This window comes from Streptococcus thoraltensis DSM 12221 (assembly GCF_000380145.1).
Taxonomy (GTDB): Bacteria; Bacillota; Bacilli; order Lactobacillales; family Streptococcaceae; genus Streptococcus; species Streptococcus thoraltensis.
This window is the reverse complement of record NZ_KB904587.1, coordinates 173,015-265,760: the sequence shown is the minus strand read 5'-3', so window position 1 is coordinate 265,760 and position 92,746 is coordinate 173,015. Positions and strand designations below refer to the sequence as shown.

At 38.9% G+C, this 92,746-nt stretch carries 79 protein-coding genes and 5 pseudogenes; 64 read left to right on the top strand and 20 right to left on the bottom strand.

The genetic code is table 11. From position 1 onward, the window contains the following. The coding region (locus A3IA_RS12460) for an IS3 family transposase (RefSeq protein ID WP_018379827.1) at positions 1 to 131 on the top strand (131 nt) is incomplete at its 5' end. A 188-nt stretch (positions 132 to 319) separates the two neighbouring features. On the opposite strand, the gene A3IA_RS0102805 is transcribed toward A3IA_RS12460, so the two are convergent. Then, positions 320 to 769, bottom strand: coding sequence for a DUF6556 family protein (locus A3IA_RS0102805; RefSeq protein ID WP_018379826.1), 450 nt, complete (start codon positions 767 to 769; stop codon positions 320 to 322). Positions 770 to 931: 162 nt separating this feature from the next. Here A3IA_RS0102805 and A3IA_RS13375 point away from each other — a divergent pair. From A3IA_RS13375 to A3IA_RS0102750, 13 genes and pseudogenes are all read left to right on the top strand, one after another. Beyond that, positions 932 to 1,401 (top strand): annotated as a pseudogene (locus tag A3IA_RS13375) (ISAs1 family transposase); the annotation flags it as partial. A gap of 97 nt (positions 1,402 to 1,498) precedes the next feature. Then, positions 1,499 to 1,657, top strand: a pseudogene (locus tag A3IA_RS13645) (NCS2 family permease); the annotation flags it as partial. A gap of 123 nt (positions 1,658 to 1,780) precedes the next feature. Then, positions 1,781 to 2,043, top strand: a pseudogene (locus A3IA_RS13640) (NCS2 family permease); the annotation flags it as partial. Positions 2,044 to 2,697: 654 nt separating this feature from the next. Beyond that, positions 2,698 to 2,979, top strand: a complete 282-nt coding sequence (locus tag A3IA_RS0102795; protein WP_018379825.1) for a hypothetical protein — start codon at positions 2,698 to 2,700, stop codon at positions 2,977 to 2,979. A gap of 31 nt (positions 2,980 to 3,010) precedes the next feature. Further along, positions 3,011 to 3,292, top strand: a complete 282-nt coding sequence (locus A3IA_RS0102790; protein ID WP_018379824.1) for a hypothetical protein — start codon at positions 3,011 to 3,013, stop codon at positions 3,290 to 3,292. 948 nt (positions 3,293 to 4,240) lie between these two features. Continuing rightward, complete coding sequence (locus tag A3IA_RS12910) at positions 4,241 to 4,393, top strand: hypothetical protein (RefSeq protein WP_018379823.1); 153 nt, start codon at positions 4,241 to 4,243, stop codon at positions 4,391 to 4,393. A gap of 723 nt (positions 4,394 to 5,116) precedes the next feature. Beyond that, on the top strand, positions 5,117 to 6,259 hold the full coding sequence (locus A3IA_RS0102780) for a cysteine desulfurase family protein (protein ID WP_018379822.1): 1,143 nt from the start codon (positions 5,117 to 5,119) through the stop codon (positions 6,257 to 6,259). Between the two features lie 17 nt (positions 6,260 to 6,276). Continuing rightward, the gene (gene thiI, locus A3IA_RS0102775) at positions 6,277 to 7,497 is read left to right on the top strand and encodes a tRNA uracil 4-sulfurtransferase ThiI (RefSeq protein ID WP_018379821.1); all 1,221 of its coding nucleotides are present in this window, start codon (positions 6,277 to 6,279) and stop codon (positions 7,495 to 7,497) included. A 108-nt stretch (positions 7,498 to 7,605) separates the two neighbouring features. Further along, positions 7,606 to 8,757 carry a radical SAM family heme chaperone HemW gene (hemW, locus tag A3IA_RS0102770; protein ID WP_018379820.1) on the top strand — a complete coding sequence of 384 codons (1,152 nt, stop codon included), beginning with the start codon at positions 7,606 to 7,608 and terminating at the stop codon, positions 8,755 to 8,757. A gap of 30 nt (positions 8,758 to 8,787) precedes the next feature. After that, on the top strand, positions 8,788 to 9,528 hold the full coding sequence (locus tag A3IA_RS0102765) for an acyl-ACP thioesterase domain-containing protein (protein ID WP_018379819.1): 741 nt from the start codon (positions 8,788 to 8,790) through the stop codon (positions 9,526 to 9,528). A gap of 1 nt (position 9,529) precedes the next feature. Continuing rightward, positions 9,530 to 10,147 (top strand): NUDIX hydrolase, encoded by a 618-nt coding sequence (locus tag A3IA_RS0102760; RefSeq protein ID WP_018379818.1) that lies wholly within the window; start codon positions 9,530 to 9,532, stop codon positions 10,145 to 10,147. A 19-nt stretch (positions 10,148 to 10,166) separates the two neighbouring features. Continuing rightward, complete coding sequence (locus tag A3IA_RS0102755) at positions 10,167 to 10,940, top strand: TIGR01457 family HAD-type hydrolase (protein WP_018379817.1); 774 nt, start codon at positions 10,167 to 10,169, stop codon at positions 10,938 to 10,940. Positions 10,941 to 11,034: 94 nt separating this feature from the next. Then, positions 11,035 to 11,685 carry a TIGR01906 family membrane protein gene (locus A3IA_RS0102750; protein WP_018379816.1) on the top strand — a complete coding sequence of 217 codons (651 nt, stop codon included), beginning with the start codon at positions 11,035 to 11,037 and terminating at the stop codon, positions 11,683 to 11,685. Positions 11,686 to 12,588: 903 nt separating this feature from the next. Here the strand turns inward: A3IA_RS0102750 and A3IA_RS0102745 are convergent. After that, positions 12,589 to 12,894 (bottom strand): hypothetical protein, encoded by a 306-nt coding sequence (locus A3IA_RS0102745; RefSeq protein ID WP_018379815.1) that lies wholly within the window; start codon positions 12,892 to 12,894, stop codon positions 12,589 to 12,591. Between the two features lie 150 nt (positions 12,895 to 13,044). On the opposite strand from A3IA_RS0102745, the gene trhO reads away from it, so the two are divergent. Next, a complete protein-coding gene (trhO, locus tag A3IA_RS0102740) occupies positions 13,045 to 14,031 on the top strand; it encodes an oxygen-dependent tRNA uridine(34) hydroxylase TrhO (RefSeq protein ID WP_018379814.1) in 987 nt (328 codons plus the stop codon). 565 nt (positions 14,032 to 14,596) lie between these two features. Here the strand turns inward: trhO and A3IA_RS12445 are convergent. Beyond that, positions 14,597 to 14,773 carry a DUF3042 family protein gene (locus tag A3IA_RS12445; RefSeq protein ID WP_018379813.1) on the bottom strand — a complete coding sequence of 59 codons (177 nt, stop codon included), beginning with the start codon at positions 14,771 to 14,773 and terminating at the stop codon, positions 14,597 to 14,599. A gap of 110 nt (positions 14,774 to 14,883) precedes the next feature. Between A3IA_RS12445 and miaA the strand changes: the two genes are divergently transcribed. The 19 genes from miaA to rfbB all read left to right on the top strand — a co-directional run bounded on the left by miaA (position 14,884) and on the right by rfbB (position 32,912). Beyond that, positions 14,884 to 15,771, top strand: a complete 888-nt coding sequence (gene miaA, locus A3IA_RS0102730; protein ID WP_018379812.1) for a tRNA (adenosine(37)-N6)-dimethylallyltransferase MiaA — start codon at positions 14,884 to 14,886, stop codon at positions 15,769 to 15,771. Positions 15,772 to 16,087: 316 nt separating this feature from the next. After that, positions 16,088 to 17,326 (top strand): GTPase HflX, encoded by a 1,239-nt coding sequence (gene hflX, locus A3IA_RS0102725; protein WP_018379811.1) that lies wholly within the window; start codon positions 16,088 to 16,090, stop codon positions 17,324 to 17,326. Then, on the top strand, positions 17,319 to 17,957 hold the full coding sequence (locus tag A3IA_RS0102720; protein ID WP_018379810.1) for a hypothetical protein: 639 nt from the start codon (positions 17,319 to 17,321) through the stop codon (positions 17,955 to 17,957). The genes hflX and A3IA_RS0102720 overlap by 8 nt, the downstream gene beginning before the upstream one ends. 10 nt (positions 17,958 to 17,967) lie before the next feature. Continuing rightward, positions 17,968 to 18,900, top strand: coding sequence for a ribonuclease Z (rnz, locus tag A3IA_RS0102715; RefSeq protein ID WP_018379809.1), 933 nt, complete (start codon positions 17,968 to 17,970; stop codon positions 18,898 to 18,900). Next, positions 18,897 to 19,661: an SDR family NAD(P)-dependent oxidoreductase gene (locus A3IA_RS0102710; protein ID WP_018379808.1), complete on the top strand. Its 765-nt coding sequence runs from the start codon at positions 18,897 to 18,899 to the stop codon at positions 19,659 to 19,661. Before rnz ends, A3IA_RS0102710 begins: the two co-directional genes overlap by 4 nt. A gap of 104 nt (positions 19,662 to 19,765) precedes the next feature. Beyond that, positions 19,766 to 20,749, top strand: a complete 984-nt coding sequence (locus A3IA_RS0102705; protein WP_018379807.1) for an aldo/keto reductase — start codon at positions 19,766 to 19,768, stop codon at positions 20,747 to 20,749. 110 nt (positions 20,750 to 20,859) lie between these two features. Further along, entirely contained in the window at positions 20,860 to 23,061 is a 2,202-nt protein-coding gene (gene recJ / locus A3IA_RS0102700) for a single-stranded-DNA-specific exonuclease RecJ (RefSeq protein WP_018379806.1), read from the top strand. Positions 23,062 to 23,064: 3 nt separating this feature from the next. Beyond that, the gene (locus tag A3IA_RS0102695; protein WP_018379805.1) at positions 23,065 to 23,451 is read left to right on the top strand and encodes a hypothetical protein; all 387 of its coding nucleotides are present in this window, start codon (positions 23,065 to 23,067) and stop codon (positions 23,449 to 23,451) included. Between the two features lie 580 nt (positions 23,452 to 24,031). Further along, positions 24,032 to 24,550 (top strand): adenine phosphoribosyltransferase, encoded by a 519-nt coding sequence (locus A3IA_RS0102685; protein WP_026217526.1) that lies wholly within the window; start codon positions 24,032 to 24,034, stop codon positions 24,548 to 24,550. Positions 24,551 to 24,655: 105 nt separating this feature from the next. After that, a complete protein-coding gene (locus tag A3IA_RS0102680) occupies positions 24,656 to 25,582 on the top strand; it encodes a homoserine O-succinyltransferase (protein WP_018379803.1) in 927 nt (308 codons plus the stop codon). 9 nt (positions 25,583 to 25,591) lie between these two features. Beyond that, the gene (locus A3IA_RS0102675) at positions 25,592 to 26,269 is read left to right on the top strand and encodes a DnaD domain-containing protein (RefSeq protein ID WP_018379802.1); all 678 of its coding nucleotides are present in this window, start codon (positions 25,592 to 25,594) and stop codon (positions 26,267 to 26,269) included. Positions 26,270 to 26,367: 98 nt separating this feature from the next. Next, positions 26,368 to 27,054 (top strand): tRNA (adenine(22)-N(1))-methyltransferase, encoded by a 687-nt coding sequence (locus A3IA_RS0102670; RefSeq protein ID WP_018379801.1) that lies wholly within the window; start codon positions 26,368 to 26,370, stop codon positions 27,052 to 27,054. Then, positions 27,044 to 27,832: a Nif3-like dinuclear metal center hexameric protein gene (locus A3IA_RS0102665; RefSeq protein ID WP_018379800.1), complete on the top strand. Its 789-nt coding sequence runs from the start codon at positions 27,044 to 27,046 to the stop codon at positions 27,830 to 27,832. Before A3IA_RS0102670 ends, A3IA_RS0102665 begins: the two co-directional genes overlap by 11 nt. Positions 27,833 to 27,841: 9 nt before the next feature. Then, complete coding sequence (locus A3IA_RS0102660) at positions 27,842 to 28,666, top strand: ZIP family metal transporter (RefSeq protein WP_018379799.1); 825 nt, start codon at positions 27,842 to 27,844, stop codon at positions 28,664 to 28,666. A gap of 20 nt (positions 28,667 to 28,686) precedes the next feature. Further along, entirely contained in the window at positions 28,687 to 29,817 is a 1,131-nt protein-coding gene (locus A3IA_RS0102655) for an NAD(P)/FAD-dependent oxidoreductase (RefSeq protein WP_018379798.1), read from the top strand. Positions 29,818 to 29,870: 53 nt separating this feature from the next. Further along, positions 29,871 to 30,740 (top strand): glucose-1-phosphate thymidylyltransferase RfbA, encoded by an 870-nt coding sequence (gene rfbA / locus A3IA_RS0102650; protein WP_018379797.1) that lies wholly within the window; start codon positions 29,871 to 29,873, stop codon positions 30,738 to 30,740. Further along, positions 30,740 to 31,333, top strand: a complete 594-nt coding sequence (locus A3IA_RS0102645) for a dTDP-4-dehydrorhamnose 3,5-epimerase family protein (RefSeq protein WP_018379796.1) — start codon at positions 30,740 to 30,742, stop codon at positions 31,331 to 31,333. Before rfbA ends, A3IA_RS0102645 begins: the two co-directional genes overlap by 1 nt. Position 31,334: 1 nt before the next feature. Beyond that, a complete protein-coding gene (locus tag A3IA_RS0102640) occupies positions 31,335 to 31,823 on the top strand; it encodes a hypothetical protein (RefSeq protein ID WP_018379795.1) in 489 nt (162 codons plus the stop codon). A gap of 42 nt (positions 31,824 to 31,865) precedes the next feature. Beyond that, positions 31,866 to 32,912, top strand: coding sequence for a dTDP-glucose 4,6-dehydratase (rfbB, locus tag A3IA_RS0102635; protein ID WP_018379794.1), 1,047 nt, complete (start codon positions 31,866 to 31,868; stop codon positions 32,910 to 32,912). A gap of 563 nt (positions 32,913 to 33,475) precedes the next feature. On the opposite strand, the pseudogene A3IA_RS11710 reads toward rfbB, so the two are convergent. From A3IA_RS11710 to A3IA_RS0102615, 3 genes and pseudogenes are all read right to left on the bottom strand, one after another. Further along, positions 33,476 to 33,780 (bottom strand): annotated as a pseudogene (locus A3IA_RS11710) (IS4 family transposase); the annotation flags it as partial. A gap of 99 nt (positions 33,781 to 33,879) precedes the next feature. Next, a complete protein-coding gene (locus tag A3IA_RS0102620; RefSeq protein ID WP_018379793.1) occupies positions 33,880 to 34,071 on the bottom strand; it encodes a hypothetical protein in 192 nt (63 codons plus the stop codon). Positions 34,072 to 34,125: 54 nt separating this feature from the next. Next, positions 34,126 to 35,136 carry a lactonase family protein gene (locus A3IA_RS0102615; protein ID WP_018379792.1) on the bottom strand — a complete coding sequence of 337 codons (1,011 nt, stop codon included), beginning with the start codon at positions 35,134 to 35,136 and terminating at the stop codon, positions 34,126 to 34,128. Positions 35,137 to 35,236: 100 nt separating this feature from the next. On the opposite strand from A3IA_RS0102615, the gene A3IA_RS0102610 reads away from it, so the two are divergent. From A3IA_RS0102610 to budA, 5 genes are all read left to right on the top strand, one after another. Beyond that, complete coding sequence (locus A3IA_RS0102610; RefSeq protein ID WP_018379791.1) at positions 35,237 to 35,722, top strand: NUDIX hydrolase; 486 nt, start codon at positions 35,237 to 35,239, stop codon at positions 35,720 to 35,722. A 10-nt stretch (positions 35,723 to 35,732) separates the two neighbouring features. Continuing rightward, positions 35,733 to 36,911: an AI-2E family transporter gene (locus tag A3IA_RS0102605; RefSeq protein ID WP_018379790.1), complete on the top strand. Its 1,179-nt coding sequence runs from the start codon at positions 35,733 to 35,735 to the stop codon at positions 36,909 to 36,911. Continuing rightward, positions 36,901 to 38,136: a tetratricopeptide repeat protein gene (locus A3IA_RS0102600; RefSeq protein WP_018379789.1), complete on the top strand. Its 1,236-nt coding sequence runs from the start codon at positions 36,901 to 36,903 to the stop codon at positions 38,134 to 38,136. Before A3IA_RS0102605 ends, A3IA_RS0102600 begins: the two co-directional genes overlap by 11 nt. A gap of 133 nt (positions 38,137 to 38,269) precedes the next feature. Next, complete coding sequence (gene alsS, locus A3IA_RS0102595) at positions 38,270 to 39,949, top strand: acetolactate synthase AlsS (protein ID WP_018379788.1); 1,680 nt, start codon at positions 38,270 to 38,272, stop codon at positions 39,947 to 39,949. Between the two features lie 10 nt (positions 39,950 to 39,959). Continuing rightward, positions 39,960 to 40,679 carry an acetolactate decarboxylase gene (budA, locus tag A3IA_RS0102590; RefSeq protein ID WP_018379787.1) on the top strand — a complete coding sequence of 240 codons (720 nt, stop codon included), beginning with the start codon at positions 39,960 to 39,962 and terminating at the stop codon, positions 40,677 to 40,679. A gap of 899 nt (positions 40,680 to 41,578) precedes the next feature. Here the strand turns inward: budA and A3IA_RS0102580 are convergent. Next, positions 41,579 to 43,243: an Rqc2 family fibronectin-binding protein gene (locus tag A3IA_RS0102580; protein ID WP_018379785.1), complete on the bottom strand. Its 1,665-nt coding sequence runs from the start codon at positions 43,241 to 43,243 to the stop codon at positions 41,579 to 41,581. Positions 43,244 to 43,643: 400 nt separating this feature from the next. Here A3IA_RS0102580 and trpX point away from each other — a divergent pair, with 400 nt between their 5' ends. The 7 genes from trpX (at position 43,644) to A3IA_RS0102545 (ending at position 52,516) form a co-directional block, all read left to right on the top strand. Next, positions 43,644 to 44,654 (top strand): tryptophan ABC transporter substrate-binding protein, encoded by a 1,011-nt coding sequence (gene trpX, locus A3IA_RS0102575; RefSeq protein ID WP_018379784.1) that lies wholly within the window; start codon positions 43,644 to 43,646, stop codon positions 44,652 to 44,654. Between the two features lie 34 nt (positions 44,655 to 44,688). Further along, complete coding sequence (locus tag A3IA_RS0102570) at positions 44,689 to 45,558, top strand: ABC transporter permease (protein WP_018379783.1); 870 nt, start codon at positions 44,689 to 44,691, stop codon at positions 45,556 to 45,558. Continuing rightward, the gene (locus tag A3IA_RS0102565; protein WP_018379782.1) at positions 45,555 to 46,313 is read left to right on the top strand and encodes an ABC transporter ATP-binding protein; all 759 of its coding nucleotides are present in this window, start codon (positions 45,555 to 45,557) and stop codon (positions 46,311 to 46,313) included. The genes A3IA_RS0102570 and A3IA_RS0102565 overlap by 4 nt, the downstream gene beginning before the upstream one ends. Positions 46,314 to 47,107: 794 nt before the next feature. Then, on the top strand, positions 47,108 to 48,769 hold the full coding sequence (locus tag A3IA_RS0102560) for a ribonuclease J (RefSeq protein ID WP_018379781.1): 1,662 nt from the start codon (positions 47,108 to 47,110) through the stop codon (positions 48,767 to 48,769). 66 nt (positions 48,770 to 48,835) lie between these two features. Then, positions 48,836 to 49,618: an alpha/beta hydrolase gene (locus A3IA_RS0102555; RefSeq protein WP_018379780.1), complete on the top strand. Its 783-nt coding sequence runs from the start codon at positions 48,836 to 48,838 to the stop codon at positions 49,616 to 49,618. 124 nt (positions 49,619 to 49,742) lie between these two features. Continuing rightward, the gene (locus A3IA_RS0102550; protein WP_018379779.1) at positions 49,743 to 50,483 is read left to right on the top strand and encodes a matrixin family metalloprotease; all 741 of its coding nucleotides are present in this window, start codon (positions 49,743 to 49,745) and stop codon (positions 50,481 to 50,483) included. Positions 50,484 to 50,596: 113 nt separating this feature from the next. Beyond that, on the top strand, positions 50,597 to 52,516 hold the full coding sequence (locus tag A3IA_RS0102545; RefSeq protein ID WP_018379778.1) for an ABC-F family ATP-binding cassette domain-containing protein: 1,920 nt from the start codon (positions 50,597 to 50,599) through the stop codon (positions 52,514 to 52,516). A gap of 254 nt (positions 52,517 to 52,770) precedes the next feature. On the opposite strand, the gene gatD is transcribed toward A3IA_RS0102545, so the two are convergent. After that, on the bottom strand, positions 52,771 to 53,559 hold the full coding sequence (gatD, locus tag A3IA_RS0102540; RefSeq protein WP_018379777.1) for a lipid II isoglutaminyl synthase subunit GatD: 789 nt from the start codon (positions 53,557 to 53,559) through the stop codon (positions 52,771 to 52,773). Then, positions 53,559 to 54,902 (bottom strand): lipid II isoglutaminyl synthase subunit MurT, encoded by a 1,344-nt coding sequence (murT, locus tag A3IA_RS0102535; protein WP_026217523.1) that lies wholly within the window; start codon positions 54,900 to 54,902, stop codon positions 53,559 to 53,561. Before murT ends, gatD begins: the two co-directional genes overlap by 1 nt. Before the next feature lie 99 nt (positions 54,903 to 55,001). Between murT and cdaA the strand changes: the two genes are divergently transcribed. The 5 genes from cdaA (at position 55,002) to A3IA_RS0102510 (ending at position 59,375) form a co-directional block, all read left to right on the top strand. Further along, a complete protein-coding gene (gene cdaA, locus A3IA_RS0102530; protein WP_018379775.1) occupies positions 55,002 to 55,856 on the top strand; it encodes a diadenylate cyclase CdaA in 855 nt (284 codons plus the stop codon). After that, positions 55,856 to 56,812 carry a CdaR family protein gene (locus tag A3IA_RS0102525; protein WP_026217522.1) on the top strand — a complete coding sequence of 319 codons (957 nt, stop codon included), beginning with the start codon at positions 55,856 to 55,858 and terminating at the stop codon, positions 56,810 to 56,812. Before cdaA ends, A3IA_RS0102525 begins: the two co-directional genes overlap by 1 nt. Positions 56,813 to 56,862: 50 nt before the next feature. Further along, positions 56,863 to 58,215, top strand: a complete 1,353-nt coding sequence (gene glmM / locus A3IA_RS0102520; protein ID WP_018379773.1) for a phosphoglucosamine mutase — start codon at positions 56,863 to 56,865, stop codon at positions 58,213 to 58,215. A gap of 73 nt (positions 58,216 to 58,288) precedes the next feature. Then, a complete protein-coding gene (locus A3IA_RS0102515) occupies positions 58,289 to 58,657 on the top strand; it encodes an iron chaperone (RefSeq protein ID WP_018379772.1) in 369 nt (122 codons plus the stop codon). Continuing rightward, positions 58,647 to 59,375 (top strand): pseudouridine synthase, encoded by a 729-nt coding sequence (locus A3IA_RS0102510; protein WP_018379771.1) that lies wholly within the window; start codon positions 58,647 to 58,649, stop codon positions 59,373 to 59,375. Before A3IA_RS0102515 ends, A3IA_RS0102510 begins: the two co-directional genes overlap by 11 nt. A gap of 456 nt (positions 59,376 to 59,831) precedes the next feature. On the opposite strand, the gene A3IA_RS0102500 is transcribed toward A3IA_RS0102510, so the two are convergent. After that, complete coding sequence (locus A3IA_RS0102500; RefSeq protein WP_018379769.1) at positions 59,832 to 61,073, bottom strand: aminopeptidase; 1,242 nt, start codon at positions 61,071 to 61,073, stop codon at positions 59,832 to 59,834. A 348-nt stretch (positions 61,074 to 61,421) separates the two neighbouring features. On the opposite strand from A3IA_RS0102500, the gene A3IA_RS12440 reads away from it, so the two are divergent. From A3IA_RS12440 to A3IA_RS12900, 3 genes are all read left to right on the top strand, one after another. Next, positions 61,422 to 61,553 (top strand): DUF4044 domain-containing protein, encoded by a 132-nt coding sequence (locus A3IA_RS12440; RefSeq protein ID WP_018379768.1) that lies wholly within the window; start codon positions 61,422 to 61,424, stop codon positions 61,551 to 61,553. Positions 61,554 to 61,599: 46 nt separating this feature from the next. Then, complete coding sequence (obgE, locus tag A3IA_RS0102490; RefSeq protein ID WP_018379767.1) at positions 61,600 to 62,913, top strand: GTPase ObgE; 1,314 nt, start codon at positions 61,600 to 61,602, stop codon at positions 62,911 to 62,913. A gap of 302 nt (positions 62,914 to 63,215) precedes the next feature. Beyond that, complete coding sequence (locus tag A3IA_RS12900; protein ID WP_018379766.1) at positions 63,216 to 63,380, top strand: hypothetical protein; 165 nt, start codon at positions 63,216 to 63,218, stop codon at positions 63,378 to 63,380. Between the two features lie 258 nt (positions 63,381 to 63,638). Here A3IA_RS12900 and A3IA_RS0102480 read toward each other — a convergent pair whose 3' ends face one another. Both A3IA_RS0102480 and A3IA_RS0102475 read right to left on the bottom strand, forming a co-directional pair. Continuing rightward, complete coding sequence (locus tag A3IA_RS0102480; RefSeq protein WP_018379765.1) at positions 63,639 to 65,396, bottom strand: glycerophosphodiester phosphodiesterase; 1,758 nt, start codon at positions 65,394 to 65,396, stop codon at positions 63,639 to 63,641. Positions 65,397 to 65,459: 63 nt separating this feature from the next. Beyond that, complete coding sequence (locus tag A3IA_RS0102475; RefSeq protein ID WP_018379764.1) at positions 65,460 to 66,965, bottom strand: ATP-binding cassette domain-containing protein; 1,506 nt, start codon at positions 66,963 to 66,965, stop codon at positions 65,460 to 65,462. 347 nt (positions 66,966 to 67,312) lie between these two features. Here A3IA_RS0102475 and A3IA_RS0102470 point away from each other — a divergent pair, with 347 nt between their 5' ends. Then, a complete protein-coding gene (locus A3IA_RS0102470; RefSeq protein WP_018379763.1) occupies positions 67,313 to 67,816 on the top strand; it encodes a P-loop NTPase family protein in 504 nt (167 codons plus the stop codon). 20 nt (positions 67,817 to 67,836) lie between these two features. Here A3IA_RS0102470 and A3IA_RS0102465 read toward each other — a convergent pair whose 3' ends face one another. Together A3IA_RS0102465 and A3IA_RS0102460 are read right to left on the bottom strand one after the other, a co-directional pair. Further along, the gene (locus A3IA_RS0102465) at positions 67,837 to 68,577 is read right to left on the bottom strand and encodes an amino acid ABC transporter ATP-binding protein (protein ID WP_018379762.1); all 741 of its coding nucleotides are present in this window, start codon (positions 68,575 to 68,577) and stop codon (positions 67,837 to 67,839) included. After that, positions 68,577 to 70,757, bottom strand: a complete 2,181-nt coding sequence (locus A3IA_RS0102460) for an ABC transporter substrate-binding protein/permease (RefSeq protein ID WP_018379761.1) — start codon at positions 70,755 to 70,757, stop codon at positions 68,577 to 68,579. The genes A3IA_RS0102465 and A3IA_RS0102460 overlap by 1 nt, the downstream gene beginning before the upstream one ends. 217 nt (positions 70,758 to 70,974) lie before the next feature. On the opposite strand from A3IA_RS0102460, the gene A3IA_RS0102455 reads away from it, so the two are divergent. Next, entirely contained in the window at positions 70,975 to 71,907 is a 933-nt protein-coding gene (locus tag A3IA_RS0102455) for a CPBP family intramembrane glutamic endopeptidase (protein WP_018379760.1), read from the top strand. Between the two features lie 189 nt (positions 71,908 to 72,096). Beyond that, positions 72,097 to 74,088, top strand: a complete 1,992-nt coding sequence (gene uvrB, locus A3IA_RS0102450; RefSeq protein WP_018379759.1) for an excinuclease ABC subunit UvrB — start codon at positions 72,097 to 72,099, stop codon at positions 74,086 to 74,088. 365 nt (positions 74,089 to 74,453) lie between these two features. Here uvrB and A3IA_RS0102445 read toward each other — a convergent pair whose 3' ends face one another. From A3IA_RS0102445 to A3IA_RS0102435, 3 genes are all read right to left on the bottom strand, one after another. Then, on the bottom strand, positions 74,454 to 75,290 hold the full coding sequence (locus A3IA_RS0102445) for a sugar ABC transporter permease (RefSeq protein ID WP_018379758.1): 837 nt from the start codon (positions 75,288 to 75,290) through the stop codon (positions 74,454 to 74,456). After that, the gene (locus A3IA_RS0102440; RefSeq protein ID WP_018379757.1) at positions 75,290 to 76,651 is read right to left on the bottom strand and encodes a carbohydrate ABC transporter permease; all 1,362 of its coding nucleotides are present in this window, start codon (positions 76,649 to 76,651) and stop codon (positions 75,290 to 75,292) included. Before A3IA_RS0102440 ends, A3IA_RS0102445 begins: the two co-directional genes overlap by 1 nt. 178 nt (positions 76,652 to 76,829) lie before the next feature. Next, complete coding sequence (locus A3IA_RS0102435; RefSeq protein ID WP_018379756.1) at positions 76,830 to 78,062, bottom strand: extracellular solute-binding protein; 1,233 nt, start codon at positions 78,060 to 78,062, stop codon at positions 76,830 to 76,832. A 1,489-nt stretch (positions 78,063 to 79,551) separates the two neighbouring features. Between A3IA_RS0102435 and A3IA_RS0102430 the strand changes: the two genes are divergently transcribed. The 3 genes from A3IA_RS0102430 to glgP all read left to right on the top strand — a co-directional run bounded on the left by A3IA_RS0102430 (position 79,552) and on the right by glgP (position 84,645). After that, positions 79,552 to 80,577: a LacI family DNA-binding transcriptional regulator gene (locus A3IA_RS0102430; protein WP_018379755.1), complete on the top strand. Its 1,026-nt coding sequence runs from the start codon at positions 79,552 to 79,554 to the stop codon at positions 80,575 to 80,577. Between the two features lie 216 nt (positions 80,578 to 80,793). After that, the gene (gene malQ, locus A3IA_RS0102425) at positions 80,794 to 82,371 is read left to right on the top strand and encodes a 4-alpha-glucanotransferase (protein WP_018379754.1); all 1,578 of its coding nucleotides are present in this window, start codon (positions 80,794 to 80,796) and stop codon (positions 82,369 to 82,371) included. A gap of 12 nt (positions 82,372 to 82,383) precedes the next feature. Next, positions 82,384 to 84,645 carry a glycogen/starch/alpha-glucan family phosphorylase gene (gene glgP / locus A3IA_RS0102420; RefSeq protein ID WP_018379753.1) on the top strand — a complete coding sequence of 754 codons (2,262 nt, stop codon included), beginning with the start codon at positions 82,384 to 82,386 and terminating at the stop codon, positions 84,643 to 84,645. A gap of 423 nt (positions 84,646 to 85,068) precedes the next feature. On the opposite strand, the pseudogene A3IA_RS13365 reads toward glgP, so the two are convergent. Next, positions 85,069 to 85,316 (bottom strand): annotated as a pseudogene (locus A3IA_RS13365) (hypothetical protein); the annotation flags it as partial. A 302-nt stretch (positions 85,317 to 85,618) separates the two neighbouring features. Between A3IA_RS13365 and A3IA_RS0102415 the strand changes: the two are divergent. The 3 genes from A3IA_RS0102415 (at position 85,619) to A3IA_RS0102405 (ending at position 88,518) form a co-directional block, all read left to right on the top strand. Continuing rightward, positions 85,619 to 86,419, top strand: a complete 801-nt coding sequence (locus A3IA_RS0102415; RefSeq protein WP_018379752.1) for a transporter substrate-binding domain-containing protein — start codon at positions 85,619 to 85,621, stop codon at positions 86,417 to 86,419. Between the two features lie 576 nt (positions 86,420 to 86,995). Further along, on the top strand, positions 86,996 to 87,271 hold the full coding sequence (locus A3IA_RS12225) for a PLP-dependent aminotransferase family protein (RefSeq protein ID WP_018379751.1): 276 nt from the start codon (positions 86,996 to 86,998) through the stop codon (positions 87,269 to 87,271). A 428-nt stretch (positions 87,272 to 87,699) separates the two neighbouring features. Next, positions 87,700 to 88,518: a transporter substrate-binding domain-containing protein gene (locus tag A3IA_RS0102405; protein ID WP_018379749.1), complete on the top strand. Its 819-nt coding sequence runs from the start codon at positions 87,700 to 87,702 to the stop codon at positions 88,516 to 88,518. A 937-nt stretch (positions 88,519 to 89,455) separates the two neighbouring features. Here A3IA_RS0102405 and mnmE read toward each other — a convergent pair. Together mnmE and A3IA_RS0102395 are read right to left on the bottom strand one after the other, a co-directional pair. Next, positions 89,456 to 90,823, bottom strand: coding sequence for a tRNA uridine-5-carboxymethylaminomethyl(34) synthesis GTPase MnmE (gene mnmE, locus A3IA_RS0102400; protein WP_018379748.1), 1,368 nt, complete (start codon positions 90,821 to 90,823; stop codon positions 89,456 to 89,458). Between the two features lie 15 nt (positions 90,824 to 90,838). Continuing rightward, complete coding sequence (locus tag A3IA_RS0102395) at positions 90,839 to 91,555, bottom strand: XRE family transcriptional regulator (RefSeq protein WP_018379747.1); 717 nt, start codon at positions 91,553 to 91,555, stop codon at positions 90,839 to 90,841. Between the two features lie 440 nt (positions 91,556 to 91,995). Between A3IA_RS0102395 and rpiA the strand changes: the two genes are divergently transcribed. Continuing rightward, positions 91,996 to 92,667 (top strand): ribose-5-phosphate isomerase RpiA, encoded by a 672-nt coding sequence (gene rpiA, locus A3IA_RS0102390; RefSeq protein WP_018379746.1) that lies wholly within the window; start codon positions 91,996 to 91,998, stop codon positions 92,665 to 92,667. The last annotated feature ends 79 nt before the right edge of the window (positions 92,668 to 92,746 follow it).

Here is a 92,746-nt window from a genome sequence, read left to right as displayed (position 1 = left end):
TCAAGAAATACAAAACGTATGAAGAGCTAGTCGCAGATGTGGAATGCTACATTGAGTTTTACAATACGCAACGTTATCAAACAAAATTAAACAACCTGACTCCTGGGGAATTCAGAAATCAGGTTGCTTAACATCTTTTATTAGTTGACTGTCTACTTGACAGGGAGCCGTTCAACATTTTTGAGAGTTTTTGTTTTTGGTTACTAAGAAAAAAGATTGGAGAAAAATATCCAATCTTTTTTATATTATGTGACTTCAAATCCGTTTCACTCCGAAGGTGTGAAACAATAAACCGCTTGCTATACGGCTGCGCATTGATTTATGGTGTTGCGGTAGGTTGATCAACCGTCTCATCAGCTGGTGAAGCCGAAGGAGTGGTTGTATCAGCGGCAGGTGTTGATGCAGCAGGTGCGTCATTGCCATCAGTATTTGAAGAGCTGTCCGGATTAATGACATCGCTTTGGTAATCTGATGAATTACTTGATGAGGTTTCAGTATCAGTAGTTGCACCGGAATTAGTATTTGAAGCTCCCTGACCACCGTTATTCTCAATGATAACTGTGGAAGAGGGTGATTTATCATTATTGGTTGAATCCTTACTATGAATAAAATTAGTAATAGTAATAGAAGCGACAATGATAGATAAGATCGAACCGATTAGGGCTAAGGTTTTTTGAAAGGCTGTTAAGCCAGATTTGATGTGTTCAGTAGGACGACGTTTTTCTTTTTGTCCTGTTTGTTTTGATTTTCGAGAATACTGTTGTGACATGATGTCCTCCTTTAGACTATATTATATGATTTAATTCGAAAAAAATCATGTGAAAATGGAAAATAAATGCATTCTTTTTACAATAAAGTTTGAGCCTCCTTTACTAATGCAGGCTAAACATATAGTTTAGCGTTGCTAATTTACTGGAAAGGTTGGCTAAGACAATATTATCAAGCTGTGGATAAATCTCGCAGTCAAATCAAGCAACGTGACTACGGGAGTTCTTATGATGCTAAGTGTCTACCAGAGCGTCATCCTAAGTGGCAGAAATTGCGAGGCATTGGCATGACGAAAAACACTATAGATAAAATGGCGTAATAAGTGAAGAAATTTGCTATGTTATCCTAAGTTTCAAGAAGGACATTACAACCTTTACCAAATGTATTCGAGGGCATTGGTTGTTAGAGGTGGTTTACCGTAAAAACCACAATCAGACTTTGAAAAAGCAGACAGCCTTGAACCTCAATGCCATATGGAAGCTATACCTTTATTTCTTGAAAATCATTCCATTTTCAAAGAAAAACTTGAGTTATCACTGTAACCAAGGCTATATTTATGATTATTTAGCGCAGTTATTTGGAAATAGACCTTGGAGAAGCCTAAACTTTATGAAGCATTCTATGAAAAGTTGACTTGATTTGACGATTCAGAGTAAAAATATATTGAAATACGAATATTTTTGATATATAATATCATTATCGTTCTATTAAAATAGATTTTTTTAAAAAAATGAAAAAGTTTTTTAACTTAAAAGAAAATTATACGAACATTTGTGCTAAAATGATGGCAGGGTTAATGACCTTCTTTGTTAGGAGTCACATTCTCTTTGTCAATCTAAGTCTTTTGGGTGTTGCTGGAATACCAAGACAAGCTGCTTTCTTAGCTACTATAGTCAAATGAATTAATTTCCAGACAAGGAACAGAAAAGATGCGGACAGTACTTGATTTTCATTGAGTATGAGTAGGGCAAGTCGAAAGTGACGATGCCTCAAAGTCAATTCAAAAGACTATATTATTGCAGCTGTTATTTCAACCTTGATCATGGGACTTTTCGCCAATGTTCCTTAGGCACTTGCCCTTGAATGGGATAAAATACCTTTTCACCTACACAGTTGTTTTTGGCTTAGGGGGAACTTGGCAAGCAGCTTTAGCGATGGTTTTCATCTGTAGCTTGTTTAACAACTAACTTTATTACTGTAACAAAAGTTCGTAAAAGCATTATTAAGGTTATCTCTGTAGGGCATCAACGTGCGATTGGTGGTATCGGCGTTTTTGAATGTTAGGCTGACGCAGATAGTGAACAATTAGTTATCAATGAAAATAGCGTATTTTACATCGCTTAATCAAAAACTACGACAATATATCAACCGACAAAGATAGTGATTTTAGAATTATCGGTGAAGCCGTTGGAAACTACTTAGAAGAATAAGCACCATCGCTGATGAGACGATGGTAAAGGAAGGGTTTTACAGGTTATTGGATTAGAATTATTAAAGTGACTCTTTGAAGTTGACGGGAAACGATGATTTCTTATGATGGAATCATAAATTAAGTAAACGCAATTTCTGAGAGTATTCACCCCACCATAAGGGAATAAAATCAGGAGTTTTTTGTATTATAAAGGATAAATTATGAAAAACGCAATCTTAGTAGACGGTAGTTGTTATCGCAAACGCTTATCTAGTGTTTTAGGGTATAAATCAGCTGAAATAAAAGAGAAGCTATTGGTTTTTCTTAGATGCACTAGGTGGACAAATCAGAAATAGTTTGTCCCTGCATATTGACGGGCGAGGAAGCTGCGACAACACCTATTTTCCAACTTCAGACAGAAACATAAAAATCCCACACTCTCACCAAACAAAGCTGAATGTAGATATAGTTAATCTAATCGTATTACAAAAGCCGTTATATTTTAGAAGGAGAAGGTCATGGAAGATTACTCTAAAGAAATAATCGACATGAAATTTGATAAACTCAAACAAGAATCTGTCAATCATTATCAACTATTAGATCAACGTTTCAATACCTTAGATAAAAAACTTGACGAGACTGTAGATTATGCCTTAGCTAAGACACAGGCTATGCTATTTGAAGAGCGTATCAAAGAAAAACAGGAGAGGGAATTAGAACAACGTATTACAACGCGCTGGCTTATTGGTATCAGCGTCACCGTAGGAATGTTTATTTTTAAAGAGCTGATACTGAAATAATTACTACTGACAATAAATGGAAGGATAGCTTATGGAAAAGTATAGCAAAGACATCATTGACATGAAATTTGATAACGTCGAACAAGGTTCAATCAATCATTACAAATTATTGCAACAACGTTTTGATTTATTGGATAAAAAGATTGATAACCTAGTAAATTATGACCTTGCTCAAACACATGCTATGCTCCTCGAACAACGTATCAAAGAAAAGCAAGAGCGAGAAGCTGAGTGGCGTATTACTAAACGGTGGCTTATCGGTATTAGTGTCATCATAGCAATAGTCTTCTTGGAGAAACTATTACTGAAATAACCTCCCATTATCTGAAATATTTATTTCGATTATCATCGCTTTTCAAAAAAATAAAAAATCCCGTACTCTCCGCCTACAAGTTTGAGTGTAGGAACTAATCGTATATAACAAACAAGCCTTAAATGGCTCGTTTTCTTGTGCTCATTTTAGCAAGAAATGGGTTGAAAATTAATATGGTTGAAGACTCACCACGCTATAGACATGAAGAGTTTCTCTAACCCTCTTTGTGCCTTAGACCATTTTTTAACCGGTAAAAAGTGAGCTTTTTAAGGGTCTCTTTCTCAAATAACTGTGGTAAATAATCATCCAGAGGATGGTGGCTAAAGCATAGCGGATTTTCCATGGTTGACGACCATCTCATTCATCACTGTGGTTATCTATAGAAACAATAAAGTCAATCATCACAGTTACCTCTATTTTTAAGTTTCCTACTTTGGTTGATATTGTCATGATGATTGCCGTTTTCTAAAAACAAAACTTTCTTCATGCGTTTGGTGTGAGATAAACTCAAATAATGATATGGCAGTCGTATAGCTATTTTTGTACTCTTAGCCACTTGGTAAGAGGTGACTAAGCATAAAAGATTTGTCGTCGGTTCGAATCCCATCGACTTGTCAAAGATAGTTAGCAGATAGATTTTATCGTCTTTTGAATTCACTTTGACACATGGTCATTGTTGACTTGCTCTACTCATAGTCAATGAAAATCAAGTACTGTCTACGTCTTTTCTGTTCCTTGTTCTGAAAGTTAATTCATTTGACTATACATTCACGTTCTGATAGACATTTTGCTGTTCAAGATATACAATGTATTATAAGGATTGTGTCCATATTGAGTTAGCAATTATCGTATTATTTGTGACATCATTGATGATGAACTCCTTATATTGGCTTTTGAAGTGGGTTACAGAAAAAAACATTTAGAAAGGATAAGGTGTGAGGTAGTAATATGAGTGATGCGCTTTTTTCAATTTTATTTTTCTTGCCAATTGCTATTTTAGCAATTGTTTTGACACCGTTCAGTAGAGGTAGTATAGAAGCTAAAAGAGCTCATTTAATTCATAAAGTATACAAAAAGTCGTTAGAAGAAGACGATGAGTAATTGAATTATTAGTCATTAAGTGAAGCGGATAAACCCAATTTGTAACATTAAACTAGACCGAAAAAAAGTTTGGAGAAAATGTTCAAAATAAACTTTCTTAGGTGCAAAGGGATGTTTGGATAAGTATAGTCTTTTGAATTAACTTTGATACATCGTCACTTTCGACTTGCCGTACGCGAGTACTGTCTGCGTCTCAGTTCCTTGTCTGAAAGCTAATTCATTTGACTATACCTTTAGCCTTCTTGTTGCAAGACCTGAGCAATTGTCTGAGCTAACTGGGTATCGCCTCAGCAACCGTAACGAAATCGCTCGATTATCTTGTCGAAAGTGGGCTATTGGATAGAGATAATACCGTTAAAAGAACATAACCTACTATCATTATGATTTACCAAGAGTTATTTCTCGTTCTTAGTAATTCTGTATCCTTTAGCCAAGGCTAGGGGATGTTTTTGTTTCAGTCAGAATGGTCTTTTTGTGAGAAGTCTAGTTCAATGAATTTGGAATGACTTACCGTTTGTTTCGTTGTCATATAGATTTGTTTTATGCTATAATTAATTCGCTCAAAAACCTTTGAACACTTCAAGGTTTTTTCCATTTCAGGGGGCAAAAAAGAACAAAAATCTTCGAAAATTGCCGAAAATGCCCAAATAGTGAATTCGCCGAACGCTCTAAAACCTTATAAATCAAGGATTTTTGAGAAACATAGAAAGAACTTAAAAACCAATGATATACTTTGATAACGCAGCCACTACACAAACCTATCCTGAAGCCCTTAGAACCTACCAAGAGGTGACAACTAAGATTTGGGGGAATCCATCAAGTTTGCATCGCTTGGGAAGCCAGTCAACTCGCATTTTAGAAGCCTCTCGCAAACAAATTGCGGAGCTATTGGGAAAAGAAGCAGATGAAATCTTTTTCACCTCAGGTGGAACTGAAAGCGACAACTGGGCTATTAAGGGGATAGCATTTGAAAAACAGGCTTTTGGTAAGCATATCATCGTTTCAGCTATTGAGCATCCTGCGGTAAAAGAATCCGCCAAGTGGTTGGGTCAGCAGGGGTTTGAGGTTTCTTATGCTCCAGTTGATAGCCGTGGTTTTGTGGATGTAGAGGCTCTGAAAGGCTTACTGCGTCCGGATACTATTTTAGTATCAATTATGGCAGTTAATAACGAGATTGGCTCCATACAGCCCATTCAAGCAATTTCAGAACTATTGGTTGACCGTCCTAACCTTACCTTTCATGTAGATGCGGTGCAAGCTATCGGAAAAATTCCAACAGCATTTTATTTAACAGACCGAGTTGATCTGGCGTCTTTTTCTGGTCATAAGTTTCACGCTGTTCGTGGCGTAGGATTTCTTTATAAAAAATCTGGGAAGAAGATAAGCCCCCTTTTAACAGGTGGTGGTCAGGAGAAGGATTTGCGCTCGACAACTGAGAACGTGGCTGGTATTGCTTCGATGGCAAAGGCTCTACGCCTAGTCAAGGATAAGGAAGAAGTGGCTCTGCCTAAAATTGCCAAGATGAAGGAAATTATCTTGAGCGAATTAGCTAAACATGAGGATATTCTTGTGTTTTCTGGTCAGCATAACTTTGCCCCCAATATCATTACTTTTGGTATCAAGGGAGTGCGAGGCGAAGTGATTGTCCATGCTTTTGAAGAGCATGATATTTTCATCTCGACCACATCAGCTTGCTCCTCAAAAGCCGGAAAACCTGCTGGAACCCTAATTTCTATGAACGTTCCAACCAAGGACGCTCAAACAGCCGTTCGTATTAGTCTTGACGATGACAATGATATGGGGCAAGTCGAGCAATTTTTAACCATTTTTAACCAAGTTTATGCGAAAACGCAAAAAGTGAGATAACTATAGAAAGTATCAAAATGAACCTACAATATTCAGAAATCATGGTTCGCTACGGTGAACTGTCAACTAAAGGGAAGAACCGCATGCGCTTCATCAATAAGCTACGCCGAAACATTCAGGACGTTTTGTCAATCTATCCTGAAGTAAAGGTGACAGCAGACCGTGATCGTTGCCATGTTTTCTTAAACGGTGCAGATTACGCTCCTGTAGCTGAGTCTCTTAAGCAAATCTTTGGGATTCAGGCTTTTAATCCTGTTTACCGTGTTGAAAAAGATGTGGCTGTGTTAACTGAAGCAGTTCAAGCGATTATGACAGACTTGTATCAAGAAGGCTTGACCTTTAAGGTATCAAGCAAACGTAGTGATCATCAGTTTGAGTTGGATTCGACACAATTGAATCACACCCTTGGAGGAGCTGTTTTTGAGGTCCTTCCAAATATCAAGGCTCAAATGAAAAAGCCAGATGTTAACCTCAAAGTTGAAATCCGTGAAGAAGCAGCTTATATTTCACACGAAGAAATTAGAGGTGCTGGTGGGCTTCCAGTTGGTACCGCTGGGAAAGGAATGCTCATGTTATCTGGTGGGATTGATTCGCCAGTTGCGGGGTACTTGTCTCTTAAACGTGGCGTTGATATTGAGGCAGTTCACTTTGCTAGTCCCCCTTATACTAGTCCGGGTGCTCTAAAAAAAGCCCATGATTTAACACGTAAGCTGACAAAATTTGGTGGAAACATTCAATTTATAGAAGTGCCTTTCACTGAAATTCAAGAAGAAATCAAGGAAAAAGCACCCGAAGCCTACTTAATGACCTTGACGCGTCGATTTATGATGCGTATTACGGATCGCATTCGAGCAAAGCGTGATGGGCGTGTGATTATCAATGGCGAAAGTCTTGGACAGGTTGCCAGTCAGACTTTGGAGTCAATGCAGGCGATCAATGCGGTAACTAGCACACCAGTCATCCGTCCAGTGGTAACTATGGACAAATTGGAAATCATTGATTTAGCAGAAAAAATTGATACTTTTAGCATTTCCATTCAGCCATTTGAAGATTGCTGTACGATTTTTGCACCAGATCGTCCGAAGACAAATCCAAAGATAAAAAATGTTGAGCAATACGAAGCTCGGCTTGATGTCGAAGGGCTTGTTGAGCGTGCGGTAGCAGGCATTATGGTTACTGAAATCACACCGAATGAAGAAGCAGATGTGGTTGACGAACTCATTGATGACCTTTTATAAGATAAGCTGAGAAATACTAGCTTATGACGTTCAGAAAAACAGGATTTTCTCTAGCTTTTTCTATTTTCAATTCGTGCCAAGCCATCATAAAAGTGCTAAAATATTAATATGTCTAATAAACCAACTTCAGCTTATGTGCATATTCCATTTTGCACTCAAATTTGCTATTACTGTGACTTTTCAAAAGTCTTTATTAAAAATCAGCCTGTTGATGACTATCTTCAGGCTCTTATTCGTGAATTCGAGTTTTATGATATTCATGACTTAACAACCCTTTACATTGGTGGTGGAACCCCAACAGCTATCACTGCTGAACAGTTGGATTATTTGCTAACTCATTTAGAGAAAAATATTAATCTAGAGATGCTGGAAGAATTCACCATTGAAGCTAATCCAGGAGATTTGACGCCTGAGAAGATTGACGTTTTAAAAAAATCGGCTGTCAATCGTGTTTCTCTAGGGGTTCAGACCTTTTTTGACAAGCAGCTCAAGCAGATTGGTCGTAGTCACAACGAAGCTCAGATTTATGAGAGTATTGATGCGCTGAAGGCTGCTGGCTTGACCAATATTTCTATCGACTTGATTTACGCCCTGCCAAATCAGACTATGGAGCAAGTAGAAGAAAATGTTCGTAAAGCCCTAGCTTTGGATATTCCTCACCTCAGTCTTTACAGTTTGATTTTGGAGAATCACACGGTCTTTATGAACAAACAGAGGCGAGGACGTCTGCATTTGCCAAATGAGGATATTGAGGCAGACATGTTTACCTATATTATCAATGAGTTGGAAAAAAATGGTTTCGAGCATTATGAGATTTCCAACTTTACAAAGCCAGGTTTTGAAAGTCGTCACAATCTTATGTATTGGGAGAATGTGGAGTATTACGGTGTCGGAGCAGGGGCGTCTGGTTACCTGGATGGCGTTCGTTACCGCAACCGTGGTCCGATTCAACATTACCTTAAAGCTATCAAAGAGCATGGGCATTCTCGCCTAGGTGAGGACATTCTCAGCAAAGAAGAAATGATGGAAGAGGAATTTTTCCTTGGGCTTCGAAAAAAATCCGGTGTCTCTATTAGTCATTTTGAAGAGAAATTCGGTGTCGGATTTGAAGAGCGCTATGGTCAAATCGTAGCTGACCTAATCAAGGATGGGCTTTTGATTCATGAAGACGACACCATCCGCATGACTAAAAAGGGGCTATTTCTAGGAGACACAGTCGCGGAGAAATTCATCATTGATGTCTCTGATGCCAACGATTAGTTCCTATTACTTATAGAAAGAAGGACGAGCATGGGAAAACGATACCGTACCAGCTATGAGATTCCATTTTACGAAACAGATGTCAATCACTGTGCCAAGTTACCACATTTGTTAGCAGTAGCTTTGCAGGTTTCTGGTATGCAGTCAGCAGAGCTAGGCATGTCTGACCAGTATGTTCTAGATACTTACGGTTTAGTCTGGGTTATCACGGATTACGATATTAGCATTGAAAGATTACCTAAGTTTGCGGAAAAAATCACCATTGAAACCGAAGCAAAATCCTACAATAAACTTTTTTGTTACCGTGATTTTGCCATCTTGGGACAAGATGGTCAGAAAATCATGACGATTGCTACAACCTTTGTCTTGATTGATTTTAAGACGCGCAAAGTAGCACCAGTTCCAGCGGATCTCATCGACGTCTATGATTCTGAATTTATCAAAAAAATCAAACGTGGTCCTAAATACCCGCTCTTAGAAAATGCTGATAAAAAAGACTATCACGTTCGCTATTTTGACTTAGACATGAATGGGCATGTCAATAATAGTAAGTATTTTGACTGGATTTATGACGTTATGCCCATTGATTTTCTAAAGGGGCATTATCCTAAACACATTGCCCTCAAGTATGTCAAAGAAATTCATTATGGACATGATATTGTCTCAGAAGTGCTTCTAGAAGATAAAACAAGTCGTCATCAAATTACAACGGACGGACAAGTCAATGCTCAAGCTATCCTCGAGTGGGGAGCTGTCTTGGAGGAGGTTTAGTATGCAAGAAGAAGCTTGGTTAGAGTGGGCAGTGCGTTTGCAAGCACTGGCTCAAAATGGTTTAGCCTATAATCCTCAGGTCTTTGACCGTGAGCGTTATGAGGAAATTCGGGACATCGCCAGTCAAATGTTGAGTGCAGCTTCAGGTATTCCCCAGTCGAAGGTGACAGAACTCTTTGCCAGTGAGGATGGCTATCAAACCCCTAAAATTGATACTAGAGCGGCTATTTTTGAAGAAGACAAGATTCTTCTAGTCCAAGAAGCTAATGGTTTATGGGCGCTTCCTGGTGGTTGGTGCGATGTGCAAGAGTCTATCTTGTCAAACACCATCAAGGAAGTCAAGGAAGAAACAGGTTTTGAAGTAGCTGCCAAGCGTTTGGTTGCGGTGTTAGACAAGCGTAAAAATAATCAAGCTAATACCGCGGTCAGGGTCATCAAGCATTTTGTGCTCTGCCACTATATTAGTGGGGCTTTTCAGGCTAACTCTGAAACACTCGACGCCAAATACTTTGACTTAGATCAACTGCCCGAATTGTCACAAAATAAGACAACTGCTAAACAAATCCGTCTTTGCTATGAAGCCTATCGTGCTGAGCATTGGGAGACGGTTTTTGACTGATACAATATGAGAGGAAGATATGGCTTACAAAGGCTATTTAATTGATTTAGACGGTACTATTTATAAAGGAAATGAGCGTATTCCTGCAGGTGAGCAGTTTATCGCCGACTTGCAAGAGCGCCAGATTCCATACATGTTGGTGACCAATAACACGACTAGAACACCTGAGATGGTTCAGGAAATGCTTTTTAGCAAGTTCAATGTTAAGACACCACTTGAGACTATTTACACAGCGACATTAGCAACTGTGGATTACATGGATGATATGAGACGTGGTAAAACAGCTTACGTCATTGGTGAGAAGGGCTTAAAAACGGCTATTGAGGCTGCTGGTTACGTCCATGATGAGAAAAATCCAGCCTACGTTGTGGTCGGTTTGGATACTCAAGTGACCTATGAACAGTTAGCAGTAGCAACACTAGCGATTCAAAAGGGTGCTTTTTTCATCGGAACCAATCCTGACCTAAATATTCCGACAGAACGTGGTCTTATGCCGGGTGCCGGGTCACTTTTAGCGCTCTTAGAAGCTGCGACGCGTGTTTCTCCAGTTATTATTGGAAAACCTGAAGCTGTCATCATGAATAAGGCTTTGGAACGTCTTGGTGTCAAACGCGAAGAAGCGATTATGGTAGGCGACAATTACTTGACTGATATTACAGCAGGTATAAAAAATGATATTGATACCCTTTTGGTTCTGACAGGTTTCACCAAAAAAGAAGAAGTGCCTTCCTTACCTATCCAACCGACACACGTTTTGGATTCTTTGGCTGACTGGTGCTTTGAAGATAAATAAGTTTTCCTTAAGAATGTCGTGGTAAGCTATAGAATGGTAAAAAGAGAAGTGGACTCTTATTACATTTTAACAATAGACTTTAATTGAGGTACACATGAAATCTATTCTTGGTCAGCGGTTTTTAGCGTTGCTTAGTATTATTTGGCTTCTTGCCTTAGCCATTCTTTTGACGATTTATCTAGCTTGGCTGGCTTATCCTTTAGAGATTGACTGGCTTAATCTCTTAGATGTGGTTAAGCTTTCCAAAAGCGCCTTACTAAGAAATTATCATCATCTCTTAAATTATTTAACAAATCCTTTTCATCAAGTGCTGGCTATGCCTGATTTTCCTTCTTCAAAGGATGGGCTTAAGCATTTTTCAGATGTCAAAGGCTTGTTTCATCTCGCTCAATTGGTTTTCTTAATAACCAGCTTGCCGACAATTTATTTCTTGATAAAATCCTGGCGAAATAAATCCCTATTTATCTTTCAGAATCTCTATTTAACAGCGGCTATTTTCCCAATTTTTGTTGGCTTATTGGGAGTAGCAATCGGTTTTAATGAGTTTTTTACGCTTTTTCATCAAATACTTTTCCCCGGTGATAGCAGCTGGTTATTTAATCCCTACACGGATCCCATTATCAATGTCTTGCCAGAGCCTTTCTTTATGCACTGTTTTATAACCTTTTTTGTCTTGTATGAGCTGCTTATGTCGCTGTTTTTTGTCATTAGTCGAAAAACACTGAAGTTAAGGGTCTCATCATAACAAATCTATTTTTAAGAGTGGAGCAAGGGTTGGTAACTTGGCGAGAGCGACTTTTGCTCCCTCTTTTGATGTTTAGGTTTTCACCCTAAAATGGTCTATCCCAGCTTATCTTGTAAGCAGTTAGCGCTCTTCTTCCTTTTCACATCTAACCGCCTTCAGACCTTTTTGGGTTTTCAGTACGACATCTTGCAAGTTATAGTCTTTTGAATTACCTTTGATACATGGTCATTTTCGACTTGCCGTACCTATGCTCTTCGGAAATCAAAAGCAGACCTTGCTGACTTGATGTGATGACCTCCAGTTCTATCTGCTATCTGTGTCGCCTAGTCTGCTTTTGATTTTCATTGAGTATCAAGTACTGTCTGCGTCTCAAGTCCTTGTTTTGAACCTTAATTCATTTGACTATAAATGCTTAAAAAGAAGTAGAACGTCTCGGCACGCCCCCCACCTAATGAGATAAAAGAAAAGACTCTGATGCAGCCAGCTTTCTGTATTGAACAGGAGAATGGGCGTGTCAGAGTCTTTTTCTGTACAAAATGGATAAAGGGGAGTTGATTAGGCGGTGATTCTTAGAGCTAAAGGTGTTTGGTAATTGAGGTTATCAGATATACAGTAGTCATTTCACTCGTAGCTATAAGCTCAAGGCTTTATGATTAATACTTCCAAAGAATGACAGCTTTCTTAGGTGACAAATCCCATTTTGAAGGCATGTTAAGTGCTTTCAGCAACGACCTTATCTATTGGTGTTTCCTTATGGAATATGGAGTGGATTATGTTTTTTTCATTAGTAAGCCTTATAGGTATGAACAGATATTTGGTCGCTATAAAAGGGTGTTCCTTGAGGTCAAACTAACCGTTTTAGTGTGTCTGAAACAAAATCAGCTCTTGTCAATTAAAAATCAATCACTCCCAATAGCATTTCTCGATTCTAATATCTTCATCAGGATAGTCTTTAGTTAAGATAGTGATAATTTGAGCGTGTTCCTTTTTGACCAAGTCCAAGATGTCTGGTTTGTCGTGTCCGACAAAGAAAAATTGGGATTCAATAACGAGAAATAGTTGGTGGAAGTGGTCATTGAGACGCTCTATTTTCTCCACTAGGTCTTGATTATCCTTGATAAAATCAGGTGCCTCATTTTCCTCATCAAGGTCAGCACGGCTATCTTTTAAAGGGTAGGTTCCGTATTCTAAGCAAAATTCGTATGTCATCATCTTTCTCCTTTTTATCAGTTTAACAAAAGCAGATTGTTCTTGTCAGTTTCGGCGTTTTTGAAAGTCATATCTTTTGAAAATCCTTAAAAAGAGCGCTAGAATAGTAGGTAATAACGCCTATTGCAAAGGTGATTAAAGGAGACTATTATGTCAGAAAAAATCAGAGTTTTATTGTACTACAAATACGTTCCAATCGAAAATGCACAAGAATACGCTAAAAAACACTTGGAGTTTTGTAAATCAATCGGTCTTAAAGGACGTATCTTGATTGCCGATGAGGGGATCAACGGCACTGTTTCTGGTGACTACGAAACAACTCAAAAATACATGGACTGGGTACACAGCGACGAACGTTTTGCTGACCTATGGTTCAAGATTGACGAAGAAGAACAGCAAGCATTCCGCAAAATGTTCGTTCGTTATAAAAAAGAAATCGTTCACCTTGGTCTTGAAACAGACTACTCAGATGAAGATGTCAACCCGCTTGAGTTGACAGGTGAATATCTCAATCCAAAACAATTTAAAGAAGCCCTCCTTGACGAAGATACTATCGTTTTGGACACGCGTAACGATTATGAGTACGACCTCGGTCATTTCAAAGGTGCCGTTCGTCCAGACATTCGTAACTTTCGTGAATTGCCACAGTGGGTGCGCGACAACAAAGAGAAATTCATGGAAAAACGTGTCGTTGTCTACTGTACTGGTGGGGTTCGTTGTGAGAAATTCTCTGGTTGGATGGTCCGTGAAGGTTTCAAGGACGTAGGTCAACTTCATGGCGGAATTGCTACCTATGGTAAAGATCCAGAAGTGCAAGGAGACCTCTGGGAAGGTTCAATGTACGTCTTTGATGATCGCATCTCAGTGCCTATCAACCATGTTAACCCAACAGTGATTTCAAAAGATCACTTTGATGGCACACCATGTGACCGTTACGTTAATTGTGCCAATCCATTTTGTAATAAACAAATCTTCGTCTCAGAAGAAAACGAAGCTAAATATGTTCGCGGTTGCTCAGCAGAATGTCGCGCGCATGACCGCAACCGTTATGTTCAAGAAAACGGCTTGACTCGTGACGAATGGCAAGAACGCTTGGAAGCAATCGGTGAAAGCCTACCAGAATACGTTAAAGCTTAAGGATAATGTGGGGAGTTCCGTAGACGAACTCGCTAAAAAAGCCATCACTATCGATGGCTTTTTTACTATACTTGAGTTGAGGTGTTATCATCAAATGAATTAAAACTCTTCGAAACTCAAAAGCAGACCTTGTTGGCTTGATGTGATGACCTTCAGTTCTATCCGCTATCTGTGTCGCCTAGTCTGCTTTTGATTTTCATTGGGTATAACTTTCAGAACAAGGAGCTGAGACGCAGATAGTACTTGAGTACAGCAAGTCCAAAGTGATGATGTGTCAAAGGTGATTCAAAAGACTACACTATGCTTGATAATCAGTTAGCTTTGGGGATAAGCCTTTATTCTAGACTATACGATATGGTTGCCCTAAGCACATTTTGACGTCAACGAACAACACTTTGTGGTGTTAGCTTTAGTGGTGCTGATCCTTATCAACCAAAAATAATCAAAAAAAACGAGGAACTAGCTCAATGTTTGAGAAATTCCTCGTTTTCTATTTATAAGTTATTCATTTTAGACAGCTTTTTCAACGGTCTAAATGAAACCTAAAGTCTCACCTTTTTAGCTTTTAGCGTGCTACACGACGACGAGCGGCTTTTTTACGATTTTCTTCTATGAAAGCTTCTTTCTTTTCTTCTGGTTCGATAACAGTCTTCTTAACAGCAAAGACAGCACCTGCAACTGTAGCAGCAGTAGCGATAACACCTGTTGCTAAACCTTTAGCAAAATCAAATTTTTTAGACATGAGAGTTCTCCTATTTCTATGAAAATAAGGTCAGAAAAACCTTGATTTTCAGTATGATATAATAGTATTATTATCTAAAAAATAGGAGAGAATATCAAGTAAAAAACGTTATGAAGAAAAAAATTATTGTTGTAGCAGGTCCAACCGCAGTGGGAAAAACAGCTCTTGGCATTGAGCTTGCCCAGCGCTTTAATGGGGAAATCATCTCAGGAGATAGCCAACAGGTCTATCAAAGCTTAAATATCGGTACAGCCAAGGCAAGTCCAAAAGAGCAAGCAGCGGCGGTGCATCATTTGATTGATGTGCGCCATGTGACGCAGAATTACTCGGCTTTTGATTTTGTAACAGAGGCTCATGAGGCAATTGATGATATTATCAGTCGAGATAAGTTGCCCATCATTGTTGGAGGAACTGGGCTTTATCTGCAAAGTCTCTTGGAAGGCTATCATCTGGGGGGCAATCTTGACCAAGAGGCGCTTTTAGACTATCGCAAAGAACTAGAACAAGAAGATGATCAGGTGCTTTTTGATAAAGTTGAGAAGCTTGCGATAGTTATTCCGCAACTCAATCGCCGTCGTGCCATTCGTGCTTTAGAGTTGGCAAAATTTGGACAGGATTTAACCAATCAAGACAGTGAGTTGGAGGCTCTGGTTATCGGATTGACTGATGAGCGTCAGGTGCTTTATGACCGTATCAATTCCCGTGTGGATGTCATGTTGCAAAATGGTTTATTGGAGGAAGCTAAGTGGCTTTATGACCACTATCCTCAATCTCAAGCTGCTTGTGGTATTGGCTATAAGGAACTCTTCCCTTATTTTGAGGGTCAGGAGGATTTGGAGACATCCGTCGCACGTTTGAAACAAAATACCAGACGTTTCGCCAAACGTCAGTTGACTTGGTTTAGAAATCGGATGACAGTAGATTTTTATCAGATTTCTGAAAAAAACTTTCAAGAGAAGATTGCTACAAGGGTTGAGGATTTTTTGGAAAAAGCCTAAAATCCAATAGATACATGAAGAACGATTGGGTTTCAGATGACGTGTTCTCATAAAACTATATTTTTAATAGCGAAATTTTGTTGTCATTTCGATGAAAATGAGGAATACTTATGTGAAAATATCTATTTGAGAAAAATGGTTTAAACAAGCATCTAGTTAGAAAATCGTTTCATGCATTTTCCTAGTGCCTACTTTGTATTCTAAGATATTGCCTAGTGTGAATACGCCGAAAATATGCTATAATAAGAGACAGTTTTGATAGTCCGTTCTGGGCTATTTTTTCATGATAAGAATCTAAACTAAGGGGGGTGAGACTATGCATGAAACACAGGAAAAACAAGAACGTGTCATTATAGTCGGTGTAGAATTACAAGAGACCGAGCACTTTGACATGTCAATGGAGGAGTTGGCTAGTCTGGCTAAGACGGCTGGAGCAGAAGTTGTTAATTTTTACAGCCAAAAACGCGAACGCTATGACAGCAAAACATTTGTCGGTTCAGGCAAGTTAGAGGAAATTCGCCAAATGGTCGAAGCTGATGAGATTGATACCGTCATTGTCAATAATCGTTTAACGCCTCGTCAGAACACTAACTTAGAGACAGAACTTGGGGTTAAAGTCATCGACCGCATGCAGTTGATTTTGGATATTTTCGCCATGCGTGCTCGTAGCCACGAGGGGAAACTACAAGTTCATCTTGCCCAGCTGAAATACATGTTGCCACGCCTCGTTGGTCAAGGTATCATGCTTAGTCGTCAGGCTGGAGGTATCGGCAGTCGTGGACCGGGTGAAAGCCAGTTGGAGCTTAATCGACGTTCTATTCGCAATCAGATTAATGACATCGAGCGCCAGCTAAAAATTGTTGAGAAAAACCGTCAGACCATCCGGGACAAGCGTGTGGACTCTGAAACCTTTAAAATCGGTTTGATTGGCTACACCAATGCAGGTAAATCAACGATTATGAACACTCTGACAGACAAAAAGCAATATGAAGCTGATGAACTCTTTGCGACCCTGGATGCTACAACCAAGCAAGTCTATCTCAAAGGTCAATTTCAGGCGACCCTAACCGATACGGTCGGCTTCATTCAAGACTTGCCAACCGAGCTTGTTGCTGCTTTTAAGTCAACTTTAGAAGAAAGTCGCCATGTGGATTTGTTGTTACACGTTATTGATGCGAGTGATCCAAATCACAGCGAACATGAAAAAGTGGTGCTAGAGATACTCAAAGATTTGGAGATGTTGGATATTCCACGTCTGGCTATCTACAATAAGATGGACAAGGTGGAAAACTTCAGTGCAACGGCCTTTCCAAATGTCCGTATTTCAGCACGAGATAAAGGTGCCAGACAGTCCATTCGTAACCTGATTATTGATGAGATTCGTGATTTATTTGAGCCTTTTTCAATCAAGGTTGACCAGAAAGATGCCTATAAACTTTATGCACTCGAAAAATTGGCGCTTTTAGATCATTATGATTTTTCGGAAGAAGTCGAAGAGATTTCAGGCTATATCGCCAGCCAAAATAAATGGAAGTTAGAAGAATTTTATGACTGATTATATTGATTTAGCCCTCAAGTTTGGTGGATTTACCAGCCTTGATAAGGTTTATTTGGATAGACAATTAGACGCACTGGATGATCAACAAAAGTTGGCTTTTATCACACCGCCACCTAGCGTTATCAATGCTTACTTTGCAGAACTCTATCAAAAGCAAGGTCAAAAAGTAGCGACAGATTATTATTTTGAGATTTCAAAAGCACTTGATCTTTTCCAAGACAATCCTAGTTTTGCTGAAGAGAAACCCTTTGTCCGACTCAATCTATCTGGAAAATCATATGGCTTCGCTTTTGAAAATGAGGATCAAATCGCTCAAGTTTTCTCTGAAACAAATGAGCCTATCAGTACCCAAATTTTCTTTGATTTGGCAGAAATTTTTCCAGGTTATAAGATTTACCAAGAAAATGACCGCATCAAAATGTCACCGATGAGCTTTGATGAGTCAGGTAAGAAAGATGTGACCCCAGCGTCAGCCTTACTCAGTCAAGTTTATCAACTCAAAGCTAATATTACTAAAATTACCAGTTTTAACCAAAACGAGCTGTCAGAATTGCTCGAGACCCAAGAAGGCAAGGTTTACTATGGTTTTGAACAACGTCAATATATAGCTTATATCACCGCAAATTAGAAGAGAAACAATGCAATTACAATTTTTAGGAACAGGAGCCGGTCAGCCTGCCAAAGGGCGAAATGTCTCCAGTTTAGTTTTAAAATTATTAGATGAAATTAACGAAGTTTGGATGTTTGACTGCGGGGAAGGTACCCAACGTCAAATTTTAGAAACGACCATTAAACCACGCAAAGTCAGTAAGATTTTCATTACCCACCTTCATGGAGACCATGTTTTAGGTTTGCCAGGGTTCTTGTCAAGCCGTGCTTTCCAATCCAGCGAAGAGCAGACAGATATTGACATTTATGGTCCCAAAGGGATTAAGTCTTTTGTCATGTCTAGTCTGCGTGTGACAGGTTCTCGCTTGCCTTACCGCATTCATTTTCATGAATTTGATGCGGGCAGTCTTGGTAAAATCATGGAAACGGATAAATTCCAAGTCTATGCGCAAGAGCTCAATCACAGTATATTCTGTGTGGGTTACCGTGTGGTTCAAAAGGATTTAGAAGGCAGTCTAGATGCGGATGCTCTCAAAGCAGCAGGTGTTCCATTTGGTCCTTTGTTTGGCAAGGTCAAAAATGGGCAAGACATTGTTTTGGAAGACGGTACCAAAATTATCGCCAAAGACTTTGTTTCAGAACCTAAAAAAGGCAAGGTCGTGACCATCTTGGGTGACACCCGAAAAACAGATGCCAGTGTTCGCCTTGGTTTAGACGCTGATGTTTTGGTTCACGAATCAACCTACGGCAAAGGTGATGAGCAGTTAGCCAAGTCTCATGGTCACTCAACCAATATGCAGGCAGCACAAGTGGCGAAAAAAGCAGGAGCTAAACGGTTGCTTCTCAATCATATCAGTCCACGTTTTCTACCTAGAGACTGTCGTCAATTGGAGCGTGATGCTACTAAAGTCTTTGAAAATGTAAAGGTTGTTTTTGATTTAGATGAGGTGGAGATACTATGAGTCAACGCATTATTGTCATAACAGGTGCTTCAGGAGGTATTGCTGAAGAAATCATTAAGCTTCTTCCAAATGAAGACGGCTTGGTTCTTTTAGGACGCCGTCAGGAAAAACTGGAAGACATGTATCGACATGTAGAAAATAAGACTTGTATCGGCCTTGATATTACAGATAGAGAAGCGGTAATTTCGATTATTGACCAGATTTATCTCCAGTACGGTCGTATTGATATTTTGGTTAATAATGCTGGTTTTGGAGAATTCAAAACCTTTGATGATTACGATTTTGATGAGATTGAAGAAATGTTTGATGTAAACACCCTAGCAAGTATTCATTTCTCACGGCTCGTTGGAAAACGGATGGTTGAGCAAGGTCATGGGCATATCATCAATATCGCTTCAATGGCTGGTTTGATTGCCTCTGCAAAATCAACCATTTATTCAGCGACAAAATTTGCGGTAATCGGATTTTCAAACGCCCTACGCTTAGAACTAGCTGACAAGAAGGTCTACGTGACAACCGTTAATCCAGGACCGATTGCGACGAAATTCTTCGATAAGGCAGACCCGTCAGGCGACTACCTCAAAAGTGTTGAAAAATTCACTCTCAAACCTGATTATGTGGCTAAAAAGATTATTAAAACGATGGGTAAAAACAAACGTGAGCTTAACATGCCCTTGAGTTTGGCTGCAACCCATAAAATCTATACCCTATTCCCACGCCTTAGCGATTTTATGGCAAGAAAAGTATTTAATTATAAATAAAATCGTCTTCGTTTAGTGTTAGACCTTAATCCATTGAAGAAGACAATTGAAAGTCTAGTCTCTTATGTATGAAAAAGTATAATAACTGTCAAAAGGATGTCTTTATGAAATACAATCGTTTAGGAAAGACTGATATGGAAATCAGCGAGGTTAGTTTAGGAACTTGGGCTATTGGCGGTGACTGGGGCGATACGTCTGAAGAAGTAGCACTAGAAAGCCTGCATTCTGCGGTTGATCAGGGTGTCAATTTTTTTGACACAGCAGATGTTTACGGCAGTGGTCGTAGTGAGCGTTTGCTTGGTCAACTGCTTAAAGAGCGAAATGAGCGTATTTACGTAGCAACTAAGTTCGGTCGCAAAGATGATTTTGCTGACCTAGATAACTACACTTATGACAAGGTGCGTGCTTACTGTGAAAATAGTTTGCAAAATCTTGGGACATCATGCCTTGATTTGTACCAAATTCACTGCCCATCAACAGAAGTTCTTGAAGATTTAGCTGTTTTCACCGTTTTGGAGCAGCTAAAACAAGAAGGGCTTATTCGTTATTACGGGGTTTCTGTTGAGACAGATACTCAAGGGAAATTCGTTTTAGACAATTCAGATGCAAGCAGTTTGCAAGTTATTGTTAACCTTTTGCGTCAAAAACCAGTTAATGAAATGATTGCACAGGCTAAAAAACAAGAGGTCGGAGTTTTAGCACGTGTGCCATTAGCAAACGGGCTTTTGTCAGGTAAATACACTAAAGATACGATTTTTCCTGAAAATGATCACCGCCATTTTAACAAAGATGGCAAAGCCTTTAATGTCGGTGAAACCTTTGGTGGTCTGCCATTTGAAAAAGCTATTGACTTGGTTGAACAAGTACGTTGGATTGCAGAAAATCGCAATAATCTAGCTCAAGCATCTATTAAATGGCTCTTGCAACAAGAAGGTATTTCAACCGTAATTCCAGGCTTTAAAAATCCAGAACAAGTGGCAAGTAATATTGCCGCAGCATCTGTTAACAATTTTTCAAGTGCAGAACTGGAAAAACTTAGTGAGTTCTACTGGAAAGAAGTCCATGATTATATTCGTGGGGCTTACTAAAAACAAAAAGACATTCCGTCGATAAGCTATGGTCTAAGAATGATTCTTAGACCTTTTTTTGATATACTAGTAAAGATTGATTTCTGAATAGAAAAGAGTAAAAAAGAGACATGATAAGGTCTAAATACGATTGGAAAATTGAAGATAAAGAAGCAGATGAGGGCTTTTTAAAACTAGCAAAAAAAAGAGGACTGGATGCTATTGCTGCCAAGCTTTTAGTTGAGCGTGGGATTAATACAGAAGAAGCTTTGGACGACTTTATAAATGCGGATTTATCTAAACTTCACGACCCCTTTTTATTACACGACATGGAAAAATCTGTTAGCCGAATTCGTCAGGCTATTGAAAAGGGTGAACAGATTTTGGTGTATGGTGATTACGATGCTGACGGTATGACAAGCGCTAGTATCGTTAAGGAAACCTTGGAGATGATGGGAGCTGAGGTACAGGTCTATCTGCCTAACCGCTTCACGGATGGCTATGGTCCCAACTTAAGTGTCTATCAATATTTTATTGAGCAACAAGACATTTCACTGATTGTGACAGTGGATAATGGTGTCGCCGGACACGAGGTGATTACCTATGCACAAGACCGGGGTGTTGATGTTATCGTGACAGACCACCACAGCATGCCTGTTGACCTGCCAGAAGCTTTTGCCATTGTGCATCCAGAACACCCGAAAGCAAATTACCCTTTCAAGCATTTGGCAGGAGTGGGGGTTGCCTTTAAATTATCCTGTGCTCTTTTAGAGTCTATCCCAAGTGAATTTCTGGACTTGGTAGCCATTGGAACCATTGCTGATATGGTTAGTTTAACGGACGAGAATCGTATCATGGTTAAGGTTGGTCTTGAAATGCTCAAACAAACTGAGCGTATTGGTCTGCAAGAACTCTTAAAGCTTTCAGATATTAGCCCAGAAACCATCAATGAAGAGACTGTTGGTTTTAGCATTGCCCCACAACTGAATGCTTTGGGACGTCTGACTGATCCCAACCCTGCTATTGAGCTGTTAACGGGTTTTGACGATGAAGAAGCACAAGCCATTGCCCTAGACATCAAAGCGAAAAATGAAGAACGTAAAGAACTGGTGCAAACCATCTACGATGAAGCCATGAGCATGGTCGATTTGACGAAACCAGTACAAGTTTTAGCCAAAGAAGGCTGGCATCCAGGCGTCTTAGGAATTGTGGCAGGACGAATTTTAGAAAATATCTCTCAAACAGTTATTGTCCTAACTATTGAAAATGGTCTTGCCAAAGGCTCAGCACGCTCACTTGACGTTTTAAATATTTTTGATGCTTTAGATAATCATCGTGATATTTTTACAGCCTTTGGCGGTCATGCTGGTGCTGCTGGAATGACGTTGCCAGCTGAAAATCTAGAAACCTTGTCTGATATTCTTTGCCAGTATGTTGAGGATAGGCAGATTGATACTAGTGTTAAAAATACCTTGATACTGGATGAAGCATTGTCCTTGCCTGATTTAAGTTTAGAGTCACTCAAGAGCTTAGAGCGTTTGGCACCTTTTGGCATGGATCACAAAAAGCCTGTTTTCTGGCTTAAGGATTTTGAAATCACACAGGCTAGAAGCATGGGGCAAAACAATGCGCATTTAAAACTAAAGGTTAGTCAGGAAGGTGCAACGTTTGATGTGGTTGCCTTTAATCAAGGTGCCTTGTTACAAGAATTTCAGCAAGCACAGCAACTAGAGCTAGCTGTGACACTTTCTATAAATGTTTGGAATGGTCAAACAACCTTACAACTGATGTTGGTAGATGCGCGTGTTGAAGGAGTTCAACTATTTGATATTCGTGCTAAGAATGCTCGTCTACCTTTTGATGTGCCAGCTCTAACGGCTGATTTATCCCAAAGTCACTCAGCAGTTCTAGTGGATTTACCTGAAAATCCTGATGACCTAAAAACTTGGTTTGCAGCTAATGATTTAGAAGCTATTTATTTTAAAAATAACATCAAGACACCCTATTATTTGTCAGGTTTTGGCACGCGTCAACAGTTTGCCAAATTATATAAAACGATCTACCAATTCCCAGAATTTGACATTCGCTATAAATTAAAAGAACTCAGTCAATACCTAAAGATTGAAGATTATCTCTTGGTCAAGATGATCCAGGTTTTTGAAGAATTGGGCTTTGTGAGCATCGAAGATGGCGTCATGACTGTCAATAAAGAAGCTGAGAAAAAAGAAATCGAAAGTAGCCAGATCTACCAAGAATTGAAAAAAACCGTCAAATACCAGGAACTCATGGCCTTAGGAACACCAAAAGAAATCTACGATTGGTTATTGGGGTAATTTATGACAAATTTAGCTAGGATAAATCTCCATTTATCTGATGAAGTGTTGACTATTAATGCTGCTTATTTGCTTCATATTGGAATGGTGAAGAAGCAAGACGAACGTCTTTCTGCTTTACAGCTTCATTTTAAAGCAGAATTCTGGCAAGAACGAGGAGAATTTCCAGATAAAGGCTACCTTCTTGAAAAGGCAGCTTTGGGAAGAGCGATTGAGTCTATTTCCTTTCTTGATCAGATGGGACAATTGAGCTTTTATGACTTGCCATATCTTAGTGATAACTTTGGCTCCAACAGTCTGCAAAAAACAAGTTTGCTTGAAGATGGCTCTCTGGTTATCGACGTAAAAGAAAGCCTACGAACCTTCAGCATCAAACATCAGTTTCAATAGTACAGTCAAATGAATTAAGGTTCGATACGAGGAACGGTGACGCGAACAATACTTGATTTTCATTGAGTATGAGTGTGGCAAGTTGCAAGTGACCATCTATCAAAGTTAATTCAACAGCCTATAAAACTGCTCTGTCAGCGGCTTTTGAGACAGTAGCAAAGATGCGCTGCTCTGTGCCTTGCTGGTTGGGGGAGACCATATGCGATGGTTAACCATGTTGTAGACCATTTGCCCTATAAACCTTATCAGTATTATGGATTATGGCAGTGATGGAGGAAGGCAGAGCTAAACCTGCTGGGGTAGGGAGAATCCTGGTAACAGGCGCAGAACTGTTCACCCTTGTGATTATAAAAGAAGGTCACCTGAGGAATCTTATAAACTCTAGGCATGGCGAGGGTTAGCTGAAGGAATCTTAAAATAATTTATCGCTCAAAGGCGTTTTCACTAGCCTTTCCTAACTTGAACTTCCCAACTTATGGAAAATAGTGATATAATGGTGTGTAAAAATAATTTTGAGAAAACTCAAGAATAAGAAAGGATATGCGATTCCATTTGAATAATGGTGAATCGCAGTAAGATTATGGATTTAACAAAATACATCGCTTCAATCGAGAACTACCCACAAGAAGGCATCACTTTCCGTGATATTTCACCTTTGATGGCAGATGGAAAAGCATACAGCTATGCTGTCCGTGAAATTGCGCAGTACGCTTGTGATCATGACATTGATATGATTGTTGGTCCTGAAGCGCGTGGTTTCATCATTGGTTGTCCAGTTGCGGTTGAACTTGGTATTGGTTTTGCGCCAGTGCGTAAGCCGGGGAAATTACCTCGTGAAGTGATTTCAGCTGACTATGAAAAAGAGTATGGCGTAGACACATTGACCATGCATGCTGATGCGATTAAGCCAGGACAGCGTGTTCTTATTGTTGATGACCTTTTGGCAACAGGCGGTACTGTCAAAGCAACCATTGAGTTGATTGAAAAACTTGGTGGTATTGTTGCTGGTTGCGCTTTTATGATTGAGCTTGATGGGCTCAAAGGTCGTGAGACAATCGGTGATTACGACACTAAAGTTTTGATGAATTTTCCAGGATAATCGTTATAAAAAATAACTATAACTAGAGCTAGTTTTTCCAAATTTGAAACCTATAACTCCCTTGACTATAATAGTACTAATGACTAGGTAGAAAAGGGAGTTTTTATGCCAATAAAATTAGACACGCAGCTACCCACTTTAACGATTTTACGTTCAGAAAATGTCTTTATCATGGACAATGAACGTGCCCAACAGCAAAATATTCGCCCCTTGGAAATTTTGATTGTAAACCTCATGCCGACCAAGGAAGCGACGGAAGTACAACTCTTGAGGTTACTGGCGAACACTCCCTTGCAAATCAATGTGGACTTTCTTTACATGGAGAGTCACGAGTCTAAAAATACAGAAGTCCAGTATTTGGAAACTTTTTACAAGACTTTTGATGATATTAAGCATCGGTATTATGACGGGATGATTATCACAGGCGCTCCAGTTGAAACCTTCCCTTTTGAAGCGGTTGATTATTGGCAGGAGTTGGTTGCTATATTTGACTGGTCAAAGGATCATGTATACTCAACCCTACATCTTTGCTGGGGTGCGCAAGCTTCGCTCTATCATAAATATGGTATTAAGAAGGTCACTCTTAAAGAGAAGTTGTCAGGTGTTTATGATCAGAATGTTGAACATCCTACCAATCTCTTGTTCCGTGGCTTTGATGATACCTTCAAGGCACCTCATTCTCGTTACACAGGTATTCTAGAAAAAGACGTTAAAGACAAAACGGCTTTAAGTATTTTAGCCAAAGGACAAGCAGTAGGCTTATCTATACTAGCATCTGATGATTTGCGAGAAGTTTATAGCTTTGGACATTTGGAGTACGATCGTGATACTCTGGGAAATGAATATTTGAGAGACCAAAAGGCTGGCAAAAATCCCAAACTTCCTGTATCTTATTATAAAAATGATGAGCCAGAAGATGGGATTCAAATGCGCTGGAGTTTAGCTGCGGCAACCTTTTTCAGTAACTGGATTAACTATGCAGTTTACCAAGAAACACCCTACCATTTGGAAGACTTACAAACACATGATTAGAGGATTTTGATGACCTATACCCAAGCCATGAAGCAGGGAAATCTAGTATTACCCGCAGCTTTATTATTTAATTATCATAACATTTTTGAGTCAGCTGAAGATTTTTTAGTGTGGCAATTCTTTTATTTTCAAAATACCAGTCACAAAGAAGAAATGTCTCCTAGTGAAATTGCCGAAAGCATTGGTAAAACAGTCTCAGATATTAATCGCATTATTTCGCGCTTAACTGATCAAGAGTTGTTAGATACGAAGACCATTGAACTTGGTGGTGAAATTGAAATGATTTTTGATACCACACCAGCTCTGAATAAATTAGATAATCTGTTGGAAGTCAAAAAAGAAGCTCCAAAAACATCGGAAAATGCCCTCAAGGGATTGGTTCAAGATTTTGAAAACGAATTGGGGAGACTTCTAAGTCCCTTTGAATTAGAAGATTTAACCAAAACAGTCAAAGAAGATGGGATTGATCCAGACTTAGTTCGCCAAGCCCTCCGTGAAGCAGTTTTCAATAACAAAACTAGCTGGAATTATATCAATGCTATCTTACGAAACTGGAAACGCGATGGCATCACAACCGTTCGTCAAGTGGAGGAAAGACGGCGACAGCGTGAAGAAGCAGATCCAAAGAAAGTCACCGTGTCAGATGATTTCCTCAATGCTATGAGTATATGGGGGAATGATAATTAGCATTTAAGATTGTCAAAAGCTCGCATTTACCGCCCATACAAGGGCGGTTTTTTGGTATAATAGTAGTATTGTAAGAATGAAAGAGTATTATAAAACAAATGGAAACACAATTATCAAAGAGACTGTCAGAAGTCGCTCAGTTTGTCCCTAAAGGCTCTGTTTTGTTAGATGTCGGCAGTGACCACGCCTATCTGCCAATTGCTTTATTAGAACAAGGACTAATTGAGCGTGCGATTGCGGGTGAAGTGGTACAAGGTCCATATCAATCGGCTCTCAAAAATGCGCAGTCCTCAAACTTGTCAGACAAGATTGAGGTCCGTCTGGCAAATGGCTTAGGTGCTTTTGAGACAAGTGATCAGGTAACGGTTATCACCATCTGTGGAATGGGAGGTCGCCTCATATCAGATATTTTAGAAGCGGGTAAAGAAAAACTATCTGCCGTCGAGCGCTTAATTCTACAGCCAAACAACCGAGAAGATGATTTACGAACTTGGTTACAAGAAAACGATTTTCAAATCGTCTCTGAAGCCATTATGTCGGAAAATAAAAAATACTACGAAATTATTGTAGCAGAGCATGGCGGTATGTCCCTAACCAGCCGTGAATTAAGATTTGGTCCACATCTTTTGGAAGAGAAGACAACTATTTTCAAACAAAAATGGCAAAGAGAGTGGGAAAAGTTAGCCTATGCTTATTCTTCCATACCAGAAGAAAAAAAGGCCGAACGAGATGTTATCACAGCTAAGATGACGGAGATTAAGGAGGTTATTGGAGATGTTAGCTAAAGCATTAATAGATCGATACGAAATTTACTGTCCACCTGAGTTCTCAATGGAAGGTGACGTGGTTGGACTTCAAATAGGCAGCTTGGACAAGGATATTAAAAAGGTCATGGTGACTCTTGATGTGCGTGAAAACACAGTAGCAGAAGCCATTGCTAAAGAAGTTGATTTAATCATCACCAAACACGCCCCCATTTTTAAAGACATCAAAGACTTGGTTTCATCGCCTCAACGTGATATTCTTTTAAATTTGGTAAAAAATGACATTGCTGTTTATGTCAGTCATACCAATATTGACATCATCCCAAACGGTCTTAACGATTGGTTTTGCCAGATGCTAGGGATTGAAAATACAGAACCTCTGTTTTTAACCGCTGATCAAGAAGGGATTGGCAGAATTGGTGACATACCCGAGCAGTCTTTGGAGGATTTTGCCAAAAAAGTCAAAAATAGCTTTGGTTTAGATAGTGTTCGTTTAGTGCGCTATGATCATCAGAACCCAAACATTTCAAAAGTTGCTATCTGTGGTGGTTCAGGACAATCCTTCTACCGAGAAGCCTTAGCAAAAGGAGCCCAGCTTTATGTGACGGGAGATATTTACTACCATACAGCACAGGAAATGATTACCGATGGTCTTTGTGCGATTGATCCAGGTCACCACATTGAAGTGCTGTTTATCTCTGAAATTGCCAAACACCTGAATGAATGGAAACAAGAGGAGAAGTGGGAAGTGGAAATCCTTGAAAGCCAATCATCGACCAATCCCTTTTCACATTTGTAGAGGTTGCTTATGATTGAATGGATGTCATCACAAAATGTAGTTTTTCTAGCCTTATTAGCTGGTTTATTTACTTGGTCTTGTACCATTGTGGGCTCAGCCATTGTCTTTTTCTTCAAGCACATCAGTCGTAAACTCTTAGATGTAATGATGGGATTTGCGGCAGGGGTTATGATTGCAGCTTCTTTTTGGTCGCTCTTAGCGCCATCCATTTCCTACGCTGAAACTTCCTATGGTAAGTGGGCCTTTATTCCAGCAGCGACAGGCTTTCTCTTAGGCGGCTATTTTATTCGCTTGATCGATGCCCTAGTCCCCCATTTGCATTTGGATAAAGGTCTTGAAGAGGTTGAAGGCTTGCAACCTGAGAAAAAATTATCGAAAACAGCCCTCTTATTTTTGGCCATTACCATACATAATATCCCTGAAGGTTTAGCTGTCGGTGTCACTTTTGGCGCTCTGGGACAAGGTAATTTTACTATTCCAGCTTTAGTTGGAGCTATCAGCCTAGCTGTAGGGATTGGTTTGCAAAATATTCCTGAAGGGGCGGCTCTCTCTATCCCCATTCGAGCAGATGGTAAAAGTCGGAAAGCAGCCTTTTATTTAGGATCTATGTCAGCCATCGTAGAACCTATCGGAGCTGTTCTTGGTGCAGCATTGGTTCTTGCCATGATGCCTATTTTGCCCTATGCCCTGTCTTTTGCGGCAGGTGCGATGATTTTTGTTGTGGTGGAAGAGCTGATTCCAGAATCGCAAACCAATGGAAACACTGATATTGCAACACTTGGCTTGATGATGGGCTTTGTGATTATGATGGTCATGGATGTGGCTCTGGGGTGAGTCACTTAGAAAGGAAGAAAATGAAAGTTGCTATTATTGGCGCAGGCATAGTCGGTTCAACTGCTGCCTACTATTTATCAAAAGAAAAGGATATGGAGGTTACCGTTTTTGATTACGGTCTTGGTCAGGCGACAAAAGCTGCGGCAGGGATTATTAGTCCTTGGTTTTCACGCCGTCGTAATAAAGCCTGGTATAAAATGGCTCGCCTAGGAGCTGATTTTTACCCGCAGATGGTCTCTGATTTAGAAGAGGATGGTTTTGACACGTCCTTTTATAAGCAAGTTGGTATCTTTCTTCATAAAAAGACACCCGAACATTTTCAAGACCTATATGAACTAGCCCATAGCCGTCTTGAGGAGTCTCCATTAATCGGTGACTTGACCATCCTTTCTGAAGAAGATGTCAAAGCAGCTTTTCCAGATTTACAGACTGAAGGTCAAATGCTTTATGCTTCAGGTGCAGCTCGATTGGATGGTGCAGCTTTGACGCAGACCTTGTTGCAAGCATCAGCGTGTCCAGTCGTGCGTAAAGAAGTAAGATTGAAAAAAGTGGCGAATGGCTATGATATTGATAATCAACTTTTTGATAGGGTCATTCTTGCTACCGGTGCCTGGTTAGGAAAAATATTGGAACCGCTTGGCTATGATGTTGATGTACGTCCTCAGAAAGGTCAGTTATTAGATTATCAGTTTGAGGATTACCAAACAGAAGATCTTCCTGTCTTTATGCCCGAAGGTGAGCTAGATGTCATCCCGTTTATTGATGGCAAGGTGTCTGTTGGTGCCAGCCATGAAAACGATAAGGGGTTCGATTTGACAGTGGATGAAACGGTGCTTAATCGCTTGGAATCAGAAGCTCGTGAGTTCTTCCCTAAGGTGGATGAAGCTGTTTCCAAAAGTGATCGCATCGGTATCCGAGCCTATACCAGCGATTTTTCGCCTTTTTATGGTCAAGTGCCTGATTTAGAAGGGGTCTATGTCGCAAGCGGGTTAGGTTCATCTGGGTTAACAACAGGTCCTCTGATTGCAAGAGAACTCGTTTCAATGCTGAAAAATCAAGAGTTTTGGTTGCATTCGGATGATTACAAGGCTTCTAACTATATTTGCCATACGGTAAAAGCTGACAAATATAGTGAAAATATGATAAAATAAATCGATTACTAACTAAGGAAAAGAAATTTTCAATAAAAAAGGAGTCCTTCATTATGAAAGGTATTATTCTTGCTGGTGGTTCAGGAACACGTTTGTATCCTTTAACACGTGCTGCTTCAAAACAGCTCATGCCAATTTATGATAAACCAATGATTTTTTACCCATTGTCAACCCTTATGTTGGCTGGTATTAAAGATATTTTAATCATCTCAACCCCTCAAGATCTTCCTCGTTTTAAAGATTTACTCGGGGATGGTTCAGAACTAGGCATTAACTTAGAGTATGCTGAGCAACCAAGTCCAGATGGTTTGGCACAAGCCTTTATCATTGGTGAAGAGTTTATTGGTGATGACAATGTTGCTTTGGTATTGGGCGACAATATTTATCACGGAAACGGTTTAACAAAAATGCTTCAACGTGCTGCTGCAAAAAAATCTGGGGCAACGGTATTTGGTTACCAAGTTAAAGACCCAGAACGTTTTGGAGTTGTTGAGTTTGATGATAGTATGAATGCTGTTTCTATCGAAGAAAAACCTGAAGAGCCTAAATCAAACTTTGCGGTTACAGGACTTTACTTTTACGATAATGATGTGGTGGAAATTGCTAAAAGCATCAAACCATCACCTCGTGGCGAGCTAGAAATCACAGATGTTAACAAGGCCTATCTTGATCGTGGTGATTTATCAGTTGAATTAATGGGTCGTGGTTTTGCATGGTTAGATACTGGTACTCATGAGTCACTTCTTGAAGCCAGTCAGTATATTGAAACCGTTCAACGTCTGCAAAATGTTCAAGTTGCTAACCTTGAAGAAATTGCTTATCGTATGGGCTACATTACTAGAGAGCAGGTTCTTGAATTGGCACAACCGCTTAAGAAAAATGAATACGGACAATACTTGCTCCGATTGATTGGAGAAGCATAATGACTGAACAATTTTTTGACAAAGAATTAGCCTGCCGTAAAATCGAGGCTATCCCAGGTTTGTTAGAATTTGATATTCCAGTTCGTGGGGACAATCGTGGTTGGTTCAAAGAAAATTTCCAAAAAGAAAAAATGATTCCACTCGGTTTTCCAGAAAGCTTCTTTGCTGAAGGAAAACTTCAAAATAACGTTTCTTTCTCACGCAAAAATGTTCTTCGTGGTCTTCATGCAGAGCCATGGGATAAGTACATTTCTGTTGCAGATGAAGGAAAAGTATTGGGTTCTTGGGTTGACCTGCGTGAAGGAGATACTTTTGGTAACGTCTACCAAACGATTATTGATGCTTCAAAAGGAATCTTTGTTCCTCGTGGCGTGGCAAATGGCTTTCAAGTTTTGTCAGACAAGGTGTCTTATAGTTACTTAGTCAATGACTACTGGGCATTGGAGCTTAAACCAAAATACGCCTTTGTTAACTACGCAGATCCAAGCTTAGGGATTAAATGGGAAAATCTTGATGCGGCAGAAGTATCTGAAGCCGATAAAAACCACCCAATGCTAAAGGGTGTCAAACCATTGACTAAGGAAGAATTGTAAGATGTATGGTCGCTTTTTAGAGATTGCAAAGTCTTTAAATGAATTAGGAATCATCCCCCTTTTAATGGGATCGGTTGGTCTAGAGCAGCGAACAGGTAGAAGTTGGGTAGCTCGTGATTTGGATATTCATGTCCCCAGTGACCCTAGAGGCTGGGAAGTACCCGATGAAGAACGGATTTATCGGGCAGATGAGTTGATTGCGATGATGGGTCAACTAGGCTATATCTTAGTAGATCGCCACGAACATGAATTCCAAAAAGAAGGTTGTTCGGTAGAATTTGGTGGTCTTCATTCGCTTCCAGCTTTTGCAGGTGTTCCATTAGAAGACTTGGAAGAGCTGAGAGATGGTGATGTCCGCTACTATTTACCCACTCTGGAGCAATACTTAAAAATCTACCAAGCATCTTCTAAAGACAGTTATCGTAATGATAAGAATAATCAAAAAGACTTTGCTAAAATCGCTTATTTGAAAGAAATGTTAAACAAATAAGCCTATCTTGGTAATAATAAAATAACATTTATCGGAGAAATCATGTCTGAATTTAAGAATATCATCGTCACAGGGGGAGCTGGTTTTATCGGCTCAAACTTTGTGCATTATGTTTATAACAATCATCCAGATGTCCATGTGACAGTCTTGGATAAGCTAACCTATGCTGGAAATCGTGATAACCTAGTTGAAATTCTTGGAGATCGTGTTGAGCTAGTGGTTGGAGACATTGCTGATAGTGAATTAGTAGATAAGTTGGCGGCAAAAGCAGATGCCATTGTTCACTATGCGGCTGAAAGCCACAATGACAACTCATTGAATGATCCAAGTCCTTTCGTTCATACTAACTTTATCGGAACTTATACTCTTTTAGAGGCGGCTCGTAAATACGATATTCGTTTCCATCATGTCTCAACAGATGAGGTCTATGGTGACCTTCCACTTCGTGAGGACTTGCCAGGTCATGGTGAAGGTCCGGGCGAAAAATTCACTGCCGAGACTAACTACAATCCGTCATCGCCTTACTCCTCAACTAAGGCTGCATCGGACTTGATTGTTAAAGCTTGGGTTCGTTCATTTGGTGTCAAAGCAACGATTTCTAACTGTTCAAACAACTACGGTCCCTACCAACACATTGAGAAGTTTATTCCTCGTCAAATCACGAATATTTTAGCGGGAATTAAACCAAAACTATACGGTGAAGGTAAGAATGTCCGTGACTGGATTCATACCAATGACCATTCAACAGGAGTTTGGGCTATCTTAACCAAGGGGCGCATAGGCGAAACTTACTTGATTGGTGCTGATGGTGAAAAGAATAACAAAGAAGTTCTTGAATTGATTCTTGAAAAGATGGGGCAACCTAAAGATGCCTATGATCACGTAACGGATCGTGCTGGACATGATTTGCGCTATGCTATTGATTCTAGCAAGCTTCGTGAAGAACTTGGCTGGGAACCACAATTTACAAATTTCACAGAAGGTTTGGAAGATACGATTAAATGGTATACTGACAACCAAGATTGGTGGAAAGCAGAAAAAGAAGCAGTCGAAGCTAAATATGCTGCAACACAAAAAGTACTTAAATAAATTCGAAAACTTGTCACTTCAATTTTGTTGAGACAAGTTTTTTTGAATCGCTAAGCCTTTTTAGGGATGGAAAAGCTTAGACTATGCTTAGTTTTGTAACCTATTTGCGAAGCCGTACGTAAGGTATGAACAATTTCAATGGGAAGCTCATGGCACGAATTAAAAAGAGGTGGAGCGCTTGCTCCAATGCCATTCAGTTAAGATTCCACTCTATCAAAAAAACTATTCCAAAGCGCCTCTATTCTAATGTGGCTTGGAATAGTTTTATTATTTACAGGATTTAGAGCGCATTGTTCTGCAGGGTATTGTTGTAAGGCGTGTGGTGGGCACCAGTTTGAATAGCGGTAGTCGTATCAAAACGATTTCTTGGTAGAATTACATCACTATCATCTACAGCTAATACTCATCCAAAATCAAAAACTAACTTTTTGTAACTATTGTCTATTGACGATGGTTTTTAATACTCATCCAAAATCAAAAGCAGACCTTATTGACATGATTTGACGAACTTTAGTTCTATCTGTATCGGCGTTGCCTAGTTTGTTTTTGATTTTCATTGAGTATAAAATAGGGAGAAGACTAGGGTTAGGAATCTTAGCTGTGAGATTCCTAAAAAGTGCCTCAAACGCCTGAGATTTAATCTGGTAAGGTCGCTGAACAAAAGCAGACTGAGATACAGGTAGATCCAAATCAAGTAGTTCTTTCGCTAAGGTATTGCCCCCATGATGAGGATAGTTCTAGTCATTGTTTTCATGCTCAACTGACTTTTTCGACTGAACTATTTTTCGGGTTTAAGCACAAACTGATTGGCAGTTGAAACAATATCATCATTACTATCATATAACTGAGCTTTAATCTGATCTAGCATGATTTTTACTTGTTATTTTTAGTGTAGCAGAGAAAAAAGTAACCTACCACAAAATGTGGTAGGTTACTTAACTTAATGGCATTGAGCCCTTGCTCCAATTTATTTGCCAAAGATATTTTTCACTTTGTCAACGACACCGCTTACGGCATCAGAATTCTCAACAAGTGCTTTTGCTTTGTCAAAATATTGTCCTAAGTCTTCTTTATGATTTTCAATAAAGTTTTTAGCTTCTGAAAAATCTTTTTTTGCAATCATTTCTTTAACTTGGTCAAATAGTTCTTGTGGTTTCATAGATAAATACCTCTTTCTTATATTTATTAAAACATTTTAAATTGGATTTAGCAATTATTTGAATAAGAGGCAGACGCATTCAGGGATATAAAAGTCATTTGACATCAAATTTAGCATACCCGATTGAGGGTCTCGTTTGAAAATCGAGATATTGTCTGATTCTTGATGGGCAACGATAAGGTGGTTTTCGTTAGGTGACAAAGTAAAATCTCTTGGAACATCTCCTTTAGAATTTTCGATTTGAAGAAGTTCTAAGTGGCCATCTGCTAAGATTTTATAAGCAGCGATTGAATTATGCCCTCGATTGCTAATATAGAGGAAGTGATTGTCAGACGATATTCTGATAGCAGCAGTAGCATTAAAGCCTTTATAGTCTCTCGGAATGGTTGAAATCGTATCGATTAGGTCAAACTGTCCCTTGCCATGATAAGATAGAATTTCAATCTGCGCATTTAATTCACAAAGCACGTAGGCAAGGTTTAGATGTGGGTGAAAAATAAGATGACGAGGACCAGCGCCAGCTTTGGCTTGATAACTATTTAGCATCCTAAGTTTCGTCTGGTCAGTGACATCATAGGTGATAACTTGGTCGCTCCCCAAATCACAGGTCACTAGAAAGTTATCAGGAGTCAGGCCGACAAAGTGAGCATGGGCAGTCGTTTGATTAGGATGTGGTCCCTTTCCTTCGTGTTTAACACAATCTGCTAGTTTTAGCTGACCGTCAGAATCGACATGATAAACTGAAATTTCTCCCTTGTGGTAGTTGGCTCCATAAGCTAACTGGCGCTTTTTATCAAAACTGAGATGACAGAGAGGTGCTCCTTCAGCAAGGATATGATTAATTTCTCTACCCTCAGAGTCGAAAGAAGCGATACCTCCCCTACTACCGATTTGCTTGACAGCAAGCAAACTCTCTTTATCAGACCAAGATAGATAAGTGGGGTTCTGGGTTTGAGAGAAAATCTCGCAATCTGAAAGTTTGCCATTCTCAGCATCGAACTTGGCTTGGTAAATCCCCTGTGAAAGGCGTTTGGTGTAGGTTCCGAAATAGAGTGTGTGGATCATATGAAAACTTCCTCTGTGATTTTCCAGTTCTTGAAGAAATTATAGCACATTTTAGAAGATAACTTGATATAATAGTTAGATAAGTGAAAGAGGTGGTTAAATGACTAAGTTAGCAACTATTTGCTACATCGATAACGGCAAAGAGCTCTTGCTCATGCACCGAAATAAAAAAGAAAATGATGTTCATGAAGGCAAGTGGATTTCTGTGGGTGGTAAATTAGAAGTCGGAGAGTCCCCCGAAGAATGTGCCATTCGTGAAATTTTAGAAGAAACCCATTTAACTGTTAAGGCAATGGATTTTCGTGGGATGATTACTTTTCCAAACTTTACACCTGGTCATGATTGGTATACCTACGTCTATAAAATCACAGATTTTGAGGGACAATTGATATCAGATGAAGACTCAAGAGAAGGAACTCTGGAGTGGGTGCCTTACGATAAGGTTCTGGACAAGCCGACTTGGGAAGGGGATTATCTCATGTTCAAGTGGATTCTAGAAGACGTTCCATTTTTCTCAGCTAAATTCACTTATGAGAATAATGTTCTGATTGACCAAGATGTAACCTTTTACGAAAAGACAAAATAAAGGAGGCAAGATGAATCAATCTGAAGAGAAAAAAATAAGCTTGAGTTGGTTTTTTAAATGGTTTTTAAACAATAAGGGTGCGATGGTTCTTTTGATTAGTCTCTTACTGTTTTTAAATGTCTTCATCTTTACCAAGATAGCGCATCTATTTGAGCCTGTTGTCGCTTTTTTAACGGTCATCATGTTGCCAATCGTTATTTCATCACTGCTCTATTACTTGTTGAAGCCTTTTGTAGACTTCTTAGAGTATAAGCTGCGTTTGAAACGAACACTGGCCATTTGTCTCGTTTTCATTGTTGTCGTTGCCCTTTTAATCTGGGGATTAGCAGTTCTGGTGCCATCAATTGAGACGCAATTGACTAACTTTGCGACTAATTTGCCTGACTATCTAGAAAATATCGAAAGACAGATTACCAATCTTCTAAGTGATCGCCAATTAAGTCATTACAACATTGAATTACAGAAACTAATCAATAATTTCTCAGATAGTGTCATCAATTATGCTCAAGCCTTGTCCAAATCAGCTGTGACATGGGCTGGCGATTTTGCATCTACAGTGGCTCGAGTAGCTGTGGCTATTATGATTTCACCTTTTATTCTCTTTTATTTATTAAGAGATGGTGATCGTTTGAAATATTATGTGTCGCAGTTCTTACCTCCAAAGTTACGAGTACCGACGCGCCGTGTTATGACAAAAGTTAACCAGCAATTATCAAGCTACGTTCAAGGACAAGTGCTAGTTTCCATTGTCGTGGCTATACTTTTTTCAGTCATGTTCAGTATTATCGGGCTGAATTTCGGTGTTACTCTGGGGATTGCTGCTGGTTTCTTAAATCTTATTCCTTACTTGGGAAGTTTTGTTGCTATGATTCCAGTTTTTATATTAGCTTTTGTAGCTGGACCAGCCATGGTGATAAAATGTATCATTGTCTTCACTATCGAACAAACGATTGAAGGGCGCTTTGTCACTCCGCTAGTGATTGGCAGTAAGTTGCAAATCCATCCAATTACCATTTTGTTTGTCTTGTTAACAGCAGGCACCCTGTTTGGTGTTTGGGGCGTCTTTTTAGCCATTCCAATCTATGCTTCAGTCAAAGTTGTTGCCATTGAAGTATTTGACTGGTATAAAGTTGTTAGTGGCCTATACAAGGCTGATTTTATAGAGGAGAATTCTGAAGATGTGGAATAGTGAAAAAATGGTGGCGTCCATTCAAAGTCAGGACCTACAGCGTGCAGACAAGTATTTTGAGCGTGCGCTGAAAGAAGACGATGAAGCAGTTTTATTGGAGTTAGGAGCTTATTTAGAGAGTATTGGCTTTTTACCACAAGCTAAACGTCTTTATGATCAATTACGAGAACGATATCCAGAGGTTAATCTCAATTTAGCCCAAATTGTTGCTGAAGATGGAGATTTTGAAGAAGCCTTTCTCTATTTGGGTGCTATTGATTCAGAGTCTGAAGACTACGTCAATGCCTTGATTATTATGGCAGACCTTTATCAAATGGAAGGCCTAGCAGATGTGGCAAGAGACAAGTTAGAACAAGCTCTCTCTTTATCAGACCATCCCTTAATTCGTTTTGGATTAGCCGAAATGCAGATGGAAGTTGGTGACTTTAAAGAAGCCATCACCAACTATGCCACTCTTGATAATCGTGAGATTTTGGAGGAAACAGGTGTTTCTACCTATGAACGTATTGGGCGCGCCTATGCGGATATGGGAAAATTTGAATCAGCCATTGAGTTTTTAGAAAAAGCCGTTGAGATTGATTATGACGACATGACCGTTTTTGAATTGGCAACTCTTTTGTTTGAACAAGAAGAATATCAAAGAGCCAACCTTTATTTTAAACAGTTGGATACCATGAACCCTGATTTTGCAGGGTACGAGTACTATTATGCCCAGTCTCTTCATGAAGAACACAAGATAGAAGAAGCACTGAAATTAAGTCAGCAAGGCCTATCTAAAAATGAATACGATAGTCAGCTACTGTTGCTTGCCTCTCAGCTAGCCTATGAGAATCATGATGCTAAATTGTCCGAGTCCTATCTCCTATCAGCTAAAGAATTGGCAGAAGACATGGAAGAAGTCGCTCTGCGTTTAACGAATCTTTATTTAGAAGAAGAACGCTATGAGGAAGTTGTAAGCATGGCAGAAGAAGATATTGATAATCTTTTAGCCAAATGGAATATTGCCAAGGCATACAAAGCTCTGGATCAAGAGGCAGAAGCTTTTGCGATTTACCAAGACATTGCCAAAGACCTCAACCAAAATCCAGACTTTCTCCATGATTACGCCTATATTTTAAGAGAATTCGGTCAACTTGAAAAAGCAGAAGAAACAGCCAAGACTTACCTAAGTTTGGTTCCAGATGACTTAAACATGCAAAGCTTTTTGGAAGAATTGACTTTTTAAAATCATCTTAAAAGGATTTGAGAATTCTCAAATTCTTTTTTTGATTAAAATAATGATTTCACAAATGAAAATTTCACAAACTTTTCTAAAAAGTGCTATAATAAAATCGATAAAAAAGATTGGAGAAAAATTCATGACTGAAGAAAAACAAGCTTTTGGTGCTGACTTGGTAGTAGATAGTTTGATTAACCACAAGGTTGATTATGTGTTTGGGATTCCAGGCGCTAAAATCGACCGCGTTTTTGACACGCTTGAGGATAAAGGTCCAGAATTAATCGTGGCTCGTCACGAGCAAAACGCTGCTTTTATGGCGCAAGCGGTTGGCCGTATTACTGGTGAACCAGGAGTTGTCTTAGTAACGAGTGGACCGGGTGTCTCTAACTTAGCAACAGGACTTGTTACAGCGACTGATGAAGGAGATGCTGTTCTAGCCATCGGTGGTCAGGTTAAACGTGCTGATCTTCTCAAACGTGCTCACCAATCAATGAACAATGTGGCAATGCTTGAACCAATCACCAAGTATTCAGCAGAAGTTCATGATCCAGATACACTTTCAGAAACCATTGCCAATGCTTACCGCTTAGCAAAAGAAGGAAAACCAGGAGCTAGCTTCATCTCAATTCCTCAAGACGTTACAGATAGCAAAGTTTCTGTTAAAGCGATTAAACCATTAACAGAACCAAAATTAGGTTCTGCGTCTGTTGAAGATATTAACTACTTGGCGCAAGCTATCAAGAATGCCGTATTGCCAGTATTACTTCTAGGTAACGGTGCCTCTTCAGCTAAAGTAACAGCAAGTATCCGTCGTCTCTTAGAGTCAACCAATCTCCCAGTTGTAGAAACTTTCCAAGGTGCGGGGATTGTCTCACGCGAACTTGAAGATGAAACCTTCTTTGGGCGTGTCGGTCTTTTCCGCAATCAACCGGGTGACATGTTGCTTAAAAAGTCTGACCTGGTTATCGCAATCGGTTATGACCCAATTGAATATGAAGCACGGAACTGGAATGCCGAAATTTCAGCACGTATCGTGGTTATCGATGTGAATCAAGCTGAAATCGATACTTACTTCCAACCCGAGCGTGAATTGATTGGTGATATTTCTGGCACACTTGATTTGCTCTTGCCTGCCATTAAGGGATACCAATTACCAGAAGGTTCTCGTGAATACCTAGCATGTTTGCGTGATATTACCAATAAAGACGTTAAATTCGATCGAAGTCAAACTGAAGAAGGTCGTTTGCACCCACTTGATTTGATTGATCGTTTGCAAGATCAAGTGACCGATGACATGACTGTTACGGTTGATGTTGGTAGTCACTACATTTGGATGGCACGTTACTTCAAATCATACGAAGCTCGTCATCTTCTTTTCTCAAATGGTATGCAAACCCTTGGTGTAGCACTTCCTTGGGCAATCTCTGCAGCTTTAATTCGTCCAAATACAAAAGTTGTTTCTGTATCTGGTGATGGGGGCTTCCTCTTCTCAGGACAAGAGCTGGAAACAGCAGTTCGTCTTAAATTGCCAATCGTTCATATCATCTGGAATGACGGTAAATATAACATGGTTGAATTCCAAGAAGAAATGAAATACGGTCGTTCTTCAGGTGTAGCATTTGGACCGGTTGACTATGTCAAATACGCTGAAAGTTTCGGTGCGAAAGGCTACCGCGCAACTAGCAAGGAAGAATTTTCTAATATTCTTGAAAAAGCTCTTGCTGAAGCAGTTAATGGTCCAGTTATGATTGATGTGCCAGTGGATTATAAAGATAACATCAAACTTGGTGAGACCATCCTTCCTGACGAATTTTATTAAGGAGTAACTTATGACACAAGTAACTAAACTATTTCAATATGGTACCTTAGGCGCTTTGATGACTGGGCTTTATGATGGCACACTGACTATCAGTGAGCTTCTAGAACATGGTGATATTGGAATTGGAACACTTGATCAGATTGATGGGGAGCTGATTGTTCTAGATAGCAAGGCCTATCAGGCTAAATCAACAGATGGTCAGCTTGAAGTTTTGGAAGTTTCTTCTGATATGACAGTCCCCTATGCGGCAGTTGTCCCTCATAAAGTTGCTCATACTTTTGAGCAGGAACAAGTGATTTCAGATAGGGATTTACATGCTAAAATTGAAACTTATTTTGAAGGGAAAAATCTTTTTAAATCCTTTAAAATGCATGGAAATTTTAAAAAGATGCACGTACGCATGATTCCAACTGCTAAAACAGGAGAATCCTTTGTCAAAGTAGCTGCAAATCAACCTGAACACACTGCAAAAAATGTCAGTGGAACAATTGTTGGCATCTGGACACCAGAACTTTTTCATGGTATCGGTGTAGCGGGTTATCATTTGCATTTTTTATCGGATGATCATAGTTTTGGGGGTCACATTATGGATTATGTCATGATAAATGGTCACATCGAAATTGGGGATATTGAACAACTGGATCAACGTTTCCCCGTTACTGATGAAAAATACCTCAAATCTAATTTCAATTTAGATCAAATGAAATCAGATATTACAGCAGCAGAATAAGAGACAAAAGATTGGAACACAATCGGTAACTTGAAGCGGTTGCTGATGACGTTCCACCTCCACGACGTTTAAGTTGGCAAAAGGGTGTTATTGAATTGGAAAACGAAGTGAGAAAATCTCATGTCATGCATTAGAACTGTAAAAGTTAACATAATCACCGAATGACAATTTACTCCATCACCTCGTCTGAAATCCATTCAATAAAAGTAAAGATACTGGAGACTTTGAACTGCTTCCTGTCAAGTAGACAATGAAATAATAAAAGAAACTGCCTTGTTCCTCATTTCAAGAGGAGCGAGGCAGTTGTGCTTCTCTTGAAAACGTAGGTTATTGTAAAAATAGATATAGGTATCACTAAGTCTTCAAAGTTCTTGTAATACTCTTCGAAAATCAAAAACAGACCTTGTTGACTTGATGTGATGAACGTCAGTTCTATCTCCATCGGCGTCGCTTAGTCTCCTTTTGATTTTCATTTCGTATAAGTTTTATAGTCCCAAAGCTTCACTTTCAGACAAGGAAAAGACATGGACAGTACTTGATTTTCATTGAGTATGAGTAGGGCAAGTGGAAAGTGACCATGGATCAAAGTTGATTCATTTGACTATAAAATCACAGCACTCCGTTTTAAAGCGACCCAAGAAGCTCTCAATCAGCGCATTGTCAATGTACTTACCAATACGGGACATTGAGCGTGTTATCTGGTGTTGTGTCACTGATAGCATGAGTTTGAATTAGTTGACGATTGATTACTTAAGTTTTAGAGAGAATGCTATAATTATCTCCTTTTCCTCTACTGATTTCAGACTTTTTTGACATATGAAAAGTCCCCTCATAGCTTCTAGTGACATTTTTGTTTGTTCACTGTCTACTACAAGGGGAGTATATCAGTTTCTTTACTTTTATTTTTTCGGCATTTTCATGCTTTGAATTTTTTCTTCTGTAGGGGTTACACGCAGCGTTTTTTGTCCTGTATAGGTAACAAAGCCTGGTTTAGCAGCTGTCGGTTTATGCAGTTTTTTTGCCTCAATCATGTCCACTTGTACTAAATTAGACAAGCGAGCTTTGGAATAGTAAGCGGCTAACTCGGCAGCATCTGTTTTGACTTCATCACTTGGTTCAAGGTTATCCTTAATTAAAACGTGACTACCTGGAATGTCCTTGGCGTGGAACCACAGTTCCCCCTTTTTAGCTATTTTAAAGGTTAATTCCTCGTTTTGAAGATTGTTTCGCCCAACCATGATGATGGTTTGGCCATCAGAAGCCAGATATTGTTCTGGTTTTTTCCGCTTATGACGTTTATCAGTGGAGCGGCGTTTCATAAAGCCAGACTCAATCAACTCTTCACGAATTTCATCAATATCATCCATAGTTGCTTGAGAAAGATTGACATCGACACTTTCAAAATAAGTAATACTTTGTTTGGTCTCTTCAATCAAGCCTTTGAGGTGTTTAACAGCTTCTTTGAGTTTTTGATATTTTTTAAAGTATCGCTGGGCGTTTTGGTTAGGGGTCAGAGCAAGGTCAAGAGCGATGGTGATGGATTCACCCGTGTAGTAATTATCTAAGGTCACTGAGTCTTTGTCGTTTGGAACCATGCCCATGTAAGTGGTTAAGAGTTCCCCTTTTTGGCGGAAGTCTTCCGCAGATTCAGTTGCCGCCAATTCAGCTTCTTGCTTGACTAACTTTTTACGATTTTTTTCCAATTCATTTTGCACGCGGTGGATCAAATCGCTGGCTTGCTGACTGATACGATCACGTTCTGCTTTTTCTTGATAGAAGTGATCCATCAAATCTGACAAGCTATCAAATGATTGGTCAGAGTTAGAAAAAGCAACTGCTGAGAATGACTTTTCAGTTAAACTCGGCTGTAATTCTTGAGCAAAAAAGGTGCGGAAGGCTTTAAGTTTCTGGTCAGCATTGGATAGTCTTTCGGATAATTCTTTAGCCGTATCACGTCCTAAGCCTTGAAAGGCTTGCTGCAAGTTTTTGACTGATAAGTCAGTGGTTTGAAGAATTTCAAATAACTTGCCATCTTCAACTGTGAAAGGATTCAAGGCATCTGTCTTTGGAGGAGCAATGTAGCTTGATCCTGGTAAAATGGTTCGATAAGAGTTTTGCGAGAAGCCAACGTGTTTGATGGACTCGATAATCTTGCCTTCGTTTTTATCAATCAGGATGATATTACTGTGTTTGCCCATGATTTCAACGACCAGAGTTACTTTGATGTGATCGCCAATTTCGTTTTTATTAGAAACGGTGATTTCTAAAATCCGGTCGTTTTCAATTTGATTAACCGATTCAATGACAGCCCCTTGCAAATATTTACGCATAATCATGGTATAGGTGTTTGGAGTTTGTGGATTTTGAAAATCAGCTTTTGTCGTCTGAACGCGTCCGAAAACAGGATGGGCAGACAAAAGTAACTTGTAGTTTTGACGATTGTTGCGAATGGTTAGGACTAATTCACGTTCAAAAGGCTGGTTAACCTTTTGGATACGTCCGTATAAAATAGAGTCTTGTAATTCTTTAGTTAAATGATGTAAAAAAAAGCCGTCGAAAGACATGGTTATCAATCTCCTAATATCAGTGTATTATTGAATAGTCACTAGTTTTACTACCGTTTCAATGTATCAGTTTATTATACCATAAGTCAAAGACAGATAAGTTTTTAAGGATTTTTTGAAAAACCGATTGCAATTGTCAGAATTTATAGTATAATGATACAAAACGGATGGAAGGAAGTACTGATATGACAACACAAATCACACTTTGGCAAAGCTGGCGTAGATAAAAGTTGTGTTTGTGTGGTTTAGCATAGATACGACTTTTGATGTACTTCAAAAAGGATGGTATCTATGCGCAGCTCTATCAGTGATTATGACAAGAACAGGGCGCGTAGTTTCAGGCTAGGTGCTTTTCTTTTTGGGAAAATTTTCAGAAATGAATAAGAGAAGGAGAAATGATATGAAAAATAAAGCAGTCATCGGAACATTAGTTATTTTGGCATTGATGGTTGTTGGTTCCATCTTTTACAATTTGGGTCAAAGCACTGCTAATTCGGAACAGGATAAAAAAGAAAAAGTAAAAGTTGGTGTGTTGCAGTTTGTGACCCACGATGCCCTAGATGCCATCAACGATGGCATTTCTAAAGGTCTCGAAGAATCAGGTTACGACAAGGATAGCGTTGAGATTGATTACGTCAATGCGGAAGCTGACCAATCAAAAATCCAAACCATGAGTAAGCAGCTTGTTGCAAACAGAAACGATGTGCTTGTTGGAATTGCTACACCAGCCGCTCAAGGCTTGGCTAATGCTACTAAAGATATTCCAGTTGTAATGGGGGCTATTTCTGACCCAGTTGGTGCCAAACTCGTTTCCGATTTAAAACATCCATCAGCTAATATCACCGGAGTATCAAACCAAGTACCCGTTGCTCAAGAAGTTGATTTAATTACCAAATTAACACCTGATGCCAAAACGATTGGTGTCCTTTATGCCAGCAGCGAAGATAATTCACAAAGCCAAGTAGATAAATTTGAGAAATTAGCTAAAGAAAAAGGCTTGACAGTTAAAACCTATGCTGTGCCATCAACCAATGAAATCACTGCAACCATGTCTGTCATGACAGGAAAAGTAGATGCCATTTTCGTCCCACAAGATAATACCATTGCCAGTGCTATGAAAACCGTTGCAGCTTCTGCCAATAAGGCAAAATTACCTGTTTACGTCGTTGATGATAGTATGGTTAAAAACGGTGGTTTCGCAGCTGTAGGACAAAATCAATTTGATTTGGGTGTCGAAACAGGAAAAATGGTTGCTCAAATACTTGATGGAAAAGCAGTCAAGGACATGCCAGTTAATGTTATTGATACAGGAATACCCACTCTTAATATGAAGGTGGCTAAAGAACTTGGTATCAATATTCCAAAAGAGATTATGGATAAGGCAAAAATTTCAGTCAACGTCGATCAGTAAGAATTTATTACTAAAAAAGTAGAAGGATAACGCAATGATTATTTCGTCAATTTCACAAGGTCTTTTATATGGGATTCTTGGTCTGGGGATTTACCTGACCTTCCGAATTCTTGATTTCCCCGATTTAACCACAGAAGGTTCGTTCCCACTCGGTGGCGCAGTGGCTGTCACTCTCCTCAATATGGGATGGCACCCGCTTTTAGCAACACTTGCCGCTATTTTGACCGGTTGTCTGGCTGGTTTAGTAACTGGTCTCCTTTATACTAAAGGTAAAATTCCGACTATCCTAGCGGGAATCCTAGTCATGACCTCCATCAACTCAGTCATGCTTATGATTATGGGGCGTGCTAATCTTGGTCTTCTTGATATTACACCTATTCAGGATTTACTGCCGTTTGGCACTACTTATAATCTCTTAGTGCTTGGTCTTATAGCTGTCGTTGCTGTCATCGCTTTTCTCATCGTGTCACTCAACACACGTTTGGGGCAAGCATATATTGCGACTGGTGATAATCGTGATATGGCGAAGAGTTTTGGCATTAACACCGACCGCATGGAGGTCATGGGCTTGGTTGTTTCTAATGGAATTATCGCCCTATCTGGAGCGCTAATCAGTCAACAAGATGGTTACGCCGATGTTTCCAAAGGAATAGGCATTATCGTTATCGGTCTAGCAAGTATCATTATCGGTGAGGTCGTCTACGCTAGCGATTTGACTTTCTTGGAGCGTTTGGTGACGATCGTTATTGGGGCTATTTTCTATCAATTCTTGATAACAGCGGTGATAGCACTTGGCTTTAACACCAATTACCTTAAACTCTTCAGTGCCATTGTCCTTTCTATCTGCTTAATGGTGCCAGTCTTAAAAAACAAAGTATTCAAGGGGGCTAAAGTAACGCGATGACAAAAATAGTTGAACTACAAAAAGCAACAGTTCAGGTTCACAACGGTTCCAATGATTACAAGACAATTTTGGATGAGGTGGATTTGACCATCTACGAACATGATTTTATTACCATTTTGGGTGGTAATGGTGCTGGGAAATCCACCCTTTTTAATGTCATAGCAGGTACCTTGATGTTAACAAGCGGTAAGATTTTCATTATGGGTGAGGACGTGACTCACTTGACAGCTGAGAGGCGCGCCAAGTATCTTGCTCGCGTTTTCCAAGATCCCAAAATGGGAACAGCACCTCGTATGACCGTGGCTGAAAACCTTTTGGTAGCCAAATATCGTGGTGAAAAACGTGGATTAGTGCCTCGACGTATCCACCAGTTTAAGGATGAATTTCAAGCGCTTATTGGCAAAATTGGCAATGGGATTGAAAAGCATTTGGAAACACCAACTGGCTTCTTGTCAGGTGGTCAACGTCAGGCACTTAGTTTATTAATGGCAACCATCAAACGTCCAAATTTGTTACTATTGGATGAGCATACAGCAGCTTTAGATCCCAAAACAAGTGTATCACTCATGAACTTGACTGAAGAATTTATCCAAAACGATCAGCTAACAGCTCTTATGATTACCCATCGCATGGAAGACGCCCTCAAATATGGCAACCGTCTCATCGTCATGAAAGATGGCAAAATCGTGCAAGATCGAACGGCAGATGAAAAAGCAGGGCTGTCGATCGCTGATTATTACCAAGTTTTTGAATAATGACACAGCAGGACAAATACCTAAAGAAACTTACAATTTCAGATAAAGTATTTTCATAAGAGCTATATTTCTCATGGTGACGTTTTGTTAGATAGCCTTTTGAATTACCTTTGATACCTGGTCACTGTCGACTTGCTCTACTCATACTCAATAAAAATCAAAAGCAGACTAGGCGACGCCGGTGTAGATAGACCTGAAGGTCATCACATCAAGGCAACAAGGTCTGCTTTTGATTTTGGAAGAGTATCAACTACTGTTCTGCGTCTTAGTTCCTTGTTCTGAAAGTGAATTCATTTGATGATATAGCAAAATGAAATAAAAACCGTACATTTGGGCACTGAACCTCAATAATGGGACAGAAGAAAAACACTATTTTGAGATCTGTTTCCTATATTCTATAGGAGACAGGTCATTTAATTTCCGTTGAATTCTCGTTTCATTATAAAATATGATGTCACTTTTGTCCTGCTCTTGTTTCAGTTAACTATAATAGCGACGGAAATGAGGGAATACCTTTGCGAGAATGTAAATCTTGCGAAAATCGTTTTAAAATGCATGCAATCAGAAAATGGTTTCATGCATTTTTTCGTGCGCCTGTCGAGTGAAAATAGCTTGCAAAATTGAAAAATAAGGCATAAAGTTGTATAATTAACAGTGAGTATGTAGCTTTTTTGCTACTATCTGTAATTCGACTTAGCTTGCTAAGGACCGTTTGATGAATATGCTCTGATAGAGTATTATCATGGAATCTGTTTTCCATGACTGATAAATAATAAATTTTTTAAGGAGAACAAATGAGCGATATTAAAATTATGGCTTTGGGTGGGGTTCGTGAAAACGGGAAGAACCTCTATATTGCCGAAGTCAATGATGCTATTTTTGTTTTAGATGCTGGGTTAAAATACCCGGAAAATGAACAATTAGGGGTTGATGTGGTCATCCCTAACCTGGATTACCTCGTTGATAATAAGAACCGTGTTCAAGGTGTCTTTCTAACTCATGGACATGCGGATGCCATTGGTGCGTTGCCCTACTTAATTTCGTCAATGAATGTTCCTGTTTTTGGTTCGGAATTAACTATTGAGTTGGCTAAATTGATGGTTAAAAACAATTCATCTGTTAAGAAATTCAACAACTTTCACGTCGTGGACAGTGAAACTGAGATTGAATTTGGAGATGCAGTGGTATCTTTCTTTAAAACCACTCACTCCATTCCAGAAAGTTTAGGGATTGTTGTTGGTACCAATGAGGGCAACATTGTCTACACTGGTGATTTCAAGTTTGACCAAGCCGCACGTGATGAATACCGTACCGATTTTGCTCGCTTAACTGAAATTGGTCGAGAGGGTGTCTTGGCGCTTTTGTCAGATTCTGCTAATGCGACCAGCACAGAGCAAGTGGCTAGTGAAGCTGAAGTTGGCGTTGAAATCGATCAAGTTATTGGCGATGCGGAAGGTCGTGTCATCGTAGCAGCTGTTTCAAGTAACTTGGCTCGAATTCAACAGGTTTTTGACGCAGCAGCTAATTATGGACGCCGCGTTGTTTTGACAGGATTTGACGTTGAAAATATTGTTCGAACGGCTCTTCGTCTTAAAAAATTGAGTATCGCTGATGAGCGTATTATAGTCAAGCCAAAAGAAATGTCTAAGTTTAAAGATCATGAATTGGTTATCTTAGAAACTGGCCGTATGGGGGAGCCAATCAACAGCCTTGAAAAAATGGCTATTGGTCGTCATCGTTACGTTAATATTAAAGATGGTGATTTAGTATACATCGTAACGACACCAAGTATTGCTAAAGAAGCCGTTGTAGCACGTATGGAGAATATGATCTATAAGGCAGGCGGTTCTGTCAAGTTGATTACGCAAAACTTGCGCGTGTCTGGACACGCTAACGGTCGTGATTTGCAGTTGATGTTAAATCTCTTCAAGCCAAAATACCTCTTCCCAATCCAAGGCGAGTACCGCGAGCTAGCAGCACACGCAGACATGGCTGAAGAGACAGGAATGTTACCAGAGGACATCTACATCATGAAACGCGGTGACGTCATGCATCTTTCTGACCAAGGTTTCTTACACGAAGGAGCCGTTCCTGCGGGTGATGTCATGATTGACGGAAATGCCATTGGTGATGTTGGTAATATCGTTCTTCGTGACCGCAAAGTCCTGTCAGAAGATGGTATCTTTATTGTTGCCATGACTGTTAATAAAAAAGAACGCAAGATTGTCTCACGTGCGAAAATTAATACTCGTGGTTTTGTTTATGTCAAGAAGAGCCGCGACATCTTGCGTGAATCAGCCGATTTGGTTAATACAACTGTCGAAAATTATCTTGCGAAAGATGGTTTTGATTGGGGTGAGCTTAAAGGACAAGTGCGTGATGAAATCAGTAAGTTCCTATTTGATCAAACAAAACGTCGTCCAGCCATTTTACCTGTAATTATGGAAGTTCGCTAAGGTTTAAGTTACACAATGATTGAAGTTGAGCTGGTTTCAACTTCTTTTTGTAGAAAGAGGGAGCACATGGCATTTTTTCAAATTGAATACAATTCAGAAGTTTTAGGGTTATATCGTCAAGTTGATGTCTTGTATCCAGATGCTAACCAAATCAAGGAAGAATATCGTGAGGATAAGGACATTCCAGTTCTTTACCTCTTACATGGCATGGGTGGTAATCACAATTCTTGGACATCTCGAACAAACTTAGAACGCTTGGTTCGAAAAACAAATCTTATTGTCGTTATGCCAAATGGAGACAATGGTTTTTATACTAATACCAAATATGGCTCACGTTATTTCGATGCTATCGCCGAGGAATTGCCTCAGGTTATGAAACGTTTCTTCCCCAATATGACTGATAAACGCGAAAAAACCTTTATTGCCGGTCTTTCTATGGGAGGCTACGGTGCTTTTAAAATCGCAATGTTGACCAATCGGTATGCCTTTGCCGGTTCATTTTCGGGGGCTTTGGGATTTGATCCTGCTGATAAAGACATTATTGATGTAGAAGATGATTACTGGAGAGGTCTTTTTGGAAATATGGATGAGTTTACAAGGAGTGACAATAATTTGCAGGTAGCTACAAAGCAAGCTGATAGTCAGACAAAATTCTACGCTTGGTGCGGTTATGAAGATTTTCTCTACCAAATCAACGAAAGAGCCGTTGCTGATTTCAAAGAAGCAGGATTAGACATTGACTACCGACACGACCATGGAACTCATGAGTGGTATTATTGGGAAAAACAAGTAGAAGTCTTTTTGGAAATGTTACCAATTGATTATGTCAAAGAAGAACGTCTGTCATAAGGGACAAGTTAGTGACAATTTTAAAAGATGGTGACAGTCTGGTTTTGAGTTGAATTGTTTAGAGGAGCTTGCTATACTGAGAGATATTGTCTTAGGAAATTTACGTAAAAGAAAGTATGAGTGCATGAAATTCCTTTTAAAAATCTTGATTACTATACCAAAACGAATCCTCTCTTTTGTTTGGAGTTTGATTTTTAGCCTGATAAAAACGATCGTTTTCTTAGCTCTGATTATTTTGGCTCTTATGTATTATGCTAATCATAGTAGCTCACCAGTAGCCAATCAACTGTCTAATTTCTTTGAGACGGTGACGACAGTGCTTGACAATTCAAGTTTTGCAAATCCTAACAAGCTGGGAGAACAGTTAGCCCATTTAGAGACTGACTCACATGAGCATCTAGATGGTGCCCGCTGGTCAACTAATTCAGCTACGATTTATATTGCAACGGAAAATAGTACCTTTCGATTAGCCTATCAAGAAGCTATTGAGGCATGGAATCAAACGGGAGCTTTTCACTTTAAAATAGTAGACCAGCCAGGACAGGCTAAGATTATCGCTAAAGATTATTCAGACCCATCAACTCAAGCAGCTGGTCTGGCTAATACCAAAACGAATGCTTTAACCAATCGTTTGGTGTCTGTTGAAGTATTTCTCAATACCTATTATCTTTCTAACCCTGATTATGGCTATAGTCAAGAGCGGATTGTGAATACAGCTATTCATGAGCTCGGGCATGCTATTGGTTTAGAGCACGATGATGAGCATGATTCGGTTATGCAATCCGCAGGTTCCTATTATGGTATACAAGAGGTAGATATTAGAGCAGTGAACCAACTCTACGCTGATAAAAATGAAGCTGCCTAAGGCTTGATATTGTTTAACGAATACTCAACTCGTCAACAAGTCACAGCCAAATCATAAAGATAAAAAGACCTTGCTTTCTTTTAGGATCAAGGTCTTTTTGCTATAATATAATCATGATAATTTTACAAGCAAACAAGATTGAACGTTCTTTCTCTGGGGATGTTTTATTTGATAATATTAACCTACAAATTGATGAAAAGGATCGGATTGCTCTAGTTGGTCGCAATGGCGCTGGTAAATCAACCCTTTTAAAAATTTTAGTTGGTGAGGAAGCACCTACAAGAGGAGAAATCAATACCAAGCGTGATTTGCAGATGTCTTACTTGGCACAAGATAGCCGTTTTGAGTCTGAAAATACCATTTACGATGAAATGCTAGCTGTTTTTGCCGATCTTCAACAAGATGAGAAAAAATTACGTCAAATGGAAAGTCAGATGGGGGAATTATCCGGAGAGAACCTTGATAAACTCATGAACGATTACGACCGCCTATCTGAAAATTTTCGTCTGGCTGGCGGTTTCACCTATGAGAGTGATATCCGTGCCATTCTCAATGGCTTTAAGTTTGACCAAAGTATGTGGGACATGAAAATAGCTGAGCTATCTGGTGGTCAAAATACCCGTTTAGCCCTTGCCCGCATGCTCTTGCAAAAACCAGAACTCTTGATTCTAGACGAGCCGACCAATCACTTGGACATTGACACCATCGCTTGGCTGGAAAATTATTTGGTTAATTACCAAGGTGCCCTTCTCATCGTCAGTCATGACCGTTATTTCCTAGATAAGGTTGCGACAGTAACGGTTGATTTGAACACGCATTCTCTGGATCGCTATGTGGGAAATTATTCTAAGTTTATGGATCTCAAAGCTGAGAAATTAGCCACAGAAACTAAAAATTTCGAGAAACAGCAAAAAGAAATTGCTAAATTAGAAGAGTTTGTTCAAAAGAATATTGTTCGTGCATCAACAACCAAACGTGCCCAAGCTCGTCGCAAGCAGTTGGAAAAAATGGACCGTTTGGATAAACCGACAGCTAGTCAAAAATCAGCCAACATGACCTTCCATTCAGACAAAGTTTCTGGCAATGTCGTATTGACGGTAGAAGAAGCAGCTATTGGTTATGATGGGCATGTTTTGTCAGAACCGATTTCACTTGAACTCAACAAATTAGATGCTATTGCTGTGGTTGGTCCAAATGGTATTGGAAAAACAACGTTTATCAAATCAGTCATTGGTCAGCTGCCCTTTATTAAAGGACAGGCTCGTTTTGGGGCTAATGTAGACACTGGTTACTACGATCAAACCCAGTCACATTTAACCAGCTCCAATACTGTACTTGATGAACTTTGGAATGATTTTTCAACCACGCCAGAACTTGAGATTCGTAATCGTCTTGGGGCCTTTCTTTTCTCAGGAGATGATGTCAAAAAATCAGTCGGCATGCTGTCAGGTGGTGAAAGAGCTCGGCTACTTTTAGCTAAATTATCTATGGAAAATAACAATTTCTTGATATTGGATGAGCCGACCAACCATTTGGATATTGATAGCAAAGAAGTCCTTGAAGATGCTTTGATAGATTTTGATGGGAGTTTACTTTTTGTTAGCCATGACCGTTACTTTATCAATCGTATCGCTACTAAGGTTTTGGAAATTTCCGAAGAAGGTTCAACGCTTTATCTCGGCGATTATGATTATTATGTTGAAAAAAAAGCAGAGCTAGAATTTTTAGCTCAAGAGGCTGCTGGAGAGATTGAACAAGACGAAGTAAGTCCATCAGAAAGGTCTACAGACTACCAACAGCAAAAGGCTACTCAAAAAGAAGTTCGCAAAATCAGTCGTCGTATTGAAGCCATTGAAGCTCAGTTGGAAACGATTGAAAAGCAAGAAGTAAATATCACCAAACAGATGGCTGAAAGTAATGATGCTATGGCATTGGCAGATTTGCAAAAAGAGTTAGACGCAATCCAAGAAAACCAAATGCAGCTGATGGAAGAATGGGAAGAGCAATCTCAATTACTCGAAGAACTTTCCTAAGCTCTCTTTGTTGTCAATTGCAACTAGTCCCATTTTTATAGTCAAATGAATTAACTTTCAGAACAAGGAACAGAAAAGACGCGGACAGTGCTTGATTTTCATTGAGTATGAGTAGGGCAAGTCGAAAGTGCCGACCTATCAAAGTTAATTTAAAAGATTATATCATTGCTGAATTGAAAAAACACTCTAGGAAGGTTTGAGTGCATAGAAAGAAAAAATCAAAATCTCGTTCTTGAGATTTTGATTTTTTATGTTTATTTTTCAAATTCTGCTTTTGATTTAACATCACCGTACTCTTCAGGCACTTCATGGCTAAGAATAGCTTCATAGCTTGGTAAGTTTAGGTCTTGACCGTATTTGTTGCGAAGAGCAGTGGTTACTAATCGGTAAGCCAAGTTGGCGTTTCGTGACAGGATTGGACCATGGAAGTAGGAGCCGTAAACATTTTTATAATGAATACCTTCGCTATCATCTTCCTTATTATTACCATTTCCGTAGACGACTTTTCCTAAAGGTTTTTCATCATCTGAAAGGAAGGTGCGCCCTTGATGATTTTCAAAACCGTAATAAGTTTCGTTGAATTCTTCGTTATAAATTTTAATATCACCAATATAACGGTTGTTTTCTTGGTTGAGCGTGTAGTGTCCCATCACACCAATACCATCAATTTTGACACCATTAGCTTGGATATAATATTGCCCCAAAAGTTGGAAACCTCCACAGATGGCTAAGATTACCTTATCAGATTGGATGAATTGGTCAATGGCTTGGCGTTTGCTTGGTAAATCTCTAGCCACAATGGATTGTTCGTAGTCCTGACCGCCGCCAAAGAAGACCATATCGTAATGATTGTTATCAAAATCATCGCCTATGGATACGATGTCAAAGGTCATTTTGACACCAAGTTTTTCCCCGACGTATTTCATCATGAGGATATTACCGTTGTCGCCGTATGTGTTTAGAAGATTTCCATAGAGATGGGCGATATTGAGCTCATAGTCATAATCACGGTTTTGGAGAGATTGTAAAGAGGTGTAGACCATTAGTTCATCTCCTTTCCAACAGCTTTTTTAGCAGCTAGGATTTCTCGGAATTCAAGCATTGCCGTATAAGTTGCTAAGATGTAAGCGTGATCGGCTTTTTGATTTTCAATCATGGACATGATGTCATCCAATTTTTCAGCTTGACGAATCCTATCTTCTGGATAGCCAGTTACACGTAAGCGACGAGCGATTTCGGATTGGCGTACACCACCGGCGTTGACTTCTGTAATGTCCATGTCGTTAATGGCTTCAAAGTTGGCATCCCAAATCCAAGACGTATCAATACCATCCGCGTAGTTGGCATTTAAAAGAACTGATAAGGAAAAAGGATAATCAGCAAGTTTTATCATATCGAGAGCTTGACTAGCGCCCACAGGATTTTTGATGAGGACTAAGGTACATGATTTGTCACCGATTTTGAAAGTTTCTTGACGCCCAAAGACAGCACGACTTTTATCAAAACCAGCCTTAATTTGTTCTGGTGAAACTCCAAAGAACTCTGCAACTGAGACGGCAGCGAGGGCATTATAGATATTATATAAGCCGCCAACATTGATTTTGTAATCCTGTCCATCAATAACAAACTCAGATGTTGTATTTGTGATATTGGTTAGAGCTGTCAGTTTGTAATCCAGTTGAGGGCGTTTGAAGTCACAGTTGAGGCAGACATACTCACCAAGATTAGCGTAAGTATTCATCTTATATTGTAAGATGTGTTCACATTTTGGACAAACAATGCCTTCGGTATTGTAGTGGGCTAGCTGTGGTTCATGAGATTCTGTTTCAAAACCATAAAATTGTACAGGGTTAACCACTTGTCGTGAATTGAAAAGAGGGCTGTCTCCGTTAGCAAGAATGGTCGCTTGAGGAGCTTTAGCAGCGCCTGCTAAAATCATATCGTAAGTGGTATAAATCTCACCGTAGCGGTCCATTTGGTCTCGGAAAATATTGGTGAAAACAAAAAGACTAGGCGTGATGTACTCAGTAATTTTGGGTAAGCTAGCCTCATCGATTTCAAGGACAGCAATTTTCTTTCCAGATTTATTTGGTTTAGCTGTTAAGAAAGTAGAAGTAATGCCAGTAATCATGTTGGCACCACTGGGATTTGTCACGATTTCTCCAAAAGCCTCTTTGAGGATTCCAACCGTAAGAGCTGTTGTAAGGGTTTTGCCATTTGTACCCGTAACAACAATGATTTCATAATCTTTAGCAAGATTATCTAAAATATTAGCATCGAATTTAAGGGCAACTTTTCCTGGTAGAGTTGAACCTCGTCCCATTTTTGAAAGAATAAAATGAGCTGTTTTACCAGCAAAAATTCCCATTTGAGTTTTCATAGTCATGGCTTTATTTTAACAAAAATACTACAAACTAGCTAGAGAAAATGCTATAATGAAAACAGTGTCTAATTAGAAGGTACAGATAAAAAGGAGCGTACCAGTATGAGTTTTTTTTCACAGTTTGATGCTAGATTCTGGCAATCACTGTTTGACAGTCCTTGGACAATACTAGTCAATGTTTTAGACGTCAGTCTTGTTGCGTATTTAATTTATCGATTTATTAAAGCATTGGCTGGCACTAAAGTGATGTCTTTAGTTCAGGGAATTATCTTATTTATTCTTTTAAAATTAATAGCAGAATCTATCGGTTTGACGACAATAACCTATCTGATGAATCAAATCATCACTTATGGTGTGATTGCAGGTGTCGTTATTTTTGCGCCTGAAATCCGTTTAGGATTGGAAAAATTCGGTAGAACAACACAACTATTTGCATCAGGTTCATCTTTGGCAACTGATGAGGAGAGGTTGATAGAAGCTTTGGTTAAATCTGTCGCTTACATGAGCCCTCGTAAAATCGGTGCCCTAATTTCAATTCAAGGGACACAGACCTTGCAGGAATACATCACTACAGGTATCCCCTTAAATGCAGACATCTCTAGTCAATTGTTGATTAATACTTTTATTCCCAATACCCCATTACATGATGGTGCAGTGATTATAAAAGGTAAGAAAATTGCAGCTGCTTGTTGTTATCTTCCTTTGACTGAATCAACAGCTATCTCAAAAGAATTTGGAACAAGACATAGAGCAGCGATTGGTTTATCCGAAAATTCAGATGCTCTAACGATTATTGTATCAGAAGAAACAGGTGGTATTTCTATTACGCATAACGGACGCTTTCAACATGATTTAAGCAATGAAAGTTTTGAGTTGATTTTAAAAGAGATTCTCATGGCGGATTTAGATAAACCACTTAGCTGGAAGGAACGCTTGTTTGGGAAGGAGAAAAAATGATTAAGAAATTTTTTAACCAACCAATTTTTTACATAGTTGTTTCCGTTTTCTTTGCTTTGGTTTTATTCTTTTTGGCTAAATCAACAACTTATAACGCTTCTGGAACACAGTTGTCTCGTGTCACAGAGACCTATAGTCATACAATTGAAAGTGTTCCTATTGATATTAAGTATGATACTGAAAAGTATTTTATCAGTGGTTATTCTTATGAAGCGGAAGTTTATCTAACATCAACAAATCGTATCAAACTTGATTCAGAAATCAATGAAGACACCCGGCGTTTTAAGGTTGTGGCGGATTTATCCAATGTCAAAGCTGGAACGACTAATGCCAAACTACAAGTTGTAGGATTACCTAGAGATATGAATGCTACGGTCAATCCGAAAAGCGTAGCAATTACAATTGGGAAGAAAGCTAAAAAGACCTTTAAGGTAAAATCGACTATTCCACCTGCTCAGGTAGCAGATGGCTATGAGATCGAGAGTGTGGCGACTGGCATCTCTGAGGTTAGTGTCACTAGCAATGAATCAACTCTGCAACAAATTGACCACGTTGAGGCAGTCTTGCCATCTGATAAGGTCTTGAGTAGTGACTATAGTGGAACGGTTAATTTGCAGGCCGTTTCATCAGATGGTACGATTTTGGCTTCCATAGTTGATCCTGCTAAAACACAGTTGAAAGTTTCGGTTAAAAAATTGACCAAAGAAGTTCCGATTAATCTTTCACTGACCGGTGTTCTATCGGATAAATTGACTGATATTAACTATAAATTAAGTCAAGAAACCGTGACGATTTCTGGAACAAAAGAAGAACTTGCTGCTGTTGATAGCGTTGAGGGGACTGTGGACATCACAGGAGTGACTAAGGATCTGTCTAAAACAGTATCATTATCAGCTTCAAATGTGACTATTGTCCCGCAAACAATTACGGTTAAGTTGACAACAACTAAGAAATAAGACATAATAACGTTTAAGAAAAATGGAGGAGTGCGTAAGCACTAAAGATTATGGGAAAATATTTTGGAACAGATGGTGTTCGTGGAGAAGCTAACTCAGAGTTAACACCAGAATTAGCATTTAAACTTGGTCGTTTTGGCGGCTATGTTCTCAGTCAGCATGAAAATGAGCGTCCGAAAGTCTTCGTGGCGCGTGATACACGTATTTCTGGTGAAATGCTAGAGGCTGCTCTGGTAGCAGGGCTCTTATCCGTCGGAATTGAAGTCTATCAACTTGGTGTACTTGCAACACCAGGGGTTTCATATCTTGTAAGAACTGAAAATGCTAGCGCTGGCGTTATGATTTCAGCTAGCCATAATCCTGCTCAGGATAACGGGATTAAATTCTTTGCCAATGATGGTTTCAAACTTAGTGATGCGCTAGAGGCAGAAATTGAGGCGCTTTTAGATGCTGAGGAAGACACCCTACCGCGTCCATCAGCTGAGGGGCTTGGAACTTTAGTTGATTACCCTGAAGGTCTTCGTAAATACGAAGCATTCTTGGTGTCGACAGGTGTCAAACTTAATGGTATGAAAATTGCTCTTGATGGTGCCAATGGTGCTGCCCATCGTTCAGCACGTCATGTTTTCTTAGATTTAGAAGCTAATATTTCAGTTATTGGGGATCAGCCGGATGGATTGAACATCAATGCTGGCGTTGGTTCAACGCACCCAGAAGCTCTCCAAGAGTTGGTTAAAGAAACAGGATCAGAGATTGGTTTAGCCTTTGATGGCGACAGTGATCGTTTAATTGCTGTCGATGAAAACGGAGAGATTGTAGATGGTGACAAAATCATGTACATCATCGGTAAGCATATGGCGCAAAATGGTCAATTAGCTAAAAATACGATTGTAACAACCGTAATGTCAAACTTGGGTTTCCATAAGGCTTTGGATAGAGAAGGTATTGATAAGGCAGTTACAGCAGTTGGTGATCGTTACGTTGTGGAAGAAATGCGTCAATCAGGCTATAATCTCGGGGGTGAACAGTCTGGACATGTTATTATTATGGATTACAACACGACTGGTGATGGTCAATTGACAGCTATTCAGTTGACGAAAGTCATGCAGGAAACAGGAAAATCACTGTCTGAATTGTCATCAGAGGTAACTATCTACCCACAAAAACTTGTCAATATTCGTGTTGAAAATGCCATGAAAGATAAAAGCATGGAAGTTCCAGCTATCGCTGATATTATCGCTAAGATGGAAGCTGAGATGGCTGGCAATGGCCGTATTCTCGTCCGTCCAAGTGGAACAGAGCCTCTTTTGCGAGTTATGGCAGAAGCACCAACAGATGAAGAAGTAGACTATTATGTTGATACTATTGTTGATGTTGTTCGTGCAGAAATCGGTATTGATTAGAGCAGATAAAGTCGTCATTTGACGGCTTTTTCGGTATCATGGAAGAAATGGTAAAAATAGTGAGGTTAAAGCAATGCCAATGCTAGCAGACAGTAAGGCTGTAGATGATTATATCGAAAAAGTGGATGAAACACATCAGACTTTTTTGAAGCAGATAAGAGAGGTAATAAAATCCTCTTTGCCAGATACGGTGGAGGGTTTAGCCTGGTCTATGCCATCCTACTGGCAAAATACTTACTTAATCCATTTTCAAGCCTTTAAAAAGCACGTCAATGTTTATGTTGGACTTGAAGCAGTGATTTATTTGCAAGATAACTATCCTGAACTATCATACACCAAGCGAGGGTTTCAGTTAGTGTATGGTCAGAAAATTCCCAAAAAAGCAATCGAGGATGTGTGTCAATGGCAATTACAGCAATATGGGGAAAAAGATGAGACTTGATAAATTTTTAGTTGAAAATGGTATTGGCTCTCGAACAGAGGTCAAAGCCATTCTCAAGAGGAAACTTGTAGCAGTAAACGGGAAAGTAGAGACATCACCTAAATTGCATATTGATCCAATGACGGATCAAGTGTCTTATAATGGTCAGTCATTGGTCTATGAGGAATTTCTTTACTACATGCTATATAAGCCAGCGGGGGTGATTTCAGCGACAGAAGACGCTCAACATAAAACCGTGATGGATTGTTTAGATGACTTGGCTAGGAAAAAAGGCGTGTTTCCAGTTGGTCGCTTGGATATTGATACAGAAGGTTTACTTTTATTGACCAATAATGGACAATTAGCACATGCTCTACTATCCCCTAAAAAACATGTTGACAAAATCTATCAGGCAGAGGTGGATGGTATCATGACTAGAAAAGATCAAGATGTCTTTCAAGAAGGTATTGTGCTAAGTGATCATCATTGCCTACCCGCTCAGTTAGATATTTTGTCAGTGGACGTGGAAAATCAAAAAAGTCTTGTCAATATTACGATTCAAGAAGGTAAATTTCACCAAGTTAAGCGTATGGTGAAAGCTTGTGGTAAGAAAGTTACCTATCTTAAACGTCTATCTATGGGACCGCTATTACTTGATGACAGTTTACAAAAAGGAGACTGGCGTCGCCTGACTGAGAAAGAACTCTCATGTCTAGAGTCATTTGGTGTGACATTATAAAAAAGAACGCGCTTGTGGGGAAAGGAGCCAGAACGTAGATACCCTTCTGAAAATTTGATAATTTGGGCATCTTGTAAGAAGATGGCTAATCATTAAACTTTTAGAAAGGATGTTATAGTCTTTTGAATTAACTTTGATAGATAGTCACTTTCGACTTGGTCTATTCATACTCAAGGAAAAGCAAAAGCAGACTAGGCGACGCCGATACAAATAGAACTGTCTTCATCAAATCAAGTTAATAAGGTCTGTTTTTGATTTTCGAAGAGTATCAAGTATTGTCCGCGTCTTTTTTCTTCCTTGTTCTGAAAGTTAATGCCTTTGACTATATTTCAACCTTTTTGAGAGTTTTTGTTTTTGGCTATAAAGAAAAAGATTGAAGAAAACTATCCAAAATGGAGTTTCTCTTCAATCTGAAACGTTTATGGGTAAATGAGATTCTTTTTGATATTATCGGATTTAGATAGCCCATTCTCCGCTGCGGAAGATTGGCACAACTTGACCGTCTGCAGTGATTCCGTCAATATCCATCTGATCTGAACCAATCATAAAATCAACGTGAGCAGTTGAGCGATTGAGCCCTGCGGCTTCCAATTCTTCGTTTGACATTTCAGTCCCTCCTTCAATACTGAAGGCATAGGCTTGACCGATAGCCAAGTGGTTTGAGGCATTTTCATCAAAGAGAGTATTGAAGAAAGTCAATCCTGATAATGAAATTGGTGTTTTATGTGGGACAAGAGCCACTTCACCTAGAGAGCGGGCACCATCACTTTCTTCCACTAGACGTTTGATGGTATCCTCTCCTTTTTTAGCAGTAACATCAACAATACGTCCATTTTCGAAAGTGAACTTCATGTCTTCGATGATAACGCCAGCATAGCTCAATGGTTTGGTAGAAGATACGTAACCATCAGCACGACGGTAGTCAGGGGCAGTGAAGACTTCTTCAGTTGGCATGTTAGCGATAAATTCTTCACCTTGAGCATTGATGCTACCAGCAGCTTCCCAAAGATGATTTTTAGGCATGCCGAGGGTCAAATCTGTTCCAGGAGCTGTGTAATGAAGGGCATCGAATTGGTATTTGTTTAAAATATCAGCTTTTGAAACCAAGTTCGCTTGATGCTGATCCCAAGCTTTAATTGGATCTTCTTCATAAACACGGTTAAGTTTGAAAATAGTATCCCAAAGGGCATCAACTTGTTCTTCCTCAGTAGCTAAATCTGGGAAAACAAGGGCAGCCCATTCTTTACCAGACGCAGCGGCTAAATTCCAGCTAACTTTATTTGATTGTGTTGCTTCGCGTTGTGCGGCAAGAGCAATTGCTTGGGCTTGCGTAGCTTTTGACAGGCGTTCTTGATCTACGACTGAGAAAACATTTGGATCGGATGAACGGATAACCAAGCGGCTAGCTTTTTTCTCTAAGAAATAGTCTGACTTAGCCACCAGGTAATCAGCAACACTTGTGACGCGCTCCTCATCAGCGTGTAGGAAGCGATCACGCGTAATTTGGTCATCAATGTAGTCAACAACAACCTCAGCAGCACCATATTGGTAAGCAAATTTGGTTAATAAACGAGCGAAATCAACTTGATCAACGCCAATTGAAATAACAAGTGTGTGTCCTTTTTGAACATTAACCCCTTTAGCGATTAGCAATTCTGCATATTTGGCTAAATTAGCTTGAAAATTAGGTAAAACCATAATTGTCTCCTTTTTACATACTTACATCCATTCTATCATAAAAACGCTTTAAACTCATAATTTTTCGATAATTCCAAAGGGTGAGGAAGTGACCGTGACAAACGTATGAGAGAGTTTTAGCATGGAAAAGAAGTTTTTTGTATTTCAATGTTCAGATTTTCCTAAAATAAGTATTATTTTTTAAAGTTCTTACTAGAGAGAAATTTCTAAAAGGAATTGACATCTGCACTATAATTCGGAAATAGCAGTTTCATGCGTATGGCGTGGGAAGTGACTGGTATCAGTTGATATATGATCTAAATCATGGTATTATTTTAAGAGATAAATTCAGAATAAGAGGTATGACTTTTGGCATTTGGAGATAATGGTCCACGTAAGAAAACAGCATTTCAAAAATTAACAATTGTAGTCGTCTTTTTGATGGTTATCATAACTGTAGCTGGTCTTGTTGTATCAGCTTTAGGTTCATTGGGCTGGTAGAAAAAACGCTGTAAAGCGTTTTTTTCTGCTAAGAAAAGAGGAAAATATGAGTATGTTTTTAGATACAGCCAAGATTTCAGTTAAGGCTGGTCGCGGCGGTGATGGTATGGTTGCCTTTCGTCGTGAAAAATATGTCCCAGACGGAGGGCCTTGGGGCGGTGATGGCGGACGTGGCGGAAACGTCATTTTTGTCGTGGATGAAGGTCTTCGTACCTTGATGGATTTTCGATACAATCGTAAATTTAACGCCCAAGCTGGTGAAAAAGGAATGACAAAGGGCATGCACGGAAAAGGTGCTACGGACCTGTACGTCAAAGTACCACAGGGAACAACTGTCCGTGATGCGGAAACAGGGAAAGTTCTAACTGACTTAATTGAAAACGGTCAAGAGTTCGTTGTCGCACGTGGTGGTCGTGGCGGGCGTGGTAATATCCGCTTTGCAACACCTAGAAACCCAGCCCCTGAAATTGCCGAAAATGGTGAGCCAGGAGAAGAGCGCCAACTTGAGCTTGAATTGAAAATTTTGGCTGATGTCGGTTTGGTTGGCTTCCCATCTGTTGGGAAATCAACACTTTTAAGTGTGGTTTCAGCGGCTAAACCTAAGATTGGAGCCTATCACTTTACAACTATTGTACCTAACATCGGTATGGTGCGTACGAAGTCGGGTGAAAGTTTCGTCATGGCAGACCTTCCAGGATTGATTGAAGGGGCTCACCAAGGTGTCGGTTTAGGCACACAATTCTTGCGTCACATTGAGCGTACGCGGGTGATTCTCCATGTTATTGACATGTCTGCCAGTGAAGGACGTGATCCATTTGAAGATTACCAAACTATCAATAATGAGTTGGAATCTTATAATCTTCGTTTGATGGAACGTCCGCAAGTCATTGTGGCTAATAAGATGGATATGCCCGAATCAGAAGAAAATCTGAAAACATTTAAAGAAAAATTGGCAAAAGAATACGATGAATTTGACGAATTGCCAATGATTTTCCCAATTTCAAGTATTGCCCATCAAGGTTTAGAGAATCTTCTTGAAGCAACCTCCGAATTATTGGATAATACAGATGAATTCTTGCTTTATGATGAGTCTGATATGCAGGATGACGAAGTTTACTATGGCTTCAATCCAGATGAACGCCCATTTGAAATTTCGCGTGATGATGATGCCTCTTGGGTACTTTCTGGTGAGAAACTGGAAAAACTCTTTGTCATGACGAATTTGGAACGCGACGAATCCCTTATGAAATTTGCACGTCAATTGCGTGGCATGGGTGTTGACGAGGCTCTTCGTCAACGTGGTGCCAAAGATGGTGACATCGTCCGTATCGGTAACTTTGAATTTGAGTTTGTGGATTAGGATAAAAAGACGCCAACTCTTCAAAGCAAAAAAGTTGTGACGACGAAGTTTGGCTTCTAGGATAAAAGGCTCTCGCTACAATTTTCTTTTTGAAGTGCGCAGAATGTAAGCTGTATGCAGCTAAACTTAAAGTTTGAAAGCGATAATACAGACAGTTTTCCTTCCTATCGTAGAAACAAGAAGGTCGGCAGCAGAAGCTTCGGGAAATTTCTTTAACGTTTATATGATTATAAATCAAACGTGATTACATAATCTTGAAATTTCAAAATTAGAACTCAAAAAATCATTTACGGGAGGTTGTCATGGGAGATAAACCCATATCTTTTAAAGATAAAAACGGTAATTTTGTTTCGGCAGCCGATGTTTGGAATGCTGCTAAGTTAGAAGAACTTTTCAACCACCTCAATCCAAATCGAAAGTTACGATTAGAGCGTGAACGAAAAGCAAAGGAAGCAGAAGTTAAGTGAGTAACAAAAAAGCATGATGGAGACTTTTAGTCCATCGTGCTTTTTTAGTCTTTTGCATTAACTGTGATACATGGTCACTTTCAACTTGCCGTACTTATACTCTTCGAAAATAAAAGCAGACCTTGTTGACTCGATTTGATGAAGACAGTTCTATCTACCTCTGTATCGCGCCTAGTCTGCTTTTGATTTTCATTGAGTGTTAAGTACCGTCTGTGTCTCAGTCTCTTGTTCTGAAAGTTAATTCATTTGACTATGGTTTTACCCTAAATTAAAAAATCTCATCAAAAAAGATAAATAATCTTGTTGGTGACTAAGAAGATGCTTCTGCTCGTAGCGAGCCTTGTTGGGATAATCCGTGATAAGCCCTTCAATAGGCGTTTCCAAGTAAGTTTCCAATTGCTTTTGGTCATTGATAGTCCAAATATACAAATCCTTGTTCTTATCATGGGCTAATGTTGCAATGTGATTGGTGTATGAAAATTCTTCAAGGGCATAAAAATCGACTTTATCACTTATAAAATCACCGAATTGAAAAGTGATAACATGCCCTGTTTTGAGATCAGGACGTCTTTTCTCAATAGTTTCGATGAGGCTTAAATCTAGGGACATGAATTGATTTTTTGGATTATTTGAGACTTTGGCTAATTCTTTTAAGAAGTATTTCGCATAATCAAGTTGATTTTTCGCAGGCTTTAACTCAATCAAAAGAGGTAAGTTCAACTTCTGAGCTTCTTCAAGAAATGTTTTGAAGGAGACGATTTGACTGGTATGACCATTTTGTCTAATGGTTTGCCCAATGATGTCTTTTGCTTTGGATTGACTAATCAGTTTTGATCGACCAGCAAGACGTTTTAGATTATCATCATGGCTAATGACAAATTGTTTATCCTTTGTCATTAGAACATCGAGTTCAACCATATCTGCCCCTGCTTTTTTAGAAGCTTTCAGACCTTCTATAGAATTTTCAACGGCCTTGTCAACATAACCACGATGAGCGATAATTTTGACATTTTTGGGGTCACCATTGCTAAGCCTATTGGTATTGTAAAAGAAGGCACCAAAAGCAATGGCAGTATTTAAAAGAAGAAGTCGTATCCAACGGCTTTTTTGACGCTTAGGGTTCGGCTCTATTTCAATGATGTCGTTTTGTTCAAGATTTAAGATAAGGTAGGCAAGGGATGCTAATTTAATAAGCAGGCTTGCAGCGAATATGATTAACCAGGTAAGACTAACTAAAATCGTTTGTACCAGGAGTTCTGTACTGCTATCTCCCCTAAAAAGAAGAGTGAGGACGGCGCGCGTAACCCCTGTTGCCATAAACGATACAAGGGTAATAGATCCAGCGATAAGTGCCAGTCCCACTAAGGTTAGTAGAGAGTGTCCAGCAGTCATCTGCCAACTGGTTTTGAGATTATCAGTGAAATGATGATCCTTACGAACCACCGTTAGAGGTAGCGTGTAGACTAAGCGGATATTGATGTAAAACAGCAGAGCATAGGCGATAAAAAGCCCAACTTGACCGGTGTTAGATTTTTGTAGTTCTCCAATGATAAATTCAGGAATATAGAGCCGCGCAATCAAAGCAGATGAGAAGAAGAAACGAAGCATTGGAATGGTTATCAGCAAGTAGGATAGAAAAGAAAGAAAGTGTCGTCCCTTAATGCTGTAAATAAAATTTTTAAAATCTCTTTTAAAGTATTCAAATCCAAACGCTATGGGAACTTCTTTATAGCGTAGTATTTCAACAAGGAAGGAGAATTCTATAAAAACCAGAAAGGCTAGTACCAGTAGGTAAATAAGTAGGAGTAAAAATGTCAGTGGATTAGCAAAAAAACTATAGATGTTATCCATCGATAGGCCGGGAAAACCTGAAGATATTAAAATGCCACGAAAAAGCCAAGAAAGTAGGTAAGATCCGCCAATGGTTATGCTAACCTGTAGAAATGCCGTTCGAAGGCTGTAAATGATAAAATGCTTGTAGATGTCATGTAAGACAGCAAGAAGTTTGATAATCATAAGATTCTTTCTGTTGATATGATTATTCTATTTTATCAAAATGAGCGTATTAGTGGAATGTCTTCATCTTATTTGTTCAAGTTTTTCAGGAGTTAGCTGATACCTCTTTTGAGCCACCTCTCTAATGTAGTTTCTGTCATGTGAGACACTAATGATGGCTCCTGGAAAGTCGCTGAGAATTTCTCGGATGATGGGCTGACTAGTCGGAGAAAAATGTCGAGTTGGCTCATCTAAAATAAGCACATTATTACCCGCTAAAACCATTTTGGCTAAGAAGAGTTTGGCTTTTTGACCACCAGACAAACCCATTAACGAATGTGAGATTTCATCCTTTGTGAAACGAAGACTTGCCAGTAGAGTCCTTGCTTTTTCTGCTTCAGTAACTTCGCTTAGAAAGTCAAGAGGAGAAAGATTGGGATTCAAAAAGTCATCGTAATGCTGGGGCATATAGCCAAGGGATAGGTCTGTTCTAGAAGATAGCTCGTTCATGATTTTCTTGAGAAGGCGAGTTTTACCGACGCCGTTTGAGCCAGTGATAACAAGTTTGTCTTGACCCTTTATCAGTAAGTTAGCAGTCTGGCCAGTTTGGAGTGGCTGCTCTATCCAGTTGATTAGGATTTTGTTGGTTGAAAGGGGAGTGGTTTCTGAAAAGAAGAGATTGATAGCGTCCATATCCTGTGGGATTTCAGTAAATTTTTCTGTCTCCTTTTCATAGCGTTTTTCTTGTGAGAGAATGTTTTTTAGCTTTTTTGCTAACAACCGACCTGCTGCATCATTTTTAGTATGACGAAGCTGATGTTCTACACTTTGGTGAATGCGATGACTGCGAATCATACGGTCTCGATGTTCTTCTCGTTCCTTATTAGCTCGTTGCAGTTGTCGCTCAAAAGTCTTTTTACGATTTTCTTTATAGTTTCTATAGTTACTTTGGAAGTAGCTAGCACGTGGTGTGGAACGTTTTTTTAATAACTCTAAATGAAGAATAGCAGTGGCTGTATTTTCTAGAAAAGTTTCGTCGTGAGAGATAAAGATAATCGTCTTATCAGATTGGGCAATAAACTGTTCTAACCAATTAACACTGTCTGGGTCTAGGTCACTAGATGGCTCATCTAAAATCAGCAAGTCAGGATCTTGTGCTAAAATTTTCAGTAATTGTATTTTTAATTTTTCACCCCCTGATAAACTATATAGCGTTTGGTTATTATCCTCAAGTTTCTCCACCTCAAGCTGAAAGCGCTCAGCCAGTTTGTAAAATAAGGAAAAGTCGAACATGCTGTAATCCATGTCCCCATAGAGAAAATCAGAGACACTTTGTTCCAGCTGATTGGCAGTTAAGCTCTGTGGTAAATAGCCGATGTGATGAAAGTGATTGATGACTTTTCCTTCTACCTTGATGTAGTCGGAGATGGAAGTAATGTCTATGAGTGCTTTGATAAGGCTTGATTTGCCAGTTCCTTCTTCACCGATAATGGCTAATTTGTCGCCATCGTTAACAACTAAACCAAGATCTTTAACCAAATCTTGTAAGTCTTTTTGATGGGTTAGGGTAAGATGTTGCGTTTGTAACATAAATGCCTCCTTTTAAACAAGATAAAAACTCCCCACTTTATCAAGTAGAGAGTTTGGGTGTACAAAGTGACCTGATATTCAATGAAAATCAAAATCAGACTAAGCAACACAGATAGTAGATAGAACTGAAGCCCATCAAAACAAGTTGACAAGGTCTAAATTTGATTTTAGAAGAGTGTGAAAAGTCAGCATTTGAAAACAGGTATAAAAGAGCACACTAAAAAACAAAACTTGATAAAGCTATCATATGTTGTTTTTTAGTGAATCATGTGCTCCTTACCTCCATATGTTATTGAAACGACTATAGCATATTTTGCAAATGGTGTCAATTTTGATATGATGGAGTTATGAAAAAAATCATTGTTATTGGTTGCCCTGGCTCGGGCAAATCAACCTTGGCTAGACAACTCGCAGAACTGACAAAGTTACCCTTACACCATTTGGATTTGATGAATTGGAATGCTGACAGAACAACAGTAGCACCTGAGATTTTTCTAGAACGTCAACGACATGTTTTAAAGCAAGACTCCTGGATTATTGACGGTAATTATGGTGGTACGCTAGATTTGCGCTTTAAAGCATGCGATACCATTATCTTTCTAGATTTTCCTTTGGACGTCTGCATAGAAGGTGTTATGAATAGAATCGGGACTGTTAGATCAGATATGCCATGGGTTGAGGAAGAAGTTGATTTAGAGTTTTTAGACTTTATCAAAGAGTTTCCAGAGAACAGTCGTCCTAAAATCTTAGCTTTAATTGATAAATTTTCCCATAAAAATATTTATCAATTAATAAGCAGAGAAGAGGCGGAAGAATTTCTACAGGCAATGAAAAAAGCATTCGAGTTATGAAACTTGAATGCTTTTGTTTTTTAATGACTAAGAACCTTATCAAGGAAGTCTTTGAGTCGTGGATGTTGTGGATTATCAAAGATTTGTTCTGGTGTGCCATCTTCGATAAATTGACCACCATCGGTAAAGATAACACGATTGGCAACTTGACGAGCAAATCCCATCTCGTGGGTAACAATCAACATGGTCATGCCCTGTTCAGCTAGGTCTTTCATAACGTTAAGAACGTCTCCAACCATTTCAGGGTCAAGGGCAGAGGTTGGTTCGTCAAAGAGCATAATATCAGGATTCATGGCTAATGAACGAGCAATGGCAACACGTTGTTTTTGTCCACCAGACAAACTCTCTGGAAGAGCATCACGTTTTTCAGCCAATCCAACTTTTTCAAGGAGTTCCATTGCTTGCTTTTCAGCTTCAGTTTTATTTAGTTTTCCAAGTTCTGTTGGGCCAAACATAATGTTTTCAAGAACAGTCATGTGAGGGAATAAGTTGAAGTGTTGAAACACCATGCCGATATTTTCACGAGCTTTGTCGATATTTGTTTTTGGATCTGAGAGTTCAAATCCATCAACGATAACATTGCCACTTGTGATGGTTTCTAGTAGGTTGAGAGTACGAAGGAAGGTTGATTTTCCTGATCCAGAAGGACCGATGATACAAACCACATCACCTTCGTAAAATTTAGCATCAATCCCTTTTAAGACTTCGTTATCGCCGTAGGATTTGTGCAAATCTTGGACATCAATTTTTAATTCTGCCATTATTTAAGCCTCTTTTCTAGACGTTTTGCCAACTTAGTCAATAGGGTAATGATGACTAGGTAAATGATTGCAAGGATTGCATACATACGGAAAGATTGGTAGTTACGAGCAATGATAATTTTACCCGTTTGGAAGAGCTCCACTAAACCAATAGCCGATACAATGGTTGTATCTTTCAATGAAATAACAAATTGGTTGACGAAGTTTGGAAGCATTAGTTTAACTGCTTGTGGTAGAACGACCTTGCGCATCGTTGTTTTGTAAGAAACACCAAGACTTCGGCTGGCTTCCATTTGTCCACTAGGAACGGCTTCGATACCACCACGAACAATTTCAGCAATATAGGCACCACCGTTTAAAGAAAGGGCAATAGTTGCTGCAACAAAGTCATTGATTGGTGATTGTTGGCCTGTAATGCTTTCAATGAAGTTTGGAATTCCCCAGAAAATGAAGGCAGCGACAATCATAAGTGGAATACCACGCACCACATCAACGAAAACTGATGAAATAACACGAAGTGTTTTATTTGGAGCGACAGCCATCATACCAAAGATAATTCCGATAATCATGGCAATCGCAAATGAAATAAGTGTTAGCCCGAGAGTCTTACCAAGACCTGAAAGAAGTTGTTTGTAGTTGTTTTTGATGAGACCAAGAATGGTGGTTTCATCAATCGTTTTTTCTTCTTTGTTTTCGGAAGTTGTTGAAGTAGCAAGGTATTTTTTAACGAGTTTATCGTAAGTACCATCTTCTTTAAGGGCAGCCATACCGTTGTTGAACATTTCAATAAGCTCTTGGTTTGTTCCTTTTTTAACGGCAAATCCGACTTGACCAGAAGGTTCACCTTTGAGCGGTGTTTCAAACTCGCGACCTTGTTGAATGGCGTATGCTAATACTGGTTCGTCATCCATAAGCGCATCGATAGAACCTGAATTCAAACTATCATACATTGTAGACGCTTCGTCAAATGCTTTGAGTTTATAGCCGTATTTGTCTTTTTTGCTAGCAAGGAAATCGTAAGAAGATGTTCCGTTTTTAGCACCGACTGTTTTACCTTTTAAATCTTTATAAGCGGTAATGTCAGTCCCTTTTTTAATAGCAAGGATAATATTAGTAGTGTAGTAAGGATCAGAGAAATCAAATGTTCCTTTACGTTCGTCTGTAATGGTCATACCAGCGATAGCACCATCAGCTTGACTAGATTGGACAGCGTTAAGAGCAGCATCAAAACCAACATTGTTAATTTTTATCTTGAAACCTTGTTGTTTAGCGATGGCTTTAATCAAGTCCATGTCGAAACCTGTGTATTTACCTGCATCATCTTGGTATTCAAATGGCGCAAAGGAAGTATCAGATGCAATAACATATTGTTCTTTTTGAGGTTCCGCTTTTGCGTTTGCATCACCAGTAGAACTGAGTTTAGCAATAGCTGCTTCTTTACCGAGCCATTTGGTCATGATGTCATCATAGGTACCGTCTTTTTTCATTTCAGCAAAAGCTTCATTGAAATCTTTGATGAGGTACTCATACTGGCTTCCTTTTTTAACAGCAAAAGCAAAGCTACCGACTTTTTCACCATCCATTTTGATAGCGTAATCCTTGCCCTGATTAATTGCAAATTGGACAACAGGTTGGTCATCCATAGCCGCATCAACCGAGCCTGAATCAAGGCTGTTATTCATAAGATCACTAGTGTCAAAAGTTTTAACTTTAAAATGGTACTTTGTCTTGATTTTATCTAAGAAAGTTTGAGCAGCAGTACCATTTTTGACACCGACTGTCTTACCTTTTAATTGGCTATATTTTGAAACATCCTTGCCTTTTTTAGTGTATAGGACAACAGCTGTATCGTAGTAAGTGTCAGAGAAAGTAAAGACTTTTTCACGAGGTTCAGTAACTGTTGTACCAGCCATCAAGGCGTCTGCTTGGCCAGCTTGTACAGCATTTACTGCGGCATCAAAGCCAGGAAAAGTCATATTAATATCCCAATTCTTACGTTTGGCAACTTCATTAATAATATCAACATCGATACCTTTGTAAGTTTGGTCGGAATCTTTGAATTCAAATGGTGCATAAGCGGTGTCAGAGACAACGTCAATCGTATCAGCAGCGACACGAGCACCGAACACAAAGAAAACAGAAACAAGCGTTAGTAAGAAAGCTTTAAATTTCGTCTTCATGTCCATCTCCTTATATAAAAAAATTATAGCTCATTATAGCAAAATCTTTAAAAAATAGCAAGATTTTAAGGAAGTGGTGTTATAAAACCTAACATCACGATGATAGATTTTTATAGAAATCTATCAAAATGGCAATAATACAAAGAAAACGTTAAAATTATGCATTCTTTTTAAAATAATATTATAATGAATATAGTAAATTAAAGGAGTTTTAAATATGAAGAAAATGCTTTCCAATCCAAAACAATTTGAGCGCTATCATAGATGGCCAACCTGGTTGCTGGTACTTTTGGGTTGTGGAATGGTCGAAGGATTCTTTTTTGTGGGGACTCTTATCTTCGGGATAATTGTCGGTATTATATTTTTGGGATTACTTCTTGTCTCTGGACAGCTACAGAATGCTGAACTTTCTAAACTCGTGTATAGCTTACATGTTGAACTATTAGCCTTTGCTTCTGTCGCTATGCTGCTTTTGGCATGGGTAAAATGGGTGGAAAAACGCTCCATAGTCACCTTGGGCTTTTACAAGGAAAAGTGGTTTAAAGAATTACTTCTTGGTTTTGGTCTTGGTACGATTCAGTTTAGTCTTTCACTTTTACTAGTTTGTCTACTAGGTGGAAGCCATTTTCAAAGTGTTGATTTCTCAACTAGCACCTTGCTTTTTGTCATTTCCATTATTCCTTTCTGGTTAATTCAAGGCGGTACTGAAGAACTCCTAACGCGTGGTTGGTTGCTCCCTTTGATAAATAGTCGTCTTGGCATCTCAGCTGCTGTTTGTTTATCCAGTCTCTTATTTGGTCTCATACATCTGGGAAACGACCATGTTACCTTCTTGTCTATTTTAGATATTGTTTTGTCAGGAATTACGATGGCTCTATACATGCTTTATCGTGATAACCTTTGGAGTGTTGTTGGACTTCATGGGGCTTGGAATTTTGTCCAAGGTAATATTTATGGTATTGAAGTATCAGGCAGCAAAACAGGTCCCTCGATTTTTCATTTTGTGAATAATCCCAATGCTCCTGACTGGCTATCAGGGGGATACTTTGGTACGGAAGGGAGTTTGATTACTTGTTTAGTCGAAGTTTGCTTTATGCTAGGAATTCTTTATCTCATAAAGAGACAACAAAGACAGACAGGATCAGTATAGTTATACTCTTCGAAAATCAAAAGCAGACCTTGTTGACTTGATTTGATGACCTTCAGGTCTATCTGCTATCTGTGTCGCCTAGTCTGCTTTTGATTTTCATTGAGTATTAGTTAAGGATTGGGTGAGAACGCAATCCTTTTTAAAAACTTTTTTTCCTATTAAAAGGAAGTGCTATGATAAAATAGAAGCATGATAGATAGACAAGAAAATAATGTATTTAAATTAGTATCAAAATATCAACCATCGGGAGATCAACCACAAGCTATTGAGCAGTTAGTTGATAATATAGAAGGTGGTGAAAAGGCTCAAATTTTACTCGGTGCCACAGGTACAGGAAAAACCTATACGATGAGTCAGGTCATTAGTAAAGTCAATAAACCGACCTTGGTTATTGCTCATAATAAGACTTTGGCGGGGCAACTCTATGGTGAGTTCAAAGAGTTTTTCCCAGACAATGCGGTGGAATATTTTGTTTCCTATTATGATTATTACCAACCAGAAGCCTATGTTCCTTCATCTGATACCTATATTGAGAAGGATTCTTCGGTTAATGATGAGATTGATAAATTAAGGCATTCAGCGACGTCAGCGCTTTTGGAGCGAAATGATGTTATTGTTGTTGCTTCCGTATCTTGTATCTATGGTTTGGGATCGCCCAAAGAATATGCTGATTCAGCCGTTTCACTGCGCCCAGGTCAAGAAATCTCGCGCGATCAATTGCTGAATCAATTAGTAGATATTCAGTTTGAACGTAACGACATTGACTTCCAACGTGGGCGTTTTCGCGTCCGTGGAGATGTTGTAGAAATTTTCCCAGCTTCTCGTGATGAACATGCTTTTCGTATCGAGTTTTTCGGTGATGAAATTGATCGTATTCGTGAAATCGAAAGTTTGACAGGTAAAAATCTCGGAGATGTTGAGCATTTGGTTCTCTTCCCAGCAACTCACTTTGTGACCAATGAGGAGCATATGGAGCAATCCATCGCTAAAATTCAAGCTGAATTAGAGGAGCAACTGAAAGTCTTTGAATTAGAAGGCAAACTCCTAGAAGCCCAACGTCTCAAACAACGAACAGAATATGACATTGAGATGTTACGCGAGATGGGCTATACCAATGGTGTTGAAAACTATTCACGTCATATGGATGGACGAAGTGAAGGCGAGCCACCTTATACGCTTCTTGATTTCTTCCCTGAGGATTTCATGATTATGATTGATGAAAGCCACATGACTATGGGACAAATCAAAGGCATGTATAACGGTGACCGTTCTCGTAAACAGATGCTGGTTGATTATGGTTTTCGTTTGCCATCAGCTCTTGATAACCGTCCGCTTCGCCGTGAAGAATTTGAAAGTCATGTTCATCAGATTGTTTATGTGTCTGCAACCCCGGGTGACTATGAGAACGAACAAACCGATACAGTCATTGAGCAAATCATCCGTCCAACAGGTCTCCTAGACCCAGAAGTAGAAGTTCGTCCAACCATGGGACAAATGGACGATTTGCTAGAAGAAATTACTATCCGCTCAGAAAAAGGCGAGCGTACCTTCATTACCACTCTGACTAAGAAAATGGCGGAGGATTTGACAGATTATCTGAAAGAAATGGGTGTCAAGGTCAAATACATGCATTCAGATATTAAAACGCTTGAACGGACGGAGATTATCCGTGACCTTCGCTTGGGCGTCTTCGATGTCCTTATCGGGATTAACTTGCTCCGTGAGGGGATTGATGTTCCAGAGGTCAGTCTGGTGGCGATTTTAGATGCTGACAAGGAAGGATTTCTTCGAAACGAACGTGGTCTTATCCAGACTATTGGACGTGCCGCCCGTAACTCAGAAGGACATGTTATCATGTATGCGGACAAGATTACCGAATCTATGCAACGCGCTATGGATGAAACTGCTCGTCGTCGTAAGATTCAGATGCACTATAATGAAGAGCATGGCATTGTTCCGCAAACGATTAAGAAAGATATTCGTGACTTGATAGCGATTTCGAAAACTTCAGATACAGATGTCGCAGAAGAGACGGTTGATTATTCAGCAATGACTAAATCTGAACGTCAAGAGGCCATTAAAAAGCTGCAAAAACAAATGCAAGAAGCAGCAGAATTGCTTGATTTTGAATTGGCAGCTCAAATTCGTGATATGGTGCTTGAACTAAAAGCGATGGATTAAAAAGTTGACAAGATAGAAACTGCTGGTGAATGTAGCAATCAGAATCTAGTCAGAATTATGTTTAGATAGTCAAATGAATTCTCTTTCAGACAAGGAACAGAAAGACGCAGACTAATTGAGTATGAGTAGGGCAAGTCGAAAGTGACGGCGTATCAAAGGTAATTCAAAAGACTATAATGTCAATACGAACTATCACTAAACAGCAGAAAAAAAGCTAACCTCCTTGCCCACAAATACTTGGTTCAGTTCTTAAAGGAAAATTTGGAAAAAAGAGAACCAAAAAACAAGGACTTTCTTCTGCTACGCTTAAAACATCAAAAAGCATGTCAGTTACGAGCTGACATGCTTTTTTAAGTATAGTAGGGTTATTTAACCGAACCACCAGTGATACCTTCAACATAGTATTTTTGCATAAACATGAAGAGGAGAGTGATTGGAACGGCGATGAGGACAGATCCTGCTGTGAATGACATGAACCATTTATTGATGGTGTCAGGTTGTAACATTGAGAAGAGCCCAATAGCAACCGTGTATTTATTTGTAGCATCACCTAGAATGACTTGAGCAAAGATGAAATCCATCCATGGTCCGATAAATGCCATCAAGGCTGTATAGACGATGATGGGTTTTGAAAGGGGGAGCGTAATCTTAAAGAAAATATCTTTACGAGTAGCACCATCAATCATTGCAGATTCATCAAGGGAATAGGGAATTGTATCAAAGAATCCCTTAGCAATGTAGAACCCTAGAGCTGCACCTGAAGAGTAAACCAAGACCAAGGCGGCTAGTGACTGTGTCAACCCAATAGCCTTGAGGATGTAGTAGATAGCAATCATACTCATGAATCCTGGGAACATATTCAAGACAAGAGCTAATTTCAAAAAACCATTGCGGAATTTAAATTTAATACGGCTGAGTGAGTATGCCATAGCAACGGTAATGAATGTAGAGATGATGCAAGTAGCAATCGCCACAATCAAAGTATTAAGGAACCATCTTCCAAATGGGAAGGACGAATTAGTAAAGAGGTTAACATAATTTTCTAATGTCCATGTTTTTGGGATGAAGTAATTCACGTAGGCAGTTCCTTCACCACGTAAGCTGGTTAGGATAACCCAAGCGATAGGAAAGAGCCAGATAATTGAGAGAACGATAAGTAGGGTATAGACAAACCCTAATTGCATACGACGTTTTGATTTCATTATTTAGCAACTCCTTCCTTGTAAGACGCTGTTCTGGTATAAGCCATCAAACTAAATCCAGCTGATAGGACAAAGATCAAAATACCGATAACAGATGCTAGGTTATAGTCTGCAGCAGTAACCGTCAATTTATAAAGCCATGTCACCAAGAGGTCTGTAGAACCGGCTTGGTAAAACTTAGAGTTGACAGGTCCACCACCAGTTAGGAGATAAATAACATTAAAGTTATTGATATTACCGATAAATTGCTGGATTAGAGTTGGGGTCATGATAAGCAGAATTTGTGGGAAAGTGATGGATTTGAAGACTTGGATTTTACTTGCCCCATCAATTTCAGCAGCTTCAATTTGCTCTTGTGGCAGGTTCATGATAATACCAGTAGCAACCAACATCGTCACTGGGATACCCACCCACATATTAACAAAGATAATTGAGAACTTAGCCCAAAGAGGATCTGATAAGAAGGGAAGTCCTTGATCAATCAATCCTATTTTTTGTAAGAGAACGTTTAGAGGGCCTTCGTCATTTAGCAAATTACGCATAATGAGAAGAGAGATAAATTGTGGTACCGCCATGGTGATAACAAAAATGGTACGCCACATCTTCTTAAATTTGAGACCTTTAGTATTAATCAAAAGAGCAAGAAGAATACCAAAGAAGAAGTTGGTTACTGTCGCAAATACTGCCCAGATTAAGGTCCATGATAATACGGGGAAGAAAGTACCAGCCATACGACCACTGAGGATATTGCTAAAGTTGGTAAAGCCTACCCAATCAAAGAGTGATTTTGGAGGCAGATGATTATGGTCATAACTGGTAAAAGCTAAAGTAATCATGTAAATCAAAGGTAAGATGGTAAAAAGTAAGACACCAATCATTGGAATCGCCATAAGTGTCATATGAAAACGACCGTTTGACAGTGTTTCAATATCTTCTTTGAATGATGGGATTTTAGCATTTTCTTTCTTGATAACATAAAGATTTCGAGCGCTCTTTAGGTTACACCAGTAAATATAAGCAAATACCAAGCAGAAGATAATCGATGCCAAGCCAAAGATAAGCATAAGCATTGAATTATCCCCTTCAACAGCAACAGAAATTTCAATGCCATTTATGGTTTTTGTGGTCATTCCTTGTTTTTTCGTTCCAAGTGTTATCAAATGACCAAAGGCTGGTATAATCTGTGTCACAAAGGCAATTAGAAAGGCAATCTCGGTTGCTAGGAATAAGCAGCCTTTGACAAATTGTTTGTTGGCAAGATTGGCAAAGCCCATAATGATTGCTGAGAGTTTAATATCCCATCCACCTTTGGAAAGCGCTTCTGGAACACTAACGTCTTCATAAAAGAGGGACTTAGTCATAGGTAATCTCCTTTAATTGTGATTGAATTTCTACTGGCTAAATCAGCCAAAGATTAGGGTTTAGTCGATTTAGAGAATAGGAATTCTTAAAAAATAAAAGGTGGAGTGTTCTCACAACACGTATGTTGGAGCTTATCTCCACCTCCTAGATTGACTGCAATGACAATTTTAATGATGCTTATTTAGCGTCAGCCAAGTCTTTGTCAAATTGTTTTAACTTCTTAAGGTAATCAGTTTCTTTAATCTTACCGTTATAAGTATCGCTAAGGATGGCAGCACTTTCAGTCCAGAAGGCTGTCATTTGGCTTAGTTTTGGCATAACAACTGAGTATTCATCAGAAGATCCCATTTTAATAACGGTTTTAGCAAGGTCATCATTTTGAACATCATCAGATGCTTGAACTTCTTTGTTTGAAGGAACAATCTTACGTTCTTCAAATTGGTTTTCTTGGCTATCTTCGCTTGTTAGGTAAGAAGCGAGTTGGTAACTTGCTGCGATACGATCGGCATCACCATCAGCAGGTGCTTGGTTTACAGCATAGAGTTTAACACCTAAGAAGGCTTTTTGTTGAACGTCTTTGTCACCAATCTTCATAGTAGGGTAAGCTGCAACACCTAGTTTGTCTTCGCCTACAGATTCTTTAGCGGTATCATAATCCCATGGACCTGATTCAAAGGCTGCGATTGAACCATCACCAAATTTAGACATGGTATTGTTAGCATCTACGTTAACAAAGCCTTTATTATCTTTTTGGCTTGCAATCCATTTAAGAACGCTAACACCAGCCTCATTGCCCCAGTTTGTGCCTTTAACATCTTCGCCATCTTTACCAAATAATGTATCACCGACAGACATGAATAGAGGTGCAATATGGTAAGCGTTAACTTCTTTCAAGTTAGCACCGAAAGTAGCATTTTCAGTGATGCTTTCGTATGATTTTACTTGATCTTCAGAAAGTTTTTCTTTGTTATAGTAAAGAACTTGTGATTCGATTCCAAATGGGAAGGCATAAGTCTTACCTTTATACTGTGCCCCTGCAAGTGCTTGGTCAGTTGACTCTTTTTTAACTTCTTTAGCGTATTTTTTTGGAAGTGCTTGAATAGCACCTGTTTCTACTAATTGCCCTAGTTGATCGTGTGGCAATGAGAATACGTCAGCAACAGCACTAGGGTCTTTTTTAATTTTTTCTTGTGCTTTTGGATCTTCAGATTCAACAATTTTTACTTTGTAACCAGAATCTTTTTCGAATTTTTTGACAACGTCTTTGTAAGACTTTTTAGCGCCTGTTGGTACCCAAAGTTTGATAGTATCTTTTGAAGTAGCGCTTACCTCAATTGTACTTGCCATAGCAGCTCCACCGACAAGTGAAAGACTTGCTCCGAATAATGCAATTTTTTGCCATGATTTCATAGCTTCTTCCTCCTAAGAAAATTCTTTACACCTCTATTATGCAACCGCTTGCAATAAATGTCAAGTCTTTTTTGAAAAAAATATAAAAAAATTTTAAAATCCCTTTGTTTAAGCTCTTTTTTGATAAGAAATTCTATAACTTTAAGCAATCGCTTGCGCTAACATTATGAATTTGTCTAATAAATTTGAAAAAATTAGGGGAATTAGTTATGCCTAAAAATGCTCCTATTTTTGCTAGTTTTAATGATGGAATGGTTTATATTTATAAAATACTGCCTTTCACATGAGATGTTTAACCACAAAAAGCAGGGTCAAAATGCTGTATTAATTTCTGGCCTTCTTTACTATGGTTTTTGAATTAACTTTGATACATCGTCATTTTCGACTTGCCGTAGTCAGTTTCTTGTCTAAAAGTTAATTGATTTGACTATAGCTAAACAACTGGCAATGACAGCAGTCTCTAGTTCAAATGTTTACTATTGAAGAAAAGAGTGATGAAAGTTTTTATCAAGTATCCACACTCCCAAATTTTAAATACCATTTTCGCCCTACCTTTATACGGATGATTTCATGTTCGAACTTTCCCATTACAAATTTCAACACTAAAAAACGATAAGACAGTGCATATTTTCTATGATAGATTTGTCTTTGCAAACAAGATGTCCAAGTTGAATACTAGTCATCCACAGTAAAAAAGTATCCTTTAGTTGCAGCTAATTGTTGGATAAAATTTTTGATAGCGATAGATAGTGTCCTAATCATGACTTTTGGAGGGCTTTTATATTCTAGGCAAAATTTGACATTTATTTCAAATCTGGCTTGTGGGATATTTCTTTGCTACTGTCATGAATGATGGCTCTACAAATAATTTCCTATACCGTTTTGCGCATGCTAACTTGTGAAGTAGCGGTGGATGGGTTCTTATATAGGATGCGCTAGGTGGTGAACATACCAATCAGCTTACCTTCACCCTTGTAGTTTCCCATGCTAACTCAAAACGTCTTTGTTGTCATGGAAACAAGCCTCTGATTAAACAGCTGTTCACCATATATTTTTCCAAAAAGGAGTTCCAGGATTTATTATGGCGATGGGGTCGGATTGACAGGCAATTCGAATTCTGACGATGGTCGCTTTATGTCATACGAGGAGAAGTAGCAAGATTTAGAGGTTATTAAGAGCTAATTGCTTTTGAAAATAATCCCTTGCCTATCTGAGTCTTGGGTCAGATGGCATTTGATAGTATAACGTCACAAGATAACTTATCGTATTTCCCAGCAAGATAGGCAGATGAGGAAGTAATGGTTCTTATGTTACTAGAAAGAGAAAGCAAGCGTTTGCTATGGATGGAATCTTGCTGCGGCAAGGATTTTAAATAATATTTTGGCAGAAAATAGTTTCCGTATGGCAAAAAATCCCAAAAATTATTGAAAACGCTTGTGAAGTGTTGTAAACTAGAACAATCAAAAGATTATTTAAAGGAGTTTAGACCATGGCTACTATAAAGGATGTCGCAGAAAGAGCTGGTGTAAACCCATCAACTGTTAGTCGAGTGCTCAAAGATAATCACTCCATTTCGCAGAAAACAAAAGAGAAGGTTAGAAAAGCCATGGCAGAGTTGGGCTATGTTCCTAATGTAGCTGCACAAATGCTAGCAAGCGGCTTGACCCATAATATTGGCTTGGTTTTCCCACCATTGGCAACGCCAGATCGTTTAAGTGAGCCTTTCTTTATGCGTATCTTATCAACCATTACCCATGAAGCTAAGTTGAAAGATTTTACAATTTCTATTGCGACTGGAACTTCTTTGGATGACTTATTGGAACAAGTAGCCTTGATGCACCGACAAAAAAGGGTTGATGGCTTTATTATTTTATATTCTGTTCAAAATGATCCGATTAGAGACTATTTATTGAAAAATAAAATTCCCTTTGTGATTGTCGGAGCACCTGAGGGAAATGAAACGCAGATTACTTATATCAATAATGATAACCAGCTCATGGGAAAAAGTGCTGTTGAATATCTCCACAAAAATGGTCATGAGAACATTTACTTTGTGACAGATGACTTGAAGTCAGAAGTTGCTTCAGAGCGTTTTATGGGATATGTCAAAGGAATGATGCGACAGGACTTAACTTATCAACCGATGTTTTTGTTTGACCCATCAGATGCTAAAAAAGTGGATACCTTGATGACTGCTATTCAGACTGGAAAACCCACAGCTTTAGTCGTTATTTCTGACCGTGTTACTATCCGCTTAATGCAACTGCTTTCCTACTATGGCTTGAAAGTTCCAGATGACATCTCTATCATTACTTTCAATAATTCCATTTTTTCAAAATTAATTCACCCTTATTTGACTACTTTTGACATCCATGTTGATCATCTAGGGGAAACTAGTTTCAAGCGATTATTGACCATTATTCAGTCCGATCAAGAAGAAAAAAGCGAACAGATTATCGTTCCTTTTACTCTAAAAGAAAGAGAATCCATTAGAAATTTAAAGAAAAGGAAATAAATTCTAGAGGGTTCTTTATTGAAAAGTTAAAGTCTTTATTTTTAATAAAAACTCTTATAAGTATTGATTTAATGACCTTTTTGGAAGTTTTTCTTTTCCAAAGAAAACTAAAAAGTTGAAAAAGATTATCCAAAATGAACCTTTTCTTCAACCTGAAGCCTTGTTATCAAGGTTTTTTTCGTTTTCTACAAAGAGAAAGATAAAAAGTTCCAAAAAATGATTGACTTACGCAAGCGTTTGCGTTATGATTTTTATATCAAAACAAAAAAAGAAGGGGAAATTGAAATGACCCAACGTGAAAGTGGCATCCTCATGCATATTTCTTCTTTGCCAGGTCAATTTGGAATTGGCTCATTCGGTAAAGAAGCATATGACTTCGTGGATTTTCTTGTCAAAACTAAACAAACTTACTGGCAAATCCTTCCATTAACAACGACCAGCTATGGAGATTCGCCCTACCAATCTTTTTCTGCTATTGCCGGAAATACGCACTTTATTGATTTTACGTTTTTAGCTGAATCAGGTTACTTAGCGGCAGAGGATTTTCAAGGGATTTCTTTTGGTAATAATCCAGAAGAAGTTGATTACGCCCTTATCTATGAAAGTCACCGTCCGATTCTTGAAAAAGCTGTTCAAGGTTTTTTAGCAAGTCTTGAAGGGAAGACATTATTAGAAACTTTTGTATCTGAAAATGCTTGGGTCTCTGATTTCTCTGAATTCATGGCTATTAAAGAGTATTTTGGCAATAAGGCACTTCAGGAATGGGACGATAAGTCAATCGTTCAGCGTGATACAGTAGCATTGTCATCTTACCGTGAGAAACTAGCAGATGACATCCTCTATCATAAGGTGACTCAATATTTCTTCTACTCACAATGGTTAGATTTAAAAGCCTATGCTAACGATAATGGCATTCAAATCATTGGTGACATGCCCATCTATGTGTCAGCTGATAGTGTTGAAGCTTGGACTATGCCAGAACTCTTCAAGTTAGATGATGAGCGCAAGCCTCTGACGATTGCAGGGGTACCAGCTGATGAATTTAGCGATACAGGTCAACTTTGGGGAAATCCTATCTATAATTGGGAGTTACATGAAAAAACTGGCTATGCTTGGTGGATTTACCGCATTCAAGAAAGTTTCAAACTTTATGATAAACTTCGTATCGACCATTTCAAAGGCTTTTCAGACTTCTGGGAAATACCAGGAGGAGATGATACAGCTTTAAATGGTCGCTGGTCAGAAGGCCCAGGTTATCGACTGTTTGAAGCAGTTAAAAATGAACTAGGTGAATTGCCTATCATAGCTGAAAACTTGGGTTATATTGATGCCAAAGCTGAAAAACTTCTTGAAGACACAGCCTTTCCGGGCATGAAAATCATGGAATTTGGTTTTTACGATGTAGAGGGGCAAAGCATTGACATCCCTCATAACTACACGCCTGATACAGTAGCTTACACTGGCACTCATGATAATGAAGTTGTCAATGGCTGGTACGACAATCTTAACTCTGAACAACAAGATTTTCTCAATGCTTATATCCATCGTAGTCAAGATGAAAAAATTTCGGAAGCCATGCTTCGTAGCCTATACGCAAGCGTTAGTCATATTGCTATTGCCACCATGCAAGACTTGCTTGATAAGGATGAGTCTTCACGGATGAATACGCCAAATACACTTGGTGGTAACTGGCAATGGCGTATGCTTGCAGATGATTTAACTCAGGATAAAAAAGATTTCTTGACTAAAATAACTGAGCTATACGCTCGTGCTAACACATCATTACAACATTAGAGGAAGAGGATAATGACTAAATCATTTACAACCTACTTAAACGACAAAGGGCAGGACTTAGCATCACTTAGCAACGAAGCCATCTATAAAGAATTGCTGTATTATGTTAAAGAAAACGCTGAGAAAATGCCTAAAAATACAGCAAAACGTAAAGTTTACTACATCTCAGCAGAATTTTTGATTGGTAAATTACTTTCAAATAACTTGATTAATCTTGGTGTTTACCAAGAAGTAAAAGAAGCGCTTAGTGCAGTTGGAAGAAGCATTAGCGAAGTTGAAGATCTCGAACCGGAACCATCTCTTGGTAATGGTGGTCTTGGTCGTTTGGCATCATGCTTTATCGATTCTATGTCAACGCTTGGCATCAACGGAGAAGGTGTCGGCTTAAACTATCATTTCGGTCTCTTTAAGCAAGTTTTCAAAGATAATCAACAAGGCGCTGAACCAAATGATTGGATTCAAGATGACTCATGGTTAGTTCCAACAGACGTTCACTATGACGTGCCATTCAAAGACTTCACTTTGCGTTCTCGTTTGGATCGTTTAGACATTCTTGGTTATCACCGTGATACCAAAAACTACCTCAATCTCTTTGACATTGATGGCCTTAACTATGATTTGATTGAAGATGGGATTACTTTTGATAAGACAAAAATCAAAGAAAACCTGACGCTTTTCCTTTATCCAGATGATTCTGACAAGGCAGGGGAATTGCTCCGTATCTATCAACAGTATTTCATGGTCTCAAATGCAGCTCAGTTGTTGATTGATGAAGCGATTGAGCGTGGCTCAAATGTTCGTGATTTGGCAGACTACGCCTATGTTCAAATCAATGACACGCACCCATCCATGGTTATTCCAGAGCTTATCCGTCTTCTAACTGAAAAGCACGGCTTATCATTTGAAGAAGCCGTTGACATTGTTAAAAATATGGTCGGCTATACCAACCATACGATTTTGGCAGAAGCACTTGAGAAATGGCCACTTGATTACCTCAGGGAAGTCGTGCCACATTTGGTAGAAATCATTGAACAACTAGATGCGATGATTGCTCAAGAAGTACCAAACGTAGGGTTACATATCGTTGACGAATCAGGACGTGTTCATATGGCACATATGGACATTCACTTCGCAACAAGTGTTAACGGTGTTGCGGCACTTCATACAGAAATTCTAAAAAACAGTGAATTAAAAGGTTTCTACGAGCTATATCCTGAGAAATTTAACAATAAAACCAACGGGATTACTTTCCGTCGCTGGTTAGAATTTGCTAACCAAGACTTGGCTACTTATCTAAAAGAGCTAATTGGTGATGATTACCTCACTGATGCAACTAAACTCGAAAAATTATCTGCATTTGCCGATGACGAGGCTGTTCACGCACAGTTAGATGCTATCAAACATCAAAACAAACTGCACTTGAAACGTTACCTCAAAGAAAATAAGGGCATTGATTTGGATGAACATTCAATTATTGATACTCAAATCAAACGTTTCCATGAGTACAAGCGTCAACAAATGAATGCTCTTTATGTCATCCATAAGTATTTGGAAATCAAACGTGGCAATCTTCCAGAACGTAAATTGACGGTAATCTTTGGAGGTAAAGCAGCTCCAGCCTACATTATTGCCCAAGATGTTATCCATTTAATCCTAAGCTTGTCAGAATTGATTAATAATGATCCGGATGTTAGTCCATATCTAAATGTTCATTTAGTTGAAAACTACAATGTCACGGTTGCAGAACATTTGATTCCAGCGACTGATATTTCAGAACAAATTTCCTTAGCTTCCAAAGAAGCGTCGGGAACTGGTAATATGAAATTCATGTTAAACGGTGCCTTGACTTTGGGAACTATGGACGGCGCCAATGTAGAAATTGCTGAATTGGCAGGTATGGATAATATTTATACATTCGGTAAAGATTCAGATACTATTATTGACTTGTATGATAAAGCTGGTTATGTTTCGCGCGATTACTACGAATCTGATGACAGAATTAAAGAAGCTGTTGACTTTATCGTATCAGATAATTTGTTATCAGTGGGTAATCATGAGCGTTTGAATCGTTTTTACCATGAATTGCTCAATAAAGATTGGTTTATGACTTTGATTGATTTAGCAGAATATATTGACATCAAAGAAAAAATGCTGGCAGATTACGAAGATCGTCAAGCATGGAACCGTAAAGTCGTTCATAACATTGCTAAAGCAGGATTTTTCTCATCCGATAGAACCATCGCACAATATAATCAAGATGTCTGGCATAGTTAAGTCAGATAAAGAGAGTTAGAAAACTAATTCACAGGTTGAAGAAAACGTCTATTTTGGACAATTTCTTCAACCTTTTTCGTTTTCTTGGAGAAGGAAAACTATTAGAAGGAGTACCAATCCTCTTCGAAAATCACATTCAGACCTTATTGACATGATGGTCTTCAGTTCCATCAGTATCGGCGTCGCCTAGTCTGATTTTCATTGCGTATCAATCAATATTTCTAAGAATTTTTTTTACCATTCGTCAAGTGTATCAAGACTTAATACAAAAATTATTTTTGAGACAGTAATCAATTACTGCCTGCGGTATTATTTTTCTTGATTTGATACTTTCAAAAGCGCCTGCAAAAATAACACCTTATGTTGAGAATTTTTGATAAGGTGGCACGATAACATGGCATAAGTGAGTCTATTGATTTGTGATTAATTGATAATCGTCGACTTGGTTATATGTCGGTAATACATTGTCCTGATGAAAAGATGCATGGAGGCAATCGTGTGTGGCTTAGCTTAGTTGAAGTCACTTACGATTGTCTCTTTCTTGTCCCATGGAAGTTCACGATATGGTAAGGATTGGTGTGGTTAGCTGAAGCAATGTTATGAATACACTTGAAAGTATCTTTCTGACATAAGGAACTACGCTTGGTGATGTATTTATTTACAATCAGGTCTTATACTCTTCAAAAATCAAAAGCAGACCTTATTGATGTGATTTGATGGACTTTAGTTCTGCGTTGCCTAGTTTGCTTTTGATTTTCATTGAGTATTACTTTTTCAACGTCTCTATCGTTTAGAGGGGGACATTCTGAGAGTTAGGAAACTAACTCTTTATATGCTTTAACTTATTCAACGAAAATGGCATAAGTGTATAATATACGAATATTTTTGTAAAATATGTAAAAAACCCTTGATTTCTAAATAAAAATAAGTTAAATTAGTAAAAATATAAATAATATACACTTAGGAGGCAGTTATGAAAAAGGTTTTATTGAGTGCTACAATGGTATTAGTAGGAGCTAGTTTGGTAGCTTGTTCAGCAGATAAACATGCAGATAATCTAGTTAAAATTGAAAACAAGGGGAAAATCGTTGTCGCTATGAGTCCAGAGTTTGCTCCGTTTGAATTTAAAACCCTAGTTAAGGGAAAAGATACGATTGTTGGAGCTGATATTGAATTGGCGAAAGCGATTGGAGAAGAACTGAAAGTCGATGTGGAATTTTCTGCCATGAGCTTTGATAACGTTCTTGCAAGCCTTAAGTCTGGTAAAGCTGATATTGCCATTTCAGGAATTTCAGCAACAAAAGAACGTCAGAAAGCCTATGATTTTTCCGATAGTTATTACGAGTCTAAGAATGTCATAATGGTGCAGAAAGCTAAGATTCAAGATTACAAAGGCTTCAAAGATTTTGATAATCAGGCAGTAGTTGTTCAAAAAGGGAGTATCCAAGAAAAAATTGCTAAAGATAACTTTAAAGGAGCCAATATTACCCCTTTGACTAAGGTAGGTGAAATGGTTGCTGAGGTATCCAATGGAAAAGCACAGGCCCTTGTACTGGAAGAAGCCATCGCAAAAGGGTACGCTGAAAAGAACAAGAATTTAGCCATATCAACGATTGAACTACCTTCAGATGATGCAGATGCTTATGCCATTGCCATGCCTAAAGGTAGTAAGAAATTGACTAAAAAGGTTAATGAAGTCATTAAATCCTTAAAAAAAGAAGATAAAATCAATACCTTTGTACAGGAAGCCTATGATTTGTCAGTAAAAGAGTAGTAGATTGCTAGATGTTTTGGTCTTGATGAAGAGTTGGATACTTATGAGACACAAGCCAAGTATGCTATTTCAAGTAGGTCCGTTTCAACTCTAACTCTAAGTTTTAAAAGAATCATTTGAGCTAACAGAAAGCCTCATCGCCAGAGTTTCCGACTGATTTTGTAGAGGGGGTGGGGATGGTTGGGTTGTAGGGGCGCCAGATTTTAACAGGTTGTATCCAGCCTATCCCCCATTATACTCAGCCTAAGCAAATTCTTCATACCAATAGGATGATTGGAGTAAAACTACTTACTTCTTATGCCTTTATCGAACCTGAAGATCATGTCGTTTTTCTTTATCCAACTTACCAGCAGTACTATGCTATTCCAAAGTCTTTGGGTGTATAGCTTGACTGGTAGTATGTTTATATTATAAAACGCTTGATTAGTTAGGAGCCATCAAGGATTTAAAAAGACTTAGTCGTCCTGATACTAAGATGATCTGTATCGATAATGGTAACAATCCTTTTGGTTTTCTAATGTCAGAGGAATTCTCAAAGAAGAGCTTACAATAGTTGAGTTTATTGGTACTTTTATCTTGTTGATTGACATTTACCGCTCGTTTGAAGACTCTTGGGATGTTTCGGAGATTGTTGATTTTTATGACAAGAGTATTTTGCTAAATAGCTTATCCAAAGATTTTTTCCTGCCGGAAATCCGTATTGCTTGGGGAGTATCTAATCTGGAAGTGTTTGCTGTTTTACAAGATTATGGGGATTACACGATGATTTCAGCAGATATTTTTGAGGACTGCTCAATAACTTATGTTCTTGAAGATAAAAAATCAATCTCAACCCTAATCAAAAAACGCTAACGTTAATTTGGCTATCTTAGGAGAATGGATAAAGCAGAACCATTAGCAGAAATGATATCACCCATAAAGGCTCCATTCATTTATAGTCTCTTGAATTAACTTTGATCCATCGTCACTTTCGACTTGACTAACTCAAGTACTGTCCTTGTCTGAAAGTTAAATCATTTGAGTATATCAAGTTAGCTACGAAATTATCCATTGACAATTTTAAAAGCATTGTTGCAAAAGATGGGAACTCTCCTAGGTCCAGTTAGTCGCTTTGATTTGGAAGACTATGTGGAATTAGGGTATCGGAATAAAGAGATTTTAAAGATGGAATTACAAAATTATCCAATTTTTAAATAAAAATGAATAAAAATACATATTTTTCTTGACTTGTGTTAGAAATGTTGTATAATATCATTATCATAAGAATTTGAGGATTAATCATGAAATTGAAAAAAATGTTTTTAGGAACAATTTTCCTAGCTTCTGCTGTAACACTGGCAGCTTGTGGCTCTTCTGAATCATCTGATTTACAAGAAGATATCAAAAAAGATGGCAAGTTAGTTGTTGCAGTCAGTCCAGACTATCCACCGTTTGAATTCAAAACGCTTGTTGATGGTAAGGACAAGGTCGTTGGTGCTGATATTGACTTGGCGCAAGACATCGCTGATGAATTGGGGGTTAAACTAGAAGTTTCAACTATGAGCTTTGATAATGTCTTGGCTAGCTTAAAGACTGGTAAAGCGGATATCGCTATCTCAGGACTTTCAGTAACTGAAGAACGTAAGAACGCCTATACTTTCTCTGATGCTTATTACACAACAGAAAATGCTATTTTGGTACGTAAAGAAGATGAAGGCAAATACACTAGCTTAGACCAATTATCTGGTAAGAAAGTTGCCGTTCAAAAAGGGAGCATCGAAGAAAATCTTGCTAAAGACCAATTGAAAGATTCTCAAATAGTTCCATTAACAGCTATGGGCGAAGCTATCAATGAGCTGAAATCGGGTGTTGTTGACGCCGTTGACTTGGAAAAGCCCGTTGCAGAGGGCTACATCGCTCAAAATAAAGATATTGCTTTGGCAAAGGTAGCCTTGAAGGTTGGAGATGGTGATGCAAAAGCGGTTGCCATGCCAAAAGGTAAAGAAAGCAAGAAACTCCAAAAAACAGTTAATAAAGTTATTGCCAAAATGAAAAAAGAAGGAACTTACAAACAGTATATTTCTGATGCGGCAAAATTAACAGGAAAAGCTGTCGAATAATCATAGAGTTTAGGATAGAGAAATTTTTTACTATTTAACTCTAAGAAATTGATAAGACTGTAAAAAAACGAACAATATAGTTTTCTGTTGGACAGAGTTCTATCTTGTTCGTTTTTTATATTTTGTTCTAGGCTCTATCGTTTTACACCTTCGGAGTGGAACGGACTTGAAGCCACATAATTAACGAAAATCTCATTGTCGAACACTCAATAATGGGATTTTTGTATCTAAAGTTTAGTAGGTTAAGTAAAAAATTATATAGTCAAATGGATTAACTTTCAGAACAAGAACAGAAAGGCGCAGACAGTACCTGAGTAGGATAAGTCGAAAGTGGTGATGTATCAAGGTTAATTCAAAAGGCTATAACTCAAAATCATAAATAGACGCCAGTCCAACTTCTATGAACAATTGTCTTTATACTCGATGAAAATCAAAATGAGACTGGGCAGTGCTGATGCAGCCAGAACTCAAGGTCATCAAATCAAGTCAACAACACTTGAATGTGGTTGTCGAAGAGCATTAAGTCAGACTAAGGCAAGTTTTGAAAGACCTTATGCAGTTTGTCAATTGTTTAGATTTCCTAGAGAAAAGAGAATCTCTACAAAAGGTTAATGATCCAGCATTTCTAAGAACTTGATATTGCTACAATCAAGTCTTATCTTTTTGATTTCTCTCGTTTTTTTGTGAGTTATCTACATTCTGCATTAACTGTCTAAAAGGTGGGATTCTTAACCCTCTGTGGCGCGAAAGTAAGAAGAGGTTGCTAATAGCTAAAAGCGTTAAGCTCCCACGACAATGCATTGAATAAGTCTGTGAAGGATAAGGCTTATCGTTTATGTTTGTTTTAATTTATTTAATTTAATCGATTAGAAGATAGCTTTAGCTTCATAGTATCCATGAGACATCTATTTTTGTTAAAGAGTTGTGCAGAGAAGCCTTATTTACCAAGACAGAATTGACTGAAGAGCTGTGTGATAAGTTCATCTGGGGCGGCATCACCTGTAATTTCACCTAAAATTTCCCAAGTTCTTGTCATATCAACTTGTAGCAAGTCAACTGGCATACCTAGTTCTAGACCTTCATTGACAGCCTTTAAGCTTTCAACAGCTTTTTCAATCAGAGAAATATGGCGTGCATTTGAAAGATAAGTGGCATCTTTTTCAACTAACCCTGCGTTTTCAAAGAAAAGTTGATTGATACGTTCTTCAATTTGATCGATATTCTCATTTTTCAATACAGAAATGGCAATGACATCATCTGGCAGCTTTCTACGTTCAATCTTTTCTTCCAAGTCAGTTTTATTCAAGAGTATAATACGGTTACTATCTTTACTGATATTAAGAAGTGTTCGATCTTGTTCAGTCAATGGTTCAGACGCATTTAGTACGAGCAGTACTAGATCAGCTTCATTGAGCGCTTTTTTAGAACGTTCCACACCAATGCGTTCAACAATATCATCTGTATCACGAATACCTGCGGTGTCAATGAGTTTAAGCGGAACACCTTTGATGTTGACATATTCTTCAATAACATCACGGGTAGTTCCTTCGATATCGGTTACAATAGCCTTTTCTTCACGTAAAAGATTATTGAGAAGACTAGATTTACCAACATTTGGGCGACCAATAATGGCAGTTGATAACCCTTCTCGCAAAATTTTCCCACGTTTGGCAGTTTGTAATAGATGTTCCAAGAGCGATTGAAATTCTTGTGTTTTCTCACGCATGAGAGCGGTGGTCATTTCTTCGACATCATCATACTCTGGATAGTCAATATTAACCTCAACTTGTGCCAAGGTATTTAAAATTTCTTGGCGTGTGTTATCAATCAGTGTTTTTAAGGAACCATCCAGCTGTTGGACTGCGACAGCCATGGCTTTGTCCGTTTTAGCACGAATCAAATCCATGACGGCTTCAGCTTGAGTCAAATCAACTCGTCCATTAAGGAAGGCACGTTTTGTAAATTCACCGGGTTCAGCCATGCGAGCGCCAGAGCGAATCAAGAGCTGGAGGATTTCGTTAGTGACAGCAACTCCACCGTGTGTATTGATTTCGACAACATCTTCACGAGTGAAGGTCTTAGGTTCTCGCATAACACTGACCATAACCTCGTCAATAATGTTATCATTTTCAACGATATGACCGTAATTAATGGTATGACTGGCAACGTCTTTGAGATTTTTTCCTTTAAAAACTTTTTGAGCAATTTCAATAGCCTGACTTCCTGATAGGCGTACGATACCAATAGCTCCTTCACCAAGAGGTGTTGAAATAGCCGTAATGGTATCAAATTCTTTGGTTATCATAAATATCCTTTCTGCTTAAATGGCAATAGTTGTGTCACGGCCAACAACTTGATAAATTTTGATATGAGTGTCTTCTTCTGGTGGAAATGGGAGAAGAATATCATCATAATCTGGGTTAATAGAAACAAGTCGAAGTTGTTCTTTTTCTAAATAAACTTGTTTCAAAAAGGTACGGTCGTTAACAGCGATAGCGCAGACTTCCCCATTATACGACGTAAAACCACGGTCAACCAAGTAAACAACGTCACCGTTACGATAGGTCGGATACATAGAATCACCGTTAACAATAGAAGCTATGTCATAGCGAGGTGGTTGTGAAGGGACATGAACCGTCTCAAAATCATAATCGTTAAAAGCATAACCCAGCCCAGCAGCAAGTTGTGTGACTGTTTTTACGGAGTAAATCGGTTGGTCTAAGTCTTGCTTTTCAGCTTCTTGTTGCGCCAACTGATGATTGAGAAAGTCTAGTACCTGTTCTTGACGACTACGATTCAGTTTTTGGAAAATAATTTGGTAGTCATCTTCTGAAATTCCAAGTAGTACCTCTGGTGATAAATCCAGCGCTTGGGCAAACTGTGGTATACGATTTAAGGGAAACTCTCTGGTCTTATTGAGATAACAAGAAACGGCGGATTTTGCCATACCAACCTGTCTAGAAAGTTGGCTCAGTGATAAATTTAATTCTGCCTTTCTCTGGCTGATTATATCGATGATTTCATTATTAGTATTCATATTTTCTCCTCAGACAATGCTCGCCTATTATAGCATCGTTCTCAAAAAAGAACAAGTTTAAAATGTCAACGAATCATTCTCCTTGTCAATGTAGTTGTTAATATTTTTCATAAATCATTTTACTTCGAGGAAGTTTAGATTTAAAAAATACTTCAATATAAGCTAAATTGCCGCCAGCAGAACTTTTTGAAGTGACTTTTCAGTTTTGGCTCAAATAAAAATTTGATAAGGTCTTGGCGATAATTCTATAAAATGCTTATTTTTGTCAAGACAATAGGCTGAAATCGTTAATTTGCCGTGGCAATTTTTTGTTGTGGTCTTGGTAAACAACGGTAGGACTGAGCTGAGAGACAAGGGAAATGATTTGTTAGCAAGAATTCGTTAACAAGGATTCGCTTTCATGTTATAATAGGGTGTAACTATTCTATAAGGAGTTTTTTATGGATGCATTGAAAAAATTAGCAGGTCTCAAGGCCGCTGAATACGTCACTGATGGGATGATTGTCGGACTTGGAACTGGCTCAACTGCCTATTATTTTGTTGAAGAATTGGGACGTCGTGTCAAGGAAGAGGGGCTCTCAATCATTGGCGTGACAACATCTAGCCAGACTTCAAAACAAGCAGAAAGTTTGGGCATTCCATTGAAAGCTGTTGATGACATTGATGTCATTGATGTTACTGTTGATGGTGCCGACGAAGTAGATCCGCAATTCAACGGTATTAAAGGTGGCGGCGGAGCCCTTCTTATGGAAAAAATTGTCGCAACTCCAACTAAAGAATACATTTGGGTTGTTGATGAATCTAAGATGGTTGAGCAACTTGGTGCCTTTAAATTACCAGTTGAAGTGGTTCAATATGGAGCTGACCGACTTTTTCGTTATTTTGAAAAAGAAGGTTATAAACCTTCCTACCGTCAAAAAGATGGGCATCGTTTTGTGACAGATATGCAAAATTACATTATTGACTTAGATCTGGGCAAAATTGAGGACCCCGTTAGCTTTGGTAAGCAATTGAAAGCTATGGTTGGCGTTGTTGAACATGGTCTCTTTAACGGTATGGTCAATAAGGTTATTGTTGCCAGTCAAGACGGTGTCAAAGTCTTAGATGCTTAATATTATTTTGTTTATAATAAATTTATTATTTTATAACAATCAGTTATACAGGTATTTGGGTGCTAACCGTAACCACCCT

Bases quoted from the DNA above. Each gene is read 5' to 3' on its own strand.
- A3IA_RS0102805 (WP_018379826.1), bottom strand. From the start codon at position 769: ATGTCACAACAGTATTCTCGAAAATCAAAACAAACAGGACAAAAAGAA.
- A3IA_RS0102795 (WP_018379825.1), top strand. From the start codon at position 2,698: ATGGAAGATTACTCTAAAGAAATAATCGACATGAAATTTGATAAACTC.
- A3IA_RS0102790 (WP_018379824.1), top strand. From the start codon at position 3,011: ATGGAAAAGTATAGCAAAGACATCATTGACATGAAATTTGATAACGTC.
- A3IA_RS12910 (WP_018379823.1), top strand. From the start codon at position 4,241: ATGAGTGATGCGCTTTTTTCAATTTTATTTTTCTTGCCAATTGCTATT.
- A3IA_RS0102780 (WP_018379822.1), top strand. From the start codon at position 5,117: ATGATATACTTTGATAACGCAGCCACTACACAAACCTATCCTGAAGCC.
- thiI (WP_018379821.1), top strand. From the start codon at position 6,277: ATGAACCTACAATATTCAGAAATCATGGTTCGCTACGGTGAACTGTCA.
- hemW (WP_018379820.1), top strand. From the start codon at position 7,606: ATGTCTAATAAACCAACTTCAGCTTATGTGCATATTCCATTTTGCACT.
- A3IA_RS0102765 (WP_018379819.1), top strand. From the start codon at position 8,788: ATGGGAAAACGATACCGTACCAGCTATGAGATTCCATTTTACGAAACA.
- A3IA_RS0102760 (WP_018379818.1), top strand. From the start codon at position 9,530: ATGCAAGAAGAAGCTTGGTTAGAGTGGGCAGTGCGTTTGCAAGCACTG.
- A3IA_RS0102755 (WP_018379817.1), top strand. From the start codon at position 10,167: ATGGCTTACAAAGGCTATTTAATTGATTTAGACGGTACTATTTATAAA.
- A3IA_RS0102750 (WP_018379816.1), top strand. From the start codon at position 11,035: ATGAAATCTATTCTTGGTCAGCGGTTTTTAGCGTTGCTTAGTATTATT.
- A3IA_RS0102745 (WP_018379815.1), bottom strand. From the start codon at position 12,894: ATGACATACGAATTTTGCTTAGAATACGGAACCTACCCTTTAAAAGAT.
- trhO (WP_018379814.1), top strand. From the start codon at position 13,045: ATGTCAGAAAAAATCAGAGTTTTATTGTACTACAAATACGTTCCAATC.
- A3IA_RS12445 (WP_018379813.1), bottom strand. From the start codon at position 14,773: ATGTCTAAAAAATTTGATTTTGCTAAAGGTTTAGCAACAGGTGTTATC.
- miaA (WP_018379812.1), top strand. From the start codon at position 14,884: ATGAAGAAAAAAATTATTGTTGTAGCAGGTCCAACCGCAGTGGGAAAA.
- hflX (WP_018379811.1), top strand. From the start codon at position 16,088: ATGCATGAAACACAGGAAAAACAAGAACGTGTCATTATAGTCGGTGTA.
- A3IA_RS0102720 (WP_018379810.1), top strand. From the start codon at position 17,319: ATGACTGATTATATTGATTTAGCCCTCAAGTTTGGTGGATTTACCAGC.
- rnz (WP_018379809.1), top strand. From the start codon at position 17,968: ATGCAATTACAATTTTTAGGAACAGGAGCCGGTCAGCCTGCCAAAGGG.
- A3IA_RS0102710 (WP_018379808.1), top strand. From the start codon at position 18,897: ATGAGTCAACGCATTATTGTCATAACAGGTGCTTCAGGAGGTATTGCT.
- A3IA_RS0102705 (WP_018379807.1), top strand. From the start codon at position 19,766: ATGAAATACAATCGTTTAGGAAAGACTGATATGGAAATCAGCGAGGTT.
- recJ (WP_018379806.1), top strand. From the start codon at position 20,860: ATGATAAGGTCTAAATACGATTGGAAAATTGAAGATAAAGAAGCAGAT.
- A3IA_RS0102695 (WP_018379805.1), top strand. From the start codon at position 23,065: ATGACAAATTTAGCTAGGATAAATCTCCATTTATCTGATGAAGTGTTG.
- A3IA_RS0102685 (WP_026217526.1), top strand. From the start codon at position 24,032: ATGGATTTAACAAAATACATCGCTTCAATCGAGAACTACCCACAAGAA.
- A3IA_RS0102680 (WP_018379803.1), top strand. From the start codon at position 24,656: ATGCCAATAAAATTAGACACGCAGCTACCCACTTTAACGATTTTACGT.
- A3IA_RS0102675 (WP_018379802.1), top strand. From the start codon at position 25,592: ATGACCTATACCCAAGCCATGAAGCAGGGAAATCTAGTATTACCCGCA.
- A3IA_RS0102670 (WP_018379801.1), top strand. From the start codon at position 26,368: ATGGAAACACAATTATCAAAGAGACTGTCAGAAGTCGCTCAGTTTGTC.
- A3IA_RS0102665 (WP_018379800.1), top strand. From the start codon at position 27,044: ATGTTAGCTAAAGCATTAATAGATCGATACGAAATTTACTGTCCACCT.
- A3IA_RS0102660 (WP_018379799.1), top strand. From the start codon at position 27,842: ATGATTGAATGGATGTCATCACAAAATGTAGTTTTTCTAGCCTTATTA.
- A3IA_RS0102655 (WP_018379798.1), top strand. From the start codon at position 28,687: ATGAAAGTTGCTATTATTGGCGCAGGCATAGTCGGTTCAACTGCTGCC.
- rfbA (WP_018379797.1), top strand. From the start codon at position 29,871: ATGAAAGGTATTATTCTTGCTGGTGGTTCAGGAACACGTTTGTATCCT.
- A3IA_RS0102645 (WP_018379796.1), top strand. From the start codon at position 30,740: ATGACTGAACAATTTTTTGACAAAGAATTAGCCTGCCGTAAAATCGAG.
- A3IA_RS0102640 (WP_018379795.1), top strand. From the start codon at position 31,335: ATGTATGGTCGCTTTTTAGAGATTGCAAAGTCTTTAAATGAATTAGGA.
- rfbB (WP_018379794.1), top strand. From the start codon at position 31,866: ATGTCTGAATTTAAGAATATCATCGTCACAGGGGGAGCTGGTTTTATC.
- A3IA_RS0102620 (WP_018379793.1), bottom strand. From the start codon at position 34,071: ATGAAACCACAAGAACTATTTGACCAAGTTAAAGAAATGATTGCAAAA.
- A3IA_RS0102615 (WP_018379792.1), bottom strand. From the start codon at position 35,136: ATGATCCACACACTCTATTTCGGAACCTACACCAAACGCCTTTCACAG.
- A3IA_RS0102610 (WP_018379791.1), top strand. From the start codon at position 35,237: ATGACTAAGTTAGCAACTATTTGCTACATCGATAACGGCAAAGAGCTC.
- A3IA_RS0102605 (WP_018379790.1), top strand. From the start codon at position 35,733: ATGAATCAATCTGAAGAGAAAAAAATAAGCTTGAGTTGGTTTTTTAAA.
- A3IA_RS0102600 (WP_018379789.1), top strand. From the start codon at position 36,901: ATGTGGAATAGTGAAAAAATGGTGGCGTCCATTCAAAGTCAGGACCTA.
- alsS (WP_018379788.1), top strand. From the start codon at position 38,270: ATGACTGAAGAAAAACAAGCTTTTGGTGCTGACTTGGTAGTAGATAGT.
- budA (WP_018379787.1), top strand. From the start codon at position 39,960: ATGACACAAGTAACTAAACTATTTCAATATGGTACCTTAGGCGCTTTG.
- A3IA_RS0102580 (WP_018379785.1), bottom strand. From the start codon at position 43,243: ATGTCTTTCGACGGCTTTTTTTTACATCATTTAACTAAAGAATTACAA.
- trpX (WP_018379784.1), top strand. From the start codon at position 43,644: ATGAAAAATAAAGCAGTCATCGGAACATTAGTTATTTTGGCATTGATG.
- A3IA_RS0102570 (WP_018379783.1), top strand. From the start codon at position 44,689: ATGATTATTTCGTCAATTTCACAAGGTCTTTTATATGGGATTCTTGGT.
- A3IA_RS0102565 (WP_018379782.1), top strand. From the start codon at position 45,555: ATGACAAAAATAGTTGAACTACAAAAAGCAACAGTTCAGGTTCACAAC.
- A3IA_RS0102560 (WP_018379781.1), top strand. From the start codon at position 47,108: ATGAGCGATATTAAAATTATGGCTTTGGGTGGGGTTCGTGAAAACGGG.
- A3IA_RS0102555 (WP_018379780.1), top strand. From the start codon at position 48,836: ATGGCATTTTTTCAAATTGAATACAATTCAGAAGTTTTAGGGTTATAT.
- A3IA_RS0102550 (WP_018379779.1), top strand. From the start codon at position 49,743: ATGAAATTCCTTTTAAAAATCTTGATTACTATACCAAAACGAATCCTC.
- A3IA_RS0102545 (WP_018379778.1), top strand. From the start codon at position 50,597: ATGATAATTTTACAAGCAAACAAGATTGAACGTTCTTTCTCTGGGGAT.
- gatD (WP_018379777.1), bottom strand. From the start codon at position 53,559: ATGGTCTACACCTCTTTACAATCTCTCCAAAACCGTGATTATGACTAT.
- murT (WP_026217523.1), bottom strand. From the start codon at position 54,902: ATGACTATGAAAACTCAAATGGGAATTTTTGCTGGTAAAACAGCTCAT.
- cdaA (WP_018379775.1), top strand. From the start codon at position 55,002: ATGAGTTTTTTTTCACAGTTTGATGCTAGATTCTGGCAATCACTGTTT.
- glmM (WP_018379773.1), top strand. From the start codon at position 56,863: ATGGGAAAATATTTTGGAACAGATGGTGTTCGTGGAGAAGCTAACTCA.
- A3IA_RS0102515 (WP_018379772.1), top strand. From the start codon at position 58,289: ATGCCAATGCTAGCAGACAGTAAGGCTGTAGATGATTATATCGAAAAA.
- A3IA_RS0102510 (WP_018379771.1), top strand. From the start codon at position 58,647: ATGAGACTTGATAAATTTTTAGTTGAAAATGGTATTGGCTCTCGAACA.
- A3IA_RS0102500 (WP_018379769.1), bottom strand. From the start codon at position 61,073: ATGGTTTTACCTAATTTTCAAGCTAATTTAGCCAAATATGCAGAATTG.
- obgE (WP_018379767.1), top strand. From the start codon at position 61,600: ATGAGTATGTTTTTAGATACAGCCAAGATTTCAGTTAAGGCTGGTCGC.
- A3IA_RS12900 (WP_018379766.1), top strand. From the start codon at position 63,216: ATGGGAGATAAACCCATATCTTTTAAAGATAAAAACGGTAATTTTGTT.
- A3IA_RS0102480 (WP_018379765.1), bottom strand. From the start codon at position 65,396: ATGATTATCAAACTTCTTGCTGTCTTACATGACATCTACAAGCATTTT.
- A3IA_RS0102475 (WP_018379764.1), bottom strand. From the start codon at position 66,965: ATGTTACAAACGCAACATCTTACCCTAACCCATCAAAAAGACTTACAA.
- A3IA_RS0102470 (WP_018379763.1), top strand. From the start codon at position 67,313: ATGAAAAAAATCATTGTTATTGGTTGCCCTGGCTCGGGCAAATCAACC.
- A3IA_RS0102465 (WP_018379762.1), bottom strand. From the start codon at position 68,577: ATGGCAGAATTAAAAATTGATGTCCAAGATTTGCACAAATCCTACGGC.
- A3IA_RS0102460 (WP_018379761.1), bottom strand. From the start codon at position 70,757: ATGAAGACGAAATTTAAAGCTTTCTTACTAACGCTTGTTTCTGTTTTC.
- A3IA_RS0102455 (WP_018379760.1), top strand. From the start codon at position 70,975: ATGAAGAAAATGCTTTCCAATCCAAAACAATTTGAGCGCTATCATAGA.
- uvrB (WP_018379759.1), top strand. From the start codon at position 72,097: ATGATAGATAGACAAGAAAATAATGTATTTAAATTAGTATCAAAATAT.
- A3IA_RS0102445 (WP_018379758.1), bottom strand. From the start codon at position 75,290: ATGAAATCAAAACGTCGTATGCAATTAGGGTTTGTCTATACCCTACTT.
- A3IA_RS0102440 (WP_018379757.1), bottom strand. From the start codon at position 76,651: ATGACTAAGTCCCTCTTTTATGAAGACGTTAGTGTTCCAGAAGCGCTT.
- A3IA_RS0102435 (WP_018379756.1), bottom strand. From the start codon at position 78,062: ATGAAATCATGGCAAAAAATTGCATTATTCGGAGCAAGTCTTTCACTT.
- A3IA_RS0102430 (WP_018379755.1), top strand. From the start codon at position 79,552: ATGGCTACTATAAAGGATGTCGCAGAAAGAGCTGGTGTAAACCCATCA.
- malQ (WP_018379754.1), top strand. From the start codon at position 80,794: ATGATTGACTTACGCAAGCGTTTGCGTTATGATTTTTATATCAAAACA.
- glgP (WP_018379753.1), top strand. From the start codon at position 82,384: ATGACTAAATCATTTACAACCTACTTAAACGACAAAGGGCAGGACTTA.
- A3IA_RS0102415 (WP_018379752.1), top strand. From the start codon at position 85,619: ATGAAAAAGGTTTTATTGAGTGCTACAATGGTATTAGTAGGAGCTAGT.
- A3IA_RS0102405 (WP_018379749.1), top strand. From the start codon at position 87,700: ATGAAATTGAAAAAAATGTTTTTAGGAACAATTTTCCTAGCTTCTGCT.
- mnmE (WP_018379748.1), bottom strand. From the start codon at position 90,823: ATGATAACCAAAGAATTTGATACCATTACGGCTATTTCAACACCTCTT.
- A3IA_RS0102395 (WP_018379747.1), bottom strand. From the start codon at position 91,555: ATGAATACTAATAATGAAATCATCGATATAATCAGCCAGAGAAAGGCA.
- rpiA (WP_018379746.1), top strand. From the start codon at position 91,996: ATGGATGCATTGAAAAAATTAGCAGGTCTCAAGGCCGCTGAATACGTC.